General features: G+C 71.8%; 98 protein-coding genes, 5 pseudogenes and 1 CRISPR repeat array (1 of these 104 running past the window's edge). Of the genes and pseudogenes, 48 read left to right on the top strand and 55 right to left on the bottom strand.

Going from position 1 to position 112,327, the window contains the following annotated elements:
* From ACFWRT_RS07340 to ACFWRT_RS07330, 3 genes are all read right to left on the bottom strand, one after another.
* Positions 1 to 138, bottom strand: the beginning of a protein-coding gene (locus ACFWRT_RS07340; protein WP_380950483.1) for a VOC family protein. The gene continues 297 nt to the left of window position 1, outside the view; only the first 138 of its 435 coding nucleotides appear in the window; it begins with the start codon at positions 136 to 138; the stop codon falls past the left edge of the window.
* 63 nt (positions 139 to 201) lie between these two features.
* Positions 202 to 867, bottom strand: a complete 666-nt coding sequence (gene msrA / locus ACFWRT_RS07335; RefSeq protein ID WP_380950482.1) for a peptide-methionine (S)-S-oxide reductase MsrA — start codon at positions 865 to 867, stop codon at positions 202 to 204.
* 105 nt (positions 868 to 972) lie between these two features.
* Positions 973 to 2,076 (bottom strand): hypothetical protein, encoded by a 1,104-nt coding sequence (locus ACFWRT_RS07330; protein ID WP_380950481.1) that lies wholly within the window; start codon positions 2,074 to 2,076, stop codon positions 973 to 975.
* Between the two features lie 66 nt (positions 2,077 to 2,142).
* On the opposite strand from ACFWRT_RS07330, the gene ACFWRT_RS07325 reads away from it, so the two are divergent.
* Positions 2,143 to 3,288, top strand: coding sequence for a cystathionine gamma-synthase (locus tag ACFWRT_RS07325; protein ID WP_380950480.1), 1,146 nt, complete (start codon positions 2,143 to 2,145; stop codon positions 3,286 to 3,288).
* Positions 3,289 to 3,347: 59 nt separating this feature from the next.
* On the opposite strand, the gene ACFWRT_RS07320 is transcribed toward ACFWRT_RS07325, so the two are convergent.
* The 9 genes from ACFWRT_RS07320 to ACFWRT_RS07280 all read right to left on the bottom strand — a co-directional run bounded on the left by ACFWRT_RS07320 (position 3,348) and on the right by ACFWRT_RS07280 (position 10,484).
* Positions 3,348 to 3,560: a hypothetical protein gene (locus ACFWRT_RS07320; RefSeq protein WP_380950534.1), complete on the bottom strand. Its 213-nt coding sequence runs from the start codon at positions 3,558 to 3,560 to the stop codon at positions 3,348 to 3,350.
* Positions 3,561 to 3,604: 44 nt separating this feature from the next.
* Complete coding sequence (locus tag ACFWRT_RS07315; RefSeq protein ID WP_380950479.1) at positions 3,605 to 4,075, bottom strand: sigma factor-like helix-turn-helix DNA-binding protein; 471 nt, start codon at positions 4,073 to 4,075, stop codon at positions 3,605 to 3,607.
* A gap of 33 nt (positions 4,076 to 4,108) precedes the next feature.
* A complete protein-coding gene (locus tag ACFWRT_RS07310) occupies positions 4,109 to 5,746 on the bottom strand; it encodes a SpoIIE family protein phosphatase (RefSeq protein WP_380950478.1) in 1,638 nt (545 codons plus the stop codon).
* On the bottom strand, positions 5,743 to 7,125 hold the full coding sequence (locus ACFWRT_RS07305) for a sensor histidine kinase (RefSeq protein WP_380950477.1): 1,383 nt from the start codon (positions 7,123 to 7,125) through the stop codon (positions 5,743 to 5,745). The genes ACFWRT_RS07310 and ACFWRT_RS07305 overlap by 4 nt, the downstream gene beginning before the upstream one ends.
* Positions 7,122 to 8,207: an ATP-binding SpoIIE family protein phosphatase gene (locus ACFWRT_RS07300; RefSeq protein ID WP_380950476.1), complete on the bottom strand. Its 1,086-nt coding sequence runs from the start codon at positions 8,205 to 8,207 to the stop codon at positions 7,122 to 7,124. The genes ACFWRT_RS07305 and ACFWRT_RS07300 overlap by 4 nt, the downstream gene beginning before the upstream one ends.
* On the bottom strand, positions 8,204 to 8,626 hold the full coding sequence (locus ACFWRT_RS07295) for an ATP-binding protein (RefSeq protein ID WP_355881183.1): 423 nt from the start codon (positions 8,624 to 8,626) through the stop codon (positions 8,204 to 8,206). The genes ACFWRT_RS07300 and ACFWRT_RS07295 overlap by 4 nt, the downstream gene beginning before the upstream one ends.
* A complete protein-coding gene (locus ACFWRT_RS07290; protein WP_030711069.1) occupies positions 8,623 to 8,997 on the bottom strand; it encodes an STAS domain-containing protein in 375 nt (124 codons plus the stop codon). The genes ACFWRT_RS07295 and ACFWRT_RS07290 overlap by 4 nt, the downstream gene beginning before the upstream one ends.
* Positions 8,994 to 9,842 carry an STAS domain-containing protein gene (locus ACFWRT_RS07285; protein WP_380950475.1) on the bottom strand — a complete coding sequence of 283 codons (849 nt, stop codon included), beginning with the start codon at positions 9,840 to 9,842 and terminating at the stop codon, positions 8,994 to 8,996. Before ACFWRT_RS07285 ends, ACFWRT_RS07290 begins: the two co-directional genes overlap by 4 nt.
* Before the next feature lie 111 nt (positions 9,843 to 9,953).
* On the bottom strand, positions 9,954 to 10,484 hold the full coding sequence (locus tag ACFWRT_RS07280; RefSeq protein WP_355119060.1) for a MarR family winged helix-turn-helix transcriptional regulator: 531 nt from the start codon (positions 10,482 to 10,484) through the stop codon (positions 9,954 to 9,956).
* Positions 10,485 to 10,641: 157 nt separating this feature from the next.
* Between ACFWRT_RS07280 and ilvA the strand changes: the two genes are divergently transcribed.
* The 3 genes from ilvA to ACFWRT_RS07265 all read left to right on the top strand — a co-directional run bounded on the left by ilvA (position 10,642) and on the right by ACFWRT_RS07265 (position 13,848).
* Positions 10,642 to 11,871: a threonine ammonia-lyase gene (gene ilvA, locus ACFWRT_RS07275; protein ID WP_380950474.1), complete on the top strand. Its 1,230-nt coding sequence runs from the start codon at positions 10,642 to 10,644 to the stop codon at positions 11,869 to 11,871.
* Between the two features lie 133 nt (positions 11,872 to 12,004).
* Positions 12,005 to 12,988 carry an ATP-binding cassette domain-containing protein gene (locus ACFWRT_RS07270; RefSeq protein WP_380950473.1) on the top strand — a complete coding sequence of 328 codons (984 nt, stop codon included), beginning with the start codon at positions 12,005 to 12,007 and terminating at the stop codon, positions 12,986 to 12,988.
* Complete coding sequence (locus ACFWRT_RS07265; RefSeq protein WP_380950472.1) at positions 12,985 to 13,848, top strand: ABC transporter permease; 864 nt, start codon at positions 12,985 to 12,987, stop codon at positions 13,846 to 13,848. The genes ACFWRT_RS07270 and ACFWRT_RS07265 overlap by 4 nt, the downstream gene beginning before the upstream one ends.
* Before the next feature lie 84 nt (positions 13,849 to 13,932).
* On the opposite strand, the gene greA is transcribed toward ACFWRT_RS07265, so the two are convergent.
* Together greA and ACFWRT_RS07255 are read right to left on the bottom strand one after the other, a co-directional pair.
* Complete coding sequence (gene greA, locus ACFWRT_RS07260) at positions 13,933 to 14,430, bottom strand: transcription elongation factor GreA (protein ID WP_380950471.1); 498 nt, start codon at positions 14,428 to 14,430, stop codon at positions 13,933 to 13,935.
* Between the two features lie 202 nt (positions 14,431 to 14,632).
* On the bottom strand, positions 14,633 to 15,049 hold the full coding sequence (locus ACFWRT_RS07255) for a DUF4307 domain-containing protein (RefSeq protein ID WP_380950470.1): 417 nt from the start codon (positions 15,047 to 15,049) through the stop codon (positions 14,633 to 14,635).
* Between the two features lie 122 nt (positions 15,050 to 15,171).
* Here ACFWRT_RS07255 and mca point away from each other — a divergent pair, with 122 nt between their 5' ends.
* A complete protein-coding gene (gene mca, locus ACFWRT_RS07250) occupies positions 15,172 to 16,053 on the top strand; it encodes a mycothiol conjugate amidase Mca (RefSeq protein ID WP_026241164.1) in 882 nt (293 codons plus the stop codon).
* Position 16,054: 1 nt separating this feature from the next.
* Positions 16,055 to 16,288, top strand: coding sequence for a hypothetical protein (locus ACFWRT_RS07245; protein ID WP_380950469.1), 234 nt, complete (start codon positions 16,055 to 16,057; stop codon positions 16,286 to 16,288).
* Positions 16,289 to 16,319: 31 nt separating this feature from the next.
* Here ACFWRT_RS07245 and ACFWRT_RS07240 read toward each other — a convergent pair whose 3' ends face one another.
* The 3 genes from ACFWRT_RS07240 to ACFWRT_RS07230 all read right to left on the bottom strand — a co-directional run bounded on the left by ACFWRT_RS07240 (position 16,320) and on the right by ACFWRT_RS07230 (position 20,619).
* Complete coding sequence (locus tag ACFWRT_RS07240; protein WP_380950468.1) at positions 16,320 to 19,595, bottom strand: tetratricopeptide repeat protein; 3,276 nt, start codon at positions 19,593 to 19,595, stop codon at positions 16,320 to 16,322.
* A 173-nt stretch (positions 19,596 to 19,768) separates the two neighbouring features.
* On the bottom strand, positions 19,769 to 20,224 hold the full coding sequence (locus ACFWRT_RS07235) for a response regulator (protein WP_380950467.1): 456 nt from the start codon (positions 20,222 to 20,224) through the stop codon (positions 19,769 to 19,771).
* Positions 20,221 to 20,619: a hypothetical protein gene (locus tag ACFWRT_RS07230; RefSeq protein WP_380950466.1), complete on the bottom strand. Its 399-nt coding sequence runs from the start codon at positions 20,617 to 20,619 to the stop codon at positions 20,221 to 20,223. The genes ACFWRT_RS07235 and ACFWRT_RS07230 overlap by 4 nt, the downstream gene beginning before the upstream one ends.
* Positions 20,620 to 20,727: 108 nt before the next feature.
* Here ACFWRT_RS07230 and ACFWRT_RS07225 point away from each other — a divergent pair, with 108 nt between their 5' ends.
* Positions 20,728 to 22,368 (top strand): sensor histidine kinase, encoded by a 1,641-nt coding sequence (locus ACFWRT_RS07225; RefSeq protein ID WP_380950465.1) that lies wholly within the window; start codon positions 20,728 to 20,730, stop codon positions 22,366 to 22,368.
* A 148-nt stretch (positions 22,369 to 22,516) separates the two neighbouring features.
* Here ACFWRT_RS07225 and ACFWRT_RS07220 read toward each other — a convergent pair whose 3' ends face one another.
* Complete coding sequence (locus ACFWRT_RS07220) at positions 22,517 to 24,124, bottom strand: PP2C family protein-serine/threonine phosphatase (protein ID WP_380950533.1); 1,608 nt, start codon at positions 24,122 to 24,124, stop codon at positions 22,517 to 22,519.
* Between the two features lie 482 nt (positions 24,125 to 24,606).
* Between ACFWRT_RS07220 and ACFWRT_RS07215 the strand changes: the two are divergent.
* Together ACFWRT_RS07215 and ACFWRT_RS07210 are read left to right on the top strand one after the other, a co-directional pair.
* Positions 24,607 to 24,891 (top strand): annotated as a pseudogene (locus ACFWRT_RS07215) (UBP-type zinc finger domain-containing protein); the annotation flags it as partial.
* A gap of 306 nt (positions 24,892 to 25,197) precedes the next feature.
* A pseudogene (locus ACFWRT_RS07210) lies at positions 25,198 to 25,894 on the top strand (sugar-binding protein); the annotation flags it as partial.
* A 1,009-nt stretch (positions 25,895 to 26,903) separates the two neighbouring features.
* On the opposite strand, the gene ACFWRT_RS07205 reads toward ACFWRT_RS07210, so the two are convergent.
* Entirely contained in the window at positions 26,904 to 27,470 is a 567-nt protein-coding gene (locus ACFWRT_RS07205) for a Uma2 family endonuclease (RefSeq protein WP_380950464.1), read from the bottom strand.
* A gap of 161 nt (positions 27,471 to 27,631) precedes the next feature.
* Here ACFWRT_RS07205 and ACFWRT_RS07200 point away from each other — a divergent pair, with 161 nt between their 5' ends.
* The gene (locus ACFWRT_RS07200) at positions 27,632 to 29,653 is read left to right on the top strand and encodes a thioredoxin domain-containing protein (protein WP_380950463.1); all 2,022 of its coding nucleotides are present in this window, start codon (positions 27,632 to 27,634) and stop codon (positions 29,651 to 29,653) included.
* A 75-nt stretch (positions 29,654 to 29,728) separates the two neighbouring features.
* On the opposite strand, the gene trhA is transcribed toward ACFWRT_RS07200, so the two are convergent.
* Positions 29,729 to 30,442, bottom strand: a complete 714-nt coding sequence (trhA, locus tag ACFWRT_RS07195) for a PAQR family membrane homeostasis protein TrhA (protein ID WP_380950461.1) — start codon at positions 30,440 to 30,442, stop codon at positions 29,729 to 29,731.
* Between the two features lie 209 nt (positions 30,443 to 30,651).
* On the opposite strand from trhA, the gene ACFWRT_RS07190 reads away from it, so the two are divergent.
* Positions 30,652 to 32,478: a phosphoenolpyruvate carboxykinase (GTP) gene (locus ACFWRT_RS07190; protein ID WP_380950460.1), complete on the top strand. Its 1,827-nt coding sequence runs from the start codon at positions 30,652 to 30,654 to the stop codon at positions 32,476 to 32,478.
* A 265-nt stretch (positions 32,479 to 32,743) separates the two neighbouring features.
* On the opposite strand, the gene ACFWRT_RS07185 is transcribed toward ACFWRT_RS07190, so the two are convergent.
* The 4 genes from ACFWRT_RS07185 to ACFWRT_RS07170 all read right to left on the bottom strand — a co-directional run bounded on the left by ACFWRT_RS07185 (position 32,744) and on the right by ACFWRT_RS07170 (position 36,578).
* Entirely contained in the window at positions 32,744 to 33,142 is a 399-nt protein-coding gene (locus ACFWRT_RS07185) for an SCO4983 family protein (RefSeq protein ID WP_380950459.1), read from the bottom strand.
* A 127-nt stretch (positions 33,143 to 33,269) separates the two neighbouring features.
* Entirely contained in the window at positions 33,270 to 34,484 is a 1,215-nt protein-coding gene (locus ACFWRT_RS07180) for a pyridoxal phosphate-dependent aminotransferase (RefSeq protein ID WP_380950458.1), read from the bottom strand.
* Between the two features lie 277 nt (positions 34,485 to 34,761).
* Positions 34,762 to 35,577 (bottom strand): arylamine N-acetyltransferase family protein, encoded by an 816-nt coding sequence (locus tag ACFWRT_RS07175; RefSeq protein WP_380950457.1) that lies wholly within the window; start codon positions 35,575 to 35,577, stop codon positions 34,762 to 34,764.
* Between the two features lie 146 nt (positions 35,578 to 35,723).
* On the bottom strand, positions 35,724 to 36,578 hold the full coding sequence (locus tag ACFWRT_RS07170) for an NAD(P)-dependent oxidoreductase (RefSeq protein ID WP_380950456.1): 855 nt from the start codon (positions 36,576 to 36,578) through the stop codon (positions 35,724 to 35,726).
* 99 nt (positions 36,579 to 36,677) lie between these two features.
* On the opposite strand from ACFWRT_RS07170, the gene ACFWRT_RS07165 reads away from it, so the two are divergent.
* On the top strand, positions 36,678 to 37,046 hold the full coding sequence (locus ACFWRT_RS07165; RefSeq protein WP_380950455.1) for a winged helix-turn-helix transcriptional regulator: 369 nt from the start codon (positions 36,678 to 36,680) through the stop codon (positions 37,044 to 37,046).
* An 82-nt stretch (positions 37,047 to 37,128) separates the two neighbouring features.
* Complete coding sequence (locus ACFWRT_RS07160; protein ID WP_380950454.1) at positions 37,129 to 37,986, top strand: S1 family peptidase; 858 nt, start codon at positions 37,129 to 37,131, stop codon at positions 37,984 to 37,986.
* Between the two features lie 79 nt (positions 37,987 to 38,065).
* Here ACFWRT_RS07160 and ACFWRT_RS07155 read toward each other — a convergent pair whose 3' ends face one another.
* Positions 38,066 to 38,890 carry a TetR/AcrR family transcriptional regulator gene (locus ACFWRT_RS07155; protein ID WP_380950453.1) on the bottom strand — a complete coding sequence of 275 codons (825 nt, stop codon included), beginning with the start codon at positions 38,888 to 38,890 and terminating at the stop codon, positions 38,066 to 38,068.
* An 83-nt stretch (positions 38,891 to 38,973) separates the two neighbouring features.
* Between ACFWRT_RS07155 and ACFWRT_RS07150 the strand changes: the two genes are divergently transcribed.
* Positions 38,974 to 39,831, top strand: a complete 858-nt coding sequence (locus ACFWRT_RS07150; RefSeq protein ID WP_380950452.1) for a siderophore-interacting protein — start codon at positions 38,974 to 38,976, stop codon at positions 39,829 to 39,831.
* A 25-nt stretch (positions 39,832 to 39,856) separates the two neighbouring features.
* Here ACFWRT_RS07150 and ACFWRT_RS07145 read toward each other — a convergent pair whose 3' ends face one another.
* The gene (locus tag ACFWRT_RS07145; RefSeq protein WP_380950451.1) at positions 39,857 to 41,476 is read right to left on the bottom strand and encodes an N-acyl-D-amino-acid deacylase family protein; all 1,620 of its coding nucleotides are present in this window, start codon (positions 41,474 to 41,476) and stop codon (positions 39,857 to 39,859) included.
* 32 nt (positions 41,477 to 41,508) lie between these two features.
* Positions 41,509 to 42,846, bottom strand: coding sequence for an alanine racemase (locus ACFWRT_RS07140; protein WP_380950450.1), 1,338 nt, complete (start codon positions 42,844 to 42,846; stop codon positions 41,509 to 41,511).
* A 133-nt stretch (positions 42,847 to 42,979) separates the two neighbouring features.
* Between ACFWRT_RS07140 and ACFWRT_RS07135 the strand changes: the two genes are divergently transcribed.
* From ACFWRT_RS07135 to ACFWRT_RS07120, 4 genes are all read left to right on the top strand, one after another.
* The gene (locus ACFWRT_RS07135; protein WP_380950449.1) at positions 42,980 to 44,149 is read left to right on the top strand and encodes a sugar kinase; all 1,170 of its coding nucleotides are present in this window, start codon (positions 42,980 to 42,982) and stop codon (positions 44,147 to 44,149) included.
* Complete coding sequence (locus ACFWRT_RS07130) at positions 44,146 to 44,910, top strand: IclR family transcriptional regulator (RefSeq protein WP_380950448.1); 765 nt, start codon at positions 44,146 to 44,148, stop codon at positions 44,908 to 44,910. The genes ACFWRT_RS07135 and ACFWRT_RS07130 overlap by 4 nt, the downstream gene beginning before the upstream one ends.
* A 6-nt stretch (positions 44,911 to 44,916) precedes the next feature.
* A complete protein-coding gene (locus ACFWRT_RS07125; RefSeq protein WP_030561417.1) occupies positions 44,917 to 45,327 on the top strand; it encodes a RidA family protein in 411 nt (136 codons plus the stop codon).
* Between the two features lie 260 nt (positions 45,328 to 45,587).
* A complete protein-coding gene (locus ACFWRT_RS07120) occupies positions 45,588 to 47,063 on the top strand; it encodes a GntP family permease (RefSeq protein WP_380950447.1) in 1,476 nt (491 codons plus the stop codon).
* A 171-nt stretch (positions 47,064 to 47,234) separates the two neighbouring features.
* Here the strand turns inward: ACFWRT_RS07120 and ACFWRT_RS07115 are convergent.
* Positions 47,235 to 47,545 (bottom strand): annotated as a pseudogene (locus ACFWRT_RS07115) (transcriptional regulator); the annotation flags it as partial.
* A gap of 251 nt (positions 47,546 to 47,796) precedes the next feature.
* Between ACFWRT_RS07115 and ACFWRT_RS07110 the strand changes: the two are divergent.
* Positions 47,797 to 49,098, top strand: coding sequence for an Nramp family divalent metal transporter (locus ACFWRT_RS07110; protein ID WP_380950446.1), 1,302 nt, complete (start codon positions 47,797 to 47,799; stop codon positions 49,096 to 49,098).
* A gap of 89 nt (positions 49,099 to 49,187) precedes the next feature.
* Here the strand turns inward: ACFWRT_RS07110 and ACFWRT_RS07105 are convergent, their stop codons facing one another.
* The gene (locus tag ACFWRT_RS07105; protein WP_380950445.1) at positions 49,188 to 50,921 is read right to left on the bottom strand and encodes a chitinase; all 1,734 of its coding nucleotides are present in this window, start codon (positions 50,919 to 50,921) and stop codon (positions 49,188 to 49,190) included.
* 674 nt (positions 50,922 to 51,595) lie between these two features.
* On the opposite strand from ACFWRT_RS07105, the gene ACFWRT_RS07100 reads away from it, so the two are divergent.
* The 14 genes from ACFWRT_RS07100 to ACFWRT_RS07035 all read left to right on the top strand — a co-directional run bounded on the left by ACFWRT_RS07100 (position 51,596) and on the right by ACFWRT_RS07035 (position 63,699).
* Positions 51,596 to 52,462 carry a hypothetical protein gene (locus ACFWRT_RS07100; protein WP_380950444.1) on the top strand — a complete coding sequence of 289 codons (867 nt, stop codon included), beginning with the start codon at positions 51,596 to 51,598 and terminating at the stop codon, positions 52,460 to 52,462.
* Between the two features lie 104 nt (positions 52,463 to 52,566).
* Positions 52,567 to 53,283, top strand: coding sequence for a Flp pilus assembly protein CpaB (gene cpaB, locus ACFWRT_RS07095; RefSeq protein WP_030561404.1), 717 nt, complete (start codon positions 52,567 to 52,569; stop codon positions 53,281 to 53,283).
* 8 nt (positions 53,284 to 53,291) lie between these two features.
* A complete protein-coding gene (locus ACFWRT_RS07090) occupies positions 53,292 to 54,593 on the top strand; it encodes an AAA family ATPase (protein ID WP_380950443.1) in 1,302 nt (433 codons plus the stop codon).
* Positions 54,594 to 54,596: 3 nt separating this feature from the next.
* The gene (locus ACFWRT_RS07085; protein WP_380950442.1) at positions 54,597 to 55,112 is read left to right on the top strand and encodes a TadE/TadG family type IV pilus assembly protein; all 516 of its coding nucleotides are present in this window, start codon (positions 54,597 to 54,599) and stop codon (positions 55,110 to 55,112) included.
* Between the two features lie 3 nt (positions 55,113 to 55,115).
* Positions 55,116 to 55,541, top strand: coding sequence for a TadE/TadG family type IV pilus assembly protein (locus tag ACFWRT_RS07080; RefSeq protein ID WP_380950441.1), 426 nt, complete (start codon positions 55,116 to 55,118; stop codon positions 55,539 to 55,541).
* Positions 55,542 to 55,660: 119 nt separating this feature from the next.
* A complete protein-coding gene (locus ACFWRT_RS07075) occupies positions 55,661 to 56,998 on the top strand; it encodes a CpaF family protein (protein WP_380950440.1) in 1,338 nt (445 codons plus the stop codon).
* Between the two features lie 10 nt (positions 56,999 to 57,008).
* Complete coding sequence (locus tag ACFWRT_RS07070; protein WP_380950439.1) at positions 57,009 to 57,953, top strand: type II secretion system F family protein; 945 nt, start codon at positions 57,009 to 57,011, stop codon at positions 57,951 to 57,953.
* Between the two features lie 26 nt (positions 57,954 to 57,979).
* Positions 57,980 to 58,867, top strand: coding sequence for a DUF5936 domain-containing protein (locus tag ACFWRT_RS07065; RefSeq protein WP_380950438.1), 888 nt, complete (start codon positions 57,980 to 57,982; stop codon positions 58,865 to 58,867).
* Positions 58,868 to 59,001: 134 nt separating this feature from the next.
* The gene (locus ACFWRT_RS07060; RefSeq protein ID WP_380950437.1) at positions 59,002 to 60,390 is read left to right on the top strand and encodes a sensor histidine kinase; all 1,389 of its coding nucleotides are present in this window, start codon (positions 59,002 to 59,004) and stop codon (positions 60,388 to 60,390) included.
* Positions 60,391 to 60,456: 66 nt separating this feature from the next.
* On the top strand, positions 60,457 to 61,347 hold the full coding sequence (locus ACFWRT_RS07055; protein ID WP_380950436.1) for a response regulator: 891 nt from the start codon (positions 60,457 to 60,459) through the stop codon (positions 61,345 to 61,347).
* A 204-nt stretch (positions 61,348 to 61,551) separates the two neighbouring features.
* Positions 61,552 to 61,782: a hypothetical protein gene (locus ACFWRT_RS07050; protein WP_380950435.1), complete on the top strand. Its 231-nt coding sequence runs from the start codon at positions 61,552 to 61,554 to the stop codon at positions 61,780 to 61,782.
* Positions 61,782 to 62,393, top strand: a complete 612-nt coding sequence (locus tag ACFWRT_RS07045) for a pilus assembly protein TadG-related protein (RefSeq protein ID WP_380950434.1) — start codon at positions 61,782 to 61,784, stop codon at positions 62,391 to 62,393. Before ACFWRT_RS07050 ends, ACFWRT_RS07045 begins: the two co-directional genes overlap by 1 nt.
* A gap of 29 nt (positions 62,394 to 62,422) precedes the next feature.
* Positions 62,423 to 63,043: a hypothetical protein gene (locus ACFWRT_RS07040; RefSeq protein WP_018510301.1), complete on the top strand. Its 621-nt coding sequence runs from the start codon at positions 62,423 to 62,425 to the stop codon at positions 63,041 to 63,043.
* An 8-nt stretch (positions 63,044 to 63,051) separates the two neighbouring features.
* Positions 63,052 to 63,699 (top strand): OmpA family protein, encoded by a 648-nt coding sequence (locus tag ACFWRT_RS07035; protein WP_380950532.1) that lies wholly within the window; start codon positions 63,052 to 63,054, stop codon positions 63,697 to 63,699.
* A gap of 115 nt (positions 63,700 to 63,814) precedes the next feature.
* Here ACFWRT_RS07035 and ACFWRT_RS07030 read toward each other — a convergent pair whose 3' ends face one another.
* The 6 genes from ACFWRT_RS07030 to ACFWRT_RS07005 form a co-directional block, all read right to left on the bottom strand.
* A complete protein-coding gene (locus tag ACFWRT_RS07030) occupies positions 63,815 to 66,784 on the bottom strand; it encodes an NHLP bacteriocin export ABC transporter permease/ATPase subunit (protein WP_380950433.1) in 2,970 nt (989 codons plus the stop codon).
* An 8-nt stretch (positions 66,785 to 66,792) separates the two neighbouring features.
* Positions 66,793 to 69,075 carry an NHLP family bacteriocin export ABC transporter peptidase/permease/ATPase subunit gene (locus ACFWRT_RS07025; protein WP_380950531.1) on the bottom strand — a complete coding sequence of 761 codons (2,283 nt, stop codon included), beginning with the start codon at positions 69,073 to 69,075 and terminating at the stop codon, positions 66,793 to 66,795.
* Positions 69,072 to 69,881, bottom strand: a complete 810-nt coding sequence (locus ACFWRT_RS07020; protein ID WP_380950432.1) for an HlyD family efflux transporter periplasmic adaptor subunit — start codon at positions 69,879 to 69,881, stop codon at positions 69,072 to 69,074. Before ACFWRT_RS07020 ends, ACFWRT_RS07025 begins: the two co-directional genes overlap by 4 nt.
* Positions 69,882 to 70,070: 189 nt before the next feature.
* Entirely contained in the window at positions 70,071 to 70,292 is a 222-nt protein-coding gene (locus tag ACFWRT_RS07015) for a hypothetical protein (RefSeq protein WP_018510296.1), read from the bottom strand.
* Positions 70,293 to 70,997: 705 nt separating this feature from the next.
* A CRISPR array of direct repeats spans positions 70,998 to 71,270; the repeat unit is 29 nt; unit sequence CGGAACACCCCCGCCTGCGCGGGGACCAC.
* Positions 71,271 to 71,629: 359 nt separating this feature from the next.
* Positions 71,630 to 72,250 (bottom strand): hypothetical protein, encoded by a 621-nt coding sequence (locus tag ACFWRT_RS07010; RefSeq protein ID WP_380950431.1) that lies wholly within the window; start codon positions 72,248 to 72,250, stop codon positions 71,630 to 71,632.
* Between the two features lie 33 nt (positions 72,251 to 72,283).
* Positions 72,284 to 74,290 carry a hypothetical protein gene (locus ACFWRT_RS07005; protein WP_380950430.1) on the bottom strand — a complete coding sequence of 669 codons (2,007 nt, stop codon included), beginning with the start codon at positions 74,288 to 74,290 and terminating at the stop codon, positions 72,284 to 72,286.
* Between the two features lie 344 nt (positions 74,291 to 74,634).
* Between ACFWRT_RS07005 and ACFWRT_RS07000 the strand changes: the two genes are divergently transcribed.
* Together ACFWRT_RS07000 and ACFWRT_RS06995 are read left to right on the top strand one after the other, a co-directional pair.
* Complete coding sequence (locus ACFWRT_RS07000; protein ID WP_380950429.1) at positions 74,635 to 75,228, top strand: hypothetical protein; 594 nt, start codon at positions 74,635 to 74,637, stop codon at positions 75,226 to 75,228.
* 247 nt (positions 75,229 to 75,475) lie between these two features.
* Positions 75,476 to 76,678, top strand: a complete 1,203-nt coding sequence (locus ACFWRT_RS06995) for a hypothetical protein (RefSeq protein ID WP_380950428.1) — start codon at positions 75,476 to 75,478, stop codon at positions 76,676 to 76,678.
* A gap of 26 nt (positions 76,679 to 76,704) precedes the next feature.
* Here the strand turns inward: ACFWRT_RS06995 and ACFWRT_RS06990 are convergent, their stop codons facing one another.
* Complete coding sequence (locus ACFWRT_RS06990; RefSeq protein WP_380950427.1) at positions 76,705 to 77,106, bottom strand: DUF192 domain-containing protein; 402 nt, start codon at positions 77,104 to 77,106, stop codon at positions 76,705 to 76,707.
* Positions 77,107 to 77,209: 103 nt separating this feature from the next.
* Between ACFWRT_RS06990 and ACFWRT_RS06985 the strand changes: the two genes are divergently transcribed.
* The 3 genes from ACFWRT_RS06985 (at position 77,210) to ACFWRT_RS06975 (ending at position 79,593) form a co-directional block, all read left to right on the top strand.
* A complete protein-coding gene (locus ACFWRT_RS06985) occupies positions 77,210 to 78,028 on the top strand; it encodes a prepilin peptidase (RefSeq protein ID WP_380950426.1) in 819 nt (272 codons plus the stop codon).
* A 130-nt stretch (positions 78,029 to 78,158) separates the two neighbouring features.
* Positions 78,159 to 79,013, top strand: a complete 855-nt coding sequence (locus ACFWRT_RS06980; protein WP_380950425.1) for a class I SAM-dependent methyltransferase — start codon at positions 78,159 to 78,161, stop codon at positions 79,011 to 79,013.
* 127 nt (positions 79,014 to 79,140) lie between these two features.
* Positions 79,141 to 79,593 (top strand): hypothetical protein, encoded by a 453-nt coding sequence (locus ACFWRT_RS06975; protein WP_380950424.1) that lies wholly within the window; start codon positions 79,141 to 79,143, stop codon positions 79,591 to 79,593.
* A gap of 22 nt (positions 79,594 to 79,615) precedes the next feature.
* Here the strand turns inward: ACFWRT_RS06975 and ACFWRT_RS06970 are convergent, their stop codons facing one another.
* Together ACFWRT_RS06970 and mgrA are read right to left on the bottom strand one after the other, a co-directional pair.
* Positions 79,616 to 80,833: a winged helix DNA-binding domain-containing protein gene (locus ACFWRT_RS06970; protein ID WP_380950423.1), complete on the bottom strand. Its 1,218-nt coding sequence runs from the start codon at positions 80,831 to 80,833 to the stop codon at positions 79,616 to 79,618.
* 515 nt (positions 80,834 to 81,348) lie between these two features.
* Positions 81,349 to 82,398 carry an L-glyceraldehyde 3-phosphate reductase gene (mgrA, locus tag ACFWRT_RS06965; protein WP_380950421.1) on the bottom strand — a complete coding sequence of 350 codons (1,050 nt, stop codon included), beginning with the start codon at positions 82,396 to 82,398 and terminating at the stop codon, positions 81,349 to 81,351.
* A 221-nt stretch (positions 82,399 to 82,619) separates the two neighbouring features.
* Between mgrA and ACFWRT_RS06960 the strand changes: the two genes are divergently transcribed.
* From ACFWRT_RS06960 to ACFWRT_RS06945, 4 genes are all read left to right on the top strand, one after another.
* Positions 82,620 to 83,381 (top strand): isoprenyl transferase, encoded by a 762-nt coding sequence (locus ACFWRT_RS06960; RefSeq protein WP_380950530.1) that lies wholly within the window; start codon positions 82,620 to 82,622, stop codon positions 83,379 to 83,381.
* Between the two features lie 508 nt (positions 83,382 to 83,889).
* Positions 83,890 to 85,212, top strand: coding sequence for a PhoH family protein (locus ACFWRT_RS06955; protein WP_380950420.1), 1,323 nt, complete (start codon positions 83,890 to 83,892; stop codon positions 85,210 to 85,212).
* A 397-nt stretch (positions 85,213 to 85,609) separates the two neighbouring features.
* A complete protein-coding gene (locus ACFWRT_RS06950; RefSeq protein WP_380950419.1) occupies positions 85,610 to 86,344 on the top strand; it encodes an aggregation-promoting factor C-terminal-like domain-containing protein in 735 nt (244 codons plus the stop codon).
* Between the two features lie 120 nt (positions 86,345 to 86,464).
* Positions 86,465 to 87,874, top strand: a complete 1,410-nt coding sequence (locus ACFWRT_RS06945; RefSeq protein WP_380950418.1) for an AI-2E family transporter — start codon at positions 86,465 to 86,467, stop codon at positions 87,872 to 87,874.
* Positions 87,875 to 87,953: 79 nt separating this feature from the next.
* On the opposite strand, the gene ACFWRT_RS06940 is transcribed toward ACFWRT_RS06945, so the two are convergent.
* On the bottom strand, positions 87,954 to 88,487 hold the full coding sequence (locus ACFWRT_RS06940) for an alkyl hydroperoxide reductase (protein ID WP_380950417.1): 534 nt from the start codon (positions 88,485 to 88,487) through the stop codon (positions 87,954 to 87,956).
* Positions 88,488 to 88,499: 12 nt separating this feature from the next.
* Positions 88,500 to 89,054, bottom strand: coding sequence for a peroxiredoxin (locus tag ACFWRT_RS06935; RefSeq protein ID WP_007452441.1), 555 nt, complete (start codon positions 89,052 to 89,054; stop codon positions 88,500 to 88,502).
* A gap of 134 nt (positions 89,055 to 89,188) precedes the next feature.
* Here ACFWRT_RS06935 and ACFWRT_RS06930 point away from each other — a divergent pair, with 134 nt between their 5' ends.
* The gene (locus tag ACFWRT_RS06930) at positions 89,189 to 90,184 is read left to right on the top strand and encodes a hydrogen peroxide-inducible genes activator (protein ID WP_380950416.1); all 996 of its coding nucleotides are present in this window, start codon (positions 89,189 to 89,191) and stop codon (positions 90,182 to 90,184) included.
* Between the two features lie 73 nt (positions 90,185 to 90,257).
* Here the strand turns inward: ACFWRT_RS06930 and ACFWRT_RS06925 are convergent, their stop codons facing one another.
* The 5 genes from ACFWRT_RS06925 to ACFWRT_RS06905 all read right to left on the bottom strand — a co-directional run bounded on the left by ACFWRT_RS06925 (position 90,258) and on the right by ACFWRT_RS06905 (position 95,215).
* Positions 90,258 to 92,660 carry an FtsX-like permease family protein gene (locus ACFWRT_RS06925; protein WP_380950415.1) on the bottom strand — a complete coding sequence of 801 codons (2,403 nt, stop codon included), beginning with the start codon at positions 92,658 to 92,660 and terminating at the stop codon, positions 90,258 to 90,260.
* Positions 92,657 to 93,343, bottom strand: a complete 687-nt coding sequence (locus ACFWRT_RS06920; RefSeq protein ID WP_380950414.1) for an ABC transporter ATP-binding protein — start codon at positions 93,341 to 93,343, stop codon at positions 92,657 to 92,659. Before ACFWRT_RS06920 ends, ACFWRT_RS06925 begins: the two co-directional genes overlap by 4 nt.
* Positions 93,340 to 93,864, bottom strand: coding sequence for a PadR family transcriptional regulator (locus ACFWRT_RS06915; RefSeq protein WP_018510276.1), 525 nt, complete (start codon positions 93,862 to 93,864; stop codon positions 93,340 to 93,342). The genes ACFWRT_RS06920 and ACFWRT_RS06915 overlap by 4 nt, the downstream gene beginning before the upstream one ends.
* 122 nt (positions 93,865 to 93,986) lie before the next feature.
* Positions 93,987 to 94,247 carry a type II toxin-antitoxin system antitoxin gene (locus ACFWRT_RS06910; protein ID WP_356385394.1) on the bottom strand — a complete coding sequence of 87 codons (261 nt, stop codon included), beginning with the start codon at positions 94,245 to 94,247 and terminating at the stop codon, positions 93,987 to 93,989.
* Positions 94,244 to 95,215: an SPFH domain-containing protein gene (locus ACFWRT_RS06905; protein ID WP_380950413.1), complete on the bottom strand. Its 972-nt coding sequence runs from the start codon at positions 95,213 to 95,215 to the stop codon at positions 94,244 to 94,246. Before ACFWRT_RS06905 ends, ACFWRT_RS06910 begins: the two co-directional genes overlap by 4 nt.
* A 240-nt stretch (positions 95,216 to 95,455) precedes the next feature.
* Here ACFWRT_RS06905 and ACFWRT_RS06900 point away from each other — a divergent pair.
* A pseudogene (locus tag ACFWRT_RS06900) lies at positions 95,456 to 95,833 on the top strand (transglycosylase domain-containing protein); the annotation flags it as partial.
* Here ACFWRT_RS06900 and ACFWRT_RS06895 read toward each other — a convergent pair.
* The 3 genes and pseudogenes from ACFWRT_RS06895 to ACFWRT_RS06885 all read right to left on the bottom strand — a co-directional run.
* A pseudogene (locus tag ACFWRT_RS06895) lies at positions 95,832 to 97,325 on the bottom strand (PP2C family protein-serine/threonine phosphatase); the annotation flags it as partial. The pseudogenes ACFWRT_RS06900 and ACFWRT_RS06895 overlap by 2 nt on opposite strands.
* Before the next feature lie 367 nt (positions 97,326 to 97,692).
* Positions 97,693 to 98,379: a cytidylyl-2-hydroxypropylphosphonate hydrolase gene (fomD, locus tag ACFWRT_RS06890; protein WP_380950409.1), complete on the bottom strand. Its 687-nt coding sequence runs from the start codon at positions 98,377 to 98,379 to the stop codon at positions 97,693 to 97,695.
* Positions 98,380 to 98,496: 117 nt separating this feature from the next.
* Positions 98,497 to 99,912 carry a class II fumarate hydratase gene (locus ACFWRT_RS06885; protein ID WP_380950408.1) on the bottom strand — a complete coding sequence of 472 codons (1,416 nt, stop codon included), beginning with the start codon at positions 99,910 to 99,912 and terminating at the stop codon, positions 98,497 to 98,499.
* Positions 99,913 to 100,019: 107 nt separating this feature from the next.
* Here ACFWRT_RS06885 and ACFWRT_RS06880 point away from each other — a divergent pair, with 107 nt between their 5' ends.
* The gene (locus ACFWRT_RS06880) at positions 100,020 to 101,579 is read left to right on the top strand and encodes a ricin-type beta-trefoil lectin domain protein (RefSeq protein ID WP_380950407.1); all 1,560 of its coding nucleotides are present in this window, start codon (positions 100,020 to 100,022) and stop codon (positions 101,577 to 101,579) included.
* 53 nt (positions 101,580 to 101,632) lie between these two features.
* On the opposite strand, the gene ACFWRT_RS06875 is transcribed toward ACFWRT_RS06880, so the two are convergent.
* The gene (locus tag ACFWRT_RS06875) at positions 101,633 to 102,937 is read right to left on the bottom strand and encodes a M18 family aminopeptidase (RefSeq protein WP_380950406.1); all 1,305 of its coding nucleotides are present in this window, start codon (positions 102,935 to 102,937) and stop codon (positions 101,633 to 101,635) included.
* 583 nt (positions 102,938 to 103,520) lie between these two features.
* On the bottom strand, positions 103,521 to 105,191 hold the full coding sequence (locus ACFWRT_RS06870; protein ID WP_128844143.1) for a fumarate hydratase: 1,671 nt from the start codon (positions 105,189 to 105,191) through the stop codon (positions 103,521 to 103,523).
* Positions 105,192 to 105,374: 183 nt separating this feature from the next.
* On the opposite strand from ACFWRT_RS06870, the gene ACFWRT_RS06865 reads away from it, so the two are divergent.
* A complete protein-coding gene (locus tag ACFWRT_RS06865) occupies positions 105,375 to 106,082 on the top strand; it encodes a DUF1707 SHOCT-like domain-containing protein (RefSeq protein ID WP_380950405.1) in 708 nt (235 codons plus the stop codon).
* Positions 106,083 to 106,257: 175 nt separating this feature from the next.
* Positions 106,258 to 106,629, top strand: a complete 372-nt coding sequence (locus tag ACFWRT_RS06860) for a WhiB family transcriptional regulator (RefSeq protein ID WP_380950404.1) — start codon at positions 106,258 to 106,260, stop codon at positions 106,627 to 106,629.
* 66 nt (positions 106,630 to 106,695) lie between these two features.
* Here the strand turns inward: ACFWRT_RS06860 and glpX are convergent, their stop codons facing one another.
* Positions 106,696 to 107,727, bottom strand: a complete 1,032-nt coding sequence (gene glpX, locus ACFWRT_RS06855; RefSeq protein ID WP_015611062.1) for a class II fructose-bisphosphatase — start codon at positions 107,725 to 107,727, stop codon at positions 106,696 to 106,698.
* Positions 107,728 to 107,911: 184 nt separating this feature from the next.
* Here glpX and ACFWRT_RS06850 point away from each other — a divergent pair, with 184 nt between their 5' ends.
* Complete coding sequence (locus ACFWRT_RS06850) at positions 107,912 to 108,481, top strand: DUF4245 domain-containing protein (RefSeq protein ID WP_380950403.1); 570 nt, start codon at positions 107,912 to 107,914, stop codon at positions 108,479 to 108,481.
* Between the two features lie 79 nt (positions 108,482 to 108,560).
* Here the strand turns inward: ACFWRT_RS06850 and ACFWRT_RS06845 are convergent, their stop codons facing one another.
* From ACFWRT_RS06845 to ACFWRT_RS06830, 4 genes are all read right to left on the bottom strand, one after another.
* On the bottom strand, positions 108,561 to 109,151 hold the full coding sequence (locus ACFWRT_RS06845) for a malonic semialdehyde reductase (protein WP_380950402.1): 591 nt from the start codon (positions 109,149 to 109,151) through the stop codon (positions 108,561 to 108,563).
* A 134-nt stretch (positions 109,152 to 109,285) separates the two neighbouring features.
* The gene (locus tag ACFWRT_RS06840) at positions 109,286 to 109,537 is read right to left on the bottom strand and encodes an exodeoxyribonuclease VII small subunit (RefSeq protein WP_380950401.1); all 252 of its coding nucleotides are present in this window, start codon (positions 109,535 to 109,537) and stop codon (positions 109,286 to 109,288) included.
* Between the two features lie 10 nt (positions 109,538 to 109,547).
* Positions 109,548 to 110,792, bottom strand: coding sequence for an exodeoxyribonuclease VII large subunit (xseA, locus tag ACFWRT_RS06835; RefSeq protein ID WP_380950400.1), 1,245 nt, complete (start codon positions 110,790 to 110,792; stop codon positions 109,548 to 109,550).
* Positions 110,793 to 110,861: 69 nt separating this feature from the next.
* Positions 110,862 to 112,256, bottom strand: a complete 1,395-nt coding sequence (locus ACFWRT_RS06830) for an APC family permease (RefSeq protein ID WP_380950399.1) — start codon at positions 112,254 to 112,256, stop codon at positions 110,862 to 110,864.
* Positions 112,257 to 112,327 lie beyond the last annotated feature (71 nt).

Raw genomic sequence — 112,327 nt, 5'->3', positions numbered from 1 at the left:
GCGGTTGTAGTCCTCCCAGGTCGCGAACCCTTCGGGTACCGGCGGGACTTCGTAACCCAGCACCTCGCACCAGAAACGGGCGAGGCGCTCGGGCTGCGCGCAGTCGAAGGTGACCTGGACTTTTCTGAGCGTTGCCATCCCGGCACCCTAGTGGTGTGTGCGCACCACAGGCACCTGGGTTTTCCGGTCCGGCCGGTCCGCTCAGCCCTCGGCCGGCGCCACCCCGATCGGGCAGGACACCCCCGTACCGCCGATCCCGCAGTAGCCGCCCGGGTTCTTGTCCAGGTACTGCTGGTGGTACGCCTCCGCCGGCCAGAACGGGCGGCCGTCCGCCGGGAGGATCTCCGTGGTGATCTCCTTGTGGCCCGAGGCCGTCAGGACCTTCTGGTACGCCTCGCGGGAGGCGTCGGCCGCCGCTGCCTGGGCGGGGGAGTGGGTGTAGAGCGCCGAGCGGTACTGGGTGCCCACGTCGTTGCCCTGGCGGAAGCCCTGGGTCGGGTTGTGGGACTCCCAGAAGAGCTTCAGCAGCTCCTCGTACGACACGACGGCCGGGTCGAAGACGACGCGGACCGCCTCCGTGTGGCCGGTCAGGCCCGAGCAGGCCTCCTCGTACGTCGGGTTCTCCGTGTAGCCGCCCTGGTAGCCGACCAGGGTCGTCCAGACGCCCTCGGTCTGCCAGAACTTCCGCTCCGCGCCCCAGAAGCAGCCGAGCGCGAAGTCCGCCACCTCCAGGCCCTCCGGATACGGGCCCACCAGCGGGTTGCCGAGGACGGTGTGGCGGGAGGGGACGGTGAATTCGGGGACGGGGCGGCCACGCAGGGCCTGCTCCGGGGTGGGGAGCTCGGGGGTGCGGCGGTTCAGGAACATGCGGGGGCTCCTCCGGGTCGGTCGGGGTTCGGCACGTACAAGGTCGGGGTCCGGTACGTACAACAAGGGAACGGCCGCCCGGATTCCGGGCGAGGGCGGCCCCCCTCAGTGCGGCAGCGTCGCCGGGGAGCCGCCGTTCGCCTCGTAGCCGGCCACCGCCAGCGCCCGGTACACCGTGTACTGCGCGGCCGGGTCGGCGTCCGCCGTCCACGGCAGCGCGCCCACGTGGCCGTCGATCAGGACCAACTGGTGCATCGCCTCCGACCAGCGCTCCATGTGGACCAGGAAGAGGACCAGCAGGTGGCGGACGTGGGCGAGCATCGGGTCGTCCGGGCGGGCCGCGTGGACCGCGAACATCGCGCCCTCCACCGCCTTCGTCACCACCTGGCTGCGGTAGAAGCCCTGCACCAGGTTGACCTCCGGCAGGTGCTCGTACACCGCGAACAGCGGCAGCGCGGCCAGCAGCGAGCCCTGCGGGGCGCGGGCGGCGGCGGCCGTGGCGAAGGCCTCGGCGTCCTTGCGGGAGCCGTGCCACCGCTCGGAGTGGAAGTGCAGCGCCGCGATGTGCGCGCCCATGTGGGCCGGGGCCCGGTCGATGATCTTCGCCCAGAGCTGGTCGAACTGCTCGGGGGTGTAGGCGAGGCCCCGGGCCACCGCCAGCTCCACGATGTACGGCACCGGGTCGCCGGGGGCCAGCAGGGCGGCCTCGCCGCAGACCGTACGGGCCTCCTCCAGGATGATCCGGAAGTCGTCGCTCCCCGCCGACGAGGAGCGCCACGCCTGCTGCACCAGGAACTCCGCGTGCACCGCCGCCCCGCCCGCGTCCTTCGGGGCCTCCGCCCGCCAGGCGCGCAGCCAGGAGCCGCCCCTGCCCGGCTGCCGGGCCAGCTCCAGCGAGGCCGCGCCCGCGAAGGCCTGCACCCGCTGCCAGCGGACCTCGCCCTCCTTCGGCGTACCGGCGAGGAGCTGTGAGGCCGCCCGCCACTCCTGGGTGGCCTGGACGACGTCGAGGACGTCCAGGAGGTCCTGGTCCGGGCCCGGCATCCGGACGTCCAGCTCCTCCTGGCGGGCGAAGCCGTACGTGTCGGGGTCGGCCGCGTCCGGCGAGCCCGGGGCGACCTGGCGGATACCGCCCCGGCGGCGCATCACCCAGGGGCCGACGATCGCGGCGAACATGCACATCGCGAGCAGGAACAACAGAATCTCCATGGACCCATTGTCCCCGGAGCGCCGAGTGGCCGGTAAGGGCCCTGGCGACGAACTACGCTCGGGGCCATGAGCGACCAGCACAGCTTCGAGACTCTCGCGATCCACGCGGGGAACACCGCCGACCCCCTCACCGGCGCCGTGGTTCCGCCCATCTACCAGGTGTCCACGTACAAGCAGGACGGCGTGGGCGGACTGCGCGGCGGCTACGAGTACAGCCGCAGCGCCAACCCGACCCGTACCGCCCTGGAGGAGAACCTGGCGGCCCTGGAAGGCGGCCGCCGCGGTCTCGCCTTCGCCTCCGGCCTCGCCGCCGAGGACTGCCTCCTGCGTACGCTGCTGACCCCCGGTGACCACGTGGTCATCCCGAACGACGCCTACGGCGGCACCTTCCGGCTGTTCGCGAAGGTCGCCGCGCGCTGGGGCGTGGAGTTCTCGGTCGCCGACACCTCGGACGTGGCGGCGGTGCGGGCCGCGATCACCCCGCGTACCAAGGCGGTCTGGGTGGAGACCCCCTCCAACCCGCTGCTCGGCATCACCGACATCGCCGCCGTCGCCCAGGTCGCGCACCAGGCCGGGGCCCGCCTCGTCGTCGACAACACCTTCGCCTCGCCCTACCTCCAGCAGCCGCTGGCCCTCGGCGCGGACGTCATCGTGCACTCCACCACCAAGTACATGGGCGGCCACTCCGACGTCGTGGGCGGCGCGCTCGTCGTCAGCGACCCGGAGCTGGCCGAGGAGCTGGCGTTCCACCAGAACGCCATGGGCGCGGTCTCCGGCCCCTTCGACGCCTGGCTCGTGCTGCGCGGCATCAAGACCCTCGCCGTCCGCATGGACCGGCACACCGAGAACGCCACCAAGGTCGCCGACCTGCTGACCCGGCACCCCAAGGTCTCCCACGTCCTCTACCCGGGGCTCCCCGAGCACCCCGGCCACGAGGTCGCCGCCAAGCAGATGAAGTCCTTCGGCGGCATGGTCTCCTTCCGCGTCGCGGGCGGCGAGGAGGCGGCGGTCGAGGTGTGCAACCGGGCGAAGCTCTTCACGCTGGGCGAGTCCCTCGGCGGCGTCGAGTCGCTGATCGAGCACCCGGGCCGGATGACGCACGCCTCCGTCGCGGGCTCCCTGCTGGAGGTCCCTGCCGACCTGGTCCGCCTCTCCGTCGGCATCGAGAACGGCGACGACCTGCTCGCCGACCTCACGCAGGCCCTGGGCTGACCGCCCGGACAAGGACACCAGGGGCCCGTCCGGCGCAGGGCGGGCCCCTGGCTCTTTCGTCACCACCCCTCCAGCGGCGGGGTCACCTCCGCCGGTTCCGGCAGCCACGGCTGCTCGACCCCCGCCCATACGAGGAACGCGGCGAACACGGTCCCCGCCAGCCACCAGGCCGTACGCCGCACCCCGCGCCGCAGCCGCAGCAGCCGGGCGCCGTGCCGCGCGGCCCGGTCCGCCAGACCGGCCGGCACCGGCGGGTGCGGCCCCTCCAGCATCCGGCGGACCTCCGCCGCCTTGCGGTCCTGGCCCCGGTCCCGGATCACCGTGCCACCCCGAGGGCCCCGCGTGCGCCCGAGCGCAGCACAGCGATCGAGCGGTCGCAGACGGCCCGTACCCGGTCCGCCGGGAGGCCCAGCAGCGCCGCCGTCTGGTCCTCGCCGACCTCCTCGTACAGCCGCAGCACCAGCACCAGCCGCTCCAGCGGCGCGAGCCGGTCCAGCACCCCGCCGAGCGGGCGGCGGTGGCGCCAGGCCTGCCGGGCGAAGCGGACCGCGAGTTCCTGGCGGGTGCGGTCATAGGGGTCCTCGCCGCGCAGCCCGTCCCACTCCGCGTACGTACGTGCCAGGGCCGTGCCGAGCAGCCGCTGCGCCCGTACGTTGACGCCTGCGGGCGTGGCCGGTTCGGTGGTGAGCAGCGTCGCCGTGTGCAGCAGGCGGCCGCCCGCGCCCGCCACGAAGGCCTCGAACTCCTGGGCGCGGAGCCGGTCCCGGTGGGTCTGCCGCTCTCGCATGCAGCTCATCCGAGCCCCGGCACCCGCGTGCGGTCAAGAGGGCCGACGTGACGGGTCCGGGGCGTCGTCGAGCTGGAGGGCGAGCAGCGCGATGTCGTCCTCCTTGTCCTCGCCGAACGCGCCGAGGAGCACGTCGCAGAGCGCCTCCAGCTCCCGGGGGCCCTCCAGCGTCGCCGTACGGAACGCCTCCAGGCTGTCGTCGAGGTTCTGGGTGCGCACCTCCACCAGGCCGTCGGTGAACAGCAGGACGCGGGTGTCCGGGGCGACCGGGTGGACGCGGGCCGGCGGATGCGGGAGGCGCAGGCCCAGCAGCGGGCCGTGCTCGTGGAGGTAGGCGGCACCACCGTCGGGGGCGAGCAGCAGGGGCGGGATGTGACCGGCGTTGGCGACGTGGATCCGGCTGCCGTCCGGGTCGACCAGGACGAGGCAGAGCGTCACGGTGAGGCCGGGCCGGGTGTGGGCGAGGAGGGCGTCGAGCCGCTCCAGGACGTGGTGCGGCGGGTGGCCCTCCAGGGCGTAGGCGCGCAGCGCGTGCCGGATCTCGCCCATGACCGTCGCGGCGACCAGTGAGTGCCCGGCCACGTCCCCGATGGCCAGGAGCAGCCCGTCCGGCGTCTCCAGGGCCTCGTAGAAGTCGCCGCCGATCTCGGCGTGGTCGGAGGCCGGGAGGTAGCGCACGGCGAGGGAGACGCCCGGCACGGACGGCAGCCGGTCCGGCAGGAAGGTGCGCTGGAGGGCGAGCGCGAGGGCGTGCTCCTCGTTGAAGGTGCGCAGCGCCTCCAGGGCCAGCGCGCAGGCGTTGACGAGCTGCTGGAGGAGTTCGCGCTCGTCGGTGGTGCGGGCCGCTTCGGCGGGTACGGCGACGCAGACGGGCGGCCGGTTGCGCTTGGTCCTGGCCACCACCAGGACGACGTCACCCTCGATCGGGTCGAGCGGCAGCAGCGCCTTCCAGCGGCCCTCCGGTACCGACGTGACCTCGATGCCGGTGTCGGCGCCGAGCGAGAAGGAGGCCAGCCGGTCCAGCAGCTCGGGGCCGGCCGGCCCGGACAGCGGGACCGCGTCCGGTCCTGCGGCGTGGCTGTGCACCGGCTGTCCTTGCGGGCTCAGGAAGACCGCGGTGGCGGGCGCGGACATCAGGGCGGCGGCGCCACCGGTCGCCGCGGCGCTGAAGGAGTGGAAGCCGACGGCGCGGTACACGTCCAGGGTCGCCCGGTTCAGCGCGGCCAGCCGCAGGGTCAGCTGCTCCGCCCGGCGCCGGGCCCGCGCGTAGCGCAGCGCGGCCGTCACGGTGGCCAGGAACTCGTCCGGGTCGATGGGCTGGTCCAGATAGGCGTCCGCGCCCCGGCTGAGCCCCTCCGTGTGGTCCTCGGCGTTGACGGCGACGGCCGAGACGTGGATGACCGGCAGATAGGCGGTGCGCGCGTCGGCCTTGATCCGCTCGCAGACCTCGAAGCCGGTCATGTCCGGGAGCTGTACGTCGATGACGGCCGCTTCCGGCAGCGGGCAGTCGGCCGACGCGAGCAGGGCCAGCCCCTCGGTGCCGTCGGCCGCGCCGACGACCGTGTGCCCGGCGCGGGTGAGCCAGCTCGTGAGGATGTAGCGGTTGGTCTCGTCGTCGTCGATCACCAGGACGGTTCCTGGCGCGCTGTCGTCGCGGGCGGTGTCGGTCACGGGTCGGTCTCCGGGGCGGGTGCGGACGGCAGGGGGGCGGGCACGAAGGGCAGCTCGACCTCCACCCGGGTACCCGCTCCGGGGGTGCTCGACAACCGGAGGGTGCCGCCGAGGAGTTCGGTGAGGGTCCGGGCGTAGGGGAGTCCGAGGCCGGTGCCCCGGTGGGCCCGCTGGAGCGGCCCGCGTACCTGGTAGAACTCCTCGAACACCCGGGCCAGTTCGTCCTTCGGGATGCCGACCCCGGTATCGGTGACGGTGAAGGCCATCCACGGGGGATCCACCCGGAACTCCAGCCGGACCTCGCCCTCCTCGGTGAACTTCAGGGCGTTGGAGAGCAGGTTGCGCAGGATCCGCGTCAGCAGGGCCTCATCGGTGACCGCCACCGGGAAGGCGGCGGTCTCGGGCATCAGCAGGGTGACGCCGGGCGCTCCCGTACCGCGCATCACCGCACCCAACTGGGCCAGCAGCGCCCGCAGATCGGTCGGCGCCGCGGTGATCTCCAGTTGGCCCGCCTCCGCCTTCGCCACGTCCAGCAGGTCGCCGACCAGCGAGAGCAGGGACTGCCCGGAGGCGTCGATGAGGGAGAGCTGCCGGCGCTGCTCGTCGGTGAGCGGGGCGGAGCCGGGGGCCAGCAGCAGCCGGGTGAGGGCCACCACCGCGTTCACCGGGGTACGCAGCTCATGGCTGATGTTGCGCCAGAACCGCGTCTTGGCCTCGCTGGTCTCGCGCAGCCGCGCGGACTTCTCCTCCAGCTCGGCGTGGAGGGCCACCACCCCGCTGTTGGTCTCCTCCAGCTCCTGCGACAGCTCGGTGTAGAGGGCCAGGACGCCGCGGTTGGTCTCCTCCAGCTCCTCGTTGAGCCGGCGCATCTCCTCGCGCTGTGCCCGGGTCTCCTCCAGGGCGGTGATCAGGTCGCGGGTCTGGGAGCGCAGGTCGTCGGCGAGGGTCGGGGAGGCGTGCCGGCTCAGCGCCTCCCGCACCCCGCGCCGCGCGTCCGGGCCGTCCGCCCAGCCCGCGGGCAGCGGGTGCTCGGCGACGATCCGTCCCCCCGGGGCGGCGGGTTCGTGGCGGACGCGGTGCAGGAGCCGGGCTGCCGGTTCGAGATCGGGATCCGCCTTCGTACCGCCGGTCCACGCGAAGACGACGCGGAGCACCGGCTCCGGGCCCGCCGGCAGGGCGAAGGACACGGTCAGGCCCGCGCAGCCGAGCCGGTCGCGGCCCAGCTCGCTCAGCGCGGTGGCGAGGCGCACCTGGTCCTGGCGGTCCATGCCCAGGGCCGCCGCCGCGCTCTGACCGGTGCGGCGCAGGGCGAAGACGTCCTGCGCCGTGGTGAGTTCGTACGCGGCGAGGGTGGCCGGGTCCGGTGCGCCCCCGCTCACCAGGCCCCCTTGACGACCACGATCCCCGCGTCGTCGCGGCGGACCCCGGCCTCGCGCAGCAGTTGGCCCGCCATCACGGCCGGGCTGTGCCGGAGCAGGCCGGGCAGGTCGTCGGCCTTCCACCGCTCGGTCAGCCCGTCGGAGTGCATGACCAGCGCGCCGCCCGGCTTCAACGGCAGCTCGAAGGTGCGCAGGCTCCGCATCTGCTGCCCGACGATGCCCGGTGCGGAGAGCAGGCCGTTGCGCGACTCGGGGCCGAGCAGGACGCCGCTCACGTTGCCGATGCCGCAGTAGAGGAGCCGCCCCCGGCCCGGCTCGATCCGGGCCACCGCCACCGCGCCGCCCCGGGTACCGCGCAGTGCCGCGTGGATGTCGCGCAGCAGGCCCTCCGGGTGGCGGGCCGTGCTCCGCCGGAACGCGGCCACCGCCGCCTCGGCGGCGAGCGCGGCGAGCGGTCCGTGGCCCAGTCCGTCGCAGAGCATGACCAGGATCGCCGGCTCGGCGGACGGGGCGGAGCCGCCGGCGGACGGCCGGGACCCCTCCGTACCGCCTTCGTCCACGCGTACGGCCCAGGCGTCACCGCAGCTCGTCTCGCCGCTGATGGGCCGGGTCAGCCCCGAGGCCACCGACGGCACCCCGCCGGTGGGCGCCGCCCCGGCCCCGCGCGCCCAGAACTGCGCGGCCATGACCGTGCCCCGGCCCGGCAGGGAGTGGATGTCGAAGGCGTCGGCGAGCCGGGCCACCGCGCCGAGCCCGATGCCCAGCGTCCCGGCCGAGGACGCGCCGTCCGACAGCGCCGCCTGGACATCGGCCATGCCGGGGCCGGTGTCCACGGTGACGAACTCGACGCCCGCCTGCTCCGGGGTGCGCAGGACGCGCAGGAGCAGCGCGCCGTCGCTGGCGTGGCGCTGGAGGTTGGTCGCGGCCTCGGTGACGGCGAGGGCGACTTCGGAGGACCGGTAGGCGTCCAGTCCGATGCGCCGGGCCAGGGTGGCGGCGGCCCCCCGGGCCGCCGAGGGCATCTCGTCGGCGGCGCGGAACCACTCCACGTCCTCGTGGTCCAGGACGGCCAACGTCGTCATCGTGCCCACTTGATGATGGTGACGGTGGTGCCGCGGCCCACCTCGGTGTCGAGGAAGAACTCGTCGACCAGCCGTCGGGCCCCGCTCAGCCCCAGCCCGAGCCCGCCGCCGGAGGTCCAGCCGTCGGTGAGGGCCAGTTCGGTGTCGGGGATGCCGGGCCCGGAGTCCTCGAAGACGGCCGCGACCCCGCGCCGCCCGTGCCGTTCCACCGCTCCGGCGCGCATCTCGCCGCCGCCGCCGTACACCAGGGTGTTGCGGGCGAGTTCGCTGGCGGCGGTGATGAACTTCGTCTGGTCGACCAGGGAGAGCCGGCACGCCTGCGCGAACGCGCGGACCTGCTGGCGGGAGCGGACGACGTCGTCGTTCTGGGTGATCGGCTGTGTCTGCGGTGGTGCCTCCACCGCCCAGGGGACGGTCACGGCAGTTCCGCACCGGTCGCAGACCGGCGCAGCAGCGCGAGTCCCTTCTCCAGGTCGAGCGCCGTACGCACTCCGCCCAGCGACAGCCCCAGCTCGACGAGGGTGATGGCCACGGCGGGCCGCATGCCCACGACCACGGTCTCGGCGTCGAGCAGCCGGGATATGGACGCGATCGTGGCCAGCATGCGGCCGACGAACGAGTCGACGATCTCGACCGCGGTGATGTCGATGACGACCCCGCGGGCCGCCCGGGCGACGATCTGCTCGGCCAGGTCCTCCTGGAGGTCCAGCACCGTCTGGTCCTCCAGGTCCACCTGGATCGAGACGAGGAGGATGTCACCGATCCGCAGGACCGGTACCCGCTCGGTCATCGCCGGCCGCCCTGACGGTTGACGAGGTCGACGCCGGACTTCTTCAGCGCGTGCTGGAGGGCGTCGGCGAGGGTCGCCTTGGTGACGATGTCACCGAACTCGATGCCGAGCGCCACGATGGTCTGCGCGATCTGCGGACGGATGCCGGAGACCGTGCACTCCGCGCCCATCAGCCGGGCCGCGACGACCGTCTTGAGCAGGTGCTGCGCGACCTGGGTGTCCACGGCGGGGACCCCGGTGATGTCGATGATGGCCTGCTCGGAGCCGGTGTCCACCAGCGCCTGGAGCAGCTTCTCCATCACCACCTGGGTGCGGGCCGAGTCCAGGGTGCCCACGAGGGGCACGGCTATGACGCCGTCCCAGAGCTTCACCACGGGGGTGGACAGCTCCATGAGCTGGGCGGCCTGCGAGCTGATGATCTCCTCGCGGGTGCGGGTGTACGTCTCGATGGTGAACAGGGCCAGGTCGTCGAGGATCCGGCCCAGTCGCAGGTAGGCGGTGGTGTCCGCGGCGGAGTCGTTGCGCACCGCGGGCTCCAGCGCCTGCTTCAGCGCCAGTACGCTGATCGCCGTCTCGCTGGGGGTGAAACCCTGGCGGGCCCGGTTGCGGGACAGTTCCGTCAGCAGCGCCCGCACCTCGGAGAGGCTCTCGCCGCGGGTCTCGTCGCCCGCTGCCAGCCCGGTCACGAGGGCCTCGTACAGTTCTCTCAGTTCCCGGTCGAGCTCCGCCTTGCTGATGCGGCCCTGGAGCGATGCGGCGACCCCGTCGATCCACGCGGCGGTGACCTTCTCCCGGTCGGTGGTGAGCAGCTCCACCGGACCCTTCGGACTCTTCTGTTGTGCCACGTCCCGCCCCTTACCTCTAAAAAGTATCCATCAGACAACTCTTCGCGAAGGGTACGGCAAGGCCCCCGCCCCCGGCGGGGGCAGGGACCGACAGAGGGGCGGGGAGAGGGCTCAGTCGCTCTGCGGCGGCTGGTGCGCGGCCTGCCGGGCGGCCAGCGAACCGTTGAACCGGGTGAGCAGCGTGCAGAAGGTGTCCCGCTCCTCCTGCGTCCAGCCGTCCGTCACCTGCGACATCAGCTCACGCCGCGAGGCGCGGACCTCGTCCAGGCGGGCCTGGCCGCGCGGCGAGAGCTGGAGCACGACGGCCCGGCCGTCCTCCGGGTGCGAGGTCCGCTTGACCAGCCCGGTGTCGACGAGCGGGGCCACCTGCCGGGTCACGGTCGAGGAGTCGATCCCCATCCCGGCCGCCAGCGCCTTGACGCCCATCGGGCCTTCCTTGTCCAGGCGGTTGAGCAGCAGGTAGGCAGCCCGGTCCATCGAGTTGCGGACCTGGCCGACACCGCCGAGGCGGGTCTGCTCGGCACGGCGGGCGAAGACCGCCACCTGGTGCTGGAGGGAGTCCAGCAGGCGGTCGGGACCCGGGTGTTCGGGGGCGGCGCCCCCGGAAGGAGACGCAGCAGTCGTCATGTCCTGAGGGGGCATGGCTGGAAGCTCTCTTCGTGCGGTGTCGGATGGGTGGGGGACAGAGTACGCGGCCCCGGGGCAACGCGTACCAGTGCCGCACAAACCTGCGGACACCACCGCAGGCCGCCATGAGACAAGTCTGCCGCGACCGCTCCGAGCTGCAAGACTTGCGGGCATGACGTTCCGCGCGACCGCCCGACACCCGGCCCTGATCCTCGACGACGTCCGGGGCGCGCAGAAAATGCTGTCCGGGGTGGCCAGAGTGACCGCCCTGGAGGGCAGCCGGCACCTGAGCGAGCTGGTCGGCGCCCCCGTCCACCTCAAGTGCGAGAACCTCCAGCGCACCGGCTCCTTCAAACTGCGCGGCGCGTACGTCCGTATCTCCGGCCTCTCCCCGGTGGAGCGGGCGGCCGGGGTCGTCGCCGCCAGCGCCGGGAACCACGCCCAGGGCGTCGCCCTCGCCTCCTCCCTCCTCGGCGTCCGCTCCACCGTCTTCATGCCCGTCGGCGCCCCGCTCCCCAAGGTCGCCGCGACCCAGGAGTACGGCGCCGAGGTGCGGCTGCACGGACAGGTCGTCGACGAGACGCTGGCCGCCGCCCAGGAGTACGCGGACCGGACCGGCGCGGTCTTCATCCACCCCTTCGACCACCCCGACATCATCGCGGGCCAGGGCACGGTCGGCCTGGAGATCCTGGAGCAGTGCCCGGAGGTCCGCACCATCGTCGTCGGCATCGGCGGCGGCGGCCTCGCGGCCGGCATCGCCGTCGCGGTGAAGGCGCTGCGCCCCGACATCCGGATCGTCGGCGTCCAGGCCGAGGGCGCCGCCGCCTACCCGCCCTCGCTCGCCGCGGGCCACCCGGTCTCCCTGGACAACCCCGCCACCATGGCCGACGGCATCAAGGTGGGGCGCCCCGGCGACGTCCCGTTCGCGGTGATCGAGGAGCTGGTCGACGAGGTCCGCACCGTCACCGAGAACGAGCTCTCCAGCGCCCTGCTGCTCTGCCTGGAGCGGGCCAAGCTGGTGGTGGAGCCGGCCGGGGCGAGCCCGGTGGCCGCACTTCTCAGCGACCCGGAGGCGTTCCGGGGGCCGGTGGTGGCGGTGCTCTCCGGCGGCAACGTGGACCCGCTGCTGATGCAGCGGGTCCTGCGCCACGGGATGTCCGCCGCCGGCCGCTACCTCAGCCTGCGGCTGCGGCTCACCGACCGGCCGGGGGCGCTGGCCGCCCTCCTGGCGGCACTGACCGTCGCCGACGCCAATGTGCTCGATATCGGCCATGTGCGCACCGACCCGCGCCTCGGACTGACCGAGGTGGAGGTCGACCTCCACCTGGAGACCAAGGGCCCCCGCCACTGCGAAGAGGTCGAGGCGGCGCTGCGCGCGGAGGGCTACCGGGTCATCGGCTGACGGTCCGGATCCCGACGCGTGGCCGGATCCCGTTATTCACCGCGCGGTGAGGCCCGGTGAATCCTAGGATCGCTCCCGAAACCACGTACATGTACGTCAGTACGTCATCCGTGAGCGACGGGGGAGTCCCTCTATGCCAGGTGCCATCCATGCCGAAGGTCTGGTCAAGACCTTCGGCGACGTACGAGCCCTGGACGGAGTCGACCTCGATGTACCCGAGGGCACCGTCCTCGGGCTGCTCGGACCCAACGGCGCGGGCAAGACGACCGCCGTCCGGGTCCTCACCACCCTCCTGCGCCCCGACAGCGGCTCCGCGTTCGTGGCCGGGATCGACGTCCTGAAGAAGCCCAACGAGGTACGCCGCTCGATCGGGCTCTCCGGACAGTTCGCCGCCGTCGACGAGTACCTGACCGGCCGCGAGAACCTCCAGATGGTCGGCCAGCTCTACCAGATGAGCGCCCGCGACGCGAAGGCCCGGGCGGGCGTCCTGCTGGAGCGGTTCAACCTCGCCGACGCCGCCGACCGTACGGCCAAGACGTACTCCGGCGGGATGCGCCGCCGCCTCGACCTCGCGGCCGCCCTCGTCGTCTCGCCGCCCGTGATGTTCATGGACGAGCCGACGACGGGCCTGGACCCGCGCAACCGGCAGCAGCTCTGGGACGTCATCGAGGACCTGGTGGCCGGCGGTACGACACTGCTGCTGACCACGCAGTACCTGGAGGAGGCCGACCGCCTCGCCCACGACATCTGCGTCATCGACCACGGCAAGGTCATCGCCCGCGGCACCTCCGACGAGCTCAAGGCCCGCACCGGCGGCGAGCGCGTCGAGGTCGTCGTCCACCGCCCGGACGAGATCGAGCGCGCCCGGTCGGTGCTCGCCTCGCTCGGCAAGGGCGAGGTCACCGTCGTACGGCTCGCCCGCAAGCTGACCGTCCCGGTGAGCGGCGGGGCCAAGCTGCTCGCCGAGATCATCCGCGAGCTGGACGGCAGCGGCGTGGAGATCGACGACATCGCGCTACGCCGCCCGACCCTGGACGACGTCTTCCTCTCCCTCACCGGCCACGCGGCCGAAGCGGAGGAGAACGGGGACCACGAGGACAAGGAGGAGACCCCGTGAGCACCACCACCAAGGACGCTCCCGCCCTGACCCCACGGCCCTCCGGCGGTATGGTCCAGTCGGCCAAGGACTCGCTCGTCGTCGCCAAGCGGAATCTGATCCGCATGGCCCGGATTCCTGAGATGCTGATCTTCGGACTGATCCAGCCGATCATGTTCGTGGTGCTGTTCACCTACGTCTTCGGCGGCTCGATCAGCATCGGCGGCTCCACCGACCCGCAGCTCTACAAGGAATTCCTGATGGCGGGCATCTTCGCCCAGACCGTCACCTTCGCCACCGCGGGCGCCGGAGCGGGCATCGCCGACGACATGCACAAGGGGCTCATCGACCGCTTCCGGTCGCTGCCGATGGCCCGGGGCGCCGTCCTGACCGGACGGACGCTCGCCGACCTCGTCCAGACCACGCTCACGCTCGTCGTGCTCGCGGGCGTCGCGCTGCTCGTCGGCTGGCGGACCCACGAGAACCTCGGCAAGGTGATCGGCGGCTTCCTGCTGCTGCTCCTGCTCGGCTACGCGTTCTCCTGGATCGGGGCCCTCATCGGGCTCTCCGTACGCACGCCGGAGGCGGCCACCTCCGGCGGGCTGATCTGGCTCTTCCCGCTGACGTTCATCTCGAACGCCTTCGTGCCGGTCAACAACATGCCGACGTTCCTCCAGCACGTCGCCGAGTGGAACCCGTTCAGCGCCACGGTGGCGGGCGCCCGTGAGCTCTTCGGCAACACGATGCCGGGCGTGCCGAAGTCGGTCACCGGCGCCTGGCCGATGGAGCACCCGGTCCTCGCCTCGGTCCTCTGGTCGATCCTGATCATCGTGGTCTTCCGGACGCTCGCGGTCCGCAAGTACCGCTCGGCGACCGCCTGAGCCACCGGCGACACGTAGGAGCCCCGGCCTTCATCGATGAAGGCCGGGGCTCCTACGTGTCGTTCCGTCGTGGTGGGCCGGACGTCAGCCCGTGTACGGCTTCGCCGCCAGGATCTTCACCGTGGCGGTCTTGCCGTTCGGCAGCTCGTACTCCGCGTCGTCGCCGGTCCGCTTGCCGTTCACGCCGATACCGAGCGGGGACTGCGGGGAGTACGTCTCGATGTCCGAGCTGGCGTACTCGCGGGAGGCGAGCAGGAACGTCGTCGTGTCGTCCTCGTCGCCGTCGAAGGCGATCGTCACGACCATGCCGGGCTCGACCACGCCGTCGTCGGCCGGCGCCTCGCCGACCTTCGCGTGCTCCAGGAGCTGGGTGAGCTGGCGCACCCGCAGCTCCATCTTGCCCTGCTCCTCCTTGGCCGCGTGGTACCCGCCGTTCTCCCGGAGGTCACCCTCCTCACGGGCCGCCGCGATCTTGACGGCGATCTCCGTGCGCGCGGGACCAGACAGGTGCTCCAGCTCGGCCTTGAGCTGGTTGTACGCCTCCTGCGTGAGCCAGGTGACGTTTTCGCTGGTCTGGGTCACAGGTGCTCCTCGTCGGTACTGGGAATACAAAGCATCGCCCTACCCGGAAGCATGTGCTTCCTCGGGTGGGCGAAACCACGAGCCTAACAATTCCCCAGGAAAAGGGGGAGAAGGTAAACCGTCACACGTCCGGGTGGACTGACCGGCCACCGTAAGAGCGCAGGTCGGAGGGGGTAGGGAGGAGAAGGGTGCGGGGGAGAAGTCAGCCGGTGGGAGAGTCGCTCGCCGTGCAGCCGGTGAGCTCGACCGCGGTGGCCCGCGCCCGGGTCCGCATCACCACCAGCTCGTCGATCCGGCTCGCGCCCGGGGCGAAGCGGGTCTCCTTGCGGCCGACCTCGCTGCCGTCCTTGCTCAGCGCCCGTACGGTGCAGTGCCCGTCGGTCTCGCTGCCCTTGCGCACTTCGAGGTGGGCCTCGGTCCGGGTGTCGGAGACGATGTCGAACTTGATCAGCTCGGCGCTGATGCCCTGGCCGGTCACATATCCCCAGCCGATCCAGCCGACCACGCCGAGCAGCGCGACGCCCAGCACCGAACCGACGATCTTCAGCTTGCGGTCCGTCCGCTGATCGTGGGTCCTGCCGTACCGCCCCTCGGGCGTGGCTTCGCGAACCGCCGTCATGATCTTTCCCTCCGGTCCGGGCAACGAGGAATTTTCCACCTTCCCGTTCGGTCACTATAGAAGTCGCCCGTGCGTCATCCGACCGCGCCCCACATCGCGACCACATCACTGAGGATCGAGCTTTGACTGAGCAGCTGCGACTGATGGCCGTTCACGCCCACCCCGACGACGAGTCGAGCAAGGGCGCGGCCACCATGGCCAAGTACGTGTCCGAGGGGGTGGACGTGCTGGTCGTGACCTGCACGGGAGGCGAGCGCGGCTCCATCCTCAACCCGAAGCTCCAGGGCGACGCGTACATCGAGAAGAACATCCACGAGGTCCGCAAGAAGGAGATGGACGAGGCCCGGGAGATCCTGGGCGTCCAGCAGGAGTGGCTCGGCTTCGTCGACTCCGGGCTCCCGGAGGGCGACCCGCTGCCGCCGCTGCCCGAGGGCTGCTTCGCCCTGGAGGACCCGCAGGTCGGGGCGGGACGGCTGGTGGCGAAGATCCGCGCGTTCCGGCCGCAGGTCATCACCACGTACGACGAGAACGGCGGCTACCCGCACCCCGACCACATCATGACGCACACGATCTCGATGATCGCGTTCGACGGTGCGGCGGACGCCGAGGCCTTCCCGGAGGACGAGTTCGGGCCGGTCTGGGAGCCGAAGAAGCTCTACTACAACCAGGGCTTCAACCGGCCCCGCACCGTCGCGCTGCACGAGGCGCTGCTCGCACGCGGCCTGGAGTCGCCGTACGGGGAGTGGCTGGAGCGGTGGAAGGAGTTCGAGCGGGTCGAGCGCACGCTGACCACGCACGTTCCCTGCGACGAGTTCTTCGAGATCCGCGACAAGGCGCTGATCGCGCACGCCACGCAGATCGACCCGGAGGGCGGCTGGTTCCGCGTTCCGATGGAGGTCCAGCGGGAGGTCTGGCCGACCGAGGAGTACGAGCTGGCCAAGTCTCTCGTCGATACCTCCCTCCCCGAGAGCGACCTCTTCGCGGGCATCCGCGACAATGCCTGATATGTACGCGACCCAGGCACTGACGCACGTCGTCCCGCTCGCCGCCGAGCTCGACAAGAACAAGGTCACCCCCGGCGTTCTCGGCTTCCTCGTCTTCGCCGCCCTCGCCGTCGGGGTGTGGCTGCTGATGAAGTCGATGAACCGGCACATGGGGCGGGTGAACTTCGAGGAGGCGCCCGACCCGGCCGCCGCCAAGGCCGCCGAAGGCACCCCGGGGGCTCCGGCCAAGAAGTAGGCCCGGGGCCCCGGGGTGCGGGCTTCCGTCCTCAAACGCCGGACGGGCTGGTCGGGGCCGGTACGCCCATCACCTCGCGGGAGTGGCGGGTGGGGATCAGGCCCAGGCGCCAGGCCTGCCAGCCGTCGTCCAGGTCCACGCCCCGGCCCAGCACCACCGCGAACGCCTCCGCGCACCGCTCCAGACCGGGGTCCCGGGACGGGTGGTGGGCGGCGGCGAGTTCCGCCAGTTCCTGCTGTCCCACCACCGTGCCCACCTCGCTGCCGCCCGGCGAGGCGTACGGCAGCAGCGTGCACCGCAGGAACCGGGCCCAGTCGCGCCCGCGCTCGTCCCCGTACGAGGCGAACAGCTCCACCGCCTCGCCGCACAGCGCCAACGCCTGGGCCGCCCGGCCGTTGCCCGCGTCGATCAGCGCCAGCTCCAGGCACGCCCACGCCTCCCCGTGCGCCACCCCGATCCGCCGGAAGTCCGCCCGCGCGTCCATCAGGAGCTGCCGGGCGAAGCCGGAATTGCGCAGGTTCCCGGTCTGCGCGGCCCGCTGGTCGCGGGTGACCCGGCCCGAGTGGTGGCGGGCGCAGGCCAGCCCGTACACGTCCCGCATCCGGGAGAACATCGTCCGGGCCCGCTCCAGCTCCCGTACGGCCTGCACCGCGTCACCGTCCTCCTCCAGCGCCTGGCCCAGGTAGTACAGCGTCCACGCCTCACCGCGCGCGTCCTCGTTGTCCCGGTGCCGGGCCAGCGCGTCGCGGAGCTGCTCCAGGGCGGCCCCCGGGTCGCCGTCCAGCAGCCGGGCGCGGGCGAGCTGGGTGATGGCCCACGCCTCGCCTCGGCCGTCGCGGGTGCGGCCGTACAGCTCCAGGGCGGTGGAGAGGGTCTCCTCGGCCGCCGCCACCTCTCCCGTACGCAGGCGGACCTGGCCGAGCTGGAAGCGGGTCCACGCCTCCCCGTGCAGCGACTCGCCCTCCCGGTGCAGGGTGAGCGCGGTGTCCAGCAGGGTGAGGGCGCGGGCCAGGTGGCCCCGGTCGCGTTCGACCGCCGCCAGCGCGTGCAGGGTCCAGGCCCGGTCCTCGGCCTGCGCGTCGGAGGCCTGGAGCTCCAGCGCCTCGCCGAGCCGGGCGGCGGCCTCGGTGAGGTTGCCCTGGTGGTGCAGGGTGATGCCGAGCGAGCAGAGGGCGAGCGCCGCGCCCGCGTCGTTGTGCGCCTCCCGGTAGAGGCCGACCACCGAGGAGAGCGTGGTGCGGGCCTTGTCCAGCTCGCCGAGCTGCCGGGCCGCGATCCCCGTACGCCACTGGACGGACCGCTCCAGCAGGCCCTGGTCGATGGAGCGGGTCAGCTCGCTGATCTCGCCCAGCCGGTAGAGGTCCCCGCGCAGCAGGCAGTAGTCGCACAGGGCGCCCAGGAGGTTCAGGACCGTGGACTGGTCGACGCCCTCGGTGTGGCGCAGGGCGGAGGTGATGAAGCTGGACTCGTCGTCCAGCCAGCGCAGCGCCGAGTCCAGCGAGCCGAAGCCGTGGGCGCCGAACTGGCCGGCCCGGGTCGACATCTTCCCGTCGACCATGCGGATCACGGCGTCGGCCAGCTCCGCGTAGTTCGTCAGCAGCCGATCATGGGCGGCGGCCCGCTCGGCCGGCTCCTCCTCATCCAGCAGCCGGGCCAGCGCGAAGCCCCTCACGAGGTCGTGGAGCCGGTAGCGCGAGCCCCGTACGTGGGTGAGCAGCCCGGCCCGGGTCAGCTCCTCCAGCCGCCGCCCGGCCTCCTGCTCGTCGGCCGCCAGGAGAGCGGCGGCGGCGGCCGCGCCGAGGCTGGCCCGGCCCGCCAGTGCGAGCCGCCGCAGCAGTCGGCGGGCCGCCTCGTGCTGGTCGGTGTAGCGCAGCCACAGGGCCCGGTCCACCGGGGAGACCGGACCGTAGGCGCGCAGGTCCTCCGCGAGCGCGCTGCGCGTACGGGCCCCGAGCGAGGACGCCGCCACCCGCAGCGCCAGCGGCAGCCCGCCGCACAGCTCCACGACGGCGTCGGTGGCCGGGTAGTCGTACGGACCGGCCTCCTCGCCCCCGGCCACCTCGCGCAGCAGCTCCTCGGCGCCCGCCGCGTCCAGCGGGCCGACCGGCAGGTGGTGGACCCAGGCCGGGACGTCCTCCGGCAGCTCCAGCGGCTCCCGGGCGGTGACGACGACGAGGCTGTCGGAGCGTTCCGGGATCAGGGTGCGGACCTGCCCGGCGTCGGTCGCGTCGTCGAGCACGATCGTGACGGGGGTCCCGGTGAGGTGCTGGTGGTACAGCTCGCCGAGGCGCCGCACATGCTGCTCGGCCGCGGACTTCCCGTACGGCTGCGGCTGCGCACCGGTGGGGGCTCCCGGGGTGGTCCCGTCCCGGAAGAGGAGCTGCTCGCGGGGGGCGCCGAGGCGGTTGAGGAGGTGCAGCAGGGCGTCCCGGGTCGGCAACGGGCTCTCCCCGCTGACCTGGCCCCGCAGGTCGACCACGCAGGCGCCTCGGAACTGGTCCCTGAGCTGGTGCGCCGCCCGCACCGCGAGCGTGGTGCGCCCGGACCCCGGCTCGCCGTGCAGCACGACGACGACCGGCCGGGTCTGCGGGGCGGCACGGGCGGCGTGCACCCACTGGGCGATCTGGGCGAGTTCGGCCCGCCGCCCGGTGAACGGCCCGTCGGCGGAAGGCAGATGGCCGAAGGACTGCTCCAGGACGACCCGGGTGCGGGCCGCCGCGCTGCGGTCGCCGCCGCGCAACTGCCGTACCACCGGGGCGGCTCGCTTCTTCGGGGTGCGGGCGGTGGGGGTCAGCATCCGCTGCTGGTCCAGGTACGGGCGGATGCCCCGTACCTCCAGCGCGGTCAGCCACTGGAGGCGCAACTGCTCGGCCCCGCCCGGCTGTCCGGCCGCGGCGGCACGGCGGTGGGCGGCGGGCCAGTGCGAGGCGGTCACCTTCGCCACGGTCGTCGCGGCGCCGGCCACCGCGACGACCGCGCCCGCGCCGAGGGCGGGGCCGGCGGCCGTCCCGAACGCCAGGTCCGCCCCGAACGCGGCGACGGCGGCAACTCCGGTCACCAGCAGCGGCGTTCCCAGGGTCTCTCGGCTGAACCGCTCCGACAGGGGCCGGTCACCGGCGGCCGCCGCGTCGAGCGCCTGCGTGTACGCCGCGTACTCCTCGCCCGCACCCGCCGCGATGGTGTCGAGCGCCGCCGTCGCCCGCGCCATCAGCACGCCGGAGTCCGTCCGGCCACCCGTGCGGCGCGCCTCCTCCTCCACGGCCCGCACCAACAGCCTTGTCGCGTCCGCCCGATGGCTGTCCCGCATGTGTGTCCCCCTCCGAGAGCCGCACCTGAAGTCGTCCGGCGCCGGAGGTCGGTGACCCCGGCGGCAGGACCAAGTGTCCTGCCCACGACGCTACGGCGCGAGAGCCACCGGGCAAGGGGACGGTCAAGGAGGGGGAGCGGGCTCGGTCCGCGCCCCCGCTCGCGGTCCGGCTCTCAGTCCGCGTCCCGGCTTCCCGAGCGGGGCGGCAGCACGGCGGTGTCGAGGAAGAAGGCGTCGATCTCCTGCACGGACTTGATGAAGGCGTCCAGGTTGACCGGCTTGGTGACGTAGGCGTTGGCGTGCCGGCGGTAGGCGTCCTCGACGTCGTCGGGGGCGGCGGACGTGGTGAGCACCACGACGGGGATGTTGCTCAGGGCGTCGTCCTCCTTGAGCACGGCCAGCAGTTCGCGGCCGTTCATGCGCGGCATGTTCAGGTCCAGGACGATGAGGTCGGGCCGCTGCCTGGCGGGGTCGCGGAGGTACTGGAGGGCGGCGACGCCATCGGTGACCTGGTCGATGGTGCGGGCCATGCCGCGATCCACCAGGGCCTCCTCGATGAGCAGGGCGTCCGCCGGATCGTCCTCGACGAGGAGGACGCTGTAGGGGCGGTTCGTGGTGAAGGCGTTCACGTCATGGCTCCGGTGATGGCGGGTGGGAAGAGGACGGCTGGGAGGCTCCGCGGTGAAGACCAGGCCCGGCCGGCGCCTGCGGGCGCCCTGCCGGCTGATCCCCCACGCCGCCGCAGTCGGGGGTAGTTCGCGCCCGCCCTGGCCGCCGCCTCGGCCTCGGCCTGGGCCTGTCGGCTGACCGCTCTGCCGAGGTGGGCCAGGACGCGGAGGCGGGCCGGCGGGTCGACAGTGCGCCCCTGGCCGACGTCCGGCTCGGCGGGCTGCTCCGCTCCGGGGTGCGCCGGGTCGTCGTCCGGCGCCTGCTCGGCCGGGCGCTGGGCCGGCTCCCGCAGGGCGTGGTCGGCGAGTACGTCCAGCATCCCGGGGTGGTCGGAGGTGCTGAGGTCGTGGCCCATGGACGTCAGCGTAGATGCTCGGACGGACCCGTGACAACAAACGTTGTCGGCGACGGTATTCTGTCCCGGCCCGGAGCGCTCCGGGCCTCGCACCGAGGAGAACACGCCGTGGGCCAGGGCAGTGCCGTGCCGACCGGGAAGCCGAAGAGACCCGTGACCGCCGGGTGGACGACGAAACGGTGGCTGGCGGTCACGGCCGCCGCCGCGTTGTCCCTGCTGCTCGCGCTCATGCTGTTCGGGGGCTGGATCCTCGCCCGGTCCACCGCCATCAACACGCGTCTCATCGACCACTCCACGCCCGCGCTCATCGCCTCGGTCCGGCTGGAGAGCGCCCTGGTGGACCAGGAGACCGGAATCCGCGGCTACGGCGTGACCGGGCAGGACAACTTCCTCGCCCCCTACCGCGAGGGTTTGCTGCGGCAGGAGAAGGCCGTGACCGACCTGCGTACGTTGGCCGGCGGCGACCGGGCGGCCGAGCGCGACCTGGCCGAGGTGGTCAGGAGAGCCGGGCAGTGGCAGGCCCGGATCGCCCGGCCCGTGGTCGCGGCCGCCGACCCGAAGACCGCCGCCGCCGAGCGGGCCGTCGAAGGGAAGGCCCTCTTCGACTCCGTACGCTCGGCCGCCGCCGCCCAGCAGGAGCGGCTGGCGGCGGACCGGGCCGGGGCCCGCGCGGACCTCCAGGAGGCGCGCACCCTGCGCAACTGGTCCTTCAGCGCCATCGCGCTGGCCATCCTCGCCCTCACCGCGTCGGTGTTCGTCGGCCTCCGCCGGGGCGTGACCGATCACCTGGACCGCCTCTCCGGCCATGTGCGTACGGTCGCGGCCGGCGAGTTCGGCCACCCGGTCGCCGGCACCGGCCCCGCCGACCTGCGACTCCTCGCGGCGGACGTGGAGAGCATGCGCGCCCGCCTGGCCGACGAGCTCGCCCACCGCGACGTGGCCCGGGCGAACCTGGCCGCCCAGGCCGAGGAGCTGCGCCGCTCCAACGCCGAACTGGAACAGTTCGCGTACGTCGCCTCCCACGACCTCCAGGAGCCCCTGCGCAAGGTCGCCAGCTTCTGCCAGTTGCTGGAGCGGCGCTACGCGGGGAACCTCGACGAGCGGGCCCGGCAGTACATCGCCTTCGCCGTCGACGGGGCGACCCGGATGCAGAGCCTCATCAACGACCTCCTGGACTTCTCCCGCGTCGGCCGGCTGGCGACGGAGCTGCAGAGCGTCGATCTCGACGAGAAGTTCGAGCGGACCCTCACCTCGCTCAGCCTGGCCGTCGAGGAGTCGGACGCGGTCGTCACCCATGACCCGTTGCCCGTGCTGGAGGGGGAGCCCGGCCAGTTGGGCATGCTGTTCCAGAACCTCCTCACCAACGCGATCAAGTTCCGCTCCCCGGACCGCGCACCCGTCGTCCACCTCGGCTGCCGGCCCGTGGACGACGGCTGGGAGTTCGCCGTCACCGACAACGGCATCGGTATCGAGGCGGAGTTCGCGGAGCGGGTCTTCGTCGTCTTCCAGCGGCTGCACACCCGCGAGCAGTACGCGGGCAACGGCATCGGCCTGGCCCTCTGCAAGAAGATCGTGGAGTACCACGGGGGCACCATCGCCGTCGACCCCGCCCACTCACCCGGCACCCGGATTGTGTTCACCCTGCGGAAGGCGCCTCCGCGCGTGCTGCTGCCGCGACCGCTCGACGGCGAGCGAGGCGAGCGCGGCGAGCGCGGCGAGCGCGGTGAGGCCGGCGCGCTCACCGGTTGAGGGCGTCGGCCGGGATCTCAGGGCGGCCGGCGGCCGAGGCGCCCGGCCCCGGCGCTCAGGGCGGCTGAGGGGCCCGGACCGGGCGCTCAGGGCGGCTGAGGGGCCCGGACCGGGCTTCTCAGGGCGGTTGAGGCGCCCGGATTGGCTCTCAGGACGGGCGGGGCACGTCGTCCGCGCGGAACGCGATGACGGCGATGTCGTCCGTGGCCTCACCGGGCGGCGGCAGCAGCGCGGCGACGAGTTCGGCGAGGGGGCGGCCGGGGCCGCGCAGCCCGGCTGCCCGCTCGGCGAGCCGCCGCGTACCGTCGGAGATATCGGCGCCGGGCCGCTCCACGAGCCCGTCCGTGTAGAACAACAGGGTGTCACCGGGGTCGAGTTCGTGGTCCCAGTCGTGGCGCTCCACCCCGGCCGCCACGCACAGGGGCGGGTCGGGCTCCTCGGGGCCGTACAGGCAGCGGGGCGGCCCCGAGGCGGGGATCAGCAGCGGCGGCGGGTGCCCCGCGTTGGACAGGGTGACGTCCCAGCGGTGGTCCCCGGCCGGCCTGAGCACGGCGTGCAGCGCCGTCACGAGGGCGACATCGCTGACGCCCTGGGTCACCTCGTCCAGCCGGCTCAGCGTGTGCGCGGGGCCGGCCGAGCCGTCGGCGTAGGCGAACGCGCGCAGCATGCTGCTGGCCTTGGTCATCTCCGTCGCCGCCCGGAGGTCGTGGCCGACGACATCGCCGATGGAGAGCGCGAGAGCCCCGTCGGGCAGGACGATCGCGTCGTACCAGTCGCCGCCGATCTCCGCCGTCGTGCTGGCCGGCTGGTAGACGGCGGCCAGCTCCGCGCCCTCCACCCGCGGCGGTGTGATCAGGAAGGACCGCTGGAGGACCAGGGCGGTGTCGCGGATGCTCTGGAGCTCCAGGGTGCGCCGCAACGGGTCCCGGACGCTGACGAGGACCTCCTCCAGCAGGCCGAGCTCGGCGTCGCCGGGCGGCGGGTTGCCGAGGCAGCTCGACGCGGAGGCCAGGGCCACGGTCCGGTCGTCGATGACGACGGGCACGATCGCCAGGCTGGTGGCCCGCGCCCGCACCATCCAGCCGGCGGACGGGCCGGAGACCAGCGCCTCCGGCGGTTCGCCGGGTGGAAAGGTCACCATCTTCGTCCGCCGGCTCTCGATCACCTGGCGCGCCAGGGCGCCGAGCGCGAAGTCGTCCGTGATCGGCGGGAGCGGCGGTACGCCGGTGGCGAGCGCCGTCCGCGCCCTGGTGGCGTACAGGGCCTCGGTACCCGAACGGGCCCGGTCGGGGTGTCTGAGCTGGAAGACGACGAAGGCGTCGGCGAGATCGGGCACCACGGCGGCGGCGGTGGCGGCGAAGGCCTCCGGCAGGTCGCGCGCCGAGGAGACCGCCGAGGCGCGCTCCAGCAGCCGGTCCCGGGTCCGTACGCGCCACTGGTCCTCGGCGTCCGTCACCGTACCGATCCACTCGCCGACCTCGCCGACCTCGCCGACCTCGCCGTCGCGGAGGACGGGCACCGCGACGATCTTGATGTGCCGGTAGCGGACCGGGTCCCCGGCCAGCCGGATCCGCACCACGGCGTCGAGCAGTGCGTCCCCCCGCGCGGTGGCGGCCCACTTCCCGGCGAACCCGTCACGGTCCTTCGGGTGGACGGCGTCCATCCAGGGAAGACCGGACCGGCCGGGGTGCCACAGACCGCCGCCGGTCTCGCCGAGGCGGCCGACCAGCGCCGAGACCTCTCCCTCGGGGGTCATCCGCCAGACGACCTGCGGCACCGCCGAGAGCAGGGCCTCGTACCGCGCCAGATCCGTACCGTGGTCCGCCGGCACGTGCGTGCGTACGGCCGCGTCCACCGCCGGCCCGTCCGGCACCCGGACGGCGAGCAGCAGCACGGACGCCCCGTGCCGCGATGTCACCGGCAGACAGCTCACCACCCACAGCCGCGGCCCGCCCGGCCCGTCGGGCGTGGTCAGCGGTACGTCGACGAGGGGCGCCGACCGGTCGGCGCCGGCCAGGTCCAGCGCCCGGAGTACGGGGCGCAGCCCGGGCCCGGTCAGGGCGACGCCCGCCTCCTGGCCGGGGCGCCATGAGGCGAAGAGCCACCGGAAGGACCGGTTGTGCTGGACGAGCCGGTGCCGGGGGCCGGTCACCAGCGCGGCGGCGACGGCGGCCTCTTCGAGGCTCTCGATCTCGAACACCCGACCGCCCTTCCCGACCGCCGAACCGACCCCCGTCGATGATCTCCCGGATGCGGCCCGCACGCCCGGCGGCGGGGCACACCCTGAGACGCTGCGCTGCCTGCGGGCACGTGGGGTGCTGCGACTCCTCACCGTCCCAGCACCCCGACGGGCATGCCGAGGCCTCCGGGCACCCGGTGCCGACGAGCTTGGAGCCGGGAGGACTGGTTCTACGACGTACGCACGGGCGCATTCCTCGACGGACCCGCACTCGCCCGCCCTCGGCACACCCGGCCTCGCAGCCCGTACCGGGACCTGCCGGAGCCGTACCGGAGGACTGGCGGGCGCTCGTACGCCGGCCTCCGCGCCGCGAGGCTGCTCGCTTCCTGGGCCCTGCCTCCGCTCCCTCGCTTCCCGGCGGTTGCCGGTCGCGAACGGGAACACCCGCACCCCGGACAAACCCGCCGCCGCGAAGGCTGTCGTGCCCCTGCGATTCTCGCCGCTTCACGCAGCCCCATCCCTTCAACTGATCTGTCCGCACCCAGGAGGGGCAGAGCCCAATCGGCCGCGCACACGGCACACCTGAAAGGAACAGACATCTCTCGCACGAGCGCATTCACGTGCGAGGCGCGGAACACCCCACCCAGGACATCGCCGTCTTCGCGTACGACACCTCCGGTCGCCTGCGTGAGACGTGGAACCCCCGGGTCACCCCGGCGCTGAAGACCGCGTACGAGTACGACGGCTCGGGCCGGGTCACCAGGCTGACCCCGCCCGGCGAGCTGCCCTGGACCTTCACCTACGGCCAGGCCGGCAACGCCGACACCGCGGGCGCCCGGCATGCTGCTCAAGGCCTCCCGCTCCGGGCTTCAGCAGGGCACCGCAGACGTCGAGTCCGGCACCGCCGCCACGTCGGTGGTGTACGACGTACCGCTGACCGGCGGTGCGGCCCCGCACGCGATGGGCGCGGCGAACGTGAAGGCCTGGGGTCAGCTCGACGCCCCGACCGACGCCACCGCCGTTTTCCCGGCAGACGTGGTCCCGGCCTCGCACAGCGGCTCATCCCTGGGCTCGGGCGACTACGCCCGCGCCTCGTTGCAGTACCTCGGCGTCTCCGGCCGCGAGGTCAACTCCGCCTCCCCCGGCGGGCACATCACCACCACCGAGTACGACCGCTTCGGTAACACCGTGCGCGAGCTCTCGGCGGCCAACCGCGCGGTGGCACTCGGCCTGAGCGCGGCCGACCGGAGCGCCCAGGCGGAACTGGGCATCTTCGAGCTCGCATCCGTCGAGCGGGCCGACCTGCTGGCCACCCGGTCCGCGTACAACTCGACCGGCACCCGCGAGCGGTCAGTTCGTCCTCGCGGCACGCTTCGCCTACACGGGTTACCGGGCCTACCGCCTCGCCAAGTCCGCGAGGTTCGCGAGCCGGGCGCTGCGCTCGGGCCGCTACGGCGGTCTGAGCTACCGGTACGGCAACATCAGCGTGGCGAACTACGGGCGGGCCCGCTCGGCTGGGACCGTGAAGTAGCTCTGCGCGCGCTGTTGACCAGCGAGTGGTACACCGTCGGTTGGGGCGGCGAACTGGGGGAAGGCCCGCTCGTGGCGTCCTTCGGGGCGGCCGCGCCTTCCCTGGAGGAAATGACGCTCGCGGTCGAGGCGGAGCTGTCCCGAAAGCTCCGGGTGTCGGAGCGCCGCCACCTCTTCGGCGGGGTGTCGGAGCTCCATCTCCGCCACGATGACGGCTGGACCGACCTGCTCCGCGGCGGCACACCGTCGCGTGAACAGGATCTGAAGCGGGCCTCGCAAGAGGCCACGCTGCGTACGGTCTGACCGCACGCACCGCACCGCGGGCCCCGGCATTCCATGCCGGGGCCCGCGGCCATGTGGCGCCGGCTCCACCTCCGGCACCAGGGCCGCTCGACACCCGCACCCCGACGGCCCGGCCCGGCCCGGAGCGGATCGGCAGCCTGACCCACGCCTCGCCCTCCAGAACGTGGCTGACGTCCACCCGCTGGGCGCCGAGGTCCACCGACAAGCCGGACGGCTGTCGGAGTCCGTGTTCGCCAGGTGTGCGCGGAACCTACCCATTTCCGTCTCGGACCACCGCCGGTCCGCCGGGGAGGAGAAAGCGGTCGAGGTCGTCCAGCCTCGAAAGCGCACCGAGATTGTCCGCTGTGGACTCGCCGACCAACAGGACGAAGCCTGCGGTCTCCCTTTTTGCCGGTGTGTGCTTTCCGCTTCGCCCATCGCTGACGCACCGCACGGACAGGGAACTTCGCCCGAGGCGGCCCCTGCCGGTAGAGCAGATGGAGGCTTCCCCTGGTGCTCGGTCATGAGGAATCTTCCAGCGCTGTCAGACGGCTCCCAGGTCGACGGTGACGGAGAAGGGAGCAGCAGTCTTGATCGCGCCGGTGAACATCTCGCCGTCCCGGTAGGCCTTGGTGGCGGGATCGAGGACGTAGGTGTACACGATCGGGACACCGGTGGGGGCCTGCTCGACCCGCCAGTAGAAGGGGATGCCGGCCTTGGCGTACTGGTCGACCTTCACGATTCGGTCGGTGGTCCCTGATCCCGGGGACACGACCTCGACGACCAGGAGGACGTGCTCGGGGCGGGTGGGCGTGAGGTCGATGGTTTCTGCCCGGTAGACGATGACGTCCGGGCGGCGGTTGGTGAGGGGAACGCCCTGGAGGCGGACGTCGAAGTCGGTGTCGGCGTTCCAGTCCGGGCCCGCGGCGACGTCCAGGGCATTGGCCAGGATGCGGGCCAGCCGGTTGTGGCGCTTGGACGGCATCGGGCTGACGGCGACCATTCCGTCCCCGATCTCGATGCCGGCGCACTGCTCCTCGGACCAGGAGTCGTACTGTTCCGCGCTGATCTGGGTGTACATCCACGCAGGCACCACCATCTCGGCGGTCACGGTGTACCTCCCACGAGGAGCTGGTGCTGCCGGGGTCAGCCTATTGTCCGCCGATGCCGGACCGCTCGGCATCGGCAGCGCTTACCCGTCCCACCTGCCCGTTCACACCCCGCCCCGTGGCGCGCGGGTGTCGTGGAGGCGGGTGCGCGAGGATTGGGGGTATGGCCAACCGACTTGCGCAGACCACCTCCCCGTACCTGCTCCAGCACGCCGACAACCCCGTCGACTGGTGGCCCTGGTCGCCCGCGGCGTTCGAGGAGGCCAGGAAGCGGGATGTGCCCGTGCTGCTCAGCGTCGGGTACGCGAGTTGCCACTGGTGCCACGTCATGGCCCATGAGTCGTTCGAGGACGAGACCGTGGCGGCCTACCTCAACGAGCGCTTCGTCGCCGTGAAGGTCGACCGGGAGGAGCGGCCCGACGTCGACGCCGTGTACATGGAGGCCGTCCAGGCGGCCACCGGGCACGGTGGGTGGCCGATGACCGTGTTCCTCACGCCGGATGCCGAACCCTTCTACTTCGGGACCTACTTCCCGCCCGAGCCCCGGCACGGGTCGCCCTCCTTCCAGCAGGTGCTCGAAGGGGTGAGCGCAGCGTGGACCGACCGGCGTGAGGAGGTCGCCGAGGTGGCCGGGCGGATCGTCGCCGATCTGGCCGGGCGGTCACTGGCGCATGGCGGCGATGGGGTGCCGGGGGAGGCGGAGGTCGCGCAGGCGCTGCTCGGGCTGACCCGGGAGTACGACGAGCAGCACGGCGGGTTCGGGGGCGCGCCCAAGTTCCCGCCGGCCATGGTGGTGGAGTTCCTGTTGCGGCATTACGCCCGTACGGGGGCCGAGGGGGCCCTCCAGATGGCCGCCGACTCCTGTGCGGCCATGGCCCGGGGCGGGATCTACGACCAGCTCGGCGGCGGGTTCGCGCGCTACTCGGTGGACCGGGAGTGGGTCGTCCCGCACTTCGAGAAGATGCTGTACGACAACGCGCTGCTGTGCCGCGTGTACGCCCACCTCTGGCGCACCACCGGATCCGCCGAGGCCCGGCGCATCGCTCTGGAGACCGCCGACTTCATGGTGCGGGAGCTCCGGACCGCCGAGGGCGGCTTCGCCTCAGCGCTCGATGCCGACAGCGAGGATCAGGAAGGAAAGCATGTCGAGGGTGCCTTCTATGTGTGGACTCCCGCGCAACTGCGTGCGGTGCTCGGTGAGGAGGACGGGGCCTTCGCCGCCGCGTACTTCGGGGTGACGGAGGAGGGGACCTTCGAGGAAGGCGCCTCCGTTCTTCAGCTCTCCGGTGAGGCGCGGCCCGTGGACGCCGGGCGCGTCGCCGACGTACGGGACCGGCTGCTGGCGGCGCGCGAGGAGCGGCCGCGTCCGGGGCTGGACGACAAGGTGGTCGCCGCCTGGAACGGGCTCGCCATCGCCGCCCTCGCCGAGACCGGCGCCTACTTCGACCGGCCCGACCTCGTGGAGCGCGCCACCGAGGCCGCCGATCTGCTGGTCCGGGTCCACCTCGGTGAAGTCGCCCGGCTGACCCGGACCTCCAAGGACGGGCGAGCCGGGGACAACGCCGGCGTGCTGGAGGACTACGGCGATGTCGCCGAGGGGTTCCTCGCGCTGGCCGCCGTGACGGGTGAGGGCGCTTGGCTGGAATTCGCCGGGTTCCTGCTCGATGTCGTGCTGGAGCAGTTCACCGGCGAGGGCGGGCAGCTCTACGACACCGCCCACGAGGCGGAGAAGCTCATCCGGCGGCCGCAGGACCCGACCGACAGCGCCACCCCGGCCGGGTGGACGGCCGCCGCGGGGGCCCTGCTCTCGTACGCCGCCTACACCGGGTCCGAGGCTCACCGGACTGCTGCCAAAGGTGCGCTCGGCGTCGTCAAGGCGCTGGGGCCGCGTGCGCCGCGCTTCATCGGCTGGGGGCTCGCCGTCGCCGAGGCGCTGCTGGACGGGCCGCGTGAGGTGGCCGTCGCCGGGCCGGTCGGCGGGGAGCTGCACCGTACGGCGTTGCTGGGCCGGGCGCCGGGTGCCGTGGTCGCGGCGGGCGAAGGGCCGGGAGCGGGGGCCGAGTTCCCGCTGCTGGTGGACCGGCCGCTGGTGGGCGGGGCGCCGACCGCGTACGTCTGCCGGCACTTCGTCTGTGACGCGCCGACCACCGATGCGGGGGAGCTGGCGGGGAAGCTGGGCGGCTGAGCGCCCGGGGCGATGAGGAGGGGGCCGGCCGCTCGGCGTTGAGCGACCGGCCCCCTTTCCCGTATCCATACGGACTTATCCGTGCTGGTACGCCACCAGCGAGATGCCCACGTAGTGCGCCACGAACGCCGCCAGCGTCAGCGAGTGGAACACCTCGTGGAAGCCGAACCAGCGCGGCGACGGGTTCGGCCGCTTGATGCCGTAGATCACGCCGCCCGCGCTGTAGAGCAGCCCGCCCACGATGACCAGCACCAGGACCGCGATGCCGCCCGTCCGCATGAAGTCGGGCAGGAAGAAGACCGCCGCCCAGCCCATCGCGATGTAGCACGGTGTGTAGAGCCAGCGCGGGGCGCCGACCCAGAAGACCCGGAAGGCGATGCCCGCCGCCGCGGCCGCCCAGACTGCCCAGAGCAGGGGCCGTCCGGTGGATTCGGGCAGGAGCAGCAGGGTCAGCGGGGTATAGGTCCCCGCGATGATCAGGAAGATGTTGGCGTGGTCCAGGCGGCGCAGCACCGCCTCCCCGCGCGGCCCCCAGGTGCCACGGTGGTAGACCGCGCTCACGCCGAAGAGCAGGCAGGCCGTCGCGACGTAGATCGCGCAGGCGATCCGGCCCTCCACGCTGTCGGTGAGGGCGATCAGGGTGATCCCGGCGATCAGCACCGCCGGGAACATGCCGGCGTGCAGCCAGCCGCGCATCCGGGGCTTGACGGGGACGGGGTCGAGTTCGACAGGGCCTGTGGTCGCCCCACTTGGGCTGGTGGTCGCGGCGGCGGCAGCGGCGTCAGTCATATCCGCATGTTACCTACGCAACCGTAGGTAACGAATATGAGTGGCGATGCTCACGTGTGAGGCCCCCTGGACAGATGGGCGAAACGGTCGGATGATCAAATGAGTGCGGTCGGCACCGGATGAGCGCCAGGGGATCGAAGGGTACGAAGCATCCGGGTCGCAGCCCCCACGGGGCACCTGACAACACCCACCCTCATCAAGGAGCGATCGTGGCGCGCGACATCGCGGCTCCCCTCACTGTCCCCACCCACCACCAGGAGCTGGTCTCCTGGGTCGACGAGATCGCAGCGATCACCCAGCCCGACCGGGTGGTCTGGTGCGACGGCTCCGAGGCCGAGTACGAGCGCCTGTGCGGGGAGCTCGTCGCCAAGGGCACGTTCACCAAGCTGGACGAGATCAAGCGGCCGAACTCGTACTACGCCGCGTCCGACCCGAGCGATGTCGCCCGCGTCGAGGACCGTACGTTCATCTGCTCCAAGGAGGAGAAGGACGCGGGTCCGACCAACCACTGGAAGGACCCCGCCGAGATGCGGGCCGTCTTCACCGGCGAGCAGGGTGTGTTCCGCGGGTCCATGCGCGGGCGCACCATGTACGTCGTCCCCTTCTGCATGGGGCCCGTCGGCTCGCCCCTCTCCGCCATCGGCGTCGAGATCACCGACTCCGCGTACGTCGCCGTCTCCATGCGCACCATGACCCGCATGGGCCAGGCCGTCCTGGACGAGCTGGGCACCGACGGCTTCTTCGTGAAGGCCGTCCACACCCTGGGCGCACCTCTGGAGGAGGGCCAGGAGGACGTGCCGTGGCCCTGCAACACCACCAAGTACATCTCGCACTTCCCCGAGGACCGCGAGATCTGGTCGTACGGCTCCGGCTACGGCGGCAACGCCCTGCTCGGCAAGAAGTGTTACGCGCTCCGCATCGCCTCCGTCATGGCCCGCGACGAGGGCTGGCTCGCCGAGCACATGCTGATCCTCAAGCTCACGCCGCCGCGCGGGGAGTCGAAGTACGTGGCCGCCGCGTTCCCGTCCGCCTGCGGCAAGACCAACCTCGCCATGCTGGAGCCCACCATCCCCGGCTGGACCGTGGAGACCATCGGCGACGACATCGCCTGGATGCGGTTCGGCGAGGACGGCCGGCTCTACGCGATCAACCCGGAGGCCGGGTTCTTCGGCGTCGCGCCCGGCACCGGTGAGCACACCAACGCCAACGCCATGAAGACCATGTGGGGCAACTCCGTCTTCACCAACGTGGCGCTGACGGACGACGGCGACGTGTGGTGGGAGGGCATGACCGAGGAGGCGCCCGCGCACCTCACGGACTGGAAGGGCAACGACTGGACCCCGGAGTCCGGCACGCCCGCCGCCCACCCCAACGCCCGCTTCACCGTCCCGGCCGGGCAGTGCCCGATCATCGCGCCCGAGTGGGAGGACCCCAAGGGCGTGCCGATCTCGGCCATCCTGTTCGGCGGCCGCCGCGCCTCCGCCGTACCGCTGGTCACCGAGTCCTTCGACTGGCAGCACGGTGTCTTCCTCGGAGCCAACGTCGCCTCCGAGAAGACCGCCGCCGCCGAGGGCAAGGTCGGGGAGCTGCGCCGCGACCCGTTCGCCATGCTGCCGTTCTGCGGCTACAACATGGGCGACTACATGAACCACTGGGTCAAGGTCGGTGCGGACAAGGCCGACCAGTCGAAGCTGCCGAAGATCTACTACGTGAACTGGTTCCGCAAGAACGACGCGGGCAAGTTCGTGTGGCCCGGCTTCGGCGAGAACAGCCGCGTGCTCAAGTGGATCGTGGAGCGGCTGGAGGGCAAGGGCGAAGGCGTCGAGACCCCGATCGGCATCCTGCCGGCCAAGGGCGCGCTCGACACCGAGGGCCTGGACCTCTCCGAGGCCGACCTCGACTTCCTGCTCACGGTCGACAAGAAGGTCTGGCGCGAGGAGGCCGCCCTGGTCCCCGAGCACCTCAACACCTTCGGCGACCACACGCCCAAGGAGCTGTGGGACGAGTACCGCGCGCTGGTGGAGCGGCTGGGCTGAGCCCGTAGGCCCGTAGGCCCGTATGCCCGCTCGACCTGCTGAACCCCGCGGCCGGGTCCATCGGAGATCCGCCCTGACCTGTGGAATCGACGATCCGCCGCGGTACGGGGCCCGTCGTCGCAGACGGCCCCCGGGTTGTCCCCGACCAAGGACGGCCCGCCCGGCCCCCGGAACCCCCTCACGGTTCCGGGGGCCGGCCTCGTTCCCGGGGGAGGACGTCGTGGCACCCGGTCCGCGCGCCGAGGCGGCACGCGGACCGGGGCCGTCAGTGGGCGCCGACCAGGTGTCCGGAAGGCGCGGTGGCGGCGAGGGCCTCCGTGTGGGCGTCCATCCGCTGCGCGGAGAGGATGGCGGCGGTGGTGTCGGCGCGGGACGCGGCCACCACGAGCGCGCGGCCCGCGAGGGCGTGGGCGCGGCGGTGCAGGGACGCCCGGGCGGCGTCGGTCAGGGCGGCGTGCCGGGCGGGCGGGGCGCCGCGCAGCCGTGCCACCTGTTCGGCGATGCGGTCGCCCGCCGGGGCGAGGCCGAGTTCGTCGGTGACCGCGAGGAGGGCGGCGAGATGGCCCGCGAGCTGGATGTCCAGCTCCTCCTCGCGGCTGCGGTGCGGAAAGTCCGCGTCGTCGGCCGGGCTGTGGACCGATGGGGTGCGGATCGGTTCGTACATGGATGGCCTCCCGGTGATGCTGGGTGTCCATCCTACATTGGATCGAGTCTAAGTTTGAGTCCGGTCCGGGCCGGGCCGGGCCAGGGCCGGTCCGGTCCGGACCGACCCCGGTGCGTGGTGCGGTGGCCTACGGCTGCCCGTAACCGTCCAGGAACGAGCCGATCCGGGTCACCGCGTCCCGCAGCTCCTCCGTCGCCGGCAGCGTCACGATGCGGAAGTGGTCCGGTTCCGGCCAGTTGAACCCCGTCCCCTGCACGACCATGATCTTCTCGGCCCGCAGCAGGTCCAGGACCATCTGCCGGTCGTCCTTGATCTTGTAGACCTTGGGGTCGAGCCGGGGGAAGAGGTACAGCGCCCCCTTCGGCTTCACGCAGGTCACCCCCGGGATCGACGTCAGCAGGTCGTACGCCGTGTCCCGCTGCTCCAGGATCCGGCCGCCCGGCAGCACCAGGTCCTCGATCGACTGCCGGCCGCCGAGCGCGGTGGCCACCGCGTGCTGGGAGGGCATGTTGGCGCAGAGCCGCATGTTGGCCAGGATCGTGAGCCCCTCGATGTACGAGGTGGCGTGCGCCTTCGGGCCGCAGACCGCCAGCCAGCCGGAACGGAAGCCGGCCACCCGGTAGTTCTTCGAGAGCCCGTTGAAGGTGAGCACCATCAGGTCCGGGGCCAGCGCCGCCGTGGGGGTGTGGGTGGCGCCGTCGTACAGGATGCGGTCGTAGATCTCGTCGGAGCAGACGATCAGGTTGTGGCGCCGGGCGATCTCGGTGAGGCCGCGCAGCATCTCGTCGTCGTACACCGCGCCGGTCGGGTTGTTCGGGTTGATGATCACCAGGGCCTTGGTGCGGTCGGTGATCTTCCGCTCGATGTCCGCCAGGTCCGGCAGCCAGTCGGCCTGCTCGTCGCACCGGTAGTGCACGGCCGTCCCGCCGGCCAGCGAGACCGACGCCGTCCACAGGGGGTAGTCCGGGGCCGGTACGAGGACCTCGTCGCCGTCGTCGAGCAGCGCCTGCATCGACATCTGGATCAGCTCGGAGACCCCGTTGCCCAGGTAGATGTCCTCGACGTCGAGGTCGTGGATCCCCTTGGTCTCGTAGTGCTGCACCACCGCGCGCCGCGCCGACAGCAGGCCCTTCGCGTCCCCGTAGCCGTGCGCGCCCGCGAGGTTGCGCAGGATGTCCTCGAGGATCTCCGGCGGGCACTCGAACCCGAACGCGGCCGGGTTGCCCGTGTTGAGCTTGAGGATGCGCTGACCGGCCGCTTCGAGCCGCATCGCCTCCTCCAGCACGGGGCCCCGGATCTCGTAACAGACGTTGGCGAGCTTGGTGGACTGGATGACCTGCATGTCCGCGAGCTTACGGCGGCGTTTCGCGCGGTGCGCGGAGATTGCGCCGTCCTCGCGACCCCGGTCCCGCCTGCCGCCGCGCCCCGGCTTCCATCGGCAAGGCGGCCCCGGTCCCGGACCGTGGGATCGGCCGGTCCGGGCGGCGTCGCGGCTTGGAAAGGGGCGTGAGCCGCCCGGACGGGTGAGATGCGCCACGCGGCCCCCGGCTGGGCCGCGTACGACGGTCCCCTCACCCGGCGGGCTCAGCCGCGTACAACGGTCCCCTCACCCGGCGGGCTCAGGCGGGCAGCTCGGCGTCCTCGGGGACGAGGATGCCGAAGCTGTCCTTCAGCACCCGGCGGAGTTCGTCGGGGCCGGACAGCAGCCGCTCCCTGATCGTGCCGTCCCCCGCCGTCTCGACCAGGTCGAGCCCGGCGAGCGACCGGTGGGAGGAGTCGGGCAGGGCGCGCTGCGCGTACACCGCCTGCCGGAAGGGTGAGTGGGGGCTGGTCGCGATGTACCAGTTGATCATCTCGAAGTCCGCGCCTTCGAACGGCTCCGCCGTGAAGGCGTACTGCGCCTCCCAGCTCCCGCCCTTCTCCGCCCGCAGCTGCCACATCTCCAGCGGCCCGTCGTGCGCCACCGTGACGAGCCGGTGACGGCGCGGAGCGTCGTACACCTCGGCGCCCGCCACCAGCTCGATCGGCTCCAGCAGCGCGCCGATGCTCCCGAACCCGACATCGGCCACGTACGGGCTCGCCGCGTCCGGCACGTCCACCCGCAGCAGTATGTGGCTGCGCGGCCGGATGTCGCCCGGCGCCGCCCCCAGCACCACCCGGGCGGCCAGCAGCGTCACGGTGAAGCCGAGCTGCCGCAGGACGGCGGCGAGGAGGGTGTTGTGCTCGTAGCAGTAGCCGCCGCGCTCACTGTGGACGAGCTTGGCCTCCAGATCGGCCGGGTCCAGCGAGGGCACCGAGCCGAGCACCGGGTCCAGGTTCTCGAACGGGATGCCCAGGGCGTGCGCGCGGTGGAGGGACCGCAGCACCTCCACCGTGGGGCGGGGCTCCCCGGTCCAGCCGATCCGGGCGAAATAGGCGTCGAGGTCGAGTGTCATACCCCGACCGTACGCAGCCGGGGCCGCGCGGCGCTCCAGGCGGTGGGCCTCAGGCGCCGGGCCCAGGCCTCGGGCCACGGCCTCAGGCCCGGGCCTTCGGGCCCCCGCCTCGCCGGGCCGGACCCCCGTCCCGGCCCGGCGAGGCGTCAGATTCCGGTCACCGAGCCGGCCGACGCGATCAGCAGGGCCGTGTCCACGCCCTGCTCCTGAGCTGTCCGGAGCAGCGCCGCGTCCCCCGCCTCCACCACGGCCGGGCTGGTCGTGTCCTCGGCCGCCGAGCCGTCGGCGTACGACGCTGTCGCCGGGGCCATCGCCGTGAGCCAGCCGGCCACCAGCCCGCCGAACTCCTTCTCGTCGATCCCCGCGCCCTCCACCAGCGCGAACGCGTGCCGGGCGCCCGCGAACATGGCGGTCATCGCGCTGAGCAGCGCCACGTCGTACAGCGCGGCGAGGCCGAACTCCGCACCGACATAACGGGTGGCGGCGGGCACGGACAGCACCTCGCGGTGCTCGTCGAAGAGGGCGCGCGGACCGCTGTAGAGGATGTAGCCGCCCGCGTCCGGCGCGCCGACCATCGGGGGCACGGCCATGATCCCGCCGTCCAGGAAACGGGCGCCGCGCTCGGCCGCCCAGGCCGCACGGGTACGGGACTGGGCCGGGGTGGAGGTGGTCAGGTCGACCAGGTCCTTGCCGGTGAGGTCGGCGTCGGCCAGCGCCGCGCGGACCGAAGCGTCGTCCAGCAGGCAGGTGACGACCAGCGGGCTCGCGGCCACCGCCTCCGCCGCGGTGCCGGCCACCCGTGCACCACGGGCGGCGAGTTCGGCGCTCCGGCCGGGGCTGCGGTTCCAGACGGTCAGGGGGTGCCCGGCGTCGAGCCAGGTGTGGGCGAGCGCGGTGCCCATGGCGCCGAGGCCGAGCAGGGTGAGAGGGGTGGGCGAGGTCGGTGCGGTCGGTGCGGTCGGTGCGGTCGGTGAGACCGGTGCTGATGCGTTGTCGGACATGCGGATTAGGCTGGTCGACAGGGCCCGAAGTGATCAAGTACGCACTTACGAGTGGGTGGTTACCCGGTAGTGAGTGACCAGGTGGGGAAGGGGCGGGCGATGAGGGCTGGACGGAGGCCGGGGGCGTACGTCTGCGGGATCGACGCGGCGATGGACGTGATCGGCGGCAAGTGGAAGGTGCTCATCCTGTGGGCGCTGGACGAGAAGCCGTGCCGCTTCGGGGAGTTGCGGCGGGCCGTGCCCGGGGTGACCGAGAAGGTGCTCAGCTCCCACCTCAAGGAGCTGGAGGACGACGGCATCGTGCACCGTGAGGAGTACGCCGAAGTGCCGCCCCGGGTGGAGTATTCGCTCACGCCGCGAGGGGTCTCGCTGAACGAGGCCCTGGGTCCGCTGGGGGACTGGGGGCGTGAGCACGTTCACCCCGGTGCGCGGGCCGAGGCTGCCGCGGCTGGAAACGACCCCTTGTGATGGCCTGACATCTGCGCCACCATGCGCATGTCAATAGCCGGAAGATCTCCGGTCTTTGGCATCACTGGAGGGGACCCCCCACATGAACAAGCCTCTCATCGGTGCGTTTTTTGCTGCCCTGCTCCTGGGAGCGGGCATCGCGCCCGCCGTCGCGGCCGAAAACATACCGACGCCGAAAGCCGTCACCGAGACCGCTCCCGCCGCGAAGGCCGTGACCTTCGCCGGGACCGTCGCCCTCAGCAACTGCTCGGGCTCCGTGGTCCGTTCGCCCGACTCCCAGCCCACCGACCCCGCCCTCGTACTCTCCAACGGGCACTGTCTGGAGACCGGCTTCCCGGGCCCCGGCGAGGTGCTCGTCGACCGGCCGTCCACGCGGACGTTCACGCTGCTCGACGCCTCGGGCAGCGGTGTCGGCACGCTGAAGGCGAGCAAGATCGCGTACGGCACCATGACCGACACCGACCTCTCGCTCTACGAACTCACCTCCACCTACGAGCAGATCGAGGCCCGCTACGGCATCGAGGCGCTGGAGCTGGAGACCGCGCACCCGGCCGCGGGCACCGCCATCACCGTCGCCTCGGGCTACTGGAAGCGCACCTACAGCTGCGACATCGACGGCTTCGTCCACCAGCTCAAGGAGGGCCGGTGGACCTGGAAGGACTCGGTCCGCTACACCCCGGAGTGCCGGACCATCGGCGGTACGTCGGGTTCGCCGGTGATCGACGACGCCACCGGCAAGGTGGTCGCCGTCAACAACACCGGTAACGAGAGCGGCCAGGAGTGCACGGACAACAACCCGTGCGAGGTCGACGAGAACGGTCGGGTGACCGTCCGCGAGGGCACCAACTACGCCCAGCAGACGTACAACATGGTCCCGTGCATCGGCACCGGCAACAAGATCGACCTGTACCGGGAGGGCTGCGGGCTGCCCAAGCCGTAGCGGTAGCGGTAGCGGTAGCGGTGCCGGTTGTGTAGGTGTGCCGGGCGGTCCTGACCTTCCTCAGGGCCGTCCGGCGCGGTCATGCGTTCCGCGCGTCCTTCCGGGCCGCGCGCGCCGCCTCGATCCCGTCCAGCAGCACCCCGAGCCCCACCCGGAACGTCTCCCGCGCCTCCCGCTCCGGATACGGCATCCCGTTCTGACCGTCGCCCCCTTCGTACGGCTCCGGGGCCCCGTCCCGCTCCAGCCGGATCACCGCCGGGAAGCGCTCCGCGAAGTCCGGGACCAGCTCCGTCAGGGCCGCCGAGCGCGCCGCCCACCACTCCTCGTCGGAGCTCCCGGTCGCCGTCGCGGCCCTGCGCGCGTCCGCCACCGTCCGCGCCGAGCCCTGCACCAGCGGGAACAGCGTCCCCACCAGCCGCCGCACCGTCCCGGCCGCCAGCCCCGTCGCCCCGAGCAGCCGGACGAGCGTGTCCAGGTTCGCGTACTCGTGCGGCCCCAGCACCGGCCGGGCCTGCGACACCTGGAGCACCCAGGGGTGGCGGACGTAGAGCTCCAGGACTTCCCCGGCCCAGGCGGTGAGCGGTGCCCGCCAGTCGTCCGACTCCGGGTAGGCGGTGGGGAGTTCGGAATGGACCGCGTCGTACATCAGGTCCAGCAGCTCGCTCTTGCCGGGTACGTGGGTGTAGAGCGCCATCGCGGTCCGCCCGAGCCGGTCACCGACCGCGCGCATCGACAGGGCCGCCATGCCCTCCTCGTCCGCGACCGCGACCGCCGCCGCCACGATGGCGTCCACGCTCAGCCGGGGCTTGGGCCCGGGGCCGGTGCGCGGCGGGGCGGCGACCTCCGCGCGCCAGAGCAGGGAGAGGGAGCGGCGGGCGTCACCCTGCCCGGCGAAGACCACCACTTGCGACTCCTTACGCCATAAAGTAACTTCGGTCGGGTAATTCTTTACTGTGTAAAGGTAGCAGGGAGAGGGGTGCCGTCGTCATGCGGCAGACCATGCCGGTCAGCTATGTACGGGTCACCGGGGTCGAGCGGATCACCCCGCGCACCGCCCGGGTCACCTTCACCGGGGACGCACTGCCCCGGCTCATGGAGGACCGGCCCGACCAGCAGGTGAAGCTCTGCCTGCCGCGCGAGGGGCGGAGCGTGGCGGAGGGGCTGCTGCCCGAGCAGGACGCGGAGGACACGTACGGCATGCGCTGGTACGAGGCGTTCCTCGCGATCCCGGAGGCGCGGCGGCCCTGGCTGCGCGGCTTCACCGTCCGTGCCTACGACCGCGAACGCAACGCGATGGCCGTGGACTTCGTGCTCCACGGCGACGGCGGGCCCGCCGCGCGCTGGGGTGCCGCCGCCCGCCCCGGTGACGTCGTCGGCATGGTCGGGCCGTCGTCCCTCTACGCCCGTCCGCTGCCGACCGACGCCCGGCGGATGCTGCTCGTCGGGGACGAGGCCGCGCTCCCGGCCATCGCCACGGTGCTGGAGTCGCTGCCGGCCACGACCAAGGCGCTCGTGTACGCCGAGGTCGCGGACGCGGGGGAGGAGTTGGAGCTGCCGACCGCCGCCGGGGGTGTCGAGGTGCGCTGGGTGCACCGGGACCGGGGTGGCTCGGTGGTGGCGGCGGTACGGGACGCGGGCCCCGACCTCGACGGGGTGGACGCGGCCTGGGTGGCGGGCGAGGCGTCGGCGGTGCGGGCGCTCCGCCGCCATCTGGTGGGGGAGCGCGGGCTACCGAAGGGGGCCGTCGAGTTCAGCGGCTACTGGCGGCGCGCGCTCACCCAGGACGACGCCCCGACCGAGGAGGACCTCGCCTGGGCGGCGGAGCGCGCCGCCGATGCCTCGTGAAGGCCAGCGCTTTGTGCAGGAGTGCTCAGGCGGCTCCCGCGCCCCTGACCGCCTTGCCCGCCAGCACCGACGTACGCCGGCCCTCCTCGATGATGAACCGCCCGTCGATCAGCACGTGCGGGATGCCCACCGGTAGTGTGCGCGGCTCCTCGAAGGTGGAGCCCGCCGCCACCGTCTCCGGGTCGAAGAGCACCAGGTCCGCGCGGTAGCCCTCGCGCACCAGGCCCCGGTCCGCCAGCCGCAGCCGGGCGGCCGGGCGCGAGGTCAGGTGGGCCACGCACTCCTCCAGCGAGAGGATGCCCAACTCCCTTGCGTACCGCCCCAGATACTGCGGGAACGTGCCGTACGCCCTCGGGTGCGGCTTGTCGCCCTGGAGGATGCCGTCGCTGCCGCCGGTGTGCACCGGGTGGCGCATGATCTGCCGGACGTTCTCCTCGTGGCCCACGTGCTGGAGGATCGTCGTCCCGAGCCGGTCCTCGGTGAGCAGCCGCCGTGCGGTCACCCAGGGCTCCTCGCCCCGCAGCGCCGCCGACGCCGCCACCGTACGGCCCACGTACGCGGCCAGGTGCGGTGCGCCGACACCCGAGATCTCGATGGTGTCCCACTCGATCGGCACCCCGTGGCAGCCGTCCGAGCCGAGCACCTCCAGGTGGTGCCGTATCTTCTCCGCGCTCGCCGGGTCCGCGAGCCGGGTCAGGACCGACTCCGGGCCGCCCTCGCTAGCCCAACTGGGCAGCATGGCCACCAGCGTTGTGCAGCCGGGGGTGTACGGGTAGGTGTCGAGCGAGATGTCGGCCCCGGCGGCGAGCGCGCCGTCGAGGAGGGCCAGGAGGTCGGGCGCCTTGCCCTTGTTGACGCCGAAGTTCATGGTGGCGTGGGCGAGATGGAGGGCGCAGCCGGCGTTGCGGGTGAGCTGCACCATCTCCTCGTACGCTTCGAGTGCGCCCGCCCCGTAACTGCGGTGGTGGGGGCAGTAGTAGCCGCCGTGGCGGGCCACCACCCGGCAGAGTGCGGTGAGTTCGGCGTCGTCCGCGTACATTCCGGGGGTGTAGGTCAGGCCGGACGACATGCCGACCGCGCCCTCGCGCATCCCCTGGTCGACCAGCTCCTTCATCCGGGCCAGTTCGGCTTCTGTGGCCGGGCGGTCGTCCCAGCCGACGGCGTACATCCGGACCGTGCCCTGCGGGATCAGGTAGGCCGCGTTGACGGCGATGCCCTGGCCGCCGAAGTTGCGGTCCAGGCGGTCCAGATAGCCGCCGACCGTGCGCCAGTCGAAGTCGATGTCGGAGCCGTCGCCGTTCCAGCCGGTGATGGAGCGGCGGACCTCGGCGAGCGTACGGTCGTCGGCCGGGGCGTACGAGAGACCGTCCTGGCCGAGCACTTCCAGTGTGACGCCCTGCGCCGCCTTCGCCGTGTGCTCCGGGTCGCGCAGCAGCGCCAGATCGCTGTGGGCGTGCATGTCGATGAAGCCGGGGGCCAGCGCGAGGCCGTCGGCGTCCACCGTGTGGGGGGCGGTGGGGCGGGGGCCGGGGGAGCCCTCGCGGTGGATCTCGGCGATCCGGCCGCCGTCGACCGCCACATCGGCGCGGTAGGACGGCTCGCCGGTGCCGTCGACGACGAGCGCGTCGCGCAGGACCAGGTCCATGGGTGGCCTTTCGGAGCAGGGGAGTTGGCGGCTCAGAAGAACGTGCGGATGTAGTCGCTGACCGTGCCGTCCGACTCGACCAGCGGGATCAGTTGCCACTTGTCGAAGCTGGTGCACGGGTGCGAGAGGCCCATGCCGACCCAGTCGCCCACCTCCAGCTCGGCCCCCGCCTCCGTACGCACCCAGGTGTGCTGGTCGGAGAGGCCGGTGACCGTGATCCCGGCGGCGGGGCGCACCGAGCCGTCCCGGGCGGAGCGGACCACCTGCGCCTCGGGGAGATCCAGGTCGTACGCCGCGTCCCGCTTGCCCGCGTTCAGGAACGCCTGCTCGCCGGTCGGGCGGGAGACCACCTGGGCCCAGAGACGGAAGGCGGGCTCCAGGGCGCCTTCCTCGGGAACGCGGTTGAAGGGGGTGAGGTGCTTGTAGTGGCCGTCGTCGTGGGAAACGTACGCGCCGGAGCGGAGCAACTTCAGTACGGGGGAGCTGAGTTCGGGGGTCTCCGCGAAGACGTCCGCCACCGCGTCGAACCAGGCGCTGCCGCCCGCGCTGATGACGATCTCCTCGGCGCCGGTGAACCGCTTCTCGCCGTCGAAGGTGGCGGCGAGCGCGACGAGCCGCCGCAGCCAGGCCCGTACGCGCTCCGGGTCCGCGTCCGGCACCTCGCCCTCGTACCCGGCCACGCCCACCAGGCGCAGCGACCCGGCCGCCGCCACCGCGTCGGCCACCGCCGCGCAGTCGGCCTCGGTACGGGCGCCGGTGCGCGCGCCCTCGCCCGCGCCGAGCTCCACGACCACGTCGACGGGGCGGGTGGCGCCCGCCGCGCTCAGGGCCTCCTCCATCAGCTCGACCCCGCGCACGGAGTCCACGTAACAGATGAAGCGGAACTCCGGGTCGGCGCTCATCTCGCCGGCCAGCCAGCGCAGCGCCACCGGGTCGACCAGCTCGTTGGCGAGGAAGACGCGCCCGATCCCGTACGCGCGGTAGACCCGGGCCTGGTGCGGCACGGCGGCCGTGATGCCCCAGGCGCCGCGCTCCAACTGGTCCGCGAAGAGCTGCGGGGACATGGAGGTCTTGCCGTGCGGGGCGAAGGCGAGACCGTGGCGTTCCGCGTACGTCTCCAGCAGCGCGAGGTTGTGCTCGACCGACTCGGCGGAGAGCGCGAGGACGGGGGTGGTGAACCCGCCGGTGAAGAGGTTGCGGCGCTCGGCGGCGAGCGTCCCGACGGTCAGGCCCTCGGCGTCGGGCGGGAGCGCCTTGAAGCGGTGGTCGACGCGTTCTTCGGCGAGGCCGGCCGCGAGGGAGGCGGGCGAGGCGGGTGAGGTGGCTGAGGTGGGTGAGGCGGTGGGGGTGGTGGGGCGTTCGGCTGCCAAGGGGAGCTCCTCGAAGTCTGTTGCAACATATGCAACACCCATTGCGTATATCGCTCAACGCTGTCTAACATCCGAGCCGATGCCCGGTCAATGGTGACCACCGGCCCGCACGCCGATCAGCGAGGAGCCTTCCGTGTCCGGACCCGCAGCAGGGACGGCCAGCGCCGACGCGACCACCGAGGTCGTCTGTCTCGGTGAGTCCATGGTGACGTTCCTGCCCTCGCAGCCCGGCCGCCTCGCCGACGTACCGTCCTTCGGGCGCGGGATCGGGGGCGCCGAGTCCAACGTGGCCTGCGCGCTCGCCGCCGCCGGGCACCGGGCGGCCTGGGTGGGGCGGGTCGGCGCGGACGGCTTCGGTGACCACCTGGTCGAGACGATCGGGGGGTACGGGGTCGATACGTCGGCCGTGCGGCGGGATCCTGACCGGCCCACCGGCATCTACTTCCGTACGGCGACGGATCGCGGGGAGGGCGCGCACGAGGTGGCCTACTACCGGGCCGGGTCGGCGGCTTCCGCGATGTCGCCGGCGAATGTGCCGTACGGGGAGGTCTTCGCGGGCCGTGTCCTGCACCTGTCCGGGATCACGGCGGCGCTGTCGGCGGACTGCCTGGAGCTGCTGCGGGAGCTGACGGCTCCGCGTCCGGGGCGTCCGCTGGTGTCGTTCGACGTGAACCACCGGCCGCATCTGTGGCGGGGCGGCGACCCTTCTGTGCTGCTGGAGCTGGCCCGGCGGGCCGATCTGGTGTTCGTGGGGGAGGACGAGGCGGAGGAGGCGTGGGGGATCGTGGGCGCGGAGGCGATCCGGGCGGCGCTGCCGGAGCCGTCGGTGGTGGTCGTGAAGCGGGGGAGCGCGGGCGCGACGGTGTTCGCCCCGGGGCTCCGCCCCGGACCCCGCTCCTCAAACGCCGGAGGGGCTGAGATTGCGCCGGCCTCGTGCTCCACGGAGGGCGGAAGGGCTGAAGGTGCCCCGGACCCGCGCTCCAGGGAGGGCGGAGGGGCTGAGATGGTCACCCCCGTCCCCGCCCTCCACGTCGACGTCGTCGCCGCCGTCGGGGCGGGCGACGCCTTCGCCGCCGGGTTCCTCTCCGCCACCCTGCGCGGGCTTCCGGTACGGGACCGGGTCCGGCACGGGCATCTCATGGCCGCCGCCGTCCTCACCGTCCCCGGTGACCTCACCGAACCGCCCGCCCGCGACCACGCCGACCGTCTCGTCGCCCTCGACGACGAGGCCTGGGGGAGACTTCGTCTCGGCCCCGGCTGGACCGCAGCCGACCGGGCCCCCGAGGAGGTACGTACGCCATGAGCCAGACCGTCGACCGGGCACTCAGCATCCTGCCGCTGCTCGCCCAGGGACCCGCCGACCTCGGCCAGGTCGCCGAGCGGCTCGGCGTCCACAAGTCCACGGCGCTGCGCCTGCTCCGTACGCTCCACGAGCACGGGCTCGTCTACCGGCAGCAGGACCAGCGCTACCGCCTCGGCGCCCGGCTCTTCGCCCTCGCGCAGGAGGCCGTCGAGAACCTCGACGTACGCGAGATCGCCCACCCCCACCTGGTCGAACTCAACGACCGGTGCGGGCACACCGTGCACCTCGCCGTCTACGAGGAGCAGGAAGTCCTCTACATCGACAAGGTCGAGAGCCGCTACCCGGTCCGGATGTACTCGCGGATCGGCAAGCCCGTCGCGATCACCGTCGCGGCCGTGGCCAAGCTGCTGCTGGCCGACCTCACCGAGCCCGAGCGGCGCGCGATCGCCGAGAAGCTCGACTACCCCATGTACACGTCCCGTTCGACGCCCAACCCGGCCGCCTTCCTCAAGGAGCTGGCCGTCGTGCGCGAACAGGGCTGGGCCACCGACCTCGGTGGCCACGAGGAGTCCATCAACTGCATCGGCGCCCCCATCCGGGGCGCGGACGGGCGGCTCGTCGCGGCCATGTCGGTGTCCGCACCGAACGTGGTCGTCACGGCCGAGGAACTCCTCACCCTCCTCCCCCTGGTCCGGCGCACCGCCGAGACGATCAGCCGGGAGTACTCAGGATCCGGCACCAACCGACCCAAGAAAGTCTGATCAGCCATGACCGAGAAGACCGCCCTCACCCCCTCCACCCACACCACGCCGCCGGCGAAGTTCTCGCACGGCGTCCGGAAGGGGAACATCCTCCAGGTCGCCGGCCAGGTCGGCTTCCTCCCCGCCGTGGAGGGCCAGGCCCCGACCCCGGCCGGCCCCACCCTGCGCGAGCAGACCCTCCAGACCTTCGCCAACGTCAAGGCGATCCTGGAGGAGGGCGGCGCGAGCTGGGACGACGTGATGATGATGCGCGTCTACCTCACGGACGTCGACCACTTCGCGGAGATGAACGAGATCTACAACGCGTACTTCGCCGAGCAGAACCTCAAGGAGGCCCCCTCGGCCCGTACGACGGTCTACGTCGGCCTGCCCAAGGGACTGCTGATCGAGATCGACGCCCTCGCGGTGCTGAGCTGACGGCTCGGGCTACAGTTCCGGCTCCAGCTCGGGCTCCGGCTACAGCTCCGGCTCCAGCTCCAGCTCGGGCTCCGGCTACAGCTCCGACTCGGGCGCCAGCTCCGCTGACCGTTCCTGCTTCACCGAAGGTCCCGCCGCACTGATCGCCGTGCTCCACCCGCAGCAACTCTCCAACTCGCCGTACGGCACGGCGCCCCGTCCCCCGGGGGCGCCGTGCCGCGCTCCGCCCTGCCCTCCCTCCAGCACCACCGGAGTTCCCCATGTCGCTCGCCGCCACCCCACCGCCGGTCGAGACCCCACCGCACACCGGTGGCCTGCTCCTCCTGATCGACGGCACCGCCGGTCTGCTGACCGTCGCCGCCCTCGGTATCGCGCTCCTCCTCTTCCTGATCATCAAGGTCAGGCTCCAGCCGTTCGTCGCCCTGCTCGCGGTCTCCATAGCCGTCGGCCTCGGCGCCGGGCTCTCGGTCACCGAACTCTTCGGCACCGTGCAGAAATCCGCCGCCGTCTCGGTCATCGAATCCGGCATGGGCGGCATCCTCGGCCATGTCGCGATCATCATCGGGCTCGGTACGATGCTCGGCGCGATCCTCGAAGTGTCGGGCGGGGCCGAGGTGTTGAGCGCCCGCCTGCTGAACGCCTTCGGTGAGAAGCGCGCCCCACTCGCCATGGGGATGACGGGCCTCGTCTTCGGTATCCCGGTCTTCTTCGACGTCGGCATCTTCGTCCTCGCGCCGATCGTGTACGCGGCCGCCAAGCGCTCCGGAAAATCGATTCTGCTCTATGCCATGCCGCTGCTGGCGGGGCTGTCGATGACCCATGCGTTCCTGCCCCCGCACCCGGGGCCGGTGGCCGCCGCCGGACTCTTCAACGTGTCGCTGGGCTGGGTCATCCTGATGGGCGCGGTCGTCGGCATCCCGTCCGTCCTGGCCGCCTGGGCGTACGCCTCCTGGATCGGGAAGCGGATCTTCGTCGACGTACCGCAGGGCATGGTGGACGCGGCGGCAGAGGCCAGGGAGGCCGTCGCCGCCGAGCAGCGGGCGGCGGGCGTCACCCCGCACGAGAGGCCGGTGCCGCTCCTCACGGTGCTGGCGATCATCGGGACCCCGCTGATCCTGATCCTCGCGGCGACGTTCTCCTCCATCGCGCTGGACCCTTCGACTCTCCGCTCGGTCGTGGAGTTCTTCGGCAACCCGTTCGTGGCCCTGACGATCGCCCTGTTCCTCGCGTACTACCTGCTCGGCATCCGCCGCGGCTGGTCCCGCAAGTCGCTGGAGTCCGTCTCCACGTCGTCGCTCAAGCCCGTCGGCAACATCCTGCTGGTGGTCGGCGCGGGCGGCATCTTCGGTGCCGTACTCAAGGGCAGCGGCATCGCGGACGCGCTGGCCGACACGTTCAACGACGTGGGTCTGCCGGTCATCCTGCTCGCCTGGCTGATCTCGGTCGTCCTGCGGGTCGCCCAGGGCTCGGCGACCGTCGCGATCGTCACCACGGCCGGGATCGTGGTCCCGCTGGTCGAGGGCCAGGACTTCTCCCAGGCCCACCTGGCGCTGATCATCATGGCGATCTCGGCGGGTTCGATCTTCGCCTCGCACGTCAACGACGGCGGCTTCTGGATGGTGTCGAAGTATTTCGGCATCTCGGAACGCGACACGCTGAAGTCCTGGACGGTGCTGGAGACGGTGCTGTCGGTGGCGGGCTTCGTGGTCGCGGCGCTGCTCAGCCTGGTGATCTAGGGCTGCCGGCCCCGGGGGCCACCGCTCCCCGGGGCCGGCACCCTCAACTCCCTGTGCGCGCTGCGTAGTAGACGTTCAGGATGTCGCCCTCCACCTCGCGCACCGCGACCTCCTCGAAGCCCGCCTCCGCCAGCATCCGCAGCGCGGTCCGGCGGCCCCATACGGTCCCCGGACCGGCGCCGCCTCCTCCGCCTGAAGCTCCTGGAACTTCGGATACGAGGAGTAGGGCACCCCGCCATCCTCCTGGAACGCCGTGACCACCTCGTCCTCGACCAGCCCGATCTGAGCGAGTTCCTGGGCGAAGGAAGCCAGGTTGTCGGGCCCGGCGGCCCGGCGGCCCGGCACAGGGAGGCGGCGTGCTCGGGCGGCAGCCGGTACGTACCGTCCGCCGGGTCGTACGCGACGATCCCGCCCACGGTCACCCCGCCCAGCCACTCGCGCACGTAGCGCTCCTCCAGCCCGGCGGCCTCGGCGATCTGCTCTTTTCCCCTATCCGCCGCCCACTGCCGACCGACAGGTCCCCCGACAAACGTTACGCCGCCCCGCACGGAATGCCGTGTGCTCCCGTCGCCCCTTTCAGACGGCCATGACCGGCACGTCGTCTCGAAGTCGTCCGCGATGTGGATGCGGCCCGCCAGCGACCCGCGTCGGAGATATCCCATGACGCCGCCCCGCCCACCGAATCCCGCACGCCCCCTTGTGCCGCCCCGCCGATTGCGCTTCCTTGATCGGCATGTCCGAGACAAGCGCAACCACAGAGACAGGGGAGCCGGCCTCCCGACCGCGTAAATCCAGTTGGAAGTACATCGGCCCCGGCATCGTCGTCGCGGCGACCGGGGTCGGGGCCGGCGACCTGGTCGCGACGCTGATCGCGGGCAGCAAGTTCGGGTACACCCTGATGTGGGCGGCGGTGATCGGCTGCGTCGTCAAGATCTCGCTCGCCGAGGCGGCCGGCCGGTGGCACCTGGCGACCGGGCGCACGCTTTTCGACGGCTGGCGCAGCATCGGCGCGTGGACGACCGTCTACTTCGCGATCTACGTCGTCGTCTGGGGCTTCATCTACGGGGCCACGGCCATGTCCTCCAGCGCCCTGCCCATCGTGGCGCTGTTCCCGGACGGGCCGGGGCTGAAGTTCTGGGCGATCGTCACCGGGCTGACCGGACTGGCCTTCGTCTGGTTCAACCGGTATGCCGTCTTCGAGAAGGTCATGACGGTCCTGATCGGCATCATGTTCGTGGTGGTCGTGTACGTGGCCGCCCGGGTCGTGCCGGACGTGGGGGCCTCGTTCGCCGGGCTCGTCCCCGTACTGCCGGACGGTGCGCTGCTCTACACGCTCGGGCTGATCGGCGGGGTCGGCGGCACGATCACCATGGCGGCGTACGGGTACTGGGTCAACGCCAAGGGATGGAGCAACTCCTCCTGGATGCAGGTGATGCGGCTCGACAACCGGGTCGCCTACCTCACCACCGGGATCTTCGTCGTGGCGATGCTCATCGTCGGTGCCGAGCTGCTGCACGCCTCGCAGATCGCTCTCACCTCGGGCGACCGGGGGCTGATCGACCTGGGCAAGGTGCTGGAGGACCGGTTCGGGGCGGGCACCGCGAAGCTCTTCCTGGTCGGCTTCTTCGCCACGTCGTTCTCGTCGCTGATCGGGGTCTGGCACGGGGTGAGCCTGATGTTCGCCGACTTCGTGGAGCGGTTCCGGGCGCCGGTGGATCCGGACGAGCAGCACGCCGGGCCCGCCGTCGTCGACCGCCAGCAGCGGTCGCTGCCCTTCCGCGCGTACCTGCTCTGGCTGACCTTCCCGCCGATGACCCTGCTCTGGCTGGACGAGCCGTTCGGTCTGGTCATCGCGTACGGGGTGCTCGGCGCGTTCTTCATGCCCTTCCTCGCCCTGACCCTGCTGTGGCTGCTCAACTCCTCCCGTACACCGCAGGAATGGCGCAACGGCTGGCTCAGCAACGGGATGCTGGCCCTCGCCGGCCTGCTGTTCATCGTGCTGTGTGTGCAGCAGGTGCGCGAACTGCCCTGGTGAGGGCGGGACTTACGAAACGCCGCAGCGCCGCCGGGGGAGCGGCGGCGCTGCAGGTTCCGGGGTGGTGCGTGGGAGTTACGGGGCAGGGGTTACGGCAGGCTGCGGACGTGCGGGCCGACCGCCTTCGACCAGGCGAACCCGGCCGTCGCGTCCCAGTTGGTCGACCAGGTCATCGCGCCACGGAGCGACGGGTAGGTCTTCGAGGGCTTGAACGAACCGCAGTTGGTGCCCTTGGTCAGGCAGTCCAGCGCGGCGTTCACGACCGACGGGGCGACGTAACCGCTGCCCGCGCCCCGGGTGGAGGCCGGGACGCCGATGCCGACCTGGCTCGGGTCGAGGCCGCCTTCCAGTTGGATGCAGGCGAGCGCGGTGAGGAAGTCCACCGAGCCCTGCGAGTACACCTTGCCGTCGCAGCCGAGCATCGAACCGCTGTTGTAGTACTGCATGTTCACGACGGTCAGGATGTCCTTGACGTTGAGCGCCGTCTTGAAGTACTCACCCGACGTCGACTGCATGTCGATGGTCTGCGGGGCCATCGTGATGACGAGCCCGCTGCCCGCCTTCGCCGAAAGCTGGCGCAGCGCCTTCGTCATGTAGGTGGCGTTGAGGCCGTTCTCCAGGTCGATGTCGACCCCGTTGAAGCCGTAGTCCTGCATCAGCGCGTACACCGAGTTGGCGAACGCGGTGGCGGAGGCGTCGTTGTCGACCCGGACCGTGCCGAGCTCGCCGCCGATCGAGATGATGACGTTCTTGCCCTGCGCCTGCTTGGTCTTGATGTCCGCGCGGAACTGGGCGTCGGTGTAGCCGCCGAGACCGGCGGTGTCGAGCTTGAAGGTGACCGCGCCCTGGGTCGCCGTGGCGTCCGCGAAGGAGACCGCGATGATGTCGTAGTCGGCCGGGACGTCGGTGAGCTTCTGCACGGCCGCGCCGTTGTTGAAGTTCTGCCAGTAGCCGGTCACCGCGTGCTTGGGCACGGACGGGCCGGGGCCGGGGCCCGTGCCGGGCTTGGCCGTACGGGCGCTGACGGCGGCGGACTTGACCGACTCGCCGGCCGCGTTGGTGGCGCTCACCGTGAACTGGTACGCCGTGTCGGCGGCCAGCCCGGTGACGGTCGCCGAGGTCCCGGTGGAGGTGGTGGCCTGCACACCGTCCCGGTACACCTTGTAGCCCGTGGCGCCGGAGACCGCGTTCCAGGACAGGGCCACGGAGGAGGTCGTGGTGGCGCCCGCGGTGAGACCGGCGGGGGCCGCCGGGATGACCGGGCCGGGGCCGTCGCCGCCGCCCCCGCCGTCGGGGCCGGTGACCTCGACGTCGTCGGCGAAGTAGGCGGACTGCCCGTACCAGCCGTGGGTGTAGACGGTCACCGACGTGGTGTTGGCGCCGGTCTTGAAGCTCGTGGACAGCTTGGTCCAGGTGGTGGAGCCCGGCGTCCAGGTGGAGACGTCGGTCGTGCCGCTGCCGGTCACCCCGAGGTAGGCGTAACCGCCCTGCACCCAGGAGCTCAGCGCGTACGTCGAGTTGGGCTTCACGGCCACGGTCTGCGTGCACTTGGCGTGGTCCTGGCCGGCCGGGGTGGCCTTCAGCGCGGACGTGCCGCTGCGCACGGGGGTGGAGACGGTGGCGCCGCTCCCGGCGGAACAGGACCAGTTGGCGAGCCCCGACTCGAAGCCCGCGTTCTTGGCGTTGTTGACGTCGGCGGCCTGGGCGGTGGAGACGAGGCCGGTGACGGTCAGGGCGCCCGCCGCGATGACGGCCATGGCGCCGCCGAGGAAGGGACGGGAGGTGTTCCTTCTGCGTCTTCTGCTGCCTGCGGAGCGTTGCACGGGGTCCTCCGTGGGGAGTTGGTGGTGCGTGGCGGGGGTGGTGCGGCGGTGCGGGCATGCCGGACGGGCGGGTGCACGGCGGAGGGGACGGGGAAGGCCGTGCGGGTGGAGTGGAAGCGGTCGTCACCGCTGGCGGATAAACTGGTCCAGACCAATCAAGTTGTCAAGACCTCTGGCAGTGAAAGGGGCTTGCGGAGGGATGGGCGGCTGCTCGTGCGGGGGGACGGCGGGGCGCCCGTGAGGCGCTCGGTGAAGCGCCCCGGGCCGGAATTTCTTTGCCGGACGGCACCCCCGTGCCCGTACCGCCCCACCCCCACGGGTGATCTTGCCGAAGGCCTTCGTACCGTGACGAAACCTCCCACCGAAATGATCCGGAACGCGCCCCTATCCGCCCTGACGTGCGGGAATGGCGGCGCGCCCGCATTCCGGATGGCGGGTTCGGTAACGCTCCGCAGTGGTAGGAAAGTTGGGCGGAATCGATTTCATCCCGTTTGGCACCCGACCCCCGTACGAACGGTGTTCGCATGATGACGCACAGGTCTCCGATAACTGTTCTCTGCCTGGTGAGACGTGGCTAAAGTGCTGAGACAGGAGCACGGAGCAGGAGCGATTGCGGCCGACGTCTCGACGGCGGCCGGAGCCGAACGGGGAAGAGCGTGCCGACCGCGATAGCAGTGACGAGTGCCGATCTGGTGCTGCCGCCCACCGATCAGCAGACCCCGACCGCGGCCCTGCTCCAGGCCCCCGAAGCCCAGGCCCTGGAGTTGGCGATCGGCGACATGCATCTGCTGCTCGAACAGCACGGCTATGTGATCGCCCTCTACCCTTCCGGCATCCGCCCCGAGCACGAACGCCGGCTCCACTCCATCCGCTCCGTCCTGGAGAGCGACCGGATCGCCCTGGTCAAGGTCGACCTGCCGCCCCTCGGCGTGGCCGTACTCGTCCGCCAGCTGAGGCAGTTGTCCATCTGTGACTTCAGCCCCGGGGTCGTCGCCTCCGCCGCCCGGCTGCTCTCGCACTACATCTACGCCGGCGCCCTGCTCAACTCGGTCGCCAAGCTCGACCGGGTCCCGGTCAGCCTCAAGAGCCATGCCAGGTCCTGGGTCCCCGGCTCCCAGTTCGCCGTACTCGCCGGCCCCGAGCCGCAGCTCATCAAGGTGGGCCCGGCCGCCGAACCCCTGGCCGGACCGGAGTTCCGTACGCATCTTCTCTTAGCCCAGGGCCAGTTGACGTCGGACTGGGTGCAGGAGACCCTCGCGCCCGCCTGGAAGGTCCAGGCCGTCCACGAGACACGCCTTCCCGCCGACTCCCCGCGCTGGTGGGGTACGGGACGGCTGGTGGAGTTCGCCGCCCACCTCCCGGACCTCTCCGTGCTGTACCAACTGGTCGCCTCCGTCCGCCGGGAGAGGTGCCACTGGTGCGAGATGGAACTCATCGGTGACCGCTGCGCCTTCTGTTCCGCACCGCTCGCCGCCCCCGAGAACCGCAGGCCGTCCGGCGGTGTCCTTCAGCTGGAAGCCGGCGGGAGTTCCGGACCCTAGGCCCGCCCGGCCCAGGCGCCCGGCCCCCGGCCCGTACCGCCGCACCGCGCATCCCTCTCTGTCCGCTGCCCCACGCATCCGATTCGAACGAGGTTGTCCGGCCCATGAACTCCCGCCAGCGCCGCGGCGTGATACTCCTGCTCCTGTCGGTCCTGTGTGCCTTCGGTGCCTTCGCCGGCGTCCTCTCGGTGATCAGCGATGTGAACTCCAAGGTGGGGCCTGAGGTGACCGCCTACCAGCTGAAATCCGACGTGGCCCCGTACACGGCGCTGAACAGCGGCCAGTTCGAGAAGATCGCGATGCCCAAGCGCTGGCTCTCGGAGAACGCCGTGACCGACCTGCGGGAGGTCGAGGGGAAGATCGCCGTCACCGAGCTGCGCGGCGGCTCGCTCCTCCAGTCGGACATGATGGTGCGCAAACCCGAACTCCGCGCCGGTGAACAGGAGATCGCCATCATGATCGACGCCGCCACCGGCGTCGCGGGCAAGATCACCCCGGGCGCCACGGTCAACATCTACGCGACCTTCGCCGGCGAGCAGCAGCAGGAGAACGCCGAGCCCGCCCAGTCCAAGGTCATCGTCTCCAACGCCAAGGTGCTGGAGGTCGGCAAGCTCACCGCGCTCAACCCGAGCGGCGACGACCGGCGCACCCAGATGACCGAGGCCGTGCCGATCACCTTCGCCCTGAACACCCTGGACACCCAGCGCATCGCCTACGCCGAGTCCTTCGCGGAGCACGTACGTCTCGCACTCGTCGCCCCCGGCAGCGACGGCACCATCCGCCCGGGCGACCGCACCTACACCCTCGACAAGGACAAGTGAGGGACCGGATGACCACCAGAATCCTCCCGGCCGTGGCCGACCCCGACGCGGCCCGCTCCCTCACCACCCTCCTCAGCCAGCTCCCCGACGCCGAACCGGCGGCCCCGGTCACCGACTCGACCCAACTGATCGACACCCTGGCCCGCCTCGCGGGCGAGGCCCTGGACGAGCTGCCCGAAGTGGTCCTGGTGCACGAGCGGATCGGCCCGGTCCCGGCCCTGGAGCTGATTCGGGAGGTCTCCCTGCGCTTCCCCTCCGTCGGGGTCGTCATGATCACCACGGACGCGAGCCCCCACCTCTTCGCCGACGCGATGGACTCCGGCGCCCGCGGCCTGGTCACCCTGCCGGTGGGGTACGAGGAGCTGGCCAACCGGGTCCAGGCGGCGGCCCAGTGGTCCACCGGCGTACGCCGCCACCTCTCCTCCGCCGGTGACGTGTTCACCGGCCCCGGCGGCACCGTCGTCACGGTCACCGGCGCCAAGGGCGGCGTCGGCGCCACCGTCACCGCCATCCAACTGGCCCTGGCCGCCCAGGCGTCCGGGCACACGGTCGCCCTGGTCGACATGGACCTCCAGACCGGCGACATCGCTTCCTTCCTCGACGTACAGTTCCGGCGCTCGCTCGTCGACCTCGCCCTGATCACCGACATCTCGCCCCGGGTCCTCGCCGACGCCGTCTTCTCGCACTCCACCGGCCTCGCCCTGCTGCTCGCCCCGGGCGAGGGCGAACGCGGCGAGGAGGTCAGCGACCGCTCGGCCCGCCAGATCGTCAGCGCCCTGCGCTCCCGGTACGAGATCGTGGTCATCGACTGCGGCGGCCAGATGAACGGCGCCAACGCGGCGGCCATCGAGATGGCGGACACGGCCCTGCTGGTGACGACCCCGGACGTGGTCGCGGTGCGCGGCGCGAAACGTGTCGTACGGATGTGGGAACGGCTCCAGATCCGCAAGGCCGAGGAGACCGTGACCCTGGTCAACCGCTTCACCCGCAACACCGAGATCCAGCCGCCCCTGATCCAGAAGATCACCGGTACCCGGGTCGCCTCAGCGGCGGTCCCCGCCAACTTCAAGGAGCTCCAGGCCGCCGTCGACTCCGGCCGCCTGCACGAACTGGACGCCAAGAGCACGGTCAAGCAGGCCCTGTGGGGGCTGGCCGGAGAGCTGGGCATCGTCAAACCGAGCATGACCGCCAAGAAGTCCGGTGGCGTTCTGGCCAAGAGGAACAGCGGCACCTCCAGGAACGACCGGGGCTCGATCGGGATCCCGCGCCGCCGGCGCGGCGGGCCCGCAGACGCCGAGGGGACACGTTGAGCGATGACGACCACCACAAGGACGGCCCGCACCGGCATACGGGGGCTCAGGGACCTCCGGGAGCGCTCCGGCCCCGGGCGGCTTCGGCGCCCCGGCCCCAGATACCTTCGGCGCCCCGGCCTCAGGCGCCCTGGCCTCAGGAGCCCTCGGCGCCTCCGAGGGGATGACCGGGGGCAGACCTCGGTCGAGTTCCTGGGCATGACCCCCTTCATCATCCTGATCATGCTGGTGCTCTGGGAGTGCGCCCTGATCGGCTACACCTTCAGCCTCGCGGGCAACGCGGCGGACGTGGGCGCGCGCAAGGGGAGCGGCGCGGAGTACGGGGCGGACGCGGCGTGCCGGGCGGGCGCCCTGAAGGACCTGCCCGACGCCTGGTCGGGCGCGGCCCGGGTGAGCTGCACCCGGGGCTCGGACCTGTACGAGGCGAAGGTGACGCTCAAGGTTCCGGTACTGGTCCCCGGCCTCTTCGACCTGGACATCGACATCGACGGCGAAGCCGGATCGGCTCTGGAGGACTGAGCGATGACGAGGACCATGCCGTACAGCGCACGCATCCGGTCCGGGCGGGCCGGGAAGGGCGGGAAGGGCGGGAAGGCCGCGAAGGGCCGGGACCGGGGCCAGGTCGCCCTGGAGTACCTCGGCTTCCTCCCCCTCCTGCTCCTCGTCGCCATGGGGGCCCTCCAACTCGGCCTCGCCGCGTACGCCGCCAACCAGGCGGGCACGGCCGCACGCGCCGGAGCCCGTACGGCGGCCAGTTACGACGCGCACGGCGACCCGGAGGCGGCGGCCCGTGGCGCGGTGAGCGACTGGCTGAGCGGCGACGGGTTCGGGTACAGCGAGAGCGGCGGCCAGGACATCACGGCCACGGTCCGGGTCAAGGTCCCCTCCGTCGTCCCCGGCCTGGACGACTGGGTGGCGACCCGGAGCGCCACGATGCCGCGCGAATAGCCCCCTCCACAGGCCGACGTTCCCCAGGCCGACGTTCCCCAGGCCGACCTTTCCCAGGCCGACCTTTCCCAGGCCGACCGGACACCGCACCACCCGCGACACCGAGGAGAGTTGGGCAGATGAGCCTGCGGGCACGCATGACCGCCCCGGACGAGCACGGCGGCGCACGGGAGGACGGCCACCTGGTGGCCACCTACCGGGCGAAGCTGCTGGAGGAGATCGACCTCGCGGAGATGTCCTCGCTGGCCGCCGCCGACCGGCGGGCCCGCCTGGAGCGCGTCCTCGGCCACATCATCAGCCGCGAGGGCCCGGTCCTGTCCACCGTGGAGCGCTCGCAGCTGATCCGGCGCGTGGTGGACGAGGCGCTGGGCCTCGGCATCCTGGAACCGCTCCTGGAGGACGCGTCGATCACCGAGATCATGGTGAACGGCCCGGACCAGATCTTCGTGGAGCGCGGCGGCAAGGTCGAGCAGCTCCCGATGCGCTTCGGTTCGCACGAGCAGCTGATGCAGACCATCGAGCGCATCGTGTCGACCGTCAACCGCCGCGTGGACGAGTCGAATCCGATGGTCGACGCCCGGCTCCCCAGCGGTGAGCGTGTCAACGTGATCATCCCGCCGCTCTCGCTGACCGGCGCCACGCTCACCATCCGCCGCTTCCCGCGCTCCTTCACCCTCCAGGAGATGATCGGCTTCGGCTCGCTGGACGAGCAGATGCTGATCCTGCTCGCCGGACTCGTCCAGGCCAAGTTCAACATCATCGTCTCCGGCGCCACCGGCACCGGGAAGACGACGCTCCTCAACGCGCTCTCCGGGCTGATCCCGAACACCGAGCGCATCGTCACCATCGAGGACTCCGCCGAACTCCAGCTCCAGCAGAACCATGTGATCCGGCTGGAGTCCCGCCCGGCCAACGTCGAGGGCAAGGGCCAGATCACCATCCGCGACCTGGTCCGCAACTCCCTGCGTATGCGGCCCGACCGCATCGTCGTCGGTGAGGTCCGCGGTGGCGAGTCCCTCGACATGCTCCAGGCGATGTCCACCGGCCACGACGGTTCGCTCGCCACCGTCCACGCCAACAGCGCCGAGGACGCGCTGATGCGGCTCCAGACCCTCGCCTCGATGTCCGAGGTGGAGATCCCGTTCGAGGCGCTGCACGACCAGATCAACAGCGCCGTCGACGTGATCGTCCAGCTCACCCGGCACGCCGACGGCGCCAGGAAGATCACCGAGATCGCGGTGCTCGACTCGCACGGCCGCGACCCGTACCGGATCGTCACGGTGGCCCGGTTCGACGGGCAGCCGATGGCGGCGGACGGCCGCATCTACGGCCGCTTCCAGTACCTGCCGCTGCCCCGCAGGGTCGCCGACCGGCTCTACATGGCGAGCCAGCCCATCCCGCAGGCGTTCGGCATCGCGCAGAGCGCCGAACAGCTCGCCACCCGAGAGGCCAACTAGGTACCGCGCCATGGACAACGTCAACCTCCCCCTGGTCACCGTCGGCGTCACCCTGCTCGCCTGTGTGCTGGGCGTGATGGGCCTGTACGCCTACTCCGGCGGCAAGGCCGACCGCGACGCGCTCGTGGAGCGGCTCTCCCACGTCGGCCAGGTCCCCGAGACGGGCCGGCACCGCCGGTTCAAGGGCGTGGACCGGCGGCTGCGGTCCACCGCGCTCGGCCGGAAGCTGGAGCTGAAGCTCGCGGCGACCGGCATGGAGCTCACCCCCGGCGAGTTCTTCGTGTACGCGCTCCTCGCGATGGCCGGGCTGTGGATGATCGCCTCCTCCATGCTCGCGGCCTTCTTCGGCCCGGTCGCCGCGCTGATCGGCCTCTGGGGCACCAACGCCTTCCTCAACTGGCAGCGTACGAAGCGCACCGAACGGTTCATCAACCAACTCCCCGAGCTCTCCCGCATCCTGGCCAACGCCACCCAGGCGGGCCTGGCCCTGCGCACCGCGCTCTCGATGGCGGCGGAGGAGCTGGAGGACCCGGCGGGCGAGGAACTGGCGCGGGTGGCACGGCGTTTGGCGGTCGGCGAACCACTCGACGAGGCACTGAGCGAACTGACGGACCGGCTCCCCTCCCGCGAACTCGTCGTCCTGGTCACCACCTTGGTCCTCTCCAACCGGGCGGGCGGTACGGTCGTCAGCTCGCTGCGCAACCTCACCGAGACGCTGGAGGAGCGCAAGGAGACCCGCCGCGAGGTCAAGACCCAGCTCTCCCAGGTGACCGTCACCGCCTACGCCGTACCGATCTTCGGGGTCGGCGCGATGCTCCTGATGAACGCGGTCATGCCGGGAGCGCTGGACCGGATGACCGGCGCCTTCATCGGCCAGGCCGCGGTGGTCGTGGCCATCGCCCTGTACGCGATCGGCTTCGTGGTCATCCGCCGCCTGTCCCGTATCGACGTCTGACACCAGGAAGAAGAGGACCCGCACCCATGGACCTGCTGCTCGCCCTGGTCGTCGGCCTCGCCGTCTACGGGGCCATCCAGGGCATCCGGATGTACCGGGCCGACGCCAAGCTCCCCAGCGACCTCGCCATCGCGCTCGAATCCGGCTCCTCGCGCACCGGCGCGGTGGGCTCCGGCATCGACCGGCTCGGCATCCGCTGGGCCCCGATGGTGCTGCGGATGATGGGCCCCAAGGCGGTCAACAAGAAGCGCCGCCAGATCGACCTGGCCGGAAACCCGGGCGGTCTCACCATCGACCGTTACGCGGCCCGCCGGGCGGTCTACGGAGCACTGGGCCTCCTCGGTGCCTTCTCGATGCTCCTCCAGGACCAGCTCTTCCTCGCCCTCCTCATGATCGCGTTCGGCCTGTTCTGGGTGGAGGCGGGGATCTGGTCGGCGATCCGGGTCCGCCGCGAGCACATCGAACGCACCCTGCCGGACTTCCTCGACGTCCTCGCGGTCGTCGTCTCGGCGGGGCTCGGCTTCCGGCAGGCGCTGGACCGGGTGGCGGAGAAGTACGAGGGCCCCTGGTCCGACGAACTCCGCATCACCCTGCGCCAGATGGACATGGGCGTCAGCCGCCGCCAGGCCTTCGAGGAGTTGCGCCGGCGCAACGACTCGGAGCAGGTCGCCATGTTCGTCACCACGCTCCAGCAGGGTGAGGAACTGGGTGCGCCCATCGTCGAGACGCTCATCCAGATCGCCAACGACATGCGCCGCACCGACGCCCAGAACGCCCGCCGCAAGGCGGCCAAGGCGGTCCCGAAGGCGACGTTCGCGGTGACGTCGTTCCTGCTGCCCGGCACGCTCGTTCTCCTCACGGTGGGGTTCGTGTACGGGGCCGACGTCGACTTCTCGTTTCTCACGGGCGGCTGACATGAACGGCGGGTTCTCATGGGCGGCTGACATGAACGGCGGGTTCTCGCGGGCGGCTGACATGAACGGCGGGAGGGATGGGGACGACGGGGACAGCGGACTCTTACGGGGGATGAGGCGGAGGTGACAGGGGCATGACCTATCAACTGAGCGGATCCGGGACCGGCCTGACCGCCGACCTGACCCGGGCCCACGCCGGCACCCCGGCCGCTCCGGCCTTCGCCATCCAGGTCAACGCCCTCCAGGCCATGTGCCGCCAGGTCTTCGGCTTCCGCCTGGCGATGATCGCGATCGCGACCCCGTACGCCATCGACCACACCGCCCCCGGCCTGCCCACCTGGTTCATCGGCTCGGCGGTCCTGGTCACCTTCATGGGCTCGTACGTCCTGTTCCGCGACTGGGAACGCTTCGGCCCCGTCCTCCTGCGCCACCCCTGGCTCCTCGCCGTCGACGTGGCCTTCGGCTCGCTCCTGCTGATCACGGCGACCCCCGAGTCGACCCTCGCGTACGTCACGGTCTGCACCCCGCTGCTGGCGGGTCTGGTCCAGGGCTGGCGCGGGGCGGCGGTGTTCGCGGCGCTCCAGGTGGTGATCGTCTTCGGCGTGTACGCGAGCGTCCCGAAGTTGGAGGCGGGCGGCGCCACCGGCCTCCTCCTGCCCGGCTTCTGCGTGATCGCCGGAGCGGTCGGGGTCACGCTCCGCAACCTGCTCCTCCGCTTCGGGACGGCCACCCAGGCGCTCACCGAGACCCGGGCGCGGCTGGCGGTGAACGAGGCGGTGGAGGGCGAACGCACCCGCCTGGCCCGGGAGATGCACGACTCCGTGGCCAAGACCCTGCACGGCCTGGCCCTGGCCGCCGACGGCCTGGCGTGCTCGGCCGACCGGATGGACCCGTCGACCGTACGCCACCAGGCGGAGCTGGTCGCCCGGGCCGCGCGCCGGGCCGCCGCCGAGTCGAGGGAGCTGCTCACGGACCTGCGCCGCGAACAGGGCCTGGAGGGCGGCGTGGACCTGGTGGCCGAACTGGCCGCCCAGGCAGCGGACTTCACCGCCCGCCACCCGGTGACGGCCACGTTCCGCCGCCTCGCCGAGGACACCCCGGTCCCGCCCGTCCCGCAGGCGGTGGCCCGCCAGCTCCTCACGGTCGCCTCGGAGGCCCTGGAGAACGCGCACCGCCACGCGGACCCCACGTACCTGGTCGTCCTGGCCGGGGTGAAGGGCGACGTGCTGCGGGTGAGCGTGTACGACGACGGCCGCGGCCTCCCCGCCGGAACCACCCTGGAGGGCCTGCGCCGGGCCGGCCACTTCGGCCTGGTCGGCATGGTGGAGCGCGCGGCGTCGATCGGGGCCCGTATCCGGATCGGCCGGGGCAGGGCGGAGCGGGGGACGGAGGTCCGGGTGGACCTCCCGCTGGCGGCGCTGGCACCCCCGCCGACGCCTCCGCCGCCCTTCGCCCCGACGGCCACCGCGACGCCCGCCGAGGTGGCCGTTGCCGCCACCGCCGCCCACGTGCCATCCCCGTAACTGCACCATCCCTCGACCGCCCCACCCCCCGACCCCCACCCCCCGACCCGGAGAGGAGGCCGCAGCATGCCGGACGATGTCATCGGACCAGTCCCCCCGCACCCCGCGACCGTTCCCCCCGCCCTGCCCCCCGCTCCCGCCACGGCCCGGCTCCGGGTAGTGGTGGCCGACGACAACCCCGTGGTCCGTGCCGGCCTGGGCGTCCTGCTCTCGGGCCGGGCCGACATCCAGGTCGTCGCGGAGGCGGCGGACGGCCGGGAGGCGTACGAGAAGACGCTGCACCACCGCCCCGACGTGGTCCTGCTGGACGTCCGGATGCCCGGCGTGGACGGCATCTCGGCGCTGCCGCACCTGGTGGGCATCGCCCCCGTACTGATGCTGACGTACAGCCGCGAGAGCGAGATCGTCCACGAGGCCCTGCGGCTGGGCGCGGGCGGCTACCTGGTGCACGGCGAGTTCACGGCGGACCAGTTGGTACAGGCGGTACGGGACACGAGGAACGGCCGCGCCCACTTCACCGCCACGGCCGCCGACGCCCTGCTGGCCCACATGCGCCACGGCACGGCTCCGGAGCGGCCTCCGCTGCCGGACGGCCTGGGCGCGGCCCTCACGACGGCGCCGGTGCGGAGGCCCGTCCAGGAGCCCTTCCGGCAGCGCGAACATTCCGAAACCCTTTCGCAACTGCAACCTCCTGTGGGACAGTCTTCTGTATCCGGGGGGCCGGTCTCTCCCCCCAACAGGCAGCAGTACGGGCTGAGTTCGAGGGAGGTGGAGGTCATGGAGCTGATTGCGTCCGGAATGAGTAATCAGCAGATCGCCGCCACCTGCTTCATCAGCGAGAAGACCGTCAAGAACCACATCAACCGCATCTTCACCAAGCTCCACAGCACCAGCCGCAGCGAGGCGATCGCCCGCTGGCTCGGCACGGCCCCCCGGGACCCCGGACGGCACCCATGACCGGCCAACTGCCCGACGAGGGGGCCCAGAAGGCGATTTGGGCCCGGGAATGGGCCCACGGACCCTCTGTGCGCATGGCGGTTCCCCCCTATGTTTCTCCCGTCGCCCCCGGCACCGACCAGGAGGAAGCCGGTACCGGGGACGCCACCGCGGAAACGCCCGAGCCGGCCGGCAGACGACCGGCCGAACCAGGAGGGGAACACCATGTCGGACATCACCCTGAAGACCGCCGCCCGCGTCAACGGCTGGGCCAACACGGCCGTCAGCGCCATCCAGAGGCGTTACGCGGACAAGGACCGGGGGCAGACGGCGTTCGAGTACCTGGGCATCGTCCTGGTGGTCGTCGCCATCATCGGCGCGATCGCCGCCGCGGGCATCGGCGGGAACATCTCGAACCGTATCGACGGTCTGGTGACCTCCATCACCTCTGGCTGATGCGTACGCGCCAACGCGGCGACGTAGGGCAGGCCTTCCCCATCTACGTAGTGATGGTGGCGGGTCTGCTCTTCCTCGCGTTCGCCTTCTTCGCTGTCGGCAAGGCATCGGCATTGCGCAACGGGTCTCAGGGAGCGGCGGACGCGGCCGCCCTGGCCGCCGCGCAGGCTGCTCGCGAGGACATGGAGACCGGGTTCATCGCCGCCCTCCCGCTGGAGACGCTGGACCTGTTCCTGCAGGAGCCCTTCACGCGCTACCGCCCCTGCGCCGAGGCGGGACGACTGGCAGACGCCAACGGGAACGACCAGCGGTCCTGCGCGGTGGAGTACGGATACCACCGCTACAAGGTCACCGTCGGGGTCGAGGGACGCCAACCCGTTGACTCGCCGGTCCTCCCCGGGTCCGGGCGCACGCTCGCGAAGGCCACGGCGACCGCCCTCATCGAGTTCCGATGCACATGGCAGGCCTTCGACACCACCAATGACGGAATCAAGGACCTGTACATCTTCACGTGCAGAAACGGCGAGGTCTTCAAGATCTCCACGAGCAGTCGGCCCGACTGGTCCCGTGTGAGCAAAGATCTCTTCGATGTGCGGTTGGTCGACCAGTGACAGCGAACGACGAGTAGAGGAATCGGACCATGAGCATGCGGCGGATCACGATGACCAGAAGGGCGATGACGGCCGTGACGGTCACGGCTGCCCTGGCCCTCGCCCTCACCGGCTGTGGTGACGACGGAGGCGAGGATCCTCAGAGCACGGGATCCACAGCCCCGTCCGCCCCGGCCAGTCCTTCGGTGCCGGAGGACAAGGGCGAGCCGCAGCAGGAAGACACGGCGGCCGGCGAGAACGTGGACCCGGACGTGAAGCTTGCGGAGACCCGCGGGCAGGGCGGCCTCGTCCTGGTCATCAACGAGGTCAAGCGGGATACCGGCGGATTCCTCACGGTCCAGGGAGCGATCACCAACGAGGGTGACCAGGCGCGGGCCACATCGGCCTGGTCCGGTGCCGAGGTCAACATCGTCAACAAGAACCCCAATTCGGTTGCCGGGGCGACGCTCGTCGACAAGGCGGGCAAGAAGCGCTACTACGTGCTCAGGGACACGGACTCGCGGTGCCTGTGCACCACGGCGATCACTTCGCTGGCCCCGGGTAAGACAGCCCCGATCTTCATGCAGTTCCCGGCGCCGCCGCAGACCACCACCGAAGTCGACTTCGCCCTTCCGACCTTCGCCACCACCTCGCTGAAGATTTCTGGGTGAGTGCGGACATGAAGACCACCCTGCGCCCAAGAATGGCGCGCAACGTAGGACAAGCCGTCGCGGTCGTCGTGCTGATCGCCGGCACCACGCTGCTCGGGGCGTCACCGTCGTACGCCGACGACGATCCGAGCGTTCCGCCCGGAACGCAGGCGACGTCGGAGCCACCCGTCCCGGTCGACCCGGACGATCCCGACCTCAAGATGCCGGAAGGCGGCACGCTCGCCCCCGGCCGGGTCCTCGACATCGTCCAGGTGGTCGAAGACCTGGGCGGCGAGGAGCGCCGCGAGGACAGCAACGCCGACATCAAGTTCGCGCTCCAGGCCGAGGTCCTCTTCGGCAAGGACAGCGCGAAGCTGAGCTCCGCCGCCAACGCCCGTATCGCCGCCATCGCCGACGAGATCAAGAAGCAGAACGCCACCAAGGTCCGCGTCTTCGGCTTCACCGACAACCTAGGCTCCTCCGCCCACGGCGACGTGCTCTCCAAGAAGCGCGCCGACGCCGTGCACGGGGTCCTCTCCAAGGCGCTCGGCCCCACCATCACGTACGAGATCCGGGGCTACGGCGAGCAGTACCCGATCGCCAGCAACAGCAACGAAGAAGGCCGGAAGAAGAACCGCCGCGTGGAGGTCTCCTTCCCGCGCGGCGAAGGTTCCTGACCTCTTCCTCGTACGTACGGCATAGGGGTCGGCACCGCGAAGCCATCGCGATGCCGGCCCCTCCGCCATCACGCCAACTGCCGCCGCACCACCCCGCATGCCGGCCCTCGCCCCATCACGCCAACTGCCGCCGCACCAACTCCCGCAGATGGCCCCCCGCCCGCGCCAACAACTCACCCGGCCGCCCCTGCTCCACGATCCGCCCCTCCGCCATCACCACCACCCGGTCCGCGTCCATCACCGTGGAGAGCCGGTGTGCGATCACCAGGCGGGTGGCGTCCAGGCGCTGGGTGCTCCCGATCACCGTGCGCTGGGTCTCGTTGTCCAGCGCGCTCGTCGCCTCGTCGAAGAAGAGGATGCGCGGCCGCCGGATCAGCGCCGCCGCGATCATCAGCCGCTGCCGCTGACCCCCCGAGATCGCACCGCCCCCGGCGATCATCGTGTGCAGCCCCATCGGCATCCGCCGGATGTCCTCGGCAAGCCCCGCCATCTCGGCCGCCTCCCACGCCTCCTCCTGCGTGAAGGACTCCGTACCGCAGATGCAGTCCAGGATCGACCCGGTCAGCGGCTGGGCGTTCTGCAGCACCACCCCGCACTGACGCCGTACGGCCGACTGGTCGAGGGCCGCCAGGTCCTGGCCGTCGTACAGCACACTGCCCGACTCCGGCCGGTCGAAGCCGATCAGCAGGCGCAGCAGCGTCGACTTCCCGCAGCCGCTCGGCCCCACCACCGCCACGAACTCGCCGGGCCGGATCTCCAGGGACACGTCGTCGAGGACCAGCGGCGCGTCCTCCGCGTACCGGAAGGAGAGCTTCCGAGCCTCGATGCCACCCGACAGCACCCCGGGCCGGGCGCTCGCGCCCTTCACCTCGGGCATCTCCTCCAGCACCGGCCTCACCTGCTCGAACATCGGCAGCGCGGCGGCCGCCGACACCAGTGCACCGGTCAGCTGGGTCACCGACGTCAGCAGCATCGTCACCGACGTACTGAAGGTCAGGAACGCCCCCGCCGACATCGTCCCGCGCGCCGGACCGGCCAGCAGCATGAACATGATGAGCGAACAGAGCGGCAGATAGACCGAGTCGAGGACGGTCGTGATGTTCCTGATCCGCCCGGCCCTCTGCTGCATCTCCCGCGAACGCGCGAACTCCCTGGCCCAGGCGGCGTACGCGAAGCTCTCGGCAGCCGCCACGCGCAGCTTCGGCAGCCCCCGCAGGGTCTGGAACGCCTGGTTGTTGAGCCGGTTGTTCAGCTTCACCAGCCGCCGCTGCCAGCGTAGTTGCCACAGGCCCAGCGCCAGGAACACGGCCGCGATGACGACGAGCATGCCGATCGCCGCCAGCGCCAGTGGCACGCTGTGGAAGAGCAGCAGCCCGAGGTTGACCGCCCCGACCGTCCCCGCCTGTACGGCCACCGGCCCAACTCCCGCCAGCACCCGCCGGATCGCGCTGATCCCCATGGCGGCGCTCGCCAGTTCGCCCGTCGAGCGCTCGGCGAAGAACCTCGTCGGCAGCCTCAACAGGCGGTCCCAGACGGCCGGTTGCAGCGTGCTCTCGATCCGGCCCTCCATCCGCAGCAGCGTCAGGCTCTGCAGCAGCATGAACGTGGCGCCGACGACGCTCGTGATCATCAGGACCAGGCACACCTGCGCGATCAGATCCGTCTGCGCCCGGGGCACGAACGTACCGAGAACCTGACCGGTCGCGATCGGCACCAGAGCGCCGAGCCCGACCGTCACCAGCCCGCTGATCAGGAGGTTACGCAGGTCCGCCCGGGTGCCCCGGAGGCTGAACAGCAGCAGCCGGGCCGTGCGCATCGGCTTCTCGGGCAGCGGCCGGTAGAACATCACCGCCCGCTCCGCGAAGTCCTCCGCGTTGTCCTCGTCGACCCGGATCCGGCTGCCGGTGGCCGGGTTGACCGCCTCGTACCGGCTCCGCCGCCACAACAGCGCCACCGGCGCCCCGGACTTGGCGCGCTGCCCGACCAGCGGCCCCGCGTCGTTGCGCCACCAGGCCCCGTCGAGCCGCACGGCACGGGTGCGCACCCGGGAGCCGAGCGCGATGCGTTCCACCGCACCGATGCGGTCGCTGTCCCCGGCCGCGCCCTTCGGCGGCTCGGTCAGGGTGATCCCGGACGCCGCCGCGACCCGCCGGCACACGGCGTACGTGGCATCGTCCCCGGCACCCGGCCCGCCACCGGCCCCCGCACCACCCCCGCCCGGCCGCCCGATCGAGGCCAGCAGCGCCTGGTCGGCGCTGGCCCGGACCGCCTCGCCCGCGCGCAGTCCGGCGGCCGTACGGTCCTCGTGGGCGCGCTCCACCTGCTCGATCCAGCGGTCGACGGCGGTGAGCAGCCGGTACTGCTGGTCCACCATCCGCTGCCACAGCTCCGCGTCCATCAGCAGGTCGCCGGCGGCCTCCGCGCTGTAGGACGCGCCGTACTGCACGCTCCCCGGCGGTACCGGCAGCCACAGCACATCGTCGTCGGACACGGCCTCGCCGGACCCGGACCCGGCCCCGGAGCCGGAGGCGGGGCGGCCGTCCAGGGGCGCGGCGGAGAGCACACCGGTGCCGCGCCCGGCCCCGAGGGAGACCGCGTGCTCCAGCGGCGTCGGCCCGGCGGGGGCGTACGGGTCACCGTACGAGGGGCCGTACGGATCCCCGTACGACTGACCCCCGTACGACTGACCCCCGTACGACTGACCCCCGTAGGACTGACCCCCGTAGGACTGATCCCCGTACGGCGCCGGCCGCCACAGCTCCCGCAGCGGGATCCGCCGCAGCCGGCAGTCCTGGGAAGGCCGGCCGAGCAGCGTGTGCTGCGGACCCTCCACCGGCCCGAGCAGCAGCCCGCCCGGGTCGAGGCGGCCCAGGAAGTGCCAGTGGCCCTGCTGGTGCGCGTCGACCGCGAACAGGTCGAGCGTGCCCTCCACCACCAGCCACAGCACCTGCGGCCCCTCCAGCGGAACGCTCCCCAGGCCCGCGCCCTCGACCGGTGAGCCGAGACCGCCCAAGGCGTGGACCACCGGATCGGCTGCGGCGGCGGCAGGTGCCATGGAGGCGCCCGGAGGCGGAACGTACGTCATGTCGGCGCTCAGTGCTCCCTGACCAGTTCGGCGTACGGTCCGCCGGCCGCGACCAGCGCCTCGTGCCGACCCCGCTCCACGACCGTCCCGTGGTCCAGGACCACGATCTCGTCGCTGTCGCGCACCGTGCTCAGCCGGTGCGCGATCACCACGCACGCGCACCCGCGGCGCCGCAGATTGGCGATGACGGCCTGTTCGGTCCGCGCGTCCAGGGCGCTGGTCACCTCGTCGAGTACGAGGACACTCGGCCGCCGCACCAGCGCGCGGGCGATCTCCAGCCGCTGGCGCTGGCCGCCGGAGAAGTTGCGGCCGTCCTGCTCGACCCGCCCGTGGATGCCCTCCGGGCGCCGGGCGATGACGTCCTCGTACAGCTCCGCGTCGCGCAGCGCCGTGACCACGGCCTCGTCGGTGATCGAGGGGTCCCAGAGCGCCACGTTGTCCCGGACCGTGCCCTCGAAGAGGAAGATGTCCTGGTCGACGAAGGAGACCGAGGCCGCCAGCGCGCCCAGGGGGATGTCCTCCAGCCGCTGCCCGTCGATGCGGATCGTCCCCTCCCACGGGCTGTAGAGGCCCGAGATCAGCCGGGAGACGGTCGACTTGCCGCTGCCGGACCCGCCGACCAGGGCGATCTGCCGGCCCGGCCCGACGGTCAGCGAGAAGCCGGTGAGCAGCGGTTGGTCGAGCGGGCTGTACCCGAAGGTGATGTTGTCCAGGGTGACGTGTCCGGTCAGCCGGCGGGTGCCGGTCTCCGGCACATCGCGTGAGTACAACGGATCGACGGGAAAGCTCTCCACGTCCCGCAGGCGCGCCACGTCCGCCGCGAAGTCCTGGATGCGGCCCGCCACTCCGTTCAGCCGGGTGATCGGCGCGCTGAACCGCGCCACCAGCGCCTGGAAGGCGACCAGCAGCCCGATCGAGATGTACCCCTCCACCGCGCGCAGCCCGCCGATCCAGAGGATCAGCGCACTGTTGAGCGTGGCGAGCGTCGGCGCGACGACGGAGAGTACGGCGGTCGGCACGCCGAGCCGCTGCTGCTCGTCCAGGGTGGTGGCGTGCTGTCCCGCCCACCGTCGGAAGTAGCCGTCCTCGCCGCCGGTGGCCTTCATCGTCTCGATGAGCTGGAGGCCGGTGTACGAGGTGTTGGTCAGCCGGGCGGTGTCGGCGCGCAGCTTCTGGGTGTGGGCGGCGCGGAGCCGGATCACGACGCGCATGGCGACGATGTTGAGGAGGGCGATGAGCACGCCGACGACGGTGAGTTGGGGGTCGTACGTCCACATCAGCAGCGCGTACAGGATCACGACGACGCCGTCCACGCCGGCCGCCGCGAGGTCCCGGGCCAGCGTCTCGGCGACCGTGTCGTTGGACTGGAGCCGCTGGACGAGGTCGGCGGGGCTGCGCTGGGAGAAGAAGGTGACCGGCAGCCGCAGCAGATGGCGCAGGAAGCGGGCGCTGCCGAGGGTGGAGGAGATGATCCGCCCGCGCAGCAGATTGGCCTGCTGGAGCCCGGTGAGGACCGCAGTCAGGGCAACCATGACCGCCATCGATCCGAACAGCGGCCCCAGCACCGAGGTCTGATTGTCAATCAGGAACATGTCGATGTACGTACGGCTCAGCGCGGGCACCGCCGCGCCGACGGCGACCAGCAGCAGGCTGGCGAGGAGCGCGGCCAGCAGGGTGGGCCGGGTGGAGCGCAGCCGGTCGGGGACGGCCCGCAGGACACCGGGCTTCCGGCCGCCCCGGCGGAACTCGCCGGTCGGCTCCAGGACGAGGACGACGCCGGTGAAGCTGGTGTCGAAGTCCTCGTCGGGCACGAAGCGGCGGCCCTTGTCGGGGTCGTTGACGTACACGCCGCGCCGGCCGAGGCGACGGCCGGGCCCGTCGTACACGACGTAGTGGTTGAACTCCCAGAAGAGGATGGCGGGCGCCCGCACCCCGGCGAGGGCGGCGGACTCCATCTGCATACCGGTGGCTCGGAGGCCGTAACTGCGGGCCGCCTTCAGTACGTTGCTGGCGCGCGAGCCGTCGCGCGACACCCCGCAGGCGATCCGCAGCTCCTCCAGCGGAACGTGCCGCCCGTGGTACGCGAGCACCATCGCGAGGGCGGCGGCACCGCACTCGACGGCCTCCATCTGGAGGACGGTGGGGGTACGGACGCTCCTCGGCCGCTCGGGCGGGACGGCTTTACGGGGGTTACGGGCCGGCCGGGTCGTCCGGCCCTTGTGAGGCCTATGAGGCTTGTGGCTGCTCTTGCGGGTGCTCTTGTGGGTGGAGGAGGGGCCGGGAGCGGTCATGGAAGCAGCCATTCGATCGGATGCTGCTCGGCGAGTTCGATGGAGCCGCCGGCCAGCGTCATGGAGTCCAGCCGGTAGGGCGGGCCCTGCGAGGACGACCACGTGAAGCCGGACTCGCCGCCGTCCGGATCGGTGGAGAGACGGACGAGCACGGCGACCGACGGCCCCTGCCGGGAGAACTGCTCGCCCAGTTGGCTGCTGCCCAGGAAGCCGGAGATCCGCTGGCGCGTCTGGGCGGTCCGGGTGACGGACTCGACCGTGCCGCGGAGCACGCCGTACTGCTGGGTGGGCACCGACTGCACGGTGAGGTCGACGGAGGCGCCGACGGGTACGGTCGCGCCGCTCCCGGCGGGGACGTACAGCATGGCCATGAGCGGGTCGTCGGCCTTGGCGACGCGTTCGACGGCCGCCACGTCCGCGCCGGGGGTGATCACGGAGCCGATGGTGGCGGCGAGCGCGGTGAGCCGACCGGAGGCCAGGGTGCGGACGACGGTACTGCCTTTGGCCGTACGGACCTTCACGAGAGGGGTGTCGGCGGCCACCCGCTCGCCCTCCTCGGCGAGGACATCGGTGACCTGCCCGGCGACCGGGCTCTGGAGGACGTAACTGCCCTGCGCGTGGGTGAGGACGCCCGAGGCGCTGAGGGTGGAGGACACGGTGCCGGTCACCGCCCAGAAGGCCGCGCCGGCCATGACCGCGAGCGTGACGACGAGGACGAGCCCGCCGCGCGGGCGGGCGTAACGCACGGGCAGGTCGATGTCTTCCGGGGACTGCAGCTTCGCAAGGGCCTGTTGACGAAAGCGCACGACACTCTTCCTCGACTGCCATCGTTTGCCGCAACTCAACTGCCTAGGGGAGAGCGGGAGAAACGGGGTACCCCGTGTGCCCCGGATCCGGTGGGATCCGGGGCACACGGGGCGGCGCACCGGTATGGGGAGAACCGGCGGCCGGGCATCACTGCCGTGAAGTGTGCCGTTCAACGGCACACGGCCGGATCAGAGACCCGAGACGAGACCCGAGACACCCTGCAGGTTGAGGCCGGTGGCGGCGTCGACGGTGCCGGTGGCGGCCTGGAGCGCACCGGACAGCGAGACCGGCGCGTCGGCGGCCAGGCCGAGGGCGTTGTTGTTCAGGGAACCGTTGAGGATGCCACCGGACACGTTGTCCAGGTCGGCGTCGGAGATGACCTGGGTCGGGACCTGGGGGGTGGAGTTCATGAGGAGCTTCCCTTCACATGGATATTTCGAGGGCGTGCGGTGGTCGGCTCGGAGGATTTCTCTGACCCGTCGAACTGCGACGGCCGTAGAAAGCTGAGCAGGATTCATGAATCCCTTCTGTGGCTCCCTGGGGTGAAATCGCCGGGCCGACTGCCGCAGTGCGATGGATCAAAGCACGCACTCCGCCCAGGCGGCCAATCACACCGAAGCGGAAGAGGGCTTATGGCGACAGGGAATTGCCTTGAGGTGAAGAGGCGGTCATGGGGGAGGTGGTGTCTCTTCACACGATCTGCCAGGTGAAAGACCAATCCACACGGCGACCGGCACCGAGGATGCCCCCCTCTCCTTCCTGATACCCCGACCTCAATCGGAACGGAAACCGAAAGCGGGACGGAATGTGAATGCTGCGCGTCCGCGGTGGAGATCCATGGAAGAGGGGCTAAATTACCGACGAGTGTATCCCGGGAGTGTGCGCGCTGTCGCTTTACGTGTTCAGCGCTCGGTGCTGGACCGTTCTGTGCCACATTTCCAGGCAGTACGCAGCTGGCTGGTGCGGCTTTATCCGATACGGCCTTTCCATACCAGTCACCTCAGGCCGCACGACCTCAGGTCCGCCCGCTACTACCCGGTTCATCCAGGGGCTCAACGGAACACGACTGCCTGCGCAGGGAACGAACCGCCGAGAGTTTCCAGCGGAAGGCCCGACGGAACACCCCCGCCTGCGCGGGGACCACGAGCCCCGTCTCCCACCCCTAGGGAGGCGGGGCGGAACACCCCCGCCTGCGCGGGGACCACGTTGAAGACGATGTTCGCCATCGCGGCGAGTCCGGAACACCCCCGCCTGCGCGGGGACCACCCCACCCAGCGGTCTGGGTGTCCTGCGCCCGTCGGAACACCCCCGCCTGCGCGGGGACCACTCCTCTTCGTCCACGCACCAGTTGAAGAACGTCGGAACACCCCCGCCTGCGCGGGGACCACTTCCTGACCTGCGACGTTAGAGAGGCTTTGCCATTTGTTGACCCTTCGCTGCCCTCGCCACCTGCCCATCCTCGCAGAGGTGGGAATGTCCGTCGGGCGAAGTGATCAGAAGCCCCGGTCGGGCATTGCGGCGTTTCCTGTGGAGGTGGCCGCACGGGCCAGCATCCGGCGTGGCGGCCGGAGCTGGGGCAGGTGCAGCGGACAGTTCGGGCAGAAGGTGGGGCATCCGAGGCGGGCGCAGGTGCGGGGTGCAGGTGCAGCGGCCGGGCGTTCGTCCGTGCAGCTCAGTAGGTAGACCCGCGAGCCGCAGTGGTGCGCCCTTGTGCACCCCCAAGCCCTGAACGGTCCGCAGCCTCCCCCTACTTCACCGTGATCGACCCCACGAAGGCGTCCAAGTCCTCCCCGTCCACCGTGTCCCTCGCCGCGTTCAGCCGCACCACGAACGGCACGCCCCCCGAGTCCACGCCCGCCACCAGGACCCCCGTCATCGGGGTGCCCCTGTTCGGGGTGTCCTCCTTGCCGTCGGCCGTGAAGTCGTAGTCGATGCGGCGGGCGTCCCGGGCGTCACGGGCGGTCGAAGGGCCTGCCAGGCGGACGTCCTCCGTCGCCTTGCGGGTGGAGCTCAGGCCGATGCCGGCGCCTGCCGCGGCCGCCGCCTCGGCCGCGTCGCTCACGCCTGTGGCGAAGTTCAGCTGGACGGAGACCATGCCCGTGCGGATGCCGTCCTCCACCTTCAGCGCCACCGCCGCGTTGCTCCTGCTCCGCTCGGCCGCCGGCTGCTCCACGTACCCCTGGTCCTTCGGGTAGCCGACGCTCAGGCTGTCCGTGTCCAGGGTGGACCAGCCCGCCGGGACCGGGGCCTTGCCATCGGCTGCGGCGTCGGCGTCGTCGCCGCAGCCGGTCAGTGCCAGGAGGAGGGACAGGCCCAGGGTGGCCGTCGCGGCCCGCCTGCCCGCAGGGAGCCTTCTCGTCATCGTCATCGCCTCTCAGGTCCACCGTCCGCTCGGCGGCCGTCAGTTCGCGCAGTAGCTGTACGGAAGATACGTGCGGCCGTCACCCCGCGGTGCGCCCAGGAACCGTGCGTCCGTCAGCGTCTCCTTCTTCTGCTCGTCGGAGAGCGCGAACCCGAGGCTCATCCCGAGCGAGATCTCGAAGCCGAACTCCTGCGCGTCCGTCTCCCCGAGGTAGCGCATCGTGCTGGACAGGCCGTCCTCGAACATGAGCTGCGCGAAAGGATCGTTGCCCGTCGGGCGGGTCTCCATGCCTCGGTCGCCGAAGAGGTAGGCGAAGGGGGCCGTGTTGTTGCCGGAGCCGTCCAGCCACTGTTCGGCGACGGCCCGCTTCGCCTCGGCGGCCGCGTCGGTCTCCTTGCCGAAGACGATCGAGTTCGTCACCACGTCGATGCCGCTCTCGCCCGAGGGGTCCGACACACTGCCCTTGCCTCCGCGCTTGTCCGCCCCCGTCTCGCCGTTGTCGCCGCCCACTTCGACCTTGCCGGAGGGGGAGTCGGTCTCCACCGTCTGCGTCATGTCGATGCGGACGATCTTCCCGGTCTTCTGGTCGCGGGTGACGGTGATGGCGCCGGTACGGTTCTGCCCGCCGCTCAACATGCCCTTCACCGGGCCCGTGTTGCCGCTGAGTTTGCCTTCCAGCGTCAGCTTGGCGGTGTACGTGTACGACTCGTTGCCGCTCACGTCGTCCTTGGTGATCGTCACCTCGGGTGAGAACGTGGCCTTCCCGCCCAGCTTGGCGCCGAGTTCGTCCTCGTCGCCGCCCTTCACCGAAAGGCCGCCGTCCGCATAGGCGTTGAGGGCGACCGTCGAGTACGAGATCTTCTTGTCGCCGATCTTCCGCTCGATGTCTTCCTTCTTCTCCGCCCACTTCATGCCGGAGTACCAGTTGCCCCCGTACCCGCCACCGTGCTTGGTGGCGGTCTCCCACATCTTCATCTCCTCGATGTCGTCCCGCATCTTCTGCGCCTCCTCCTCGCTCGCGAAGATCCAGGTGTCACCGTTGGTGATCTTGATGCCGCCGCCGATGTCGATGTCCGCCTTCCCGAGCTTCCCGAGCCTCGCGCCCGGCGTACTGGCCGTGACCCCGGCGGAGGCCGCGTCGGTGAACGTCATGGAGACGACCTTGTCGTTCCCGTCGACCGTGCCGTCCCCGTTGACGTCGGTGCCGGCCTGGGAGACCTTCTGCTGGAAGCCGTACTCCTCGCCCCACTCGAACCAGCCGATCTTGACCTTGCCGCCCGCCTTGTCCGAGACGGACGAGATCTGGCACATCTTCGGCTCGTAGTCGGCGTCCGTCCTCGGCTGCGCCTGCGGATCCCCGCCGCCCGTGGTGCACGACCCGCCACCCCCGCCCCCGGCCAGCGCGCTGATCACGCAGCGGATACGTTCCCCGATCTGCCCGCCGACCCCCGCCATCGCCATCGCGCCGACCAGCGTCACGACGAGGACCACGACCCCCAGGTACTCCGTCGCCGTGGCGCCGCTTTCACGCCAGTTGTACGAGTACGTCGGCGGGGGAGCGGGCCGGGTGGCGCGCTCCTCCAGCAGCCGGTCGATGGCCAGGCCCGACGCCGCACCCGTGGCCAGCGCTACCACCGGCATGAGGACGCCCTCGATCCCCACCGCCTCCCACGAGACCGCGAAGCCGTACGCCAGACCGGTCAGCGGTACGGCCAGCGCGGCGAGCAGGTAGAGGGCGCGGGAGTCGCGGTGCTCGTCGGGGAGCATGCGGGCGGCGGCCAGGACGGTGAGCAGGGTGACGGCGAGTGCGGGGATGTGCAGCAGGGACAGCCGCCAGCCGAACGACTCCAACCGCGCCTCGCTGCCCAATAGTTCGAGCAGCACCCGGCTCGTCAGGAATCCGGCGCCGAGGTACACCAGCGCGCCCGTCGCCCAGCTCCGGGTCAACGCGAAGAAGCGGCCGCCCAGTTCGGTGCCTGCCAGGGCGCCGGAGCCCCCTGCACCCCGGCGTCCTGGCGGTATGTGGCCCGCGCTTCTGTCTCCCATGCCGCCGCCCCCGCTCACCGGTGCAACCTCTCCCCGAACCCGCAACCCGCAACCCGCAACCCGCAACCCGGCACCCGGCACCCCGAAACGCTGTGCGCGTGCTGACTGTCGGCCGTGAGCGTACGGCCGGGAAACGTCCCCGGGCGCGGGTCCCCGGCCCCAAGTTCGGGCCCAAGCCGGCCGGGCGCCGGCTCCCGCCTCGCTCTTTGGGCCGTCCGTGGGTCCGTGGGCCCACGCCGCACCCGCCGGTCGCTCGGTACGCTCGGAGGTGCTGGCGACCCCCTCCTCTTGCATTTGTGCACGCGAATTACCAGATTCATGTCGTGATGAGGACGGGGACGTCGATGGGTGTCGGGTTCTTCCACTCGTACCACCTGGGCTGGACCCGGCTGGACGCCGCAACACTCCTGGGTGACCTGGAGGCGGAAGGGCTTCGCCCGCGGCATCCGGTGACCGGGCGGACCGTGCTCGTCAGCCTGGACCACCCCTCGTCGGGCGCCCGTTCGCCGGTGACACGCGAGCAGCTTCTTTACCTTTCCGGTCTGCAAAGGCTCCAGGAGGTCGGCTTCCGGCTGTGGGTGGACGAAGGCCCCGACCTCCTCGTACGCATACGGCGTGCGCGCGGCGGCGTCGTCGCCGTCGAGTTCTCCGTGGGGGAGCTGCCGCCGGTGGAGCGGGAACGGGCGGTGAGCGCCATCCGGCGGACCGTCGGCCGGGCCTCCGTGCTCTGCATCGGCTTCGTCGTCGACCGGAGCGGCGCGACGGCCGGCACCGACTGGGACGGGGTCGTCATCGAGGGCTCGGCGCCCCTCGACTCCTGGCCGGACGCCGTCGCCGTACGGGAGGAAATCGCCCACAGGCACCCGCAGTTGACCGTGATGGACTCCGTCACGATCTCGCCCTGGAAGGTGTTCGGGAGCGCCGTCCCCAGCCTGTGAGCACGGCGGCCGCATGTGCCCCGAGCGTGGGCCCTCGGACCCAAGGCGCCTGCTGGTGAGGGGAGTTGGCGCCTCCCGTCGTAACCGATCAAGGAGGCCGATCAAGGAGACCGATCAAGGAAGCCGATCAGCCGCCGCCCCGGCCGAGCCACCGTCCCCGAGCCACCATCACCGTCCCCACCCCCACCCCCGAGTCCTCAAGGCGCCGAGGCCAGGAGCATCCGCCCCGAAGGAGATAATCGGCAATATGTCCGATCACCAGCTCCGTACCCGACGGATGCCCGGCGCCCCGCCCCCGCACCCCCGCGGCCCCGGCCCCCGCACGGCCGCCGCACTCCGGGCCGCCGCGCCCGCGCTCGCGGTCTACGCCGCCGTCCGGGCTCTCGGGCTCCTGGTCCTCTGGGCGGCCGCCCAGGCCTCCGGCAAGGACCCCCTCGCGCGGCTCACCGGGCGCTGGGACTCCGTCTGGTACCAGCGCATCGCCGAGAACGGCTACGGCTACACCGTCACCCTCCCCGACGGTGCCCTCCACTCCGACCTGGCCTTCTTCCCCCTCCTCCCCGCCCTGGAGCGCGGGATCTCCGAGGTGACCCCGCTCACCCTCGGCGGCGCCGGCCTCCTGGTCGCCTGGACGGCCGGGCTGCTCGCCGCCTGGGGCATCTTCGCCGTCGGGGCGGAGCTGTACGGGCGGCGTACGGGGGTGGTGCTGGCCGCGCTCTGGGGCGTTTACCCGACCGCGTTCGTCCAGTCGATGGCGTACACGGAGACGCTCTTCACCGCACTGGCCGCCTGGGCCCTGTACGCCGTCCTCAAGGGCCGCTGGCTCGTCGCGGGCGCGCTCTGCGTCCTGGCCGGACTCACCCGCCCCTCGGCCGCCGCCCTCATCGCGGCCCTGGCGATCACGGCCGCGGTCACCCTCGTACGGGAGATCCGCGCCGGGAGCGGCATCGGCCCGGCGCTCCGCCGCAACGCCCGCATGATCGCCGGAGTGGCGCTCGCGCCGCTGGGCTGGCTGGCGTACGTGGTGTTCGTCGCCGTACGTGAAGGCAGCTCGGTCGCGTACTTCGACGTCCAGGCGCAGTGGGGCAACAGCATCGACGGCGGCCGCGCGCTCGCCGCCTTCATCGCCGGGCTGCCGCTGCCCGCCGCGCTCGGGCTCTGCGCGGCGCTCGGGCTGCTCGGCTGGCTGGTGGTGCTCTGCGTACGGCAGCGGCAGCCACTGCCCCTCCTCGTCTACGGCATCGCGATCGTCGTCATCTCGCTCATCGGGGCCGGGTACTTCGGCTCCCGGCCCCGCCTGATGATGCCCGCGTTCCCGCTGCTCCTCCCGCCCGCCGCCGCCCTCGTACGGCTGCGGAGCACGGGACGCACGGCCGCCGTCATCGCCGCACTGGCCTGCGCCTCGGCGGCCTACGGCGCCTGGACCCTGCTCGGCGCGGGCCCTCCGTAGGCGCTCCGCAGGCGGCGCCCCACGCCTTACGGGGCACCGGGCGCCGCGGCCTTCCCCCAGGACGTGCCCAGCGCCCGCAGCTCCACCCGGACGCCCGGCCGCACCCCCCACCGCTCCATCGCCCCCGCCTCCGCCTCCACCACATGGCGCGAGCGCAGGCGCGGCAGGCCGAGGCGGCCGGGCTTCATCGTGCGGACCGCCAGTACGGTGAACTTCCGGTCCAGGTACGCCACATCGATGGCGAACCGCATCCGGAAGGTGTGCACGCTCCCGGCCGGCGTGAGCAGCAACGCCCCGTCGATCCCGTCCCGCCCCAGCAGCCCGCGCGTACGGGACCGGTACGAGGCCGCTATCCGCAGCGGCACCTCCCGGGCCCCCGCGTCCCCGCCGACCGTCAGCGTCCCGTCGCCATCACGCCAAGTCCTCATGGGCACCGACCGTAACCCCCGGCGCCCGCCCCTGGGTCCCGAACGGTCCGAGTGGGCCCCAGGACCCAAGCCCCCTGCCCGCGCGGCCGATTAGGGTCGTGGCGTGGACCTCGTGCTGCTCGCCGTCGCCGCTGTCTGGGGTGGTGCCACCGGACTGCTGATCCCGCGCGCCGCGTACCGGTTCGCCGTCGAACCCGAGGAGCCCTGGCGCACCGCCTGCCCGGCCGGGCACGCGTTCACCGGCCCGCTCGGCGGCTGGTGGGGCCCGGCCCGCTGCACGCCCTGCACATCCCGTGCACCCCGCACACAGGCCTCCGTACGGTACGGAGACGAGGCGGAAGCCCCCGTCCCGTACGGGGACGAGGCCGAGGCCCCCCTCCCGTACGCCCCCGGCACCCTCGTCCCCCTCGTCACCGCCCTCGCCTGCCTGGCGCTCGCCGCCGCCACCGGGCCCCGGCCGGAGCTGGCCGCGTGGCTGCTGCTCGCCCCGCCCGCCGTCCTCCTCGCCACCGTCGACCGCCGCGTCCACCGGCTGCCCGACCCGCTCACCCTCCCCCTGGCCGCCGCGGCCGTCCTCCTCCTGGGCGGGGCCGCGCTCCTCCCCGGACACGCCGGATCCTGGACCTCCGGGCTCCTCGGCGGGCTGGTGCTCGGCGGCTTCTACCTCCTGCTCTTCCTCATCAACCCCAACGGCATGGGCTTCGGCGATGTGAAGCTGGCCCTCGCCCTGGGTGTCGCCCTCGGCTGGTACGGCTGGGAGGTGCTGTTCCTGGGCGGGTTCGCCGGGTTCCTGTTCGGCGCGGCGTACGGGCTCGGGCTCGTCCTGCTCCGACGCGCGGGGCGCAAGACCGGCATCCCGTTCGGCCCGTTCATGATCGCGGGGGCGCTGGCCGGTGTCCTGCTGGGCGCTCTGGCGGCCTGAGCCCCCGGCCCCGGCAGCTGAACAACCCCTACGCCCCGGAATCCCTACGCCCCGGAACCCCTACGCCCCGGGACCCGTACGCCCCGGAATCCATTCGCGCCACCCGCCCCCGGCCTGGCACGATCCCCGTATGTCCGAACAGTCCCCTCCGCCCCCTCCGCCCCCTCCTGCCTCTCCGCCCCCTCACTCCGCACCGGCCTTCGCCTCCGCTGCCTCCGCCGCCTCCCGCGACCGGTTCGAGGCCCTCCTCGCCGAGGCCGGCTCCGTCTCCGTGGACGGGTGGGACTTCTCCTGGCTGGAGGGCCGGGCCACCGAGCAGCGCCCCTCCTGGGGGTACGCCCGCGCCATGGCCGGCCGGCTCGGCGAGGCCCGCGCCGCGCTCGACATCCAGACCGGCGGCGGTGAGGTGCTCGCCGCCGCGCCGAAGCTCCCGCCGGTCACCGTGGCCACCGAGTCCTGGCCGCCGAACATCGCCCGCGCCACCGCCCTCCTGCACCCCCTCGGCGCCGTCGTCGTCGCGGACGCGGACGAGCCGCCGCTGCCCTTCGGCGACGCGGCCTTCGACCTGGTGGTCAGCCGGCATCCGGTGACCACCTGGTGGGAGGAGATCGCCCGGGTGCTCACCCCCGGCGGTACGTACTTCTCGCAGCAGGTCGGCCCGGCGAGCGTCTTCGAGCTCGTCGAGTTCTTCCTCGGCCCGCAGCCGCCCGAGGTGCGCCGCGGCCGCGATCCGGAGGACGCGCGCGCCGCCGCCGAGGCGGCCGGCCTGGAGGTCGTCGATCTGCGTCCGGAGCGGCTGCGCACCGAGTTCTTCGACATCGGCGCGGTGGTCTACTTCCTCCGCAAGGTGATCTGGATGGTGCCGGGATTCACCGTCGAGCAGTACCGGCCCCAACTGGCGGCACTCCACCGGAAGATCGAGGAGGAGGGGCCGTTCCTCGCCCACACCACCCGCTTCCTGATTGAGGCCCGTAAGCCCCTGTGACGTACCAACGAGTGTCAACCTGCTTACCAAGGACGCCAGTTCAGCCTTGCCCGCCAGGCAACGCGATCGCGCGAGCAGCCGTCCTACACGGTGGGAGCAGGCCCAGCGAGGGAGACGGGGAGCGGCCATGACGGTGGAGAGGGAAGAGTACGGCAGCCCGGTCGGGCGCCCCCGGAGTCCCCGGAGCGGCAACTCCGACTGGCTCACGGGGTCCCGGATCACCGCCGTGCAGGGGGTCTTCTACCGGCCCGAGGGGCGCGCGGGCGAGCCGGAGGCCGTGGAGTTCGTGATCGAGGGGGGCCAGTCCGTCCTGCTGACCTGCACCTCCGACTGGACGTTATGCGTCACCCCGGGCGCCTGGCCGCTGCTGCCCGACTGGTGCGTACCGGCGAACCAGTGGCAGCACGCCCCGCTGACGCAGTTGCCGCCGGTGCCGTACGAGGGTGGCTGGACGGTCGTCGGCACGCTGGAGCGCAGGGACGGGGGCGGCGAGGTCCACGAGGCGGTGATCCGCTGCCAGGAAGGCGACTTCGTGGTCGCGGCGGGAGACACGCTGGCGGTCCGCTTCCACCCGCACTGAGAGCCCCCTACGTGTACGCGCCCTACGCGTGCGGGCCCACCGACACCGCCCCCACCGTCAGCTCCGCCCGCCCCTCCATGATCGTGCCCACCCGCTCGACTTCTTCCTCCAACTCCCGCAGCCGCCCCGCCGGAAACGACTCCAGCGGCCCCAACGGCTCCACCGTCACCGCGATCCGCCTCCCCGAACGCCGCTGGTGCCAGACGCCCGCCACCGTGCCGTCCACCAGCAGCACCGGGTAGTTCCCCGCCTGCCCGCCCCCGAGCGCCCGCTCGTACGCCCGGCCGGGGAAGAGCCGCTCGCGGGGCTGCGAGGCGATGGCGAACGCGTCGAAGTAGGGGAGCAGGCGCACACCCCGTACCGGATCGGCCGGGAAGTCCGTGTCCCCCGCCACCACCCAGGCGGGCCCGGGGTCCTCGAACGCCACTTCCTCGATCGCCCCGGAGCCGGCCAGCGCGGCGAACAGCCCCTCCGCCCACCGCTTCGGCGCGGCGAGCCACCGGGCGAAGTGGGCGGGGGTGGCCGGACCGTACGCGTACAGGTACCGCTCCACCAGCGCCGCCTGCGCCTCCGCACTCCGCAAGGGCGTGCAGCCGGGGTTCGTGTAGGTCGCCCGGCGGCCCCGGTTCGGAGCGTAGGCCAGCACGCCCCGGTGCCCCGCCAGGTGCAGGACCTGCCGCCAGCGCGGCCACATCTCCTGGAAGCCGGGCATCACCAGGTCCCCGGCCCACGGCCCGGTCCGGGCGACGACCTCATCGGAGAGCTCGTCGACCGTGAGCTCCGCCCCGGTCAGCGCCTGCCCGATCGCCGCCACGACCTCCTCCACCTGCGCCGGGGTCATCCGGGCGTCCTTGGAGAACGGATTCGGGCCCGTCGGTACGGCGGAGAGCGCGCCGGTCCACAGCGGCAGCTCCGGCGCCGGCAGGAGGTGGACCGTGCCGCGCGGCCCGAACGTCTTGACCAGGCTCCGCCGGGCCGCGTCGTCGGCCCACAGAGCGGTACGCACGTCCGTGCGCGTCAGCCCCGCGCCGCAGAGCCCCGCACCGCGCAGCCCCGCACCGCGCAACCCGACCGAGAGCTCGGCCGCCGACAGCACCTGGGCGTGCGCACCGAGCATCGCGCCGACCGCCTCGGCGGGGGAGAGCCCGGGCGCCGGGCCCGACAGGTGCTGGCGGGCCAGCCTCCGGGCGTTCGCCTCGGGCCAGGTCACGGTCACGTATCCACGGGTGCGGGTCGTCATGGCACGAACCTAGAGCGCCTTCAGGCCGGCTTCTGTCCGCAACGGCGGCCCCCGGCTCCCCATGGCGTCAAGCTTGCGCCGCTCCGCGCCCCCTCGATACCGGAGACGAATCCGGACCCGGAAGCCCCGCCCGACAGGCTCCGACGGGCTCCGGACAGGCCTCCTCCCCGCCTCCGGACAGGCCTCCTCCCGCCTCCGGACAGGCCTCCTCCCGCCTCCGGACAGGCCTCCTCCCGCCTCCGGACAGGCCTCCTTCCGGCCCCAGGCGGGCCTTCTTCCGGCCCTACGGAGTCCGGCGCAGCCGGAGAGTAGTTGCGGAGTGGCGCTGCACGCGGCAGGACTTACGAAGGGTTATGGTGGAAACCCCCCCCTCGGGCCGGTCCGTATCCCCCCCACGGACCGGCCCGTTTTGCTGCCCGGCCCCGGGCCGGGCAGCAAAACGGGCCCGGCCCCACCAGAACTCAGCCGGAGCTCCACCGGTCCGCCCGGAGACCCCCGTGAGCCGGCACCAGCCCTCAGCCGCGCCCCGCCCAGATGTTCGTCCCCTCGGTGTCCACCGCGAAGGCGTCGATCTCCTTCAGCTCCGCCGCCGTCAGCGCCGGTCCGGCCAGCGCCGCCACGTTCTCCTCCAACTGCTGCACGCTCGACGCGCCGATCAGCGCCGACGTCATACGGCTGTCGCGGAGCACCCACGCGATGGCCAGTTGGGCGAGCGACTGGCCGCGGCCCTGCGCGATGTCGTTCAGGCCGCGCAGCCGGCGCAGGACCTCGTCCGAGAGCAGGCCCGGGTCCAGCGACTTGCCCTGGGTGGCGCGCGAGCCCTCCGGGATGCCCTTCAGGTACTTGTTGGTCAGCAGGCCCTGGGCGAGCGGCACGAAGGAGATGCAGCCCATTCCGGCCGCCTCCAGGGTGTCGAGCAGGCCGTCGTCCTCGATCCAGCGGTTGATCATGGAGTAGGACGGCTGGTGGATCAGGGCGGGGACGCCCATCTCCTTCAGCAGCCCGGCCGCCTCGGCCGTCTGCTCGGCGTTGTACGAGGAGACGCCGACGTACAGCGCCTTGCCCTGCTGGACGGCGGACGCGAGCGCGCCCATCGTCTCCTCCAGCGGGGTGTGCGGGTCGAAGCGGTGCGAGTAGAAGACGTCGACGTACTCCAGGCCCATCCGCTTCAGCGAGGCATCGAGCGAGGAGAGCAGGTACTTCCGCGAGCCCCACTCGCCGTACGGGCCGGGGCGCATCAGATAGCCGGCCTTGGTGGAGATGACCAGATCATCCCGGTACAGGGCGAAATCCTGCGCGAACAGCTTGCCGAAGTTCAGCTCGGCCGAGCCGGGCGGCGGCCCGTAGTTGTTGGCCAGGTCGAAGTGGGTGACCCCGAGGTCGAAGGCGCGGCGCAGGATCGCCCGCTGGGAGTCCAGCGAACGGTCGTCGCCGAAGTTGTGCCACAGGCCCAGCGAGAGGGCGGGCAGCTTGAGCCCGCTGCGGCCGGTGCGGCGGTACTCCATCGTGTCGTAGCGCGAATCCGCAGCGCGGTAGGAGAGCTCTGGGGAGAGGTATTCAGTCACTTTCCCTCCTTATCACGGAGTTGTGACAGACCGGGTTGGGCCCCCGTGACCCGATCGCAGTAATGTGGCGGCTTCGGGGAAAGCCGACGTGCGGCGCGGCTCGTACCCGCGCGGGTCCGTGCGGACCGCGCGGCGCTCCCCTGCGAGGGCGGACCCCGGACGACCCCCGGCGACGGGGAGGGCGGGCCCCGGGCCCGTACGGAACCGAGAGGGTGAACTCAGTGAACTTCCGCGACCTGGTGTACAGGCTCTACGCGCGCCGGGTGGAAGGCCGCCTGGACCATGACCAGGTGCCGAAGCACATCGGGGTCATCCTCGACGGCAACCGCCGCTGGGCGAAGGCGTCCGGCGGCTCGGCCGTGCAGGGCCACCAGGCGGGCGCGGACAAGATCTCCGAGCTGCTCGGCTGGTGCAGCGAGACCGAGGTCGAGGTCGTCACCCTCTGGATGCTCTCCACGGACAACTTCGACCGGCCCGAGCACGAGCTGAAGCCGCTCCTGGGCATCATCGAGAACACCGTGCGCAACCTCGCCGCCGACGGCCGGTGGCGCGTCCACCACGTCGGCACCCTCGACCTGCTGCCCGCCGAGACGCAGACGGTGCTCAAGGAGGCCGAGCAGTCGACGTCCCATGTCGACGGGATAATCGTCAACGTCGCCGTCGGCTACGGCGGCCGTCAGGAGATCGCGGACGCCGTGCGCTCGCTGCTTCTGGAGCACTCGGAGCGGGGCACGACCTTCGAGGAGCTGGCCGAGATCGTCTCCACCGACCTGATCTCCGAGCACCTCTACACCCGCGGCCAGCCCGACCCGGACCTGGTGATCCGGACGAGCGGCGAACAGCGCCTGTCCGGTTTCATGCTCTGGCAGAGCGCCCATTCGGAGTACTACTTCTGCGAGGTCTTCTGGCCGGCCTTCCGGAAGGTCGACTTCCTGCGGGCGCTGCGCGACTACGCCGCCCGCCACCGGCGCTACGGGGCCTGAACGGCCCGCTACGGGGCCTGAACGGCCCGCTACGGGGCCTGAACGGCCCGCTACGGGGCCTGAACGGCCCGCTACGGGGCCTGAACGGCCCCCTTCACCCGCATGGCCCGATGACTCCCCTATATAGATGACTCCTCCATATAGGGGAGTCATCGCGCATGCAGGGGCGTATATAGGGGAGTCATCGCGCGTCCACCGGGACTTCTCCACACCGTGTCATATGCAGCGGCATGGCTTCGGGCCGAACAGGGAATACCCCTGACAGGTCGACATCCGGTCACCAACCAGGCGGATGTCGCATCCAAGTGAGCGGCACCCAGTCCGCTCGCCCGGGAGGCCCTTTGCGCACGAAGGCCCGTAGCCGTGGACGCAGACAGCCTGCGGCCGACGTGGTGGCCGTGGTCCGGCCCGCGCACAGGGGGCCCGATCCCGGTCCGTCCTCTCCTTCGGGAAGCTCCGCGACCGTTCGTCGCACTCCCCGACCTCGTCCGAGGGGGTACGTCCTTCCGTGGTGACCAGTAGCAAGCGCCGCATGCCCGACAGGCGCACATACGTTCTCGACACCAGCGTCCTGCTGGCCGATCCCGGAGCCATGGCCCGCTTCGACGAGCACGAAGTCGTGCTGCCGATCGTGGTGGTCACGGAGCTGGAGGCCAAACGGCACCATCCGGAGCTCGGATACTTCGCCCGGCAGGCCCTGCGCCTGCTGGACGACTTCCGGATCCGGTACGGCCGGCTGGACGCCCCGATCCCGCTCGGGGATCTGGGCGGGACGCTCCGCGTCGAGCTCAACCACTCCGACCCCGGCGTCCTGCCCGCCGGATACCGGCTGGGGGACAACGACTCACGGATTCTCGCGGTCGCGCGCAACCTCCAGGCGGAGGGGTACGACGTCACGGTCGTCTCCAAGGACCTGCCCCTGCGGATCAAGGCATCCTCGGTCGGCCTCCTCGCCGAGGAGTACCGCGCCGAGCTCGCCATCACCGACTCCGGCTGGACCGGGATGACCGAGCTGTCCCTCTCGGGGGAGCAGGTCGACCTGCTCTTCACCGAGGAGACGCTCTACGTCCCCGAGGCCGCCGAGCTGCCCGTCCACACCGGGCTCGTCCTCCAGTCGGAGCGCGGCAAGGCGCTCGGCCGGGTGACGGCCGAGGGCAATGTGCGGCTGGTGCGGGGCGACCGGGAGGCCTTCGGCATCCACGGCCGCAGCGCCGAGCAGCGGATCGCGCTGGACCTCCTGCTCGACCAGGACGTCGGCATCGTCTCGCTGGGCGGCCGGGCCGGCACCGGAAAGTCGGCCCTCGCGCTCTGCGCCGGTCTTGAGGCGGTGCTGGAGCGGCAGCAGCACAAGAAGGTGATGGTCTTCCGCCCGCTGTACGCGGTGGGCGGCCAGGAGCTCGGCTATCTCCCCGGCAGCGAGGCCGAGAAGATGAGCCCCTGGGCGCAGGCGGTCTTCGACACGCTCTCGGCGGTCGCCGGGCGCGAGGTCATCGAGGAGGTGCTGGGGCGCGGGATGCTGGAGGTCCTGCCGCTCACCCACATCCGCGGCCGCTCGCTCCACGACGCGTTCGTGATCGTGGACGAGGCGCAGTCCCTCGAACGGAACGTCCTGCTGACCGTGTTGTCCCGGATCGGGGCGAATTCACGCGTGGTGCTCACCCATGACGTGGCCCAGCGGGACAACCTCCGGGTCGGCCGGTACGACGGAGTCGTCGCTGTGGTCGAGAAGCTGAAGGGTCATCCGCTCTTCGCACATATGACGCTCACGCGTTCGGAGCGTTCCCAGATCGCCGCACTGGTGACCGAAATGCTGGAGGAAGGCCACATCTGACCTGCATGTCCTTGTTCGTGCCGCCCGGCGAGCCAAAGAGCTTAGCCGGGCGGCATCGTGTTGCGCCGTCATTTCCGTCAAACGGATGGCCCAAACGAGGTGTGACCTTTCCCACGCAACACAGAATTGCCCCCTGGCGTCCCCGTCCGGCAGAGTCTTGCTTCCGTCAGGCCCCGCATACGGCACTTGGGCACCTCCAGAGGCGCCACGCACCACGCACCACACAACTCCACACGTGACCGCCGTATGCCGCCCGCGAGTACCACGCGGCGACCCTTTCACCGGGGTTGCCCATCGGGCCCGTGCCTCCCGTGACCCATGCAGTAGGGAGGCCAGTGCCAGGGGCACGAACGCGCCCGCGAGGTCACCTAAGCGGACGATGCTGGAAGGACACCATGTGAGCCGGATCTCGGTCCGGGGGTTCGCCGTGGCATCTGCCACTGCGGTCACCACCGTTGGCGCCGTCGTAGGCGTTGCTGCGGGCGGCGCACCTGCCGCCGACGACAACAACTTCGAGGCTGCCGCAGCCGACACCACGCTGCTCGCAGACATCCCCGCGGGCCAGCAGGCCCAGGTCCAGATCGCTTCGCTGACGCAGCAGGCCGATGCCCAGGCATCCGCGGCCGACGCCGTCGCGAAGAAGTCGGCCGAGGAGTCCGCCCGTCTCCAGGCCGCCAAGGACGCCAAGTCCAAGAAGGCGGCGGCCGAGGCGAAGGCCGAGGCCGAGCGGCTCGCCGAGGAGAAGGCGGAGAAGGAGAAGAAGGAGAAGGAGGAAGCGGCCGAGCGCGCCAGCCGGTCCTCCGTCCGCGACGCCTCCTCGTTCTCGGCGCAGGGCTCGTACTCCGTGGCCCAGGTGCAGGCGATGGCCCGTCAGATGGTCCCCGCCGACCAGTTCCAGTGCTTCAGCAACATCGTGAACCACGAGTCGACCTGGAACTACCGCGCGACCAACCCGTCCTCCGGCGCGTACGGACTGATGCAGGCCCTGCCGGGCCACAAGATGTCCTCCGCCGGCGCCGACTGGCAGACCAACCCGGCCACCCAGATCAAGTGGGGCCTCAGCTACATGGACGGCCGCTACGGCTCCCCGTGCGGCGCCTGGTCCTTCTGGCAGGCCAACAACTGGTACTAGGGGTGAACAGCCCTCCCGAGGCCCCCCACCGCGAACGCGGTGGGGGGCCTCGCGCGTGTACGGTCGCATCCGGCGAACCTGGCAGCGCTGGGGAGCGAAGTTGGGGGAAGGGAAAGAGACATGTCAAAACTGCCAGGCTGGCTGGGCCGCTTCGGGTCCGAACTGACGGAACTGGGCTCACGCCTGGAAGAGCGCCGGGCGCGCGCCCACGGCGACGACGACCCCCACGGCTCCTCGGACACCGCGGACCCCGGTCAGGTGCCCGCGCCGCCCACGTACGCCCCCTCCGTCGCCGCCAAACCCGATCCGGTCGCCGCCATTCCGTGGGGGATGCGGGTCGCGGCCGAGGCGGGCTGGCGGCTGCTCGTCCTCGCCGGGACGCTCTGGGTGCTGATGCAGGTGATCACCGCCGTGGAACTGGTGGTGCTCGCCTTCTCCGCCGCGATGCTCATCACCGCCATGCTCCAGCCGACCGTGGTCCGGCTCAAGCGGTACGGGCTGCCGCACGGGCTCGCCACCGCCGTGACGGCCGTCCTCGGGTTCGTCATCATCGGCCTGGTCGGCTGGTTCGTGGTGTGGCAGGTGATGGAGAACCTCGACACGCTCTCCGACCGGGTCCGCGACGGCATCGACGAGTTGAAGCGCTGGCTGCTGGACAGCCCGTTCCACGTCACCGAGTCGCAGATCAACGACATCGCCAAGAACCTCAACGACACCATCGGCACCAACACGGAGGAGATCACCTCCGCCGGCCTCCAGGGCGTCACCTTCATGGTGGAGTTCCTCACCGGCCTGCTGCTGGCGATGTTCTCCACGCTCTTCCTGCTCTACGACGGCCGGCGCATCTGGGAGTGGTCGCTGAAGCTGGTGCCCGCCGCCGCCCGGCCCGGTGTCGCCGGTGCCGGTCCGCGCGCCTGGCGGACGCTGACCGCCTACGTACGCGGCACGGTGCTGGTCGCGCTGATCGACGCCATCTTCATCGGCCTCGGCCTGTACGTCCTCAATGTGCCGCTCGCGGTGCCCCTGGCCGTCTTCATCTTCCTGTTCGCCTTCATCCCGCTCGTCGGTGCCGTCGTCTCCGGAGCGCTGGCGGTGGTCGTCGCGCTGGTCACCGAGGGGGTGTGGACCGCGCTCTGGGCACTGGTCGTGGTACTGGCGGTGCAGCAGATCGAGGGCCACATCCTCCAGCCGTTCATCCTCGGCCGGGCGGTCCGGGTCCATCCGCTGGCCGTGGTCCTCGCGGTGGCGACGGGCGGCCTGGTCGCGGGCATCGGCGGTGCGGTCGTCGCCGTACCGCTGGTCGCGGTCACCAATACGGTGGTCGGCTACCTACGGTCCTACGGTGCCCCGCGCACGGTCGGGGGCCAGCACGGGGCCACCGCGCTGGGGGTCGCGCCGACCGGGCCGCCGGGCGCCCCGGACGCGGTGCTGGAAGGGCCGCCTCCCGAGCCCGTCACCCCGGTCGTGTTCCCCGATCCGCCGGAGGGCCGGGACCCGTCGCAGGGTGAGCCGCCGGATAAGCAGGCGTAAGCGGAACAGCGGAAGAAGAGCCCCGGGGACGGTCGGTCGTCCTCGGGGCTCTTCTCCGTGTCAGGGGTGGTGCGGGTGACTACTCGGCGAGTACGGCCTCGGCGTCGAGGGTCACACCGACCGCCTGGATCACCGAGGCGACCTTGACGGCCTCCTGGATGGTCTCGCGGTCCACGCCCGCCTTGCGGAGCACCTGCTCGTGGGAGTCCAGGCACTGGCCGCAGCCGTTGATCGCGGAGACGGCGAGCGACCACAGCTCGAAGTCGACCTTCTCCACACCCGGGTTGCCGATGACGTTCATCCGCAGGCCCGCGCGGAGCGTGCCGTACTCCGGGTCCGACAGCAGGTGCCGGGTCCGGTAGAAGACGTTGTTCATCGCCATGACGGCGGCCGCCGACTTCGCCGCGGTGTACGCCTCGGCGGAGAGGTTGGCCTTCGCCTCGGGCTCCAGCTCGCGCAGCACCTTCGGCGAGCGCGAGGCGATCGCGCAGGCCAGCACGGTGCCCCACAGCTGCTGCTTGGGGAGGTCGCTGTTGCCGATGACCGAACCGAGGTTCAGCTTCAGGTCCTTGGCGAAGTCCGGTATGGCGGACTTCAGTTCGTCGAGTGCCATGTCCGTATCAGCTCACTCGCCCGAGAGGAGCGCGACCGGGTCGAGGGTGTTCTCGCCCTTGGTCCAGTTGCACGGGCACAGCTCGTCGGTCTGCAGGGCGTCGAGGACCCGCAGGACCTCCTTGGGGTTACGGCCCACGGAACCGGCGGTCACCATCGTGAACTGGATCTCGTTGTTCTGGTCGACGATGAAGACGGCGCGCTGCGCGAAGCCGTCCTCGCCCTCGATGCCGAGGTCACGCATGAGCTCGTGCTTCGAGTCGGCCAGCATCGGGAAGGGCAGGTCGGTCAGGTCCGGGTGGTCCTTGCGCCAGGCGTGGTGCACGAACTCGGAGTCACCGGAGAAGCCGAGGACCTGGGCGTCGCGGTCGGCGAACTCCTCGTTCAGCTTGCCGAAGGCGGCGATCTCCGTGGGGCACACGAAGGTGAAGTCCTTCGGCCACGCGAAGACGATCTTCCACTTGCCCTCGTAGGTCTTGTGGTTGATCTGCTCGAACTCCTTGCCGCTCTCCAGCGAAACACAAGCAGTCAGATCGAACTCGGGGAACTTGTCACCGACAGTGAGCACGCGCTCTCCTTGCAGCGTTCGGAAACTCCCCTTTGGGGAGATTTCCTGAGGGTTGGACGAGATCCACCTTGGCACAGAGTGCATTGATCAGGGAAATAGCTACACTCGGTTGCGATGATCGGAGGTGCCTATCAGTGGGCCAGGGAAAACCGGGCATACGCCCGCAGAAGCAGGCCAGGCAGTCCGCGAAGCAGCCCAGGCAGTCCGCTAAGCAGCCCAGCCTGTCGCAGCTCCGCGCCTTCGCGGCGGTGGCGGAACATCTGCACTTCCGGGACGCGGCGGCAGCAATCGGGATGAGTCAGCCGGCACTCTCCGGAGCCGTCTCCGCCCTGGAGGAGGCACTGGGTGTCCAGCTCATCGAGCGTACGACGCGCAAGGTGCTGCTCTCGCCCGCCGGCGAGCGGCTCGCGGCGCGGACCGGCGTCGTCCTTGAGGCCGTCGCCGCGCTGATGGAGGAGGCGGAGGCGGCCCGGGCGCCGTTCACCGGGGTGCTCCGGCTCGGCGTGATCCCGACCGTCGCCCCGTATCTGCTGCCCACGGTGCTCCGGCTGGTCCACGACCGCTACCCGGACCTCGACCTCCAGGTCCATGAGGAGCAGACCTCCTCCCTGCTGGAGGGCCTCGCCGCCGGACGGCTGGACCTGCTGCTCCTCGCCGTGCCGCTCGGGGTCCCCGGGGTGAGCGAGATCCCGCTCTTCGACGAGGACTTCGTGCTGGTCATGGAGCAGGACCACTGGCTCGGCGGCCGCGCCGACATCCCGCGCGACGCGCTGCGGGAGCTGCCGCTGCTCCTCCTCGACGAGGGCCACTGCCTGCGCGACCAGGCCCTGGACATCTGCCGGGAGGCCGGGCGTACGGAGGGGGCGCCGGTCACCACGACCGCCGCCGGGCTCTCCACCCTCGTCCAACTGGTCGCGGGCGGGCTCGGGGTGACCCTGCTGCCGCGCACCGCCGTCACGGTGGAGACCGCACGCAACGACGCCCTCGCCACCGGGTACTTCGCCCACCCGGCCCCCACCCGGCGGGTGGCGCTGGCGATGCGGACCGGGTCGGCGCGGGGCGGCGAGTTCGAGGAGTTCGCCGCCGCGCTGCGCGGGGCGATGGAGCCGCTGCCGGTACGCCTCGTATGAGCGAAAGGCCTGTGTGGCCAGGAGGGTTCCTCCTGGCCACACAGGCCCGATCCCGCTGGTCCCGCCGGTCCCGCTACTCCGTCCGCAGCCCGTCCGGCCGCATCAGCCGCCACAGCGAGGGCAGCGACAGGGCCGTCACCAGCAGGATCAGGCTCGCCCCGGCCCCCGTCAGCGGCAGGAAGAGCCACCAGTCGGAGACGCTCTTGTCGATCATCCAGGCGAGCGTCGCGCCGAGTCCCAGTCCGCCCGCGACCGCCACCGCGAGGCCGAGGACCACGGGGACGGCGGTCTGCCACAGGACCGACCAGCTCAGTGTCGTACGCCGGGTGCCGAAGGCGACCAGCACCGACAGCAGCCGCTTCCGCTCGCGCAACTGCTCCAACTGGGAGACCAGCATCGAGGCGGCGATCAGCAGCAGCACCACACTCGCCCCGACCTGGAGGCCGGTCTGGATGCTGGCGTACTGCCGGTCGCGCTCCACCGAGTCGAGGGTGACGAAGCGCATGCCGGGATCGATTCTCGCCGCCGTGTTCCGTACGTACTCGGCGACGTCCGGCACGCTCCGGTCGACCCGGATCTGGGCGGTGATCTGCGCCCCGGGCAGCGTGCCCGCGTCGATCGCCCCGGTGGTCGCCATGATCCCGTGGTGGGTCTCGCCCATCGGGTCCTTGCGGCCCAGCACGGTCGGGGAGTCGGCGGGCAGCGTCCACCGAAGCGGCTTGCCGTAGCCGGAGCCGATCTCGACCACCTTGCCCTTGCGGGCGGCCTGGTCGACCCAGTGGGACATGTCCTTGTCGCCCGGCGGGTGGACGACGAAGGTGTCGCCGTCCTCGCAGGCGGTGATCCGGGCCAGCTCGCGCAGGGTGGCGCAGGTGCCGATGGTGAGGGAGGTGGTGGGCGCGACGTCGTCGTCGGCGTAGACCCCCGGCTTGGACGCGTACGCCTGCACGGAACCGATCACCACCTCCACCCCCTTGGTGGCGCGGAACTGCTCGATGGCAGAGGTGGCCGCCTCGCCCGTGACGTCCTCGGAGTACCCGGCGAACTGGGCCCGCGTGGGGTCCTGGCCGGTCATCCGGTTGAAGTCGGCGTTCATCGCGGCGAACATCATCTGGAGGGCGATCGCGCCCGCCACCGCCACCGTGACCCCGCTGACCGCGCGGGACGCGGCCCCGCTGCTCAACTGGAGCCTGCGGGTGGCGAGCTGCCAGGGCACCGTGCCGCCGCGCAGCCGGTTGACGCACGCCTCGACCAGCCACGGCAGCAGCAGCGCGAGCCCGACCAGCACCAGCACGGCACCCGTCGCGATCAGGTACGGATTGACGGGGGCGTACGTGTACTCGTCGACCCGGCCGGTGAGGCCGAGCACCGCCAGACCCGCGGCCGGCATCAGCAGCCGCCACCAGAGCCGGCGGCCCCGGTCGCGCCCACGCCGTACGACACCGAGCGGCTCGATCACCACCGAGCGCATCGCGACCAGCGTGACGAGCACGGCGGTGAGCGGCACCGCGACGGTGATCAGCAGGCCGAGCAGCGGGTCGGGCACCAGGTCGGCCGGGAACGCGCTGACGTCCCAGATCTCCACCGCGCCGACGAACTGCCGCCCCACCAGGAAGAAGACCAGCCCGATCATCAGTCCGAGGACCGCGCCGAACAGCGCCTCCCCGGCGGCGATGCGCCGGGTCGAGCGGATGTCGGTGCCGACCAGGCGCAGCGCGGCGAGCCTGCGGTCGCGCCGGTCGCCGCCGAACCGGACGGCGGTGGCGATGAAGATCGCGACCGGCACCAGCAGCACGACACAGACCATGACGGTCAGCACGATGAGCAGCGGCGGCAGCGGATCGCCCTCACGCGGGTCGCCGTATCCGGCGATCCGGTGGCCGCCCGAGGCGGGCGTCAGGGTGTCGCTGCCCGCGTAGTAGAGGAGTTCACCGGGCGAGCGCAGCCCGGCGTCGCGAATCGTGCCGGTGATCTCGTACGGCAGCCGCTCGCGCAGCAGTTCGTTGCCGGGGGCGGCGAGCAGCTCCTTCAGCGCGGGGGAGACCACCATCTCGTCCGGCCCGGGGAAGCGGTCGAGGCCCGGCGGGCGGACGGGCGCCGCACCGTCGGCGCGCATCAGATAGCCCGCGATGGTGCGGTCGTGGTACTCGGTGGTCGTGTTGATCCGGACCACCGAGGTGTCCGACTTCGCCGCGTTCGTGTCGGGCGAGTCCGAGAACTGCGCCTCGCTGCGCGCCTGGTCCCGCGCGGAGCGCTCGTCGAGCATGTGCGGTACGGAGGAGGCGAGCAGCAGCAGCGCCACCCCGAGGCCGACGCCGACCGCCGTCAGCAGCGTACGGATCCAGCCCTCGCGGCCCCCGGCGGCGGCGAACCGGATGCCGAGGCCGAGGTCCCGGAGGGTGGCCGCGCCGCGTGAAGGCGGCTGCGGGCGGTCCTGTCCGGCGGCCGGGGAGGTACGGGAGTCGAGCAGCGTCATACGGCGTGCTCCAGGTCGCGGGCCCGGCCGTCGCGCACGGTGACGTCGCGGTCGGAGTAGGCGGCGACCCGGGCCTCGTGGGTGACCAGGACGACCGCGACGTTGGAGGAGCGGGCGGCCTCGGTGAGCAGCTCCATCACCCGCTCGCCGTTCAGGGAGTCCAGGGCGCCGGTCGGCTCGTCCGCGAAGATCACCTTCGGGGAGGCCGCCAGGGCGCGGGCCACGGCGACGCGCTGGCCCTGCCCGCCGGAGACCTCGCCGGGGCGCTTGGCAGCGGTGTCCTCGACCTCCAGGCGCTCCATCCACTCCCGGGCGGTGTGCTCGGCGGCCTTGCGCTTGACGCCGTTCAGGCGCAGCGGCAGCGCGACGTTCTCCACACAGGTCAGCTCCGGCACGAGCTGGCCGAACTGGAAGACGAAGCCGAAGTCGCTGCGGCGCAAGGCGCTGCGCTCGGCGTCCGACATCGCGGAGAGCTCGCGGCCGGCGTAGGTGATGGTGCCGGAGTCCGGGGTGATGATCCCGGCCAGGCAGTGCAGCAGGGTCGACTTGCCGGAGCCGGAGGGGCCCATCACGGCGACGACCTCGCCGGGGTGCACGGAGAACGAGGCGCCGTCCAGGGCGGGCGTCGAGCCGTAGGTCTTGCGCAGGTCGTGCGCGGCGAGCAGGGAGCCTTCGGGGATCACGGGGCCACCACCTTGGCGAGCTGGCCGAGGCGGGCGGCGGTCAGTTCCAGCCACCGCAGATCGGCTTCCAGATGGAACAGGGCGTGGTCGCAGATCAGTTGGTCGGCGAGGTCGCCCTTGCGCTTGCGGTCGGTGAGGATGCGCATCATCCGCAGGTGCTCCGAGCGCTGGGAGTCCAGCAGGTCGGAGGCGCTGCGGTCGGTGAGCAGCGCCAGGACGACCTTGGTGTAGAGCGTCGACTGGAGGTACGGCTCCGGCTTCTCGGGCTGCATGAGCCAGCGCGAGACGTCGGTGATCCCGGCGTCCGTGATGGCGTACCGCTTGCGCTCGGGCCCCCCTTCGCTCTCGACGCCGTCGACCTCGACGAGTCCGTTCTTCAGGAGCCGGGACATCGTCGAGTAGACCTGGCCGTAGTGGAGCGGGCGGTCCTGGCCGAACTTCTCGTCGAAGGTCCGCTTCAGGTCGTAGCCGTGGCGGGGGCCGGACTCCAGGAGCCCGAGGAGGGTGTGACCGATAGACATGAGAAGCACTGTACACGGAGTGTATACCCCCGATGTATACGCGTCCGGAATACGCTCATCGGCCTGCGGGGTCCTCTGTGCGCCGGGTCCGGACGGCTCCTCCGGGCCCGCGCTGCGGGTCCCTAGGGCTCCTCCGGCTCCTCCGGCGGCCGTTTCGGTGGCCGGCCCCGGCGGGCGATCGGCGCCGCCGACCCCGGCAGCCGCCCCGCCTCCTTGAGTGCCCGGCGCAGCAGGAACTCGATCTGCGCGTTGGCGCTGCGCAGCTCGTCGGAGGCCCAGCGGGCCAGCGCGTCGTGCACCGCGGGGTCCAGCCGCAGCAGCATCTGCTTGCGCTGCTGCGGCCGGGACGCCGGCGTCCGCCGGGGAGGCGTCTGGTCGGTCACTGGTAGAGGGTGCCCGTGTTGAGGACCGGCTGGGCGCTGCGGTCACCGCACAGCACCACCATCAGATTGCTGACCATGGCGGCCTTCCGCTCGGAGTCCAGCTCCACGATGCCCTGCTCGGCGATCCGGTCCAGGGCCATCTCGACCATGCCCACCGCGCCCTCCACGATCTGCTGGCGCGCGGCGACGACCGCGCCGGCCTGCTGGCGCTGGAGCATGGCGGAGGCGATCTCGGGGGCGTACGCGAGGTGGCTGAAGCGCGACTCGATGATCAGGACGCCCGCCGCCTTCACCCGGGCGGTCAGCTCGATCGCCAGCTTCTCGGTGATCTCCTCCGCGTTGCCGCGCAGCGAGAGGCCGTCCTCCTCGTGGGCGTCGTACGGGTACTCGATCGCGATGTGCCGGACCGCCGCCTCGGTCTGGGTGGCGACGAACTCCAGGAAGTCGTCGACCTCGAAGAGCGCCTGGGCGGTGTCCTCGACCTTCCAGACGACGATCGCGGCCAGCTCGATCGGGTTGCCGTAGGCGTCGTTGACCTTGAGGACGGCGGTCTCGTGGTTGCGGACCCGGGTGGAGATCTTACGGCTGGAGGTCAGCGGGTTGATCCAGCGCAGTCCGTCGGCGCGGATGGTGCCGACGTACCGGCCGAAGAGCTGGATCACCCGGGCCTCGCCCGGAGCGACCATCTTCACACCGCTCATGCAGAAGAACGAGGTGATCACGAGGAGCACCCCGAGGATGAAGAGCGGGATGCCGACCGCGTTGTTGCCTCCCTCGCCGACCACCGCGCCGACGATGGCGAGGGTGACTCCCGCGATCACCCCGACGACCGTCAGCAGCAGTCCGAGCCCGCCCGGGATGGAGTGCGCGGTGACCTCCCTGACCTGCGGCTCCGGCATGTCGGGGGCGTCGATGTCGAGTGCGGCCGCCGAGGCGTCCGGGTGGTGTCCTCCGTGCTGTGCGGTCATGGGGTCCCCCGTTCCGTGCGGCTGGTGCCGCGCTATCAATGTGATGTCACATTATCGGTTCTCGCAACCTTGCGCACCCCTGGGGAGTCGGTTCCCTGGGGAACGGGTGCTGATTGTCACGTCCGGAAAAGGCCGGATCGCTTGCCTTTCGTCTCTGCCGACGGTGTTAGCTGGCAGGTCTGAACGGAATCGGGTGAACCGAGCGAGCCGGTCGAGCAGAGAAGCGGGAGCAACACAGCGATGGGTCGAGCGGATGCGCGACGAGCCCGGGCGCAGGAGTCGCGCCGGGCTGCGAAGAGCGGCGGCATACGCAGACTCTTCACGTGGAGGAAGCTGCTGGGGACGTTCTTCGGGATCGTGCTGCTGGGCATGGGCGCCTTCGGTGCGCTCTACCTGTACGTCGACGTCCCCGCCCCCAACGAGCTGGCGGAGCGGCAGAGCAACGTCTACCAGTACAGCGACGGCACCGTGCTCGCCCGGTCCAACAGCGGAGTCAACCGGCAGATCGTCGACCTGGCCCAGGTGCCCAAGGAGGTGCAGCACACCTTCGTCGCCGCGGAGAACAAGACCTTCTACGAGGACGACGGCATCGATCTCAAGGGCACGACCCGCGCCCTATGTCGTCGTCCCGGTCGCCCGGGCCCAGCATGTCGAGCACGTCGTCGCAGAGGGCCTCCAGCGGCGGGGAGTGGTCGTCCCCGGTGAGCTGCGCGGTCGCCGCCAGGCGCTCGCGTAGCTGCTCGATCCCCGTCCACACGTCCCGCAGCCGCGACTCGACCAGCCCGTCGGTGTACAGCAGCAGCGTGGCACCGGCCGGCGCGTCCAGCTCCACGGCCTCGAAGTCGACCCCGCCCACCCCGATCGGGGCGCCCGGCGGCACCCGCAGCACCTCGGCCCGGCCGCCCAGGTGCAGCAGCACGGGCGGCGGGTGGCCGGCGTTGGCGACGGTGATCCGGTGCGCGACCGGGTCGTACACCGCGTAGAGGCAGGTCGCCATGCGGTCGCTGCCGAGCCGCTGCGCCTGCTCGTCCAGGTGGTGCAGCACCTCCTGCGGCGGCAGGTCGAGCTGGGCGAGGGTCTGGGCCGTCGTCCGGAGCTGGCCCATGATCGCGGCGGAGGTCATGGAGTGGCCCATGACGTCCCCGACGACGAGCGCGACCCGGCTGCCGGGCAGCGGGATCGCGTCGTACCAGTCGCCGCCGACCCGGGCCGTCTCGGCCGCCGGGAGGTAGCGCGAGGCGAGGCGTACGCCGGTGGGCTGGGGGAGCGAGTCGGGGAGCATCGTGCGCTGGAGCTCGTCCGCGATGTAGGCCTCGCGCCCGTACAGCACGGCCTTGTCGATGCCGAGCGCGGTGTGCGTCGCCAGTTGCGCGGCCACCAGGAGGTCGCTGGCCTCGAACGCGGGCCGCTCGGTGGACCGTACGAAGACGGCCGCGCCGATCACCCGGCGCCGGCCGCGCAGCGGGGCGAGGATCGCCCGGTGGCCGGTGGGGACCGGACGCCCGGGCCCCAGCAGCTCGGGCAGCGCCGCCCGAGCCGCCGCCGAGTCGCCGAAGACCGGCCGCACCCCGCGCAGCACCTCCGCCAGCGCGCCGCCCGCCCGCACCTCGCACAGCTCGGCGGCGGGCATCAGGTCGGCCGTCGGGTCGCTCAGCAGCGGCCGCAGCCGCTCGCTCTCCGGGCCCGCCTCGCCGCCCTCCTCGTCGGGGTGGCGCAGCCGGTCGGAGCGGCGCAGCCGCAGCACGAACGGGCTCACCGGCCGCTCGTCGCCGACCGGCAGCGGGTCGCGCAGGTACACCAGGATCGCGTCGGAGAACGTCGGCACGCTCGCCCGGCACAGGCCCAGCACGATCTCGTCCAGGTCTATGCCGCGGGCGATCCGCCGCGTCGCGGCGCCGACGAAGCGCAGCCGGTCGCCCTCGCGGCGGGTGGCCGCCTGGGCCTCGGCGAGGGCGGCGGCTCCGGGTCCGGGGTTCGGCGCGGCGGCCGGGGACGGGATCGCGGCAGCGGCGGCCGCTGCCGCCGCGTCCTGCTGCCGGGGCCGGGTGCGCTCCTGAGACCGTGCCGCGAGCGGCTGCCGGCCTTCGTGGGAGGTGGGGTGCTCCGTCACGCGTGGGATTCCGTCCGTCCGGGCCGGTTGTGTGAGGCAGTCACCTCGTGGGGCGCCACTGTGCCCCGGCGACCGCGATGAGGACAACGGCTGTCTGCGGATGCCCCGGCGCGCGGGGCCGAAACCGTGCGTCCGCGAGATGGCCGGAGGACGACGTTCCGCGCGGGCGCCGGTCCGGTCACGGCGAGGCGGCAGCGGGCAGCGAACACGTCTCCACCCCCTCGTGGTGGTCCTGCGACCGGGCGGTCCGTCCGGGTCCGTGGCCCGTCGTGCCGCACGACCGGTGCGATGACTTGTGGTCAGATCCGGTGTGTCCCTCAGGGAGCCGGGCCTGCCGACCGGGCCCCCGGGGGGTGCGTCCAGGGTCTCACGACGGCATATGGGCAGGGGTGCGGTACCAGTCATCCGGCAGCGGCGGAACCGGCCACCCCGGATCGGGCCGCCAGTGCTCCCAGCCGTCCCGGAACGGGGAACCCCAGCCGGTGATCACCTCGACCGCGGCGAGGCCCGCCTGCCGGACACCCGCGGCGGTCGCGCGGTCCATCAGACCGACCTGCTGCGCCTGCGCGAACTCGTCCTCGTCGAGCCACTTCCAGCTCCGGTCCGGGTTCACGGAGATGTCGAGAAAGTGATCCTCGGAATCCACTCCTCCGGACCACCGCAGGTGCGGCTCCTCCAGGTTCACGTACCAGTTCCGGAAGAGCCAGCCCCGGTCCCAGAACAGCCAGACCGACCACGGGTCCCCGGGCCGGGCCAGCTTCAGCACGCCGGTGCCGAACCAGGTGGAGCGGGCCGTGGTGCGCGGCGCGGTGTAGCGGGTGGCGAGCGGCTCGGCGTGCACCTGCGTGCCGTCGGCCAGGACCGGGCGTACGCATTCGGTGCCGGGCGCCATCCAGACGGCGAGCAGGTCGGCGGTGTCCTGGACGACGGTCACCGGGCGGCAGATGTGCACGGGCGGGGCCCCGGGCGCCCGGTGGGCCCGGCCGTTGTCGCGGTAGCGCCAGAGGATCTGGTCCCCCGGCGCCCAGCGTGCGCACTCTCCCGTACCTGTCATGGATGGATCTTACGGAGCGTCCGCGCCCGCCCGCTGCGACTCAGGTCACCCGGTGTGCCCGGGCGGGCCCGGCGTGGGTCACCCGGACGCCCCCAGGGGCCCCGGGTGACCCATGCGTCACGGCCGTGTCATCCGCAACACGTCGAGCGCCTCGTCCAGTTGCTCCACGGTCAGATCGCCGCGCTCGATGTATCCCGAGGCCAGGACGGTCTCGCGGATCGTCGTGCCGTCCTTGAGGGACTGCTTGGCGACCTTCGCCGCCTCCTCGTACCCGATGTACTTGTTGAGCGGGGTGACCACCGAGGGGGAGGACTCCGCGTAGGCGCGGGCCCGCTCCACGTTGGCGGTGATGCCGTCCACCGTGCGGTCGGCCAGCAGCCGGGAGGCGCCCGCCAGCAGCCGTACGGACTCCAGCAGGTTCTTCGCGATGACCGGGAGCATCACGTTCAGCTCGAAGTTGCCGGCCGCGCCCGCCGTGGCGACCGTGGCGTCGTTGCCGGTGACCTGGGCGGCGACCATCAGGACGGCCTCCGGGATCACCGGGTTGACCTTGCCGGGCATGATCGACGAGCCGGGCTGGAGGTCGGGGAGGTTGATCTCGGCGAGACCGGTACGCGGGCCCGAGGCCATCCACCGCAGGTCGTTGGAGATCTTCGTCAGCGAGACCGCGATCGTCCGGAGCTGGCCCGAGGTCTCCACCAGACCGTCCCGGGCCCCCTGCGCCTCGAAGTGGTCGCGGGCCTCGGTCAGCGGCAGCCCGGTGGCGGCCGCGACCTCGGCGATCACGGCGGCGGAGAAGCCGGGCGGGGTGTTGATGCCGGTGCCCACCGCCGTACCGCCCAGGGGGAGTTCGGCGAGGCGGGGCAGGGAGGCGCGCAGCCGCTCCACCCCGTACCGGACCTGCGCCGCGTAGCCGCCGAACTCCTGGCCGAGGGTGACCGGGGTGGCGTCCATCAGATGCGTACGGCCGGACTTCACGACCTCCGCGAACTCGGCCGATTTCCGCCCCAGGGACTCCGCCAGGTGTTCGAGGGCGGGGATCAGGTCGGCGGTGACGGCGGCGGTGGCCGCGATGTGGATGGAGGAGGGGAAGACGTCGTTGGACGACTGGGAGGCGTTGACATGGTCGTTGGGGTGGACCTCGCCGCCCAGGCGCTCGGAGGCGAGGGTGGCGATGACCTCGTTGGTGTTCATGTTCGACGAGGTGCCGGACCCGGTCTGGAAGACGTCGACCGGGAAGTGCTCGTCCCAGCGGCCCGAGGCGACCTCGGCGGCGGCCTCCTGGATCGCGCCCGCGATGTCCGGATCCAGCACCTTCAGCTCGGCGTTGACCTTGGCGGCCGCGCCCTTGATCCGGGCCAGCGCCTCGATGTGGGCCCGCTCCAGCCGCTGCCCGGAGATCGGGAAGTTCTCCACCGCCCGCTGGGTCTGCGCCCGCCACTTGGCGTGGGCGGGGACCTTCACCTCACCCATCGAGTCGTGTTCGATCCGGAACCGGTCAGAGCCGGACGTATCTGCCGACGTGTCGGTCATCGTGTTTAAACCTCCTGCAAAAGATGAGCACGTGTCTTGTTCTATGTATTCCCAAGTCGCCTACCGGCCAGTAAATACCCGAGGTAACCACACACCCGGGAGGCGCAATGAGGCGCACCAGGCTCAGACTTCGAGGGCTCCGCAGCCTTCGCCGGCTCCGCTGTACGGCCGCTGTCACCGCCGCGCTCGCGGTGGCCGCCACCACGATGGCGGTCGCCGGACCGGCCGGCGCGGCCGAGTCGGGTACCGGCACCAGCACTATCGCATCCACTCCTCTCCCGCCCGCGCTGGAAACGATCCGGGCGGCCGAAGCCACCCGGCTGTACGGCAGCCCCGCCGAACGGCCGCTCGCCGAACGCAAGACCGGGCTGATCTCGCTGGGCGACAGCGAGATCTCCGGCGAGGGCGTCGGCACCTACGACCCCGGCACCAACGGGCCGGACAACTGGTGCCACCGCTCCCCGGAGGCCGCCATCCACCGCACGGGCATCGCGGCGGACGTCACGTACAACGTCTCCTGCTCCGGCGCCTACTCCGGGAACATCAGAATCGGCGGAAACAAGCAGTACGCCGACGAGCTGGTCCAGAGCGACAGCCTCGCGATCAAGGCCCGCAACACCCGGATCAAGATGGTCGTCCTGGTCGCGGGCGCCAACGACGACCTCCAGTTCGGCCCGGTCATGACGGACTGCGTGGTCCGCTACCTCACCCTCCAGGGCCCGTGCGAGCCCAAGTACGCGGGCGGCTGGCAGGCCCGCGTGGACGCCCTGGTCCCCAAGGTCGAGGCGACGGTCCGCGATCTGCGGACGGTGATGACCGACGCCGGATACGCGAACACCGACTACAAGCTCGTCCTGATGGGCTACCCGAGCCCGATCGGCCCGGACTTCTACGACAACCCGAAGTTCCCCGGCAAGCTGATCTGCGGCGGGCTCGGCTACGACTCCGACACCGTCTGGGGCCGCAACACCGCCGTGCCCGCCTTCCAGGTCGGCATGCGCAAGGCGGCCGCCTCCACCGGGGCCGCCTACCTCGACAACTCCCGTCTCTTCCACGGCCACGAGGTGTGCAGCGAGGCGCCCTGGGCGCGCGGGCTCTACATCGACCTGAGCAAACCGGGCCTGCCCGACGAGAACTCCGTACGCCAGTCCTTCCACCCCAACGCGGCCGGCCACCGTGCCTTCGCCTCCTGCCTCACCCAGCTCTACGACTCCGGGCTCCGCGAGGCGAGCTGCGCCGACCCGGCGAGCACGGGCAACCCGGTCCTCCAACGGGCCGCCTGGGACGACGTGTTCACCCCGGTGAGGAACGAGGCCACCGGCACCTGTCTGGACGTCCCCGGCTCGGTGACCCGTAACGGCACCGCGATCGGCGGCTGGGACTGCCACGGCGGCCGCAACCAGAACTGGTGGTACGACGGCGGTACGCAGACCCTGCGCACCGCGCTCAGCCACGACCGGTGCCTGGACGTGTCGGGCGCCAAGTACAACCCGGGTGCCACGCTCATCGTGTGGGACTGCGCGGGCGCGGCCAACCAGAAGTTCGTCCGCCAGGCGGGCACCATCCGCCCGGCGGCCGCGACCGGGCTCTGTCTGACGCTGGCGGGGGCCAAGGACCCGCTGAAGCTCCAGACGTGCGACGGCAGCGCGAAGCAGCGCTTCGTGTAGACCCGTGCGGTGGGTGGCGGGCGCTGTGAGCCTCCGCCACCCACCGCGTGCCGTCAGCCCCCCGTCATCACCGCGCCCAGGATGGCCGTCAGGTACGCCGGGTCCTTCACCCCGCACAGCTCGCGCGCCGAGTGCATCGAGAGGCCCGGAACGCCCACGTCCACCGTGGTGACGCCGAGGCGGGCCGCGGTGAGGGGGCCGATCGACGTGCCGCAGGGCATCGCGTTGTTGGAGACGAACGGCTGCCAGGGGGCGCCCGCCCGCTCGCAGGCGGCCGTGAACATGGCGATGCCGGTGGAGTCGGTGGCGTACCGCTGGTTGACGTTCACCTTGACCGTCGGGCCGCCGTTGGGCAGCGGGCGGTGGTCGGGGTCGTGGCGCTCCGCGTAGTTGGGGTGCACCGCGTGCGCCATGTCGGCGGAGACGCAGAACGCCCCCGACAGGGCCCGCGACCAGTCCTCGTCGCTGCCGCCCCGGGCCGCGACCGAGCGCGAGAGCACCCGCTCCAGCAGCGGGCTCTGGGCCCCCGTCTCGGAGCCGCTCCCGACCTCCTCGTGGTCGAAGGCGGCCAGCACCGGGACGAAGGACGGCTCGGTGACCCCGGTCGCGGCGTCCACCAGGGCACTCACCCCGGCGTGTACGGAGATCTGGTTGTCCAGCCGGGACGCGACGACGAACTCCCGCTCGGCGCCCAGGTATCCGGGCGGCTGGATGTCGTGCAGCATCAGGTCCCAGCCAAGGACGTCCGCCGGATCCTCCCCGGCCGCCGCCGCGACCAGCCGCAGCAGCTCGCCCTCGCGCGGGTCGCCCAGCGCCCAGATCGGGGCGATGTGGCGCTGCCGGTCCAGGGCCACACCGTCGTTGACCGTGCGGTCCAGGTGGATGGCCAACTGCGGGACGCGCAGCAGGGGTTCGTCGATCTGGACGAGCCGGCTGCGCGGGGTGCCGTCCGGGCCGCCGCGCAGGGCGAGCCGGCCGGAGATGCCGAGGTCCCGGTCGAGCCAGGTGTTCAGCGGGACCCCGCCGTAGATCTCCACCCCGATCTGCCGCCACCCGGAGGAGCCGGTGTCGGGCGCGGGCTTGATCCGCAGGTTCGGCGAGTCGGTGTGGGTGCCGACGATCCGGAACGGGGTGTGCGCGGGCGCGCCCTCGGGGACGTACCAGGCGATCAGCGCGCCGGCCCGGCTGACGAAGCAGCCGCCACTCGCCCCGGTCCAGTCGTCCGTGCCGAGCAGCTCGCGGAATCCGGCCTTCTCCAGCCGCTGGGCGGCGCTGGCGACCACGTGGTACGGCGAAGGGCTTGCGGCGATGAAGGCGAGCAGGTCGTCGGTGTGGCTGCGGTGGGGGGCCGGGGTCATTCGGCGTCCGCCTTTCCGGAGTTCGGCAGTGGCTGCGCGGGTGAGGGCCACCGGGCACCGCGAGGCACCCGGCGGGTCAGGCCGGTGGAGCCGGGCCGGTGGAGTTTGTCAGGAACGTTCGACAACCCTTCGCGGTGCCCCCGCGCGGCGCAAGCCCGGACGGCGGCGGGCTGCGGGAAAGCGGCGGTGCGGGACCGGCCGTCCGCCGGGCGCGGGGGCGCGCGTCCGCGGCCGCTCGGCGCGGGATGTTCCCTAACGCCTGCTCGTCCGGTGTCCGTTCGGGCAAGCTGACAGCACCCGGCCCGTGGCGCCCGCATGACCTTCGCGGCGGGCGGCGGGCGTGCGATGGAGACCGTCGCGCCTGTTCCGGGCCCGATCGGGCAGGTGGCGTCCGCTGTCGCGAGATTGGCTTGATATCGCCGTACGGGGGTGCCCGTTGTGACGTGCGGGGGTGCCCGTTGTGCGGAAGAGGGGCCCGTCGTGACGTACGAGGGCGCCCGTTGTGACGTACGAGGGGTCCGTTGAACGGAAGAGGGGGCGCCCGTTCGGACGCCCCCTCCCCACTCCCTGCCGCTGCCGCCGGTCAGCCCAGGCCGGGGCCCCGGACCGGGATGCTGGTGAACGTCGGCGCCGGGGCGGGCTCGGTGAAGAAGTCGTTGCCCTTGTCGTCGACCACGATGAACGCGGGGAAGTCCTCGACCTCGATCCGCCAGACCGCCTCCATGCCGAGCTCCTCGTACTCGACGACCTCGACCTTCTTGATGCAGTCCTGCGCGAGGCGGGCCGCCGGGCCCCCGATCGAGCCCAGGTAGAAGCCGCCGTGCGAGCCGCAGGCGTCGGTGACCTGTTTGCTGCGGTTGCCCTTGGCGAGCATCACCTTGGAGCCGCCCGCCGCCTGGAACTGCTCGACGTAGGAGTCCATGCGGCCGGCCGTCGTCGGGCCGAAGGAGCCGGAGGCGTACCCCTCGGGCGTCTTCGCCGGGCCCGCGTAGTAGACCGGGTGGTCCTTCAGGTACTGCGGCATCTCCTCGCCAGCGTCGAGGCGCTCCTTGATCTTGGCGTGCGCGATGTCCCGCGCCACGACCAGCGGGCCGGTCAGCGAGAGCCGGGTCTTGACCGGGTACTTGGTCAGCTCGGCCAGCACCTCGTCCATCGGCCGGTTGAGGTCGATCTCCACGACGTCCCCGCCGGCCTCGTCGAGGTGCTCGTCGGTGGTGTCGGGGAGGAAGCGCGCCGGGTCCTTCTCCAACTGCTCCAGGAAGACGCCCTCGGCGGTGATCTTCGCGGTGGCCTGGCGGTCGGCCGAGCAGGAGACGGCGATGGCGACGGGGAGCGAGGCGCCGTGCCGGGGCAGTCGCACCACGCGCACGTCGTGGCAGAAGTACTTGCCGCCGAACTGCGCGCCGATCCCGATCTTCTGCGTCAGCTCGAAGACCTTCTCCTCCAGCTCCTTGTCCCGGAAGCCGTGCCCGGTGGGGGAGCCCTCGGCGGGCAGCTCGTCCAGGTAGTGCGCGGAGGCGTACTTGGCGGTCTTCAGCGCGAACTCCGCCGACGTGCCGCCGACCACGATCGCCAGGTGGTACGGCGGGCAGGCCGCGGTCCCGAGCGAGCGGATCTTCTCCTCCAGGAACTTCATCATGGAGGCCTCGTTGAGGACGGCCTTCGTCTCCTGGTAGAGGAACGACTTGTTGGCCGAGCCGCCGCCCTTCGCCATGAACAGGAACTTGTACGCGCCGCCGTCGGTGGCGTACAGCTCGATCTGGGCCGGGAGGTTGGAGCCGGTGTTCTTCTCGTCCCACATGGTCAGCGGCGCCATCTGCGAGTAGCGCAGGTTGAGCTTGGTGTACGCGTCGAAGATGCCGTGCGACAGGGCCTCCTCGTCACCGCCCTCGGTCAGCACGTTCTGCCCGCGCTTGCCCATGACGATGGCCGTCCCGGTGTCCTGGCACATCGGCAGGACGCCCGCGGCCGCGATGTTCGCGTTCTTCAGGAGGTCCAGCGCCACGAACTTGTCGTTGGAGGAGGCCTCCGGGTCGTCCACGATCCGCCGAAGCTGCGCCAGGTGGGCCGGGCGCAGGTAGTGCGAGATGTCGTGCATCGCCTCGGCGGCCAGGGTGCGCAGCGCCTCCGGCTCGACCTTGAGGAACGTACGGCCGTCGGCCTCGAAGGTGGAGACACCCTCGGCGGTCACCAGACGGTACGGCGTGGTGTCCTCTCCCAGGGGGAGCAGATCGGAGTACGCAAACTCTGGCATTACGGCCATTCCTCACTCGGCGACAGCGGCTGACCTCCCTTGGGCAGCGCATCAACCAGGGTAGAACGCGGCATCCTGGCCGTTCCTGTGAGGTAAGGCTCACCTGGAGGCGGCCCGCTCCGGCGGCGGGCGCGCCGCCCGGAGGGGTAGTCGCGATCTATCGCGTTTGGGTACGCTGGGCCGGTGGACCTAGAGAAGCAGCCCCAGCAGCCCGCCCGGCCGTCCGCCCCGCCCGCCCAGGTCTCGCCCGCCGAGCCCGTGCCCGGCGATTCGATCCGCGCCTCCGACGCCGACCGCGACCGGATCGCGGACATCCTGCGCGAGGCGATGGCCGAGGGGCGCCTGACGGCGGACGAGCACGCGGAGCGGGTCGACCTCGTCTACCGGGCCAAGACCGTCGGCGAACTCCAGCCGCTGGTCCGCGATCTGCCCGCCGCCTCCGCCGGAGCCGCCCCGGGCCCGGCGTCGCAGCCGTACGCCTACGGCCCCGAGCCCCAGGACGGCCCGACGGACAGCCTCGTCGCGGTCTTCAGCAGTGCCACCCGTAAGGGCCGTTGGCGCGTCGGGCCCCGGACGAACGCCTTCTCGCTCTTCGGCAGCGTGGAGATCGATCTGACCGAGGCGCTTTTCAGCCAACGACTCACCGTCATCAACGCCACAGCCATCTTCGGCAGTGTCGAGATCCGGGTGCCGGAGAACGTCACGCTGCGCGGCAGCGGAACCGGCGTCCTCGGCGACTTCGACGTCCGCACGCTGGAGTCGATGGACCCGGAGGCCCCGGTCGTGGTGGTGAACGGCTACGCCGTGCTCGGCAGCGTGGAGGCGAAGCCCAAGCGGGGCAAGTTCGTCACGGACCTCCAACGAAGGCTGCGCAAGCACCTCGGGCACTGAGAACGGCGCGAACAGCTCGGCGGACGCACGTTCGGGAATCAGCCAGAACACCTCCCGGAGCCCTTGTCGTACGCCGTGCGCCGGTGCCCCTGAGTGCATAGGCGTACACGCAACGGGTATGGACTGCTGCATCGTCTCTCGCTCGCGAAGCCGTAGCCGTCGTCAGGAGTAGACCGTGCTGCAACCGCCGCATCAGCCTCTGCAGGTCGCCGCCGTTCCTGCCCAGCGGACCCCCGTCCGGGAGGACGAGGCGGGCCCCTGGCACTCGGAGGCGGTGTGCCGCCGGGACGAAGCCGGGCTGTTCTTCGCCCCGTCGAAGGAGCCGACCGCCGCCCGACTGGCCCGGGAGGAGGCCGCCAAGCGCGTCTGCGCCCGCTGCCCGGTGATGGTGGCGTGCCGGGAGCACGCGCTGGTGCAGCCCGAGCCGTACGGGGTGTGGGGCGGCCTCACCGCCGCCGAGCGCCGGGTGGCGCTGGCCCGTCGGCGCCGGCGCGACGTCGAGCTGACCGCCGCCGCACCGGCGGAGCGCATAGCCGCGGCGGGCTGAGACCTCGACGGGGGAGGGGGCGCGGGGACCACGGCCCCCGCGCCCCCTCCCTCTCGTCCGTCTCGACTACTTCGCGCGGTCGAAGTCGATGGCGCTGTAGGCGCGCAGCTTCGACAGCCGGTGGGTCGAGGAGATCGTCCGGATCGTGCCGGACTTGGAGCGCATCACGATCGACTCGGTGGTCGCCGTCTCCGCGCGGTACCGCACACCGCGCATCAGCTCACCGTCGGTGATCCCCGTCGCCACGAAGAACACGTTGTCGCCGCTGACCAGGTCGTCGGTGGACAGCACCCGGTCCAGATCGTGGCCCGCGTCCAGCGCCTTCTGCCGCTCCGCCTCGTCCTTGGGCCAGAGCTTGCCCTGGATGACACCGCCGAGGCACTTTATGGCGCACGCCGAGATGATGCCCTCGGGAGTACCGCCGATGCCCATCAGCAGGTCGACGCCGGTGCCCTCGCGGGCGGCCATGATGGAGCCCGCCACGTCGCCGTCGGAGATGAACTTGATGCGGGCGCCGGTCTCCCGGATCTCCTTGACGATGCCCTCGTGGCGCGGGCGGTCCAGGATGACGACGGTGACGTCCTCGGGCGTGGAGTTCTTCGCCCGCGCGACGCGCCGGATGTTCACCGCCACAGGGGCGTCGATGTCGACGAAGTCCGCCGCCTCGGGCCCCGTCACCAGCTTGTCCATGTAGAAGACCGCGGAAGGGTCGAACATCGCCCCGCGGTCGGCGGCCGCCAGCACGGCGATCGCGTTCGGCATGCCCTTGGCGTTCAGCGTGGTGCCGTCGATCGGGTCGACCGCGATGTCGACCTCGGCGCCGGTGCCGTCGCCGACCCGCTCGCCGTTGAACAGCATGGGGGCTTCGTCCTTCTCGCCCTCCCCGATGACGACGACGCCGTTCATCGAGACGGTCGAGACGAGGGTGCGCATGGCCTTCACGGCGGCGCCGTCGGCGCCGATCTTGTCGCCGCGGCCCACCCAGCGCCCGGCGGCCATCGCGGCGGCCTCGGTGACCCGGACCAACTCCAGGGCCAGGTTGCGGTCGGGGGCCTCCGGGGAGACCTCCAATTGGGACGGCAGATGATGCTCGGACATCGGAGCGCACCTTTCTGTACGGCGACGACCGGATATGAGGGTGCTGTGACTCTATCGGTAGGTCGATAAAATGAGCAGTGCGGGTCACGCATGAGCACCCCGGTCCGTGTCCCCGCCGCCACCCACGGTCAGCGCCGCCGCCCGGCCCCACCCTGCGGCCGGGCGGGCCGGGCCGCGTGCCACCATGGATGCCGTGGCAGAGAGCAAGCGAGGCAAGCAGACCGCCAGGAACATGTTCCTGTCGACCATGGTGACCGCCGCCTGTGCGGGCGTCATCTACATCTTCGTTCCGCACGACGAGAACCTCGACCCGGTCAAGGCCGTCGACTTCACGGTGGAACTGGCGACGGTGCGCACCACCGCGCCCTACCCGGTCGCCGCGCCGGAGGGCCTGCCGGAGAAGTGGAAGCCGACCTCCGTCTCGTACGACGCCACCGCCGGCAAGGCATGGCACCTCGGCTTCCAGGACCCGGACGGCAGGTACGTCGCGGTCGAGCAGTCCACGGCCGCCGCGCGGACGTACGTCGCCCAGGTCAGCCAGAAGGCCAAGGACACCGGGACCACCGCGAAGGTCGCGGGCCGCGAGTGGCAGGTCTGGGAGGGCGAGAAGTACGACGCCCTCGTCCTGCCCGAGAAGGGCCACACCACCGTGGTGACCGGCTCGGCCCCCAGGGAGCGGCTGGTGGAGATGGCGGAGGCGCTGAGGACGGAGCCGGTCGGCGGCCCGGTGCCGTCGGCCTCGCCGGCGTCCTGAGCCTTCTCGGCCGTACGTACGCGAAGGGGCCCCGGAACACCAGGTGTTCCGGGGCCCCTTCACGCAGGCGCGTGGCCGCTCAGACGGTCTTGATGACCTCGTCGTAGGAGAGGCGCGGGCTGCGCGGGAACCAGGCGTCCTCGCCCGGCTTGCCGATGTTGACGACCATCAGCGGGGTGTGGTCGCCGTCCAGGAACTCCTTCTGGATGCCGGCGGGGTCGTAGCCGGTCATCGGTCCGGCGGCCAGGCCGGCGGCGCGGACGCCGATGATGAAGTAGGCGGCCTGGAGCGCGGCGTTGAGGCCGGCGGCCGACTCACGGACCGGGCGCTCGGCGAAGAACATGTCCTTGGCCTGCGGGAAGTGCGGCAGCAGTGCCGGGAGCTCCTCGTGGAACTCGTTGTCGGCGGCCAGGATCGCGACCAGCGGGGCGGTGGCGGTCTTCGGCCGGTTGCCCTCGGCCATGTGCTGCACCAGACGCTCGCGGCCCTCGGCGGAGCGGACCAGGACGACGCGCAGCGGCGACTGGTTGAAGGCGGTCGGGCCGAACTTGACCAGGTCGTAGATCGCCTGGATCTGCTCGTCGGTCACCGGCTCGTCGGTGAAGGTGTTGGCGGTGCGGGCCTCGCGGAAGAGGAGGTCCTGGGCGGCGGCGTCGAGAACGAGGGACATGTGGGGGCAGACCTTCCGGAAGGGCACGGGGGAGCAATGCATCGACCGTAACGGAGAGATAGGTTAACTTTCAACTAAAGCCGGAAGGGAGTGATCCACTCCACAACTCCCCGCGCCCCGGCCTCGCCCCGTGATCAGCCGTCGGAGGCCGAGCCGGGCTCGCCCTCCGGCCGGGCCAGCGCCGCGTCCAGCCGGGCCCGGGCGCCCTCCAGCCAGCGGCGGCAGATCTTCGCCAGCTCCTCGCCCCGCTCCCACAGGGCCAGCGACTCCTCCAGCGTCGTGCCGCCCGCCTCCAGCCGGCGTACGACCTCGATCAGCTCGTCCCGCGCCTGCTCGTACCCGAGCGTGCTCGTCGCGGCAGCCGCCGCCGTACCGTCGTCCGTCATGTGAACCACCCTAGATCTCAGCTGCAACGTCATCACGGGGTCCGTCCCCGTCCACCCGCACCGTGAACTCGCCCTCCGACACCCGCGCCCGCAGCGGCTCACCGGGCGCCCCGGCCTCCTCGGGGGAGCGCACCACATGGCCGTCCGGCCGCTGGAGCACCGCGTACCCCCGCTCCAGCGTGGCGGCGGGCGACAGCGAGACGACCCGGGCCCGGGTGTGCGCGAGCTCCGAATCGGCCCGGTCCAGCAGATGGCCCAGCACCCGGCGGCTGCGCCCCACGAGCGCCTCCACCTCGGCCTCGCGCTCGTCCACCAGCCGCTGCGGCCGCTCCATCGCGGGCCGGCCCAGCGCGTGCGCGAGCCCCCGCTCCTCGCGGTCGAGGATGCCCCGTACGGTCCGCAGCGCCCGGTCCCGGAGCTGCTGTACGCGGTCCAGCTCCTCGCCCACGTCGGGCACGACCTTCTTGGCCGCGTCCGTGGGCGTGGAGGCGCGCAGGTCGGCCACCAGGTCCAGCAGCGGGGAGTCCGGCTCGTGGCCGATGGCGGAGACCACCGGCGTACGGCAGGCGGCCACGGCCCTGATGAGCTGCTCGTCGGAGAACGGCAGCAGGTCCTCCACGCTGCCGCCGCCCCGGGCCACCACGATCACGTCCACCTCGGGCAGCGCGTCCAGCTCCTCTATCGCCTGGACCACCTGACTGACCGCGTTCACCCCCTGCACGGCGGTGTTGCGGACCTCGAAGCGCACGGCGGGCCAGCGGCGGCGGGCGTTCTCCAGGACATCGCGCTCGGCGGCGGAGGCCCGCCCGCTGACCAGCCCGATGAGCTGCGGAAGGAAGGGGAGCGGCTTCTTCCGGTCCAACGCGAAGAGCCCCTCGGCGGCCAGCGACTTCTTGAGCTGCTCCAGCCGCACCAGCAGCTCGCCGATGCCGACCGGCCGTATGTCGGTCGCCCGCAGCGAGAGCTGCCCCCGGGGCGCGTACCACTCGGGCTTGGCGAGGACGACGACGCGCGCGCCCTCGCTCACCACGTCGGCGATCCGGTCGAACACCTGCCGGAAGCAGGTCACGCTCACCGAGATGTCGTGGGACGGGTCGCGCAGGGTCAGGAAGACGACCCCGGCACCGGGCCGCCGCGAGAGCTGGGTGATCTGCCCCTCCACCCAGATGGCACCGAGCCGGTCGATCCACCCGCCGATGAGGCGCGACACCTCACCGACGGGCAGCGGAGCGTCCGCGGACGTGTTGAGAGCCATGCGCCCGAGCGTATCGGGACGCACCGACAGCGACGGCGCTCCGGCCAGGGCACCCCCTTGCCGAGGCCCTCACTCACGACGTTCCATCCCGCGCCCGCCCGCCCCCTGCACCGCGAGGACCACGAACCCCACCGCCAGCCAGCACAACCCCACCACCTGGGCGCTCGTCGTCGCCTCCACGATCACGGCGACGAGGATCCCGGCACCGACCACCGGGAACAGCACGTGCTTCCACCAGACGGGCGGCCCCGACATCCGGCGTACGACGAACCAGCCGACCACCGACGCGTGCAGCAGCACGAACGCCGTCAGCGCCCCGATGTCCACCACCGACACCAGATGGTCGAGGCCGTCGTCGCGCCGGGACGCCCAGACCGCCGCCACCAGCGTCACGATCGCCGCACCCAGGATCGCGAGGCGCGGCACGCCCGACTTCGGGTCGACCTTCGCCAGCAGACCCGGCAGCCGCCGCTCGCGGGCCATCGCGAAGACCAGCCGACCGGCCGCCGCCTGCCCCGCCAGCGCCGCGAACGCCGCCCCGATCGCCTTGCTCACCGCCACCAGGTCGTGCAGCCAGGTCCCGACGGAGGCGTCGACCGCGTCGTAGAAGGCCGACCCCTGCGCCGCCGGATCCGCCGCCAGCTCGGCCGAACTCATCGGCTCCAGCAGCGCCGCCAGATACGTCTGAACGATGAAGAGCGCCCCCGCGAGCACCAGGCAGAACAGCACCGCCCGCGCCACCTTCCGCGACCCGCCCGTCACCTCCTCCGCGAACGAGGCGATGGCGTCGAATCCCAGATACGACAGGACGGCCACCGACACCGCGCCCAGCACCGCCGCCGTGGAGAACGCCGCGTCCCCGGTGAGCGGCGTCAGCCACCCGCGCTGCGCCCCGTCCCGTACGAGGACGACCACGGCCGACACCACGAAGACCAGCAGCACCACGATCTCCATGGCCAGCACCGCGAACCCCACCCGCGCGGCCGCCCGCACCCCCCACAGATTGAGCAGCGTGGTCACGAGCACCGCGATCGCGGTCCACACCCACCGCGACACCTCCGGGACCAGCGCGTTCATCGCGATCCCGGAGAAGAGGTAGGCGACGGCGGGGATCAGCAGGTAGTCGAGCATCGCCATCCACCCGGCGATGAACCCGGGCCCTTCCCCGAGCCCTTTGCGCGCATACGTGAAGACCGAGCCGGCGAAGGGGGCGACCCGCACCATCTGGGCGTAACTGAAGGCGGTGAAGCCCATGACGACGGTGGCCACGAGGTAGACCAGGGCGACCGACCCGCCGGACTTGGCGTCCAGGGTGCCGAAGATGCCTACGGGGGCCATGGGGGCGATGAACAGGAGCCCGTAGACGACGAGGTCCCGGAAGCCGAGGGTCCGCCGCAGCGTGCCCTCCTCGACGCTGCTGCTGCTGCTGCCGCTGCCGCGGTCGCTTCCCGGGACCGACGTCATGAACCCTCCACAGTCACTGTCCGCCACACCCATGCAGCCATCAGTCTCCCGACCCGGCCGTCGAGGCGCCC

The sequence above is a fragment of the Streptomyces cyaneofuscatus genome (assembly GCF_042718795.1).
In the GTDB taxonomy this organism is placed as follows: Bacteria; Actinomycetota; Actinomycetes; order Streptomycetales; family Streptomycetaceae; genus Streptomyces; species Streptomyces cyaneofuscatus_A.
The sequence above is the reverse complement of the archived record's forward strand: the minus strand, read 5'-3'. Positions and strand labels throughout refer to the sequence as shown.

Bases quoted from the DNA above. Each gene is read 5' to 3' on its own strand.
- msrA (WP_380950482.1), bottom strand. From the start codon at position 867: ATGTTCCTGAACCGCCGCACCCCCGAGCTCCCCACCCCGGAGCAGGCC.
- ACFWRT_RS07330 (WP_380950481.1), bottom strand. From the start codon at position 2,076: ATGGAGATTCTGTTGTTCCTGCTCGCGATGTGCATGTTCGCCGCGATC.
- ACFWRT_RS07325 (WP_380950480.1), top strand. From the start codon at position 2,143: ATGAGCGACCAGCACAGCTTCGAGACTCTCGCGATCCACGCGGGGAAC.
- ACFWRT_RS07320 (WP_380950534.1), bottom strand. From the start codon at position 3,560: ATGCTGGAGGGGCCGCACCCGCCGGTGCCGGCCGGTCTGGCGGACCGG.
- ACFWRT_RS07315 (WP_380950479.1), bottom strand. From the start codon at position 4,075: ATGCGAGAGCGGCAGACCCACCGGGACCGGCTCCGCGCCCAGGAGTTC.
- ACFWRT_RS07300 (WP_380950476.1), bottom strand. From the start codon at position 8,207: ATGACGACGTTGGCCGTCCTGGACCACGAGGACGTGGAGTGGTTCCGC.
- ACFWRT_RS07290 (WP_030711069.1), bottom strand. From the start codon at position 8,997: ATGACCGAGCGGGTACCGGTCCTGCGGATCGGTGACATCCTCCTCGTC.
- ACFWRT_RS07280 (WP_355119060.1), bottom strand. From the start codon at position 10,484: ATGCCCCCTCAGGACATGACGACTGCTGCGTCTCCTTCCGGGGGCGCC.
- ilvA (WP_380950474.1), top strand. From the start codon at position 10,642: ATGACGTTCCGCGCGACCGCCCGACACCCGGCCCTGATCCTCGACGAC.
- ACFWRT_RS07270 (WP_380950473.1), top strand. From the start codon at position 12,005: ATGCCAGGTGCCATCCATGCCGAAGGTCTGGTCAAGACCTTCGGCGAC.
- ACFWRT_RS07255 (WP_380950470.1), bottom strand. From the start codon at position 15,049: ATGACGGCGGTTCGCGAAGCCACGCCCGAGGGGCGGTACGGCAGGACC.
- ACFWRT_RS07245 (WP_380950469.1), top strand. From the start codon at position 16,055: ATGTACGCGACCCAGGCACTGACGCACGTCGTCCCGCTCGCCGCCGAG.
- ACFWRT_RS07240 (WP_380950468.1), bottom strand. From the start codon at position 19,595: ATGCGGGACAGCCATCGGGCGGACGCGACAAGGCTGTTGGTGCGGGCC.
- ACFWRT_RS07230 (WP_380950466.1), bottom strand. From the start codon at position 20,619: ATGGGCCACGACCTCAGCACCTCCGACCACCCCGGGATGCTGGACGTA.
- ACFWRT_RS07220 (WP_380950533.1), bottom strand. From the start codon at position 24,124: ATGACCCCCGAGGGAGAGGTCTCGGCGCTGGTCGGCCGCCTCGGCGAG.
- ACFWRT_RS07200 (WP_380950463.1), top strand. From the start codon at position 27,632: ATGGCCAACCGACTTGCGCAGACCACCTCCCCGTACCTGCTCCAGCAC.
- trhA (WP_380950461.1), bottom strand. From the start codon at position 30,442: ATGACTGACGCCGCTGCCGCCGCCGCGACCACCAGCCCAAGTGGGGCG.
- ACFWRT_RS07185 (WP_380950459.1), bottom strand. From the start codon at position 33,142: ATGTACGAACCGATCCGCACCCCATCGGTCCACAGCCCGGCCGACGAC.
- ACFWRT_RS07180 (WP_380950458.1), bottom strand. From the start codon at position 34,484: ATGCAGGTCATCCAGTCCACCAAGCTCGCCAACGTCTGTTACGAGATC.
- ACFWRT_RS07175 (WP_380950457.1), bottom strand. From the start codon at position 35,577: ATGACACTCGACCTCGACGCCTATTTCGCCCGGATCGGCTGGACCGGG.
- ACFWRT_RS07170 (WP_380950456.1), bottom strand. From the start codon at position 36,578: ATGTCCGACAACGCATCAGCACCGGTCTCACCGACCGCACCGACCGCA.
- ACFWRT_RS07165 (WP_380950455.1), top strand. From the start codon at position 36,678: ATGAGGGCTGGACGGAGGCCGGGGGCGTACGTCTGCGGGATCGACGCG.
- ACFWRT_RS07160 (WP_380950454.1), top strand. From the start codon at position 37,129: ATGAACAAGCCTCTCATCGGTGCGTTTTTTGCTGCCCTGCTCCTGGGA.
- ACFWRT_RS07150 (WP_380950452.1), top strand. From the start codon at position 38,974: ATGCGGCAGACCATGCCGGTCAGCTATGTACGGGTCACCGGGGTCGAG.
- ACFWRT_RS07145 (WP_380950451.1), bottom strand. From the start codon at position 41,476: ATGGACCTGGTCCTGCGCGACGCGCTCGTCGTCGACGGCACCGGCGAG.
- ACFWRT_RS07130 (WP_380950448.1), top strand. From the start codon at position 44,146: ATGAGCCAGACCGTCGACCGGGCACTCAGCATCCTGCCGCTGCTCGCC.
- ACFWRT_RS07125 (WP_030561417.1), top strand. From the start codon at position 44,917: ATGACCGAGAAGACCGCCCTCACCCCCTCCACCCACACCACGCCGCCG.
- ACFWRT_RS07120 (WP_380950447.1), top strand. From the start codon at position 45,588: ATGTCGCTCGCCGCCACCCCACCGCCGGTCGAGACCCCACCGCACACC.
- ACFWRT_RS07110 (WP_380950446.1), top strand. From the start codon at position 47,797: ATGTCCGAGACAAGCGCAACCACAGAGACAGGGGAGCCGGCCTCCCGA.
- cpaB (WP_030561404.1), top strand. From the start codon at position 52,567: ATGAACTCCCGCCAGCGCCGCGGCGTGATACTCCTGCTCCTGTCGGTC.
- ACFWRT_RS07090 (WP_380950443.1), top strand. From the start codon at position 53,292: ATGACCACCAGAATCCTCCCGGCCGTGGCCGACCCCGACGCGGCCCGC.
- ACFWRT_RS07085 (WP_380950442.1), top strand. From the start codon at position 54,597: ATGACGACCACCACAAGGACGGCCCGCACCGGCATACGGGGGCTCAGG.
- ACFWRT_RS07080 (WP_380950441.1), top strand. From the start codon at position 55,116: ATGACGAGGACCATGCCGTACAGCGCACGCATCCGGTCCGGGCGGGCC.
- ACFWRT_RS07075 (WP_380950440.1), top strand. From the start codon at position 55,661: ATGAGCCTGCGGGCACGCATGACCGCCCCGGACGAGCACGGCGGCGCA.
- ACFWRT_RS07070 (WP_380950439.1), top strand. From the start codon at position 57,009: ATGGACAACGTCAACCTCCCCCTGGTCACCGTCGGCGTCACCCTGCTC.
- ACFWRT_RS07065 (WP_380950438.1), top strand. From the start codon at position 57,980: ATGGACCTGCTGCTCGCCCTGGTCGTCGGCCTCGCCGTCTACGGGGCC.
- ACFWRT_RS07060 (WP_380950437.1), top strand. From the start codon at position 59,002: ATGACCTATCAACTGAGCGGATCCGGGACCGGCCTGACCGCCGACCTG.
- ACFWRT_RS07055 (WP_380950436.1), top strand. From the start codon at position 60,457: ATGCCGGACGATGTCATCGGACCAGTCCCCCCGCACCCCGCGACCGTT.
- ACFWRT_RS07050 (WP_380950435.1), top strand. From the start codon at position 61,552: ATGTCGGACATCACCCTGAAGACCGCCGCCCGCGTCAACGGCTGGGCC.
- ACFWRT_RS07045 (WP_380950434.1), top strand. From the start codon at position 61,782: ATGCGTACGCGCCAACGCGGCGACGTAGGGCAGGCCTTCCCCATCTAC.
- ACFWRT_RS07040 (WP_018510301.1), top strand. From the start codon at position 62,423: ATGAGCATGCGGCGGATCACGATGACCAGAAGGGCGATGACGGCCGTG.
- ACFWRT_RS07035 (WP_380950532.1), top strand. From the start codon at position 63,052: ATGAAGACCACCCTGCGCCCAAGAATGGCGCGCAACGTAGGACAAGCC.
- ACFWRT_RS07030 (WP_380950433.1), bottom strand. From the start codon at position 66,784: ATGACGTACGTTCCGCCTCCGGGCGCCTCCATGGCACCTGCCGCCGCC.
- ACFWRT_RS07025 (WP_380950531.1), bottom strand. From the start codon at position 69,075: ATGACCGCTCCCGGCCCCTCCTCCACCCACAAGAGCACCCGCAAGAGC.
- ACFWRT_RS07015 (WP_018510296.1), bottom strand. From the start codon at position 70,292: ATGAACTCCACCCCCCAGGTCCCGACCCAGGTCATCTCCGACGCCGAC.
- ACFWRT_RS07010 (WP_380950431.1), bottom strand. From the start codon at position 72,250: ATGACGATGACGAGAAGGCTCCCTGCGGGCAGGCGGGCCGCGACGGCC.
- ACFWRT_RS07005 (WP_380950430.1), bottom strand. From the start codon at position 74,290: ATGGGAGACAGAAGCGCGGGCCACATACCGCCAGGACGCCGGGGTGCA.
- ACFWRT_RS07000 (WP_380950429.1), top strand. From the start codon at position 74,635: ATGGGTGTCGGGTTCTTCCACTCGTACCACCTGGGCTGGACCCGGCTG.
- ACFWRT_RS06995 (WP_380950428.1), top strand. From the start codon at position 75,476: ATGTCCGATCACCAGCTCCGTACCCGACGGATGCCCGGCGCCCCGCCC.
- ACFWRT_RS06990 (WP_380950427.1), bottom strand. From the start codon at position 77,106: ATGAGGACTTGGCGTGATGGCGACGGGACGCTGACGGTCGGCGGGGAC.
- ACFWRT_RS06980 (WP_380950425.1), top strand. From the start codon at position 78,159: ATGTCCGAACAGTCCCCTCCGCCCCCTCCGCCCCCTCCTGCCTCTCCG.
- ACFWRT_RS06975 (WP_380950424.1), top strand. From the start codon at position 79,141: ATGACGGTGGAGAGGGAAGAGTACGGCAGCCCGGTCGGGCGCCCCCGG.
- ACFWRT_RS06970 (WP_380950423.1), bottom strand. From the start codon at position 80,833: ATGACGACCCGCACCCGTGGATACGTGACCGTGACCTGGCCCGAGGCG.
- ACFWRT_RS06945 (WP_380950418.1), top strand. From the start codon at position 86,465: ATGTCAAAACTGCCAGGCTGGCTGGGCCGCTTCGGGTCCGAACTGACG.
- ACFWRT_RS06940 (WP_380950417.1), bottom strand. From the start codon at position 88,487: ATGGCACTCGACGAACTGAAGTCCGCCATACCGGACTTCGCCAAGGAC.
- ACFWRT_RS06925 (WP_380950415.1), bottom strand. From the start codon at position 92,660: ATGACGCTGCTCGACTCCCGTACCTCCCCGGCCGCCGGACAGGACCGC.
- ACFWRT_RS06915 (WP_018510276.1), bottom strand. From the start codon at position 93,864: ATGTCTATCGGTCACACCCTCCTCGGGCTCCTGGAGTCCGGCCCCCGC.
- ACFWRT_RS06905 (WP_380950413.1), bottom strand. From the start codon at position 95,215: ATGACCGCACAGCACGGAGGACACCACCCGGACGCCTCGGCGGCCGCA.
- fomD (WP_380950409.1), bottom strand. From the start codon at position 98,379: ATGACAGGTACGGGAGAGTGCGCACGCTGGGCGCCGGGGGACCAGATC.
- ACFWRT_RS06885 (WP_380950408.1), bottom strand. From the start codon at position 99,912: ATGACCGACACGTCGGCAGATACGTCCGGCTCTGACCGGTTCCGGATC.
- ACFWRT_RS06880 (WP_380950407.1), top strand. From the start codon at position 100,020: ATGAGGCGCACCAGGCTCAGACTTCGAGGGCTCCGCAGCCTTCGCCGG.
- ACFWRT_RS06875 (WP_380950406.1), bottom strand. From the start codon at position 102,937: ATGACCCCGGCCCCCCACCGCAGCCACACCGACGACCTGCTCGCCTTC.
- ACFWRT_RS06870 (WP_128844143.1), bottom strand. From the start codon at position 105,191: ATGCCAGAGTTTGCGTACTCCGATCTGCTCCCCCTGGGAGAGGACACC.
- glpX (WP_015611062.1), bottom strand. From the start codon at position 107,727: ATGTCCGAGCATCATCTGCCGTCCCAATTGGAGGTCTCCCCGGAGGCC.
- ACFWRT_RS06850 (WP_380950403.1), top strand. From the start codon at position 107,912: ATGGATGCCGTGGCAGAGAGCAAGCGAGGCAAGCAGACCGCCAGGAAC.
- ACFWRT_RS06845 (WP_380950402.1), bottom strand. From the start codon at position 109,151: ATGTCCCTCGTTCTCGACGCCGCCGCCCAGGACCTCCTCTTCCGCGAG.
- ACFWRT_RS06840 (WP_380950401.1), bottom strand. From the start codon at position 109,537: ATGACGGACGACGGTACGGCGGCGGCTGCCGCGACGAGCACGCTCGGG.
- xseA (WP_380950400.1), bottom strand. From the start codon at position 110,792: ATGGCTCTCAACACGTCCGCGGACGCTCCGCTGCCCGTCGGTGAGGTG.
- ACFWRT_RS06830 (WP_380950399.1), bottom strand. From the start codon at position 112,256: ATGACGTCGGTCCCGGGAAGCGACCGCGGCAGCGGCAGCAGCAGCAGC.